The following is a 115,343-nucleotide window of genomic DNA, read 5'->3' as shown; positions in this document are numbered from 1 at the left end:
AGCAACGGTTGTTAAAAATAACCAAGAGTTAACCAACGATATATCAAAGCAAATAACGTCAGTTTCAGACTCTTCAGAGCAAGGGCGAGAGCTTATTGCTAATGTGTCAGAAGTTATTAAAGAGATTGAGCGCGGAGCTGATATAGTTTCTCAAACTGTAGCAAAGTTAAATACTTAATTTATTATATGACCTTTTAGATTAAACACACCTAACAACATTCTAAATTGATAAAGTGCGACAATATGTCGCGCTTTTGCTTTTGCAGTTCACACTATAATTACGCTAATTATTACAGTGGCATAAATTAAAAATGGTTTATAAAAGCAAAACTCAAAAAATTTACTTACTTACCCCTGTCGCACTTTTTATTAGTGGTGTCTTATCACCTTTTGCATTTGCTGACGATACGTCTTTAGAAGTTATTGAAGTACACGGACATGCTCAAAATAAACATTTAGCACTGGGCTCGTCAGAATCATTATTAAGTGATTTAGGTGTCGATTTTTCAGCAGCGGGCGGCGTATCTAACCTCCCTGTTTTAAATGGTTTAATGGGCGACAGAGTTAAAGTGTTGATTGATGGCGCAGATGTTACCGCTGCATGTGCTAATCATATGAACCCGCCACTTTCGTATATCTCGGCTAATCAAATTACGTCTTACAATGTGGTTGCAGGCGTATCGCCTGTAAGCGCGGGCGGCGATAATATTGCCGGTGTAATAAGCGTTAATTCTATTTCACCACAGTATAGCGATAGCAATGAATTAGGTTGGCACTCAGGTTATGTGTCAGCAAAGTACAGTAGCGTTGATAACGGACGTAAACTTGGCGTGGGTGCACGTTTAGCAAGTGATACGTTTAGCCTTAATTATCAAGGTTCGTTTAGTGACGCAGATAGCTATGAAGACGGTAACGGCGACGTAGTACTTGATACATTGTACCGAGCACAAAATCACAGTTTAACCGCAGCTATACGCGATGATAAACAGCAATTAGTTATAAAGCTAACCCATCAAAAAATCCCGTATCAGGGATTTGCAAATCAGTATATGGATATGACCGATAACACCAGTTACGGTGCAATAGCTCAATACAAGCGCTCCTTTGAAAATAGCGAGCTTGAAGGGCAAGTTAACTGGCATAGCGTAAAGCACGAAATGGGTTTTTTCAGTGAAGAAAAAACAGGCATGATGCCAATGAAAACTGATGCACAAGATATAAGTACGCAGCTAAAATGGCGTATTGCGCTTGATAAAAATAGCAGTATTTTACTCGGCCAAGAATATTACAATTACAGCATTGATGATTGGTGGCCAGGTATTGAAGGCTCAATCATGATGGGACCAGACGATTACGTAAATATAAACAACGGTAAACGAGAGCGGATAGCGGCATTTGCAGAATTTGAGAGCCAAGTAAATACAAAGTTATGGTTAAACGCAGGCGTACGCATTGAAAGTATTAATACCCACGTTGGAGAGGTTCAATCATACAACGATGGTATGAGTATGATGGATATGAGCGATATGAGTAGTATGCAAAGTATGTCCATGAGCGATACATCTATAGATAATACCATTGCTGCTGAGAACTTTAATGCTGGCGACGGAGATAAAACCGACACCATAGTTGATGCTAACTTATTAATTAACTACCAAATAACAAATTATGATGAGCTGCAATTTGGTCTTGCCCGTAAAAACCGAGCGCCTAATTTATACGAGCGATACAGTTGGGGTGTAAGTACCATGGCAACCACCATGATTGGTTGGTATGGCGATGGTAATGGTTATATTGGTAACCCTGATTTAGACGTTGAAACTGCGCATACAATAAGTGCTACTTATATTAAATCGGCTAAAGATGACCGTTGGCGATTAAGTACCAATGTGTGGTATACCGATGTGAGCGACTATATTGATGCTGATATTGTAAGAAGCTTCAATAGTTATGACTTGGACAACACGGCGCGTAACATTTTTCAGTTCACTAATGTAGATGCCATTTTGTATGGTGCAAAAATAGATTTAACAGCCAACATTTATGAATCTAAGGATTTAGGTAACTGGCAGTTACGCGCCAATGTTACTAATACGAGAGGCAAGCGCGACGATACTAACCAGCCGCTTTATCAAATTAAACCACTGCAAACCCAGCTAGGTATTAGCCAGCAACTAGGTCGATTTGAAAATGCATTATCTTGGCAGTGGGTAGATACTAAAAGCCGTGTAGATAATAATCGTTTTGAAAACCAAACAGACAGCTACAGCTTGGTTAATTTAAGCTCTAAAGCCACATGGGGTGCATTAACGCTAAGCGCAGAAGTGAGTAATGTGTTTGATGAGTATTACCAACTCCCACTAGGTGGTGTAAGTATTGCGGCACTTAAGCAAGGTAGTAGCAGCGGGTTTGAACAACTTGCAGGGCAGGGGCGTTCATTTAATGTAAGTGTTAGTTACGCGTTTTAATTAACGTCATATTCAAATTTAAAATAAAGCAAAAGCCATAACCACGTTATGGCTTTTTTTGCGCTTTAATAATTAATAACTAATACGTAAGCCGTAAACTTATTTTATGAAATATTTGTACGAAAAAAGCGTTCTATTAAGCACGCTTGTACTAATTTTACAGCGTTATTTTAAGGCAATGCAGTAAAAAGCAGTAACTTGTTCATCACCCAATGATTAGGAAATACAGTGTTTAAGCAATTTAAAAATAAAGTGATGGGTGCGCCAACGGCCATGGCTGGTTTAGCTTTGGGTATTGCCAGTATGGGGTGGGCATGGGAGAACGTTTTTAATTTAAATTATTACGGGCAATTTTTGGGAGCTGTTTTTGCTAGCCTATTAGTTTTACTTTTGGCTGCTAAATTTTTACTACACCCTCATTTATTAAAAGCCGATTTAGCACACCCAGTTGCAGGAAGTGTGATCCCTACATTTGCAATGGCTAATCTTGTTATTTCAAACTCAATTGGGCAATTTAACCCATTGGCTGGTGATATTATGTGGGTTTTAGCTTTTGTGCTGCATCTCACATTTTTGGTGAGCTTTTTATACCAGCGAGTAAAAAAGTTTAATTTTGAAGATATGGCGCCCAGTTGGTTTGTGCCACCAGTGGGGATAATTATTGCAGATATTACTTTTTCGGGAAATCCGACATTAGCGTGGTTAGCTTATAGCGCGTTAGTTATTGGTATATCAACGTACGCTATAATGCTGCCAATTATGTTTTACCGTTTTTTATTAGCATTAAAAAGTGACTACGAAATACAGCCAACACTTGCCATTTTAGCTGCGCCTGCCAGTTTAACATTAGCGGGGTATTTTCATATTGTAGCTAATCCATCACTCTTTATAGTGGGCGCATTATTTATATTAGCGATAATAAAAACACTAATTGTTTATGTGTTATTTATAAAGTTATTACGCAGACCTTTTACGCCTAGCTACGCTGCCTTTACGTTTCCAATGGTTATTGGGGCAACTGCATTATTTAAAATGGCTGATTGGATGCAAAGTATAAACCTCGCAATACCATATGTAGATGCAGTTAATTACTTAGCTACGTTTGAGCTTATAGTTGCCACGGCAGTAGTGTGTTATGTAAGTGGTCGGTACTTTTGCCACTTTAAATTATCAAAACAACAGGTAACGTAAAGTTACTCTTGGATTATCTGTGGCTCATTACTTTCTTGTTCAGCTAGTTTTTCGCGCTCAGCTTTTGATACATAAGACGGTTTGTTGCTTTTATGCAATTTAGCGTTAGTGCGTTTATCTTTCTTTTGAAATTTAGTGACGATTTTTTTACGACGGTTCACAATTAAATACCCTGTTAATTTTAAGTCGCGCATTATACAGTCATCCTCATAAAAGCTGCTATATAAATATTCAGCTTAAGTAATCTGCGCGTTTGGCGTAAAGAGCTATAAGTAAGCGCTTCATAGCGTTATAATTCCCACTCTTAGTTATTAATTAAATGGGAATTGTTTTGAAAAAGTTAGCTTTAGCCAGTATTGCTTTATTTGCGTTTGGTGCTCATGCGCAGTTAAATAAAAATATTGATAGCGTTGCCGATTACGCAGTAAATACCTACCAAAATGCTCAAATACACACTCTTACCAATTTAGTTGCCTTTCCTACGGTTAATAAAGCGAATATAAAAACGCCACAAAACCAAGATTTTATTGGCTTTAAAGCACTTTTAAAAATGAAAGCCGCAGAGCTTGGTTTTGACTACCAAGATTTAGGTTATACCGTACTAATCGGTATGGGCGAGCAAAGCGAAAAAGTAACGGTAGTAACGCATGGCGATGTGCAACCTGCAAATGCTAGCAAATGGAAACAAAGCCCTTTTATTATTGATACATCAGAGCCTGGTAAATTAGTTGGTCGTGGCACTGAGGACGATAAAGGTGCAATAGCAACAGCGCTTTACGCCATGAAAGCAATTAAAGATAAAGGCATAACCCTTAATAACCGTATTGAGCTTATGATTTACCTTGCTGAGGAGTCTGATTGGGGTCCGCTTACTCAATTTATGAAAACGTATGAACAACCAAAATATGCAGTAACGATTGATGCATCATACCCTGTAGTGGTTGCCGAGAAAGGCTGGAGCTTAATTGCACCTACTTTTAATGCAACATCACCACAAACGGGTTTATATGTAAAGGATGTAACTGGCGGTGCGTTTAGAAGCCAAATTCCAGAAGACGCCAGCTTAGTGCTTCACAATGCAGACGCGGCACTTATTAATACATTAAAAGCAAAAGCTAAAACATTAAATAAAGTTGAATTTAACTTTAGTGAAAAAAGTAATGGTTTAGCAATAAGCGTTAAAGGTATGTCGGCGCATTCATCTGAGCCGGAGTCGGGTATAAATGCTATTGCTTATTTAGCTGAGTTATTTAAAGGTGTGAAGCTTGAAAATAACAGTGACGGCGAGCTAATCGACTTTGTGAATCAGTTAATTGGTTTAGACATTCACGGTAAACAATTTGGCGAAATAGCTTACAAGCACGACTTTATGGGCCCAATGACAGTGGCACCAACCGTTATTGAGCGCGATGGTAATGCGCTAACACTTGCTGTAAATGCACGTCGCCCAATGGGTAAAGACGAAGCTGTATTACAAAAGCAAATTGATGATGCACTCGCTAATTGGCAAGCTACTAACAATGTAACACTTGCTAACATAGAAACAATTATTGGCACACCTATGCTACTTGATGGCGCGCCACATGCGCAAAAGCTGCTTGATATTTTCAAGCATTTTACGGGCGACGAAAAAGCTGACTTTGTATCAATAGGTGGTGGCACTAACGCAAAGCTGTTTGATAATGCTGTATCGTTTGGCCCTTCAATGCCGGGTAAGCGCTACACAGGTCATTCAGAGCATGAATTTATGACACTTGAGCAACTTGAACTGAATTTACGTATGTACACAGCAATGATGATAGAGCTTGGTAATATGTAGTTATAGTTGTTTAGTAAAAGCCGCCTTGGTTAACTGAGCAGACCCAGCAAGGCGGCTTTTTTGTGTTTATTAAAACTGGGCTACAAAGCTAAGATTGTATATATCATAGTTATCATTATCAGTGTAATTAGCTGTGAAGTAGTAGCTATCATTAATAAAGTACTTACCTTCAATAACTAAATCAGAGTCGTTTGAGCCAATACCGACTGCAACATGTTTATTGAAGTAATAGTTTGCGAGCACATTAAAAACTGAGTCGTCGCCAACATCTAGATAGTCAACATTTACAGCAAAATAGCTGTCATCATAAAGGTGGGCAAAGTAACGTGATGATAGGTCCCACGACTCTGTTTCATCATCTGTTTCAACAGTAAAACCAATGTAGTCGGTGTCGTTAATTTCATGATTATACTGAGCTTTAAACAAATAAACTGTATCACTATATTCATAATCTAACATACGTACAGATACTTTTAGTGAATCAGCAAATAAGTAACCTAAACCTAGTGAATAGTTGTCGGCATCACCAATATTAGGTAGTTCAAAAGTTGCAAAAGCATTGCCGTAAAAACCTTCTCCAAAAATACCTTTTCCACTGTAACCATCTGAATTAAAATAATTTAAGCCTATATTACTATCTGTATCCAAGTAGCCATAATCATCCCAAACACCAGAGTTTTGCTGCTTCTCAAAGTAATAGTGAGTTGATAGCCCATACACATCATCGCTGTAATAATCAGAATCAATTTTTGCGTAGTTTATAGAGTTAAACCATTGTTTTGATTCTGACTGCTCAGCGTTTACAGACGCTGTGCAGATAAGTGTGAGTAAAGTGAGTGGCATTAAAAAGCGCATAAGTATCCCTTCTTATAATTGAGTAAACTTGTTACTAGAATGGGTATTATATTAATGCAGTTTTATAAGGCAATTAAATGATTGTAATAAAGTGTTTGCATATTGTAGGTTTTCCTAATTAAAAAAGTAGGTTACCTCAGGCAAGTTTTCGAAGCTTGGTTTGGCAAATAAATACCCTTGCATAAGCTCAACACCTGCGTTTTTTAGCCACGTATATTCTTCTACTGTTTCAATTCCTTCAGCCAGTGCGGTAATGTTTAAGTCGCGAAACATATTTAAGCAATGAGTTACTATTAATTGGCGTTTTTTATCGTTGCTTATATCGCGTATTAGCGCCATATCAAGCTTGATAATATCTGTTTGAAAGTCAGCCAGTAGATTTAAACCAGAATAACCTGCACCAAAGTCATCGGTAGCCGTTTTAAATCCGAGAGACTGGTAGTAATCAACAACGCGTTTAATGTGTGCGGTGTCTTCTATTTTTTCTACTTCAGTAAATTCAAACATAATATTTTGAATAGGAAAGTTATACTTTTTTGCAGCTTCGAGTGTGGTGCGTATACATCGCTCAGGTTTATAAATAGCATTAGGTAAAAAATTAATACTTAGCATTGATGTTATGCCTAACTTTGAAGCTAGTTGAATGGCTTTAATACGGCAAAGCTGATCAAATGCATAGCGATTGTCTTCATTCACTTTTGAAATAATTGAATAAGCAGACTCGCCATTTAAACCTCTAACCAATGCTTCATAGCCATAAATTAGGCGAGTTTTACAGTTTATAATCGGTTGAAAAGCCATAGAAAAATCAAATTCAAGATCGTTGGCGTCAGCACAATTACTACATGTCACTTTTTCACAATCTTTTGATTTTTCGATCACTTAGTTCATCCTCTGATGTTTATTTTTAAAGTTAGTTGAGGGTAGATCCTAACACAAATAGATTAAAGTATTAGTTTATATTTTTTTTAACGTAATAAGTGATTATTTATATGTGAGTAATATGATGACTAATGTCATGCTATTTAATGACATTTGGCAGGAGTTTGCATTTCGTTTTTATATAAAAATAGATTTATACATTAACAGGAGGATAAACATGAATACATCAACAACAATATTTCAAAGTTTTAAACAGTATACAGTTGCTTTAGTGTTTTTAGGATTAATTAATTTAATTACATCACCAAACACCTTATGGGTGATTTGGCCCGCGCTTGGCATGGGGATCGCTTTATTATCTGAAGTCTTAGGTATAAGCAGCTCTAAAAAGGTATCTTGATGATTAGTAAGCCAAGTAATAATTTACTTGGCTTTAATTTAATGTGCTTTATTTACAGTAATCTAAACCTAAATATTTAAAATGCTGATTGAAGTGTCGCATCTAGTGATATTTCGGTATTTAAGAGTTTTGAAATAGGGCAGCTCTTTTTGGTTTGCTCACATAAAGCTTGAAACTGCTCGTTTTGAATATCATCAATACGCGCTTTTACCTCAAGGGCAATATGCGTCACCGAAAAACCATCATCTACTTCATCAAGGCTTACAGTGGCTTTAGTATCAATTTTATCTGCGGTAAAGCCTGCATCACCTAATGCAAGTGAAAGCGCCATACTAAAACATGCACTGTGCGCTGCACCTACTAATTCTTCAGGGTTTGAGCCCGCCTCATCTTCAAAGCGGGTATTAAAACCATAAGGTTGTTTATTAAGCGCGCCACTTTGAGTTGATATGCTACCTTTGCCTGTTTTAATGTCGCCAGACCATGTTGAACTTGCCGTTTTTTTAATCGTCATCATCTTCTCCTTGCTAGAGTGTAAGCTTTTCAGGTTATCTAAGCGTTATTTACAAAATAAACTTATATAAAGCCTTAAAAGCACTAATTACTGATGATGTTGCAAAATAGGCGCCAGTTAATTGTTACCCCTGTTTATTTCGCTTACAGCGCTCTGAACAGTAAATAACGTTATCCCAGTCGCGCTGCCATTTTTTACGCCACGTAAAAGGTTTACTACAAATAGGACACATTTTTTGAGGTAAGTTTAGTTTTTTGTGCGCCATGCTTACTTAGCCTTACTGTTATTTTTAGTATCCGTTTTACTTTTTGTTCGAGTAACTTTTTGAGTACCCCCAACGTGCTTTTTAAGAATTTTCCCTATGGCACGTTTAACATCGGCTCGCTCACGGTATTGCCATAAGCGTTCGCGTGCTTCTTTTGAGGCCGCTGTTAAATCAAGCATGGGTTCAGGGTAATCCTCCCCTAACTTAAAGTCGTTAAAGATTGCTTCCATTGGAGTTTGCTCCCAAGGCTGATGTAAATATTCAATAGGGAGTTTTTCAAGCTCGGGGCACCACTTTTTAATAAACGAACCTGTTGGATCTTGATCTTCTGATTGCTTAATTGGGTTGTAGTGCCTAATGGTATTAATACCTGTGACCGAGGCTTGCATTTGAATTTGCGGATAATGAATCCCTGGCTCAAAATCTAAAAAGTAATTAGCGAGCGGAAAGCTTGCTTGCTGCCAACTTATATTTAAATGATGCGTTACAAAGCTTACAAGCATGGCGCGCATTCTAAAGTTTATATAACCGGTGGCTTTTAAGCAGCGCATGCAAGCGTCAATAATTGGAATACCTGTTTGACCTTGCGCCCAGCGTTCAATATCGTTTTTCACACGTTCATCATCACGATACGGAAATACGTGATAACCCGGATTAAGAGCTAAAAACTCCATAGAGCACTCGCTTTCAAACTTTTGCATAAAGTGGCAGTGCCAATGCAAGCGCGATACAAACGCTGCTAGTGGGCGTTTCCAACCTCTTTTGTCAGGGTGTTTTGAATGATATTCATCAATGGTCATTTGATACACTTGCCTAAGGCTAATGTTCCCCCATGCTAGATAGGGCGAAAGCCGAGAGCAGTGGGTTTGGCTTAAACTTGGGCTCGATATTCCCTTTTGATAACCTTTACCGCGCTCGGCAAAAAAACTCTGCATTACAGTTCGCGCATGCAGTGGGCCACCTTGTTGAAAGCTGTCGTGATCTTGAGTGTAAGCGCTTGGCAGCTCAGGCGCTTGATAGTTATTAAGGGTAATTGTTTTTATACTCTTCCAATTAGGAACAGCAATAGGTGCTTGCATTGTTTGCTGCCAGCGTTCGTTCCAATTATTACGATTTTTTTTGCCGCGAATTACAGCGCCTGTTTGCGACTCTTGCCAATTAATGTGGTTATGCTGGCACCATACTTTTATTGCCTTATCGCGCTCAAAGGTGTTGTTTAAGCCTATTTCTTGATGGCTAAAAATATTAACTATTTCAAACTGCGTCTTTATCGACTCAAGTAAATCGTTCATATTTAAATTAAATATATAAACACAGGCGTTAAAACGCGCTAGCTGATTATTTAACTCAACTATCGATTGATACACAAAGCGCCAGTGCCGCTCATTGTAGTGTGCATCTTCGAGCAGTAATGGCTCAAAGTTATAAAGCAACAGGGTCGGTAAGCCATTACTAAATGCATTTTTTAATGGTTGATGATCGCTAAGACGTAAATCACGTTTAAACCACATGATGTTTATTTTTTCTTTCATACTGGCAATATTAAAACCGTGGCATTATAAATAATAGGACAAAACCAATACGTATTAAATGTAAAAGAAGACTAGTGTAAAAACGATTTTGATATAGGCAACTCATGTTAAGGTGATACTAAAATGAGTCGCCAATAAAAGAAGTATTATAAATAGGGAGAATTACCGTGATACTTAAGCAATTTTGGCACTTGCAGTCATGTGAGAGTACACCTATTAAAGCTTCACCAATTGCAACTACTTCCATTATCTTTTCCTAAAACTTGCGGGGGTATCGCTTTGTATGACGATACCCTCAGTTAGGGTAAAATTAAAAACGCTTACCAATAGTAAAGCTAAAGACACGAGATATGACAACGCGCGCATTAAATATAATTGATTGATCTGCTACCGTTTCACCTGAGTGAAACTTCCCTCTGATAAGTTTCCTGAGTTATTTAGGTTTTTAACATCGACACGAAGATTTAAGGGTACTCGCCGAGATATCATGGTATGTAGGTAGGGCATCAAAGGCTCCAAACGTTGCTACTGTTTTGGCTCCGCATTTAGTAGCAAAGTCGATAGCCTTTGAAACGTTAGTAAAGTTATTTGCCCAGTCAGTAAATTCTGTTTTATTACTCACTAGCGAAGATATTTGATATAAAAAACCACCTACAAACGCATCGCCTGCAGCTGTGGTATCCACAACATATGCCTTAGGGCAAGGATAAGTACCACTAAATGAGCTAGATGAAAAAGTAATAGGCTCGCCACCATCGGTCATTAAAACTAAAGCTACGCCACTATCTACCCAACTTCTAATAGTGGTATCAATATGCTCTATTCCATAAAGCGAGATCAGCTCATCTTTACTCGCTTTAATAACATCAACTGTTTTAGCAACATCCTCAATAACAGATTTAGCTGTGAGTGGTTCATCCCAGAAGGCTGAACGAAAGTTAATGTCAAAGCATGTAACCGAGCCTGATTCTTTAAAGTGTTTTAGCGCATGTAAGGTTGTATTTAATACTAAAGGTTTTGCAAAAGAGCCTGAACAAAAACTCACAATTTTAGGTGTTGAAAATAAAGAGGGCTCTAAATCGGTTATTTGTAAATCGTAATGTGCAGCATCTTTATCGTAAAATTCAAATGTACGTTCACCGTTTTCATCCAACGATACGAACGCGAGTGCCGTCTTCCCTTTTTTTGAAAAGCCAACATAAGATGTGTTTACATTATACATTTTGAGTGCATTTATTAAAAAGCGACCAAATTTATCATTGCCTACTTTACCAAGCAAATAACTTGAACCACCAAGCTTTGCTACGGCTACAGCAACATTAGCGGGTGCGCCTCCGGCAAACTGTGTGAAGTCTAGTTCGCTATTTGATGCCTTATTGTGCATGCAGTCATGTGAGAGTATATCTATTAAAGCTTCACCAATTGCAACTACTTCCATTATATTTTCCTAAAAATTGCGAGGGTATCGCTTTGCATGACGATACCCTAGATTAGAGTAAAATTAAAAACGCTTACCAATAGTAAGGCTAAAGGTACGAGGTAAGACAACGCGCGCATTAAATGTAGTTGCTTGACCTGCTACCGTTTCACCTGCGCGAGGATCCCCCTCTGATAAGCCTTCTGAGTTATTTAGGTTTTTAACATCGGCACGAAGGTAATAACCGTCTTCGTTTTCAAGGGATAAACCAAGGTTTAACATGCCATACATAGGCAGTTCTGCTGTGTTGGCGTCGTCGGCATAACGTTTACCGCTCCAAGAGTAGCTACCATGAATAGCTGCCATACCCCACGAAAAATCTTCAAACTGATAGCTACTAGTTAATTGGCCAAAGTGCTTAGGCACACGTACAGGTAAGTTGCCGTTTATATCAATAGAGGCAGAGCTTCCATTAGCATCCAAGTATTGCGCCGCTGGTGTGTTTACAAATTCGGGTGATTGGTACGTTGCAGATACACCAATGCGCCAGTCTTGGGTGATTTGCAGGTTAAATTCGGCTTCTACACCTAAGGTTTCTGTGTTTCTAAAGGCTTGACGTTGCACTACTTGACCATTTTCAACAGTAGGTACATTAAAGAATAAATCATCCGCAGCGGCGAAGTAACCGGTTACAAATGCTGCGACATCACCTTCGTTATATTTAATGCCCACCTCGGCCATTACCGTTGAAGCTGGTTGTGTTTCGCGTCTCTCAGAGTTATTAAATTGATTAATTTCCTCTTGACTAGTTAGGTTGGTAATCGCCATGTATTTATCTACATCAGGCATACGAAAACCATCTGCATATCGAGTGAATACCGCTAAGTCGTCGTTAAATTTGTAGTTAGCTGCAATTGTCCATGCCATTTCGTTGTATTCAACATCAAAGTTTCGGTAAGTCCCATCACCAAAGGGCAGGGTAATATTCCCATTGACGGTATCAGTATCGCTGGCAAAACTGTCAATTGTGTAATTAGCTTGGTTTTGCGCTTCCCCATCTGCTTTGAGGGTTTCGTACCTTAGGCCCAGATTAAACGACACATCTTCAAGCTCGTATTCAAAGTCAGCAAAGGGCGCAAGGGTATTTTCACTATAAACAATATCGGCAAAACCATGTGATCCAGCCTGAATACCTTTGTAAGTACCGCTGGCAATGTCAAGACCTTGTGCATCTGTAAATACAACATCTAAGCGCTGCGGCAGGGGCTCTACTGATTGCAGTGTATTAATTCGATAGTCGGTAACATGGCCATTAATATTAGAGAAGAATAAGCCAAAATTAGCATAAAGAGTCCCTTCGCCTACATCATCAAAGGTGTAGTTGAATCTGGTTTCGTTTTGAAAGTTATCGCCTTCAAAACGTCTATGCCAAAAGCCTGCGTTTATTCCGTATCCATTGGTGTTGTAGGTATTTACGTTGCTTGAATCAGCCAATACAAAGCCGTTTCCTGCATCGCGTATATCGTAACTTAGGTTACCATCAACCATGGCACCTGCAAGGACATCAGTATTTGCAGCATATATAGCTTGTGCTTTACTAGCTAACGATTCGGCGTTACCTACGTTAATGATGCCGGTAAAGGTTGTTAGCATATCGGTATAACGCATTTGATTTGAAAAGACTAAGTTTTCGTTGATTTCAATTTCGGTTGTATTGCCAAAGTAGGTCACATTAGCGTAGTTACCATCTGCAATATCCAAATCAATGTCGCCGCTTGGGGTGTTATTAAGAGTTAATAAACGCGCACCTGCTGAGTTACCGGTGGTGCCATCTCTGATATCCATCCCGCCTGGGATTGTTTTAGCATTGGTGGTTGAGCCTATTAATGGCTGAGGAATAAAAAAGAATGATCTATCGTTTTGTTTATTAAACTCAAAGCGGGTAAAGCCGCTGCCATCTTTAAAAAAGTGCTTAATATTGCCATTAAGCTCACCACCTTGGTTAGCTGTATACCCCGGATCGCGTGCGGAGTCATCCTTGCGATACCAAGCGCCAACAGCATAGGTTGTCTGATCGTCTATTGATCCGCTAACCCAACCTTGTCCACCTAGGCGGTTGTTGCTGTTGGTTTCAAAAAACACATCACCTTGGGTATCATCGGAGCCTTCACGAGAAATAAAATTAATAAACCCAGCTGGCGCGCTACCAACAAAAATTGACGAGGCACCACCACGAATAGCTTCAACGCTGCCAACAAAATTAGACAAACGGGTAAAGCGATCATTTTGAGTAAATAAAATATCTTGATTATAAAACACGGTCATACCATCACGAAGTAGTGCTGTAAACTCTGTTTGCGTTGATAACGGAAAGCCTCGTGGGGCTACGTTGTTACCGGTTTCTCCACCGGTGTCTTCGGCATGAAAACCAGGAATACTTCGTACTAATTCAGCAACACTGTGCGGAGCCAATTGCTCTAACTTTGCTTCGTTAAAGGTAGTTATTGCATTAGTTGATTCGATTTTCTCTTTTGGCCGAGATGTTCCCGTTACAATGATGCGCTCAAACCCTAAATCACTTTTTGCTTCTTGTTGCTCTTGTGACAAGACGCTAGGGGATATGGATAGACCTACAGCGACTGCAATTAGAGTCATTTTTGCTGATACTTTCATTTTTCTGTTCTCTCTTTGTTGTGTGTGTATACAAATTTGCGGTTTTATTAATCAAACATGTCAGTGTTATCAAATTTGTAAATAGAATGTAGAGAACTTAAAATAATAAATCAACTATTATTACTTATTATTTTTTGTACAGCTTTTTGATTGTTTAAGTGAATTTTTTACCTCTGATAAAAAATAAATAAGCAGCCAACGTTACCGATGGCTGCTTTTTAACTTTAAAGTATATTAGTGGTGTGAAAGGCTTGCGTGATCTTGAGAAAAGTTGATAAGTAACGGAAGGTTAGCGCAGCCTACTGATTGAGCCTTGGCGCCAATAGAGCCACTTTGTACTTCACAGCGATTAATACCGCGATGATCAGCCTGGCTCAATTTTAACTTTGTTGCCAAAACTATTTTTTCTCTGACATTGATAGGAATGGCGCCATCAATGACAATTGCCTCAAAATCAAAAATAGCTAAAGAACACAATGCCGCGTAGGCGAGGCCATCTGCAACTTGGTCTATCCACTTATCGAGTACGGGGCCTAAGTCTCCCCAATACTCTTTTGAACTCCATAGTATGTCAGTATTGTAGCCATCACCTTTGAGCATTTTTTCGAGAATATACAGTGATGATTGCATAATAAGTTGTTGGGAGGTTAGTTGTCCTTCTCTATTAAGCATAGGCCTAGGTAATGAACCTATAGCGCCGGCATTACCTTTTTTACCAGTAAATAAGGTTTCGTTTATAACAACTCCACCACCAATAAAAGTACCAATAAAAATATATAAAAAATCGCTAAAACGAGCAGGATTACCAAAGCTTAATTCAGCTGAACAAGCAGCGGTATCATCATTACATACATACACGGGAAGATGTACAATTTGATTTATTTTTTCTTTAAAATCAAAAGACTTCCATTCATTCAATACTGTTTTTGGAGCGCCGGCTTCTTCTGTCCAGTTCCAAATTTCGTAAGGGGTAGCAACACCCACACCTAAGATACGCTTGGCTAATTCGTCACTTAAGCTCATTTTAAGTACGCTGATCCCTTTCTCTAAAAAGGTTAGCAAGCTCTGTACTGTGGGGTAAGCGCAGTTTTCGTGCAAAGTTGCGCGTATATTTCCTACTAAGTCAATCAAGGTTAAATCAAAACTGCGACGACCTACTTTTAAGCCAATTCCAAATGCACCATCTGGATTTAACGCAAATGGGATGGTTGGTTGGCCAACCTTACCACGCTGAGGGTCTTTCCGTATTAATAACGATTCGGCTTCTAAACTATTGATAATTACTGTGACGGCCTGTGCTGAAAGCCCTGTTTTTTGTGCAATTTCAGCTTTTGGAGCACTACCGTGTTGGCGAATTAATGACATAATTCGGCGTTCATTATGAGCACGCAGGCCAGATTGGCTTCGGCCTTCTTGTAAAGAGAGTCGAGGGTTTTTAGATTTGATAATTATTCCTACCTAGTTGTTATTATCTTGAATAACCTGATTAATTGTACACCGAGTGTGTGTAATTGGCGACTATATTAGCTTTATTGCCGGGTTCATTTCTTATTATTAAATTTACGACAGAGTATAAATAAGTCACAGGAGGTCAATAAATAACTATAGTTGATTTATTGACGGAATGATATTTAACTGGTTAAATGCTTTACTTAACATTAACAACTGAGACACGGCAATGACCACACACACACACACACAAACACCTCTTGTCTCCAAGGAGATGGTGGTTCCCTTTATTTTACTTGTTCTGTGCTTTGCTGCATGGGGAGCTGCGGCAAACATGACTGATCCGCTAGTAAAAGTGTTTAGTAAAATTTTTACTATGTCGTCAGTGCAGTCTGCATTGGTACAATTTAGCTACTATGGAGCTTACTTTTGCCTAGCTATTCCGGCGGCATATATCAATAAACGCTTTTCGTATAAAACAGGTGTGTTAACCGGTTTAGGGATGGCTGCAATCGGAGCATTTTTGTTTTATCCCGCCAGCCAAGCAATGACTTATGGTTTTTTTTTAGTGGCTTTGTTTGTGTTAGCTGGAGGCTTATCTATTTTAGAGACATCAGCAAACCCTTATGTAATGGGAATGGGCACCCAACAAGGTGCAACTCGCAGGTTGAATTTGGCGCAATCATTTAACCCTGTCGGTACTAACATTGGTGTTTTTTTAGCCGCTACCCTTATTTTACCAAAGCTCAATACCGCAACCTCTGGTGAGCGCACAAATATGAATAGTGAGCAATTAACTAGCATTATAAGCGCAGAACTTGATGCAGTTATGGTGCCTTATGTTGGTATGGCTTGTGTGTTGGTTTTTATTTGGTTGGCAATTGCGTTTACTAAAACACCTAATTTTTGTAAGCAAAAAAAAGTCTCTAAGCATGTAGAATTTAGTGCAACGTTTAAGCGCTTGTTTAAAAATACCCATTACCGCTTTGGTGTTATCGCCCAGTTTTTTAATGTTGCGGCGCAAACTTGTGTATGGACATTTACCATCCAGTACGTAATGGAGGCACTCGATACAAATGAAGTTACTGGGGGAAGTATTTTACAATACAGTATGATCACCTTTTTAGTTTCTCGATTTGTAATGACCTGGCTTATGGGATTTATTCGTCCTGCCAAACTGTTAATGGCAACCTCTATTATTGCAATGCTGCTGTGTTTTTATATGGTGAAAATGCCAAATATAAGTGGCGTATGGGCGCTGGTAAGTATATCGGCTTGCTTGTCGTTAATGTTTCCAACTATTTACGCGATTTCACTTCATGGGTTAGGCGATGATGCAAAACTAGGTGCTGCTGGTTTAGTAATGGCTATTTTAGGTGGAGCGATAGTTCCTGTATTCCAAGCTGTGTTTATTGATACATACAGTGTCGCGTTTTCTTATGTTGTGCCTGCGGGGTGTTTTATTATTGTTGCAGCTTATGCTGCATTTGATTTAAAAACAAAAGTCAGAGTATTCAATAATGTAGCGCCTTGCTAAATGGATTGAAAACCGAGCCTGAAGGCTCGGTTTTACTTTTTAACTTTTCTCATTTGTAAATCTTCTTTAACCCCAACCTTCATCGGATTAAGATATTAGGCATGTTGATATTCTTATTTAGTTGAAAAAAATATGTTTTTAGATCTCACCGAAAATACCAACCAAAATGTTTACTCTTACTTAGTAGGCGGTATCAGCCCAAGGCCTATCGCATGGATAAGTACATTAAATAGCGAAGGTAGTGCAAATATTGCGCCTTATTCATTTTTTACTGTGGCTAGTTGCAAGCCAGCTGTTTTAAGTGTTACGCAAGTAAACCCTAGTGATAAAACGAATAAAGATACGCTTAGTAATCTAATGGCAACTAAAGAATGTGTGGTTAATATTGTCAGCCAAGAGCTAGTTGAAAAAATGAACCAAAGTTGTGCAAATTATCCTAGTGATATAAGCGAGTTTGATGCAGCTAACATTGCCCAAGCTCCAAGTAAGTTAGTTAACGCGCCAAGCGTTGCCGATTCAAAAGTACGGTTTGAATGTAAGTTACGCGAAGTTATTAGTATTTCAAATGAGCCTGGCGGTGGAAAAATGATGTTGCTGGATGTAGTGGGTATTTGTATAGACGATGAAGTGATGAGTGGTGGCTATATTGACCCTGAATTATTAAATGCAGTGGGCAAAATGGGCGGCGATTACTTTAGTACAACCAAAGATAAGTTTTTGCTTAAAAGGCCACAGTTGTGAAATAATCGTTTACTTAGGAGTACAATAATAAAAGGATTTACGAATGTTTAAGTTCATTTTCACTTTGTTAATTGCTTTGCAAAGTTTTGGCTCTTTTGCCACACAAGATAAAAAACTACCTATAGAGGTTTTTGCAGGCTTAAAAGATTTTAGCCAAGTGAAGCTATCTCCCAATGGTAAGAACCTCGCTTTTATAAGAAACCATCAAGGGACTTTAATCTTAATGGTTAAAAACTTGGAGACGGGGGTTACAACACCAATTATAAACTCAAATAACCATACAGTGTTTTTTGATTGGTATAACTGGGCAAATGATGACGTACTGTTACTTGGTGCTCGCTATATAAAATATCAGTTTGGCGGAGTTAAATATACATCAACGCTTATGTATGCGTATAACTTTAAAAATGATAAAGGTCTGAAATTAGCTTTTAAAGCCAACACAGTAAGAGATGAAATCCAGCCACAATATTCAGACCGAATTGTTAGTTTTTTACCTGAAAAAGAAAATAAAATTTTAGTTCAAGGGGATTTTAAAATAGCAAATACCCCAGCAGTTTATGAGTTAGATTTAACCACATTACGTAAGACACAAATACAAAGACCACGCAGTAATGTAGTTACTTGGTTTGCCGACAGGCAAGGTAAAGTTCGTATTGCAAAAAAAATGGACGATACGCAATTTACTTACGATTATTTTGATGAGAATAAACAGTCGTGGGAAACTTTATTTGATTATGAGGTTTTTAGTAAGCAAAGTATTTCTATATTAGGGTTTGATAAAGACTCTAATTTTTTATACATCACTGCGTTACATGAAGGGCGCGATGCATTATTTAAACTCAATTTAACGACTAAAGCTCGCGAGCTAATTTACAGTAATAGTAAATATGATTTTGATGGGTCTATTTTTTATTCACAACAAACTGGCGAAGTTGCAGGCTTTACTGATTCACATTTAGATGATGGTATTAAATATTGGGATAAAGACTTAGATAAATTACATCGTTCTTTGCGCGTATCACTCCCTAAAGATGAATATAAATTAGACATTGTAAGTACCAGTAAAGATCAGCAAAAATATATACTCTATATCAGCTCAGACAAAACGTCGGGTAGTTATTTATTTGGGGATAGAGTAAAAAAGCAGGTGAGTGCAATTGCTGATGTTTATCCGCAAATAGATGCCTCTGTATACAGAGGTAAAAAGCGCATTAGCTACAAGGCAAGAGATGGCTTGAAAATAGAAGGCTATCTAACTCTACCAGTAGAATATAAAGAAGGTGATAAGTTACCAACAATTATATTTCCACATGGCGGCCCCATGGCAAGGGATTATGCTAATTTTGATTACTGGACAGCTTTATTAGCCTATAACGGATATGCTGTTTTACAGCCTAATTTCCGTGGTTCGAGTGGCTATGGGCACGACTTTTTAATGCAGTCAATTCAAGGTTTTGGTTTGGCTATGCAAGATGACTTGCAAGACGGTGCAAACTGGTTAATTGACCAAGGAATAGCACAAGCAGATAGCATTTGTATTGGTGGTGCTAGCTATGGTGGCTATGCAGCGTTAATGGCTGTAATTAAGCACCCAGAAACGTTTAAATGTGCAGCTAGTTTTGCTGGGGTAAGTGATTTACAGTATTTAGTGAGTAAAGCACGACACTTTACAAACAAAAATATCGTTAGAAAGCAGTTTGGAACTGATGATGATTTACTAGAAGCTAATTCTCCAGTGAATTTTGCTAAAAAAATAACAAGACCAATATTGCTTGTACATGGAACTGACGACAGTGTGGTACCTGTTTATCATAGTAGAGAAATGCAGGATGAACTTGATGATGAAGCAAAAGATGTTACTTATATTGAGCTTGAGGATGGCGATCATTACTTATCTTATCAAGAACACAGAGTTAAAACTCTTCAGGCATTTTTAGACTTTTTTGATAAACATTTGAAAAAATAAATAGCCAGACTCCAGTTAAATAGCAAAAAGACAACTTAGGTTGTCTTTTTTGATCACAATCTTCCTTTGTTTGTGCACATTGTTTGCACTTTTACTTGTTAACTTTGTTTTATTAAACGTTAAAGTAAAGGTTCAAGCATTGAAAACACTTCTTAAAAAAAAAGCCGCTAATGCAACTAAGTTATTTGCGTTAAGTACGCTTTGTATCGCTTTAAGCGCATGTAATAGCGATTCAACAAGTACTGCAACAGACGGCGATACAGTCAGTAATAGTGCTCCAACGGTTGATGCTGGTATTGACCAAACTGTTAATGCGGGCGATACCGTTTATTTAAGTTCAATGGTTGAAGATGACGGTGAAGTATCGGTTAGTTGGTCACAAACATCAGGTACTACCGTTAGTTTATCTTCAAGTACTGCAACGTCTACAGAGTTTGTTGCCCCAGAGGTATTAACCGATGAAGCACTTGTATTTGAAATTAGTGCAGATGATGGCACAAACGATGTCGTTGTAGATACAGTTATAGTTAATGTTATTGCTTCATCAGACTCAGATACAGTTGATAATAGTACAAAACTTACCAGCTGGTTAATTAACAACGATACAACTTCTACATACATACAAAATAATGGTGCAGTGGTTGAAGATGTTCAATCAGTTGAGGTTGTTAGCGTTACTGAGGAAGATGCTGACGTTGAATACATGTATGTGCAAACTACTGACATTCCTAAATATGATGTAACGCTTACACAAGACCAAGTAGACGCGTTAAATAACCGCCCGCGTGCAGCTACCGATTTTTATAACGGTGTAACTTCTGCAGCAGTAGGGCAAACCATTTCCTTTGGTGAAGATATTGGCTATAACAGCAGCACTGAAAACTGTGATGACACAGGCGGTGCAGGTTATTGGCCTCCAGGACCGGGTTGCCCAACAGAACAAGCGGTTGAAGCATATTTTCCGCTAACACCTACCGATTTATCTGACGCTGAAACTTGCGAAACAGGTTTAGGTACAGTTGGCTTAATGGTTAATGGCACCAGTATATTTAACTGGGGCGATGGTATGAGCTACGGAAATAATATTTGGTATACATTAGCGCCCATTGCTGAGCAATATGATGTTGATGTGTGTGGCGGACATGCTGCTAACGGTGAATATCATCACCATTTTTATACTAGTTGCTTAGCTGATTTACTCGAAGATGATGGCGATGCGCATTCACCTATCTATGGGTTTGCAGCTGATGGCTATCCGCTTTATGGTCCTTATGAAAGTAACGGACAACTAGCATTAAGTGGCTGGGAAATGCGAGATTACGGTGCACCTACAAGTGAAGGGGGTTGTGGTACTGAGGGTGAGCGAAGCTGTACCTTAGTTGATCAATACGATGTTAGCCAAGGTACACAAACAAGTGATGCAGGTCCTGCTATAGGTGCACAAGTAACGACGCTCTCTGGTAATACATTGAATGCCGACGATGGTTATTACTTTGAAGATTATTACTACGCGCAAAAAACAGTAACCGGTGCTCAATTAGATGAGCATAACGGCCACGATACTAATGATGGTAAGGGTTATCACTACCATATAACACTAACGTTAGACAGTGATGGTAAATTACAGCCTTCTTTTCCTTATCAAATAGGGCCTCGTTTTAAAGGTCAATTAGCCGCTAATTCAATTGGTCGCTGTGATACTGGCGAAACAATGGGTCCACCACCGGGAATGTAAGGAGTAACTATGCGTTATTTTAAATACGCATTGATCCTAACAACTGCTGCGCTATTGAGCTTCAAGCTCTTTGCGCAGCAGGAAATGATGGATCATAGCCATATGCCTATAGCTGTGCCAAATGACACGCCAATCCCGGCATTAAGCCTTAAGTTATTAAAAGATAGTATGTCGGGTTATAACTTAATTTTAGATACACAGCGTTATGATTTGTCTGTGCCGCCAGAGGGCACGATGAACATGCAACAAATGATGGGCGTGACAACAAACCAAGACACCGGTTTTTTACAAGGTCATGCTCATTTATACATTAATGGGGTTAAAATACAGCGAATTTACGGACAAGCGTTGCATTTACCTGCTAACTTATTTAAAACTGGTATAAATACCGTATCGGTTACTTTAAATAATCATGGTCATATGTATTGGACCGCTCAAGGTAAAAAAATAGTTGCTACGCTGTATGTTAACGACCAAACCAAAGAGTTTATAACATACCGATTTGAGAGCTTTCCTAGCAAGGTTGAAAACACGCATTAATGAAAATTCATAATAAACTTTTTTTAATACTATTTAGTTTTACCTTTAGTGTTATTGCAGGGCTGGTGGTTCTTATACAGTGGAGCATAGGGCAAGGCGTAATTGATTTTGTTAATGCAAAAGAGGTGAAAGCGCTTGAACCACTTGTTGTGCAATTTGCAAAGCAATATGAACAAACACCCTCATGGGAGCGTGTTGTCGGCAATGGCGAAAACTTTAGAAAACGTGTTGAATCGCAATTAGAAAATAGCCAGTTTTTGCCTAGGCCACAAGAAGGTCCAGGTCCGCGTGGGCGAATGATGCGACGACCGCCGCCAGATCATATTCGTTTAGAGGAAGATCGCCGCCCACCGCCAGAAAATATTGCTCACTACGCTTTGCTTGACGAAAATAAACAGCGAGTAGTGGGTAGATACCTCAGCGATTTAAAATATATAACAACCCCAATTATTGTTAACGATAAAATAGTGGGTTACTTAGCAGTTTCTAAAAGAGATAGCTTGGTTGATGGCTACGAGCTTGATTTTTTACAGCAGCAAACTAACTACTTATGGTTTATTGCTTTAGCTGCGGTATTGCTAACATTAATGGTTACTTTTTTATTGTCTCGTCACCTAGTAAGCCCTGTAAAGCAAATTGCTAACGGTATGCATCGCTTAACGCAAGGTAATTACGAGACCAAACTCACGCTTGAGCGAAAAGACGAGCTAGGACAGTTGAGCGAAGATTTTAATACGCTTGCATTTACACTCGCTAAAGATGAGCAAGTACGTAAGCGTTGGCTTGCTAATATTTCTCATGAGCTTAGGACGCCAATGAGTATTTTACTCGGTGAACTTGAAGCTATGCTACTTGGTATACGAGAACCGAACGCAAAAAATATAAGTTCGGCTAACGATGAAGCCCTACATTTAAAACGCTTAATAGACGACTTGCATATGCTCAATAGCGCAGAGTTAGGAGGTATGCACTACACTATGCAACCTACTGATATGGCGTTATTATTAAATACTATTGAGCAAAAGTATCAGGTTTTGCTTGAACAACATAATATAAAAATATACCTACTAAATAGCGCTAAACACATAACTGTACAAGCAGATAAAACACGCCTTTTGCAGCTACTCGATAATATTTTAATGAACGCAGTACACTATGCACAATGTACAACTATTTCTTTAACGGCTAATAATATAAGCATTAAAGGGCAAACTTATTTAGAGCTTATAATCGAAGATAATGGCGTAGGTGTAGAGCAGTCGCATTTATCGCATTTGTTTGAGTATTTATACCGAGTAGATAGTTCGCGTAATCGCCAAGAGGGCGGTTCTGGCTTAGGTTTATCTATTTGCCAGCATATAGTTAAAGGTCATAAAGGTGAAATAGCTGCAGAAAAAGCCAGCTTAGGCGGCCTTGCTATTATTATTAGATTGCCAACTATTTAGCTTATAAAATAAAGTTAAGGTTACTTACAGAGATGCCTATGAGTGAACAAATACTAATTGTGGAAGATGAAGTAAAGCTAGCTAACTTAATGAGTGACTTTTTAAGCAGCCATCACTTTATTACTCATCAAATACATCACGGGAATGAAGTATTACCTTGGCTTGAAATTAACAGGCCGAGTGTAATCTTGCTAGACATAATGTTACCAGGGCAAAGTGGTATTGAACTGTGTAAAGCAATCAGGCGCTTTTCAAACGTGCCTATTATTATGGTATCGGCAAAGGTAGAAGAAATAGATAGATTACTTGGGCTTGAATTAGGTGCAGATGATTATATTTGTAAGCCGTTTAGTTATGCTGAGCTGGTGGCACGCGTAAAAGCTATTTTAAGGCGATTAAATAACGCAAGTGATGTTACAGAGTCAACAATGAAGCTTGACGAGAGCAGCTACAGCGTAAAATACAAATCAAGCAGTATAGAGCTGACAAACTTTGAATTTCAGCTATTTAAACCTTTGTTTAACAACCCAAATCGTATTTATTCGCGTGATAGTTTGATGGATACTATGTATGCCGATCAGCGTATTGTGAGCCACCGTACTATTGATAGCCATATTAAAAAGTTGCGTAAAAAACTAGATGAAGTGACACAAACTGAAAGTGTTATCCAGTCTGTTTATGGGGTTGGCTACCGGTTTGTGCATCCACAGTAAGGTGGAATGAGCTATGACGATGAGTTACTCATCGTCGTCAGCATTTTTAATTCGCTCTAAACGGTCAAACTCTTCGTATTCGGCAGCTTGAATTTCATCAAGAATAGAATCTACATCAGCAAGTTTGTCGCTGTCTTCAAATTCACCTGTAAGCGTTGAATTAGGCGTTAAATTGGCCTCTTCAAATAGTGCCCACATTTCTTTAGCGTATTGAGTTTTTAGTATGCTTGGCGCAAATTCACCATAGTAGCGGCGTATGTTATTTACATCGCGTGCAAACATAGCTTGTGCACTGTTATTTGCTGAAGCGTTAACGGCTTGCGGTAAATCTATAATTACAGGGCCGTTATTATCTACAAGTACATTAAACTCAGATAAATCACCGTGTATTATACCAGCGCAAAGCATTAACTTAATGTAATGTATCATGAGTTTATACTGCTCAATCGCTTGCTCTTCACTAAAAACGACATGTCCTAGTTGAGGGGCTACGTTACCATCTTCATCAGAGACGAGCTCCATAAGCAGCACGCCATCAATACAAAAGTAAGTATCAGGAACACGTACACCCACGCCAGCTAAACGAGATAACGCATCAACTTCGGCATTTTGCCAAATTTCTTCTTCTAATTGGCGGCCATAGCTAGAGCGTTTACCCATAGCACGCGCTTGGCGTCCACCACGTACCTTTCGGCCTTCTTGATATTGTGCCGCTTTTTTAAAACTACGTTTAACCGCATCTTTATACACTTTCGCACAGCGAATATGTTCACCACAACGCACAATAAATACATCGGCTTCTTTACCGCTCATTAGTCGGCTTATTACTTCGTCAATAAGGCCATCATCAACAAGAGGTTGTAGGCGTTTAGGTATTTTCACAGATTGCCTGCTAAGTAGGGTTGGTTATTAATCATTATTTATGAAAGTGCTCTGTATTTGTTTGTTTAATTGGCTCAAGCAGTATATCAGCTTTGAGAATTAAGGGCAGTAACACTACTGCCAGAGAGTAATTAATCGTATTATTTTATTAGCTTATATATTGATTGCAAAGCAATCAACCAGAACTTTTTTTGAATCATCAGTTTTTATTAAAAATAATTTATTACTTCCTCATTATTTGCACATTGTTTGCGTTTTTAAAGCGTAATCTTAGTTTAATTCTTAAATACGAGGTTATTACTATGAAGCATTTTTCAACTCTTGCCACTGTGGCAATATTATCTATTGCTTTTTCAGCTAATGTAGCTGCTCGAGGCGGTGACAATCCTCCTGAAAAACCTGACTTTTCAACTATTGATACTGATGGTGATGGCGTAATCAGCTTTGAAGAGTTTAGTGCTAAAAAACCGCCGCACGGTGATGCACAAACAATTTTTGATTCTATAGATGCCGATGGTAATGGCGAAATTAGTGAACAAGAGCTTAGCGATCATAAACCACCTCGTCGTGAACGTTGAAAGGATACTAAAATGATTAATAATATTGGCAGCAGCTCTGCGAGTTTTGTGCCGCAACAAAGTAGTCAAGCTGCAAAATTAACAACAGAGCAAAGTGATTTTGTTAAAGAAACGCTTGCACAGTTTGATGCAGAAAACTTAACTAGCGACGATGCGCAAAGTATTCAAGCTGCATTTAAAGAACAAGGTATTGAACCAACAAAAGAGCTTGCTGATTTAATGGGCGAACTCGAGTTTGATGCTAAAAGCATTGGTGATGCAGGAAGAGCAGAAGGTCAAAGACCGCCGCCACCGCCACAAAACTCATTAGAATCAGTCGATACAGACGAGGTAGTGAGCTACTTAGATGAGCTCTTAACTGAGTATTCAAACCAGTTGTCTGATGAAGATAAAGAATCAATCCTTGCATCAGTGCAAGAGAAGTTTGGTTTAAGTGAAGGCGATTCACTGCTAAATGTAACTGCTTAGGTGTTATTACTTAGAGTAAAGCTGACTGTTACTCGAAAGTCTTAAGTCCAAAGCCCAACGGTTAATTCTGTTGGGCTTTTTTATTGGCTTAATTTAATCGTGTTTCTATTTTGCTGGTGCCATCTTCTTCGGTAAATTTAAATACAAAATCTTTTTTACCGTCTTGGTTTATATCTACCAGAAGAATATCTTTATTATTTTTAGGCAGCGTTAGCTTTAATTTTTTGCGTTTATCATTTAGCAGTGAGTCTTGCTCTCCATAATAAATATACAGCGTTTTTTTACTGTATTTGTATACCGCATCAATATAGCTATCGCCGTTAATGTCACCTAAATAGAGAGCCGGTTCTGATTCATCGCCATTCATCCCCACTTCCATTTCTAAATCAAGTTCAATACTCGATTTATTGGCAAATGAGCCGTCGGGTTGCTGCTTATAAAGATTCATTTCTACATCTACATCAGTACTGCCACCGCCTAATGCCATAGAGGCGATAGTACCTAAGCCAATATCTAAGTCCATTTTTTGTAAATCAATTAAGCCATCATTATTAAAATCAGTTTTGAGCAATAACTCACTAGGGCCCTGTGTTTCAAATAAGGTAATGGGCGTATTAGCAAAACCTTTAGCACTCCCTAGGTACAAAGTATGTGCTATTTTTATATCTAACGAATCCATACCTTGTGTAGGCTTAAACTGTCTGGTTGTAAAATCTAGAAATCCGTCGTTATTAATATCAATAATTTGCTTTATTTTGCGGGTCTCGCCATTGCTTAGCTCGCCGAGCTCAATGCTAAAATCAATTGAGGTAAGCTTTTGCTCAAAGCCCTCTGAATTAGCAAGTAGTACATCTGCTCCAAAGTCATTTGAAAAAACCAGGTCGTTTAATCCGTCGTGGTTAAAATCGATAACCACAGGTTTATTGTTAATATTAACTTCTAAAGAAAGCCCTTTTCCTGAAAAGCGGCCTTCATATTTAGGTATTTGCTTAAATTGGTTAGGCTTAAAGCTGCCATCTTTATTTTGAATGTATAAAGTACTGCTTGCTAACCCAGGAATGAAAATATCGCTTAGACCATCGTTGTTAGCATCGAAAACAAAGTCTACTTTTTCAAATTTATCTATTTTTAATTGATTAAGAACCGACTCATAATTAAACAACAATGTTGGTTTACCTGCTTGGGCTTTATATACGCCATCACTTGTTAGTACGAGTGCTTGTTTATCGGTGATGTTAGCAAGTGTTGCCACATCAAACCCGATGGCGTTTTTTGGTAAAGCAAGTTCACTACTAAGTGATGTAAGTAAATTGATGGCTTCTAATTGTTTTAATTCTTTATTATATGCAAATAAAATCTCTGAATCGGTTGATACTAATTCATCCGTTGTTTTTATTGCCATTGTTTGAGCTATAACGCTTATGGGGGTAAGTAAAGTGATGAGTGAATAGCAAAGTGGTTTTATCATGCAAATTCCTTTTTTATATTTAGTTGTATCGTTAAAGTTTTTATTATTTAAGCAGCGTCAGCGCATAATTTTACCTACTATCCAGCGCTGGGGCTTTTTCGTTTAAACGTAATATACATATGTAAGTTGGATTATATTTAGCCTACGCTAATTACTATGTACTGGGTGTAAGCAATTGTAAGATTATGTTTTAGGGAGGGGCTGTTGACCTTTAAGGATTGAAATTTGTTCAATCCAAGGACGATTTAATCGCGGCGCGAGGTTTGTAACCTAGTAACAAAGAGTCAATCTCCCTAGGCAGAACCCTTCGGACAGCGCATGTTTGGCATTAATACTACGTTATCAACTATGTATGGTTAATAACCACACTTCATAGGCTCTGCCTTGCTTAAATACCAGACAGTCTACTGCAAATTCAACCTCAAAAAATAAACAGGCCCTAATAAGAAAGGTTGCGCATAACTCATATGGTAGCTAAGCGCTTTTAGAGGTGTTTGCTATTAACTACATTGCTTATTTTGCTCATTTAAATAAGCATCTACAAAACCTACTTCCATCGGTTTTGAAAAGTAATAACCTTGTAGGTGAGATACACCAATTTTAGTGAGTGTGTTTGCTTGCTCAATAGTTTCAACGCCTTCTGCAACAACAGTAAAATCTAAAGTAGAGGCCATTTGTACAATTGCATGAATAATACTTAACCCTCTTTTATCCATATTTTGAATAAAGCTTCTGTCTATTTTTACTATATCTACACCAATATCAAGCATGCTTGATAGTGATGAGTAGCCTGTACCAAAATCATCAATTGAAATACAAAAGCCTTGTTTTTGTAGTGCTTTAACGGCTGTCAAAAATGTGAGTTTATCCTCGGCAAATACTGACTCAGTAATTTCTATGTGTAGGTTTTTAGGTTCTACCTGGTGGCGATTTACTATTTTTAATACCTTAGATACAAAATCAGGGTCTTGTAGCTGAATAACCGATACGTTTACGCTTATAGCAATTTGTGGTTGTAAGTGACTTAATTTTGTTGCTTGTATACATGCCTGTTCTATTACCCAAATACCTAACTCGGTTATTAAACCGTATTGCTCGGCAATAGCTATAAATTCATCAGGGAAAATATTTTCACCATCTAGTTGCCAGCGTAATAATGATTCAAAAGAGGTTACTTTTGAGGTTTTGCTATCAACAATTGGTTGAAATACTAGCCTTAAACTATTTTCTTCTATGGCACTGGCTAGGCGTTGACTCAAAAGATACTCCCTTTCTTGTATTAATTTGAGTGAATCGTTATAAATATTGATATTACCTTTCGCGATGCGTTTTTGGTGATACATTGCAGTATCAGCAGAGCGAATTAAAGTATTAAAATCACTCCCGTGCTCAGGATACATGGCAATACCAATAGTTGCAGATACCCATTTTTGATATTTATATGTTTCATGCTCGGCACCAATGCTTTGAAGTACTTTATCTGCAAACTCGATAAGCTCAGCTTGTTTTTGATACGTTGCTAAAATTAAAAACTCATCCCCGCCCCATCGGCATTTAAATAGCTGTTGATTGCATACATTACTAATTCTTCGTGCTATTTCTTTTAATACTTTATCGCCTACTTTATGACCCAACGAATCATTTATTTGTTTAAACCCATCTAAATCTACAAATAATAAAGCAAAGGGTTCTTGAGGGTTGTCTGCTAGTTGTCTGTTTGCATTTTTTAAAAATGCGGTTCGGTTTAATAGATTTGTAAGTGGATCGGTATTCGATAAACGGTAGATTTCTTCTGTGCGTTGCTCAACCTTGTTTTCCATTTCATTAAGCAGCTCTCTGTTTTGGTTTTTGAGCTTGATTGCGCTGTGTGTAAATGTGGCTGATTTGTACGATGAAGCCACCATAATAGCAGTAAATGCTAGGCCTAAAATACCGAGGACAGAGTTGTAGTTTTCGTTAGAAAAGGTTAATAAAAAAGAGTAGGGCGCCAGTAAAATAATGCTATAGAGTACAGCGGTTACTCGACTTCCTGAAAGCAGATTTGCAGAGCCTCCTGCAAAGGCAGATAAAATAGCAATCGTGGTTGTCGTCTCTATTGCTGATGAGGTGCTATGAAACCAAAGTGCATACCCACACCACGATAGCGCAGTTAAAATACACCCCGTTGAAAATCTTTTTGAGTATGTGTCAGCATTAAATAGCGGGCTATCCTTTTTGGTTTTATAAAACCACATTACATCAATAGCGCGAGCTGCTAATAAGACAACCATAATGCTTAGCCAAATACTTTTTTCGTAGGATATTTTCTGGTTATTTAAATCAAAAGCAAACACTAATATAAAACTGACTACAGTCGAAATGGCAATGCCAGAGATGGCATTAGAGTATAAAATTTTAACGGTTTCTCTGCGTTCTTCACTATTTAGATTTTTATATGGCACTAAGTAAAACCTTATACAAAAGTCACTCCAACTAGCGATGGAGAAACGTTCAAGAAATACAGCAAATATTTCAGATGAACAAAAGCGTATTAAACATCGATTAGTTAGGCTCTAATCCTGAGTATAAGAATAAATATAGTTTATGAAAGCAAAAAAAAAAGCTAGCACAGTAAAAAGGCTCATAATAAATAATCATTATGAGCCTTAAAATTATTAAGCAGGTTAAAGTGTTAACGACTTTACTTGCTGTTTAGTAGATTTAACCTTCGAAATCACTATCGTTATGGCGCTCTGCCATTTGATCTTCTTCAGGGCCCCATGTGCGATTTACGCGGCGGCCGCGCTTTACAGCAGGGCGATCAGCAACTTGTTTTGCCCAACGAACAACATGAGTGTATGAGGCAACATCTAAAAATTCAGCTGCATCATATAAGTCGCCTAAAACAAGCGAGCCATACCAAGGCCAAATTGCAATATCGGCAATTGAGTATTCATCACCCGCCATGTATTCATTTTCGCTTAAATGACGATTTAACACGTCAAGTTGGCGTTTAGTTTCCATGGTAAAACGATCAATAGGGTATTGCATTTTACTTGGTGCGTAACTATAAAAGTGACCAAACCCACCACCTAAGTATGGCGCTGAGCCCATTTGCCAAAATAGCCAGTTACGACACTGCGTTTTAGCTTTTAAATCCTTAGGGATGAGTACATCAAATTTTTCAGCCAAATACTGTAAAATAGAACCTGATTCAAAGATGCGAGTAGGTGGTGTGGTTGAATGATCCATTAGCGCTGGGATTTTTGAGTTTGGATTAATATCAACAAAGTCAGATCCAAACTGATCGCCATCACCTATGTTTATTAAATATGCGTCATAGTCTGCATCGGTGCAACCAAGCTGTAAAAGCTCTTCAAACATGATTGTAGCTTTTTGGCCATTTGGCGTAGCAAGAGAATAAAGCTGAAATGCGTGCTCGCCAATAGGTAGAGTTTTGTCATGAGTCGCGCCTGCAATTGGGCGGTTAATGCTGGCAAATTTACCGCCACTTTCACTTTCCCACGTCCATACTTTTGGTGGCGTGTATTCGTTTTGATCACTCATAAATAACCTCAATGTTAAATGGAAATGTTTAATACTTACTCATAAATGTGGCCATAAAAAATTAATTAAAGGCCCTAAATATTTAATTTACCGACCTTTTAATTTATCGGCTTTTGCTAATCTATAACCTAAAAACAACCCGCTTAGCGCTCCAAATAAATGGCTTTCAAACGATACATGATAGCGCTGAGGTAAAACACCCCATATAAAACCGCTATAAAGTATAGCCACTACAACTGCAATTATAATTGATTTTAATGAGCGTCTTACTAATCCGTAGCATAGAATAAAGCCCCATAAACCATATATAACACCGCTTAAACCAACATGTATGTTACTGCGCCCAAATGCCCAAACTAAAAGTCCACCGACTAGAGCGGTAAAAATAAATACGTTATAAAAACGTTTTACGCTGTACTGGCAAATTAGCCAACTTAATACTACAAATGGGATCATATTACTGGCAAAGTGCCACCAGCTACCATGTAAAAAAGGTGCGCATAGTATGCCAATTAATCCTTGGATACTGCGTGGATATATGCCTAAACCATTAATATTTATGCCAGGTAGACTATTGATCACCTGTAGTACGAAGCAAATAACAACAATACTAAATATTGCGAAACGGGTACTTGTTAGTAATGACAGTGTGGTTGGCTTGGTTGCCATATAATCGCCCTAATTGACTTTAAGAGTTGCCAGTATAGGAATTGTATTTGCTAATGAAAAGCAATTAAAAAAGCACAGCATTAAATGCTGTGCTTAATTTTAATTATTACTCACTATTAACCTAATTTAGTTAATAGTTTTTTTGCAGCTAGTTCAGAGCTTGCTGGGTTTTGGCCGGTAATTACTAAACCGTCTTCTAGTGCTAATACACCCCAGTCGTCAGTTTTTTGATAATCGCCACCTTTTTTAATTAGCTCGTCTTCAACTAAAAATGGCACGATATCGGTAAGTTGCACTGCAGCTTCTTCAGAGTTAGTAAAACCAGTTACTTTTTTACCCGCTACTAGTGCATTGCCATCGGCATCTTTAACATTTAAAAATGCAGCACTTGCATGACATACCGCAGCAACAGGTTTTTGCTCTTTTACAAAGCTTTCGATAAGAGAGATTGAATCTGTGTTGTCAACCAAGTCCCATAATGGACCGTGACCGCCTGGGTAAAATACAGCGTCAAAATCGCTAGATTTTACTTCACTCAACACTTTAGTGTTTGCCATAAGTGTTTGTGCTGCGCTATCGGCGTCGTAACGTTTAGTTGCATCTGTTTGAAAATCGGCAAGTGTACTTGTCGGATCAATGGGTGGTTGGCCGCCAGCTGGAGACGCTAATGTTACTTCAACGCCTGCATCAACGAAGGCGTAATAAGGGGCTGCAAATTCTTCTACCCAAAAACCTGTTTTTTCGCCAGTGTTACCAAGTTCTGCGTGAGATGTAAGAACCATAAGTACTTTTTTAGACATTGAATATATTCCTTCTGATGATTTGAATTAGTTTATCTTGCTTACCAATTACTATATGCACTAACACTGCTTTAAACAACGATGATAAATTTAACTTTATTGGTTTAATAATTGATACAATAAAAAGGTTGAATTTAAAACACACTACGGAGCATTTATGAAAGTGTCGTTTGAGCAGTTAAAGAGCATGGTTGTATTTGCACAAATTGTAGAGCAGGGCAGCTTAACCGCTGCTGCCAAACAGCTAGGGCTTACGCGAGCAGTTGCAAGTTATCATTTAAAAAAATTAGAAACGCAGCTTGAAGTTACTTTACTAAATCGCTCAACCCGTACCATGGCGCTCACTGAAGCGGGCATTGCTTATTATGAGCGTTGTAGAATAATTACCGAACAAGCTAATGCGGCTAATCAGCAAATAGAAAATATAAAGAGCGAGCCACAAGGTTTACTTAAAATTAGTTGCCCAGTAAATGTGGGAATGCAGTTAATTGTGCCTGCAATAAATACGTTTAAGCGCCAATATCCTAAAATTCAAATAGACTTACAGCTTACTGACGATGTGGTTGATATTATTAAAAATGGGTTTGATTTTGCAATTAGGGGCGTGGCACTGAGTGACTCCAACTTGCAGGCAACCAAGCTGACTACAATGAGCACTTGTATTTGTGGCGCGCCGGAATACTTTGCACATTTTGGTAAACCTAAAACGCCTTTAGAGCTAGCAGAGCACCAATGGGTCGTTTATCAATTGGGCAGTAAAACATTAACACTTCAAAAAGATGGCAAAAAACACGATATTACAATGCAAGGCGCCTTAAGCACCAATAATGCCGCTGCTCGTACTGCTTTTGTTGAAGCAGGGCATGGCATTGGGCGTATTCCGCTTTACGATGCGTGGCCAAAAGTGCAAGCTGGACTGCTTGAAATAATATTAGATGATTATAAAAGCAAAGATATTGAGCTTTACGGGGTATTTCCGCCAGGGGCTGCGGGCTCTAAAAAGCTACGATTGTTTATTGATTACTTAAAAGCATACTTTGTAAAACAGCATACCGCTTTAGGTATGCTGAAAAGTACTTAATGAGTAGTTTTTACAGCATTTATAAAGTTCGGCTAAATAATGCCACCGCTTGTTGATACATATTTATCGCAAGGGCTGCATCGTATCGCTCACCTTCATCACGCATAAAGGCATGCTGTGCGTTAACTTCCTGCCACTGGTAATTGATGCCTGTGCTTACGCATTGCTGGTATATTTTAGCGCGGCCTTCTTTTGGCACATGCGGGTCTTGTTTGCCCCATATAAAGTGAATTTCGCCTTGTATATCAGCCATACGCTCGAATGAGTTATTTCCAGCTTGTGCAGGCAATGTATTGCTGTGAATATCAGTTGCGTATAAACAAAAAGCCGCATTAATTTCAGGATTTAGTGCCGCTCTGTAAGCTAAGTGACCGCCAATACATACGCCCATTGCGCCGACGGAGCCTGTGCAATAGCTTTGTAATCTAATGAAGTCGATCATAGTTTGTGTGTCACTGTCGTGGTGCTCAAGTGGCTTTGCCCACTTGTCGGCATTGCCTTTGTCTTTACCTGTATCATCATAAGCAAGCACAGTGCCTATAGGGTTTAACTCATGAAACACTTCAGGCACTAACACTACAAAGCCATGGCTTGCTAAAATAGCTGCGCTGCGTGCGATGGGGGCAGTTTGCTGAAATATTTCAGAATAAAAAATGATAGCAGGGAACTGTCCTTGCGCTTGAGGGCGATATACAGTTGTTCGCATTAAACCTGTCGGTGTTGGCAAGTCAGCATTATGTTGTTGGATTATCATAAAAAGCGCTCAGTAAAATAAAATTATATATGCTGATATGGTAACTGAGCGCGATAAAATATACGACTTTTGTCGTTGAGTATTTATACCAACCTGCATAAATCTTTGATCAATTTAACGAATTAAATTTCACTACAACGTCGTTAAAAATTTTTTATTTAGAACAACTAGATAAAAAAATTTTTGCCTAGTTCTAGGGCCTATTGACCTTTCAGGATTAAAATTTGTTCAATCTAGGGGGCATTTAATCGCGGCGCGAGGTTTGTAACCTAGTGGGCTAAGTAAAAACCGAGTAACAAAGAGTAAATAGCCCCTAGGCAGAACCCTTTGGGCAGCGCCTGTTTGGCATTTATGCTACGTTATCGCCTATTTATGGGGAATAACCACACTACATAGGCTCTGCCTTGCCTAAATACCAAACAGTCTGATGCAAATTTAACCTCGAAAGATAAACAGGCCCTAGCGTAATTTTCTTAACGTTAAATAGACCCCATATATAAGCAGATTGGTATTAAATACTTGCAGGCATTTTATTACAACTGGCGTAGTAACTTACCGTAGCCGGCCAATCTGAAAAAATACCCATTACCCCCACGTCCTTTGCGAGTACGTCGACTACTGTCATCATGTCGCCATCGTTATCTATAACATCAGCAATTGATTGATAGTAATAACCTCCACCTTCATTAAGCGGGCCCGAGCGCTCAAGGCTCCATGCAATAAGCTTTAAACCTGCTGCTTTTGCGTCAATAGCGTATTGCGATGGCACAATATTACTTTCGTTATCTATTGTTAGCATCATCCAAATTGGAGGAGCTAAAATTTTCACCCCATCAGCCACTAACTCATCCATACCCGGTTGCCATGTTTGTGGGTTACTTGGATCAAATCCGGCTTCACTGTCACGTCCATCTAGGTAAACGCTTTTATCTGCAAAGTCAGGGTTATTGTTAATCCAGTACTTTACGTCTTCAAGGTTAAATGATTGCGGATAAACTTTTGAGGCTGGCACACCCATTTGCGTGTACTCGTCTAGCATTTTTTGCGCATATTGTTCTTGCGTCATTCCATCAAATGGCATACTTACTTGTGGCGATTTTAGCTCTGGTGTCATTTTTACACCTAGCTCATTAAACAGTGCAATGCTTTGTTTATGGGTCATCAATGTGCCGTTGGTGGCATATAAATCAGTGCGCCAACTTGGTGTGCCATCCATGTAATCGGCAACGGTCGTTGCATTAGTGTTTGCACCATCCATTTTACCTTCAAGGGTTAAAAACTCCGCTAAGCTTATATCGCTGGTACAACATTTAGCTGATGCGGCAATACCATTAGCAGGGTCGGCTGGTGTAAATGGCACACTGCATTTAGCTGCAAGTTCAGGAATAGCTAAAATATTAGTTGTGGTATGTAAATCGCATTGAGAGTGGCGACAAACAAGCTCTTTGTCGTTTGTAAATGTAACATCGCATTCAACAATGCCAGCGCCCATTCTCGCTGCCGCAATGTAGGCTTCTTTAGTGTGTTCGGGGTATTGCATTGATGCACCGCGATGACCAATAGAAAAATCGGTGCGGTAAAAAGGACCTTCGCTGCATGACTCTAATTTTGTTTTTAGTGTGCTTTGCGCCATATTGTTAATTAAATAGTCAGGGCGAGTCCCTAGCTGAATATTTACTCCTTCAGCAACCTCTACAACAATGGGCGTAGGTACTTCAACAATTTCCACTTCGGTGTTGGTAACAACCACTTCTTTTTCTACTATTTCTACATCATCGTCGCAGCCTGCAAGTGTGGCTAACAATATACAGCTTGTAAGTAAGGTAATACGTTTCATTGTTTATCCTTAAAAAGTAAAATTTGTACTACCTTAATGATTATTAATGACAATTTTGCTACAAGCTTATTAATTTACTTTTTTATTAAGCATTTGATTGACCAATAATGCACCTAACATTATAGCAGCCCCAATACTTAACCGAACTATATCGGCATCTCTGTTCCAGATCAGCACGTTAATTATAATCCCAGCTGGAATAAGCAAGTTATTCATAACTGCCAAAGCACCTACGTTGACAAGGGTTGCGCCTTTATTCCACATAAAGTAACCAAGTCCTGATGCAACCAACCCTAAATAAATTAGTATGCCCCACTGTGTGAAAGTGGTTGGTAATTTGTTTGAGTTACCAAATAATGCATAGCAAATTGTGGCAATAATAAGTGCGCCTATAAAAAACCATCCAAATACGGCTTTGTCATCAAGCTGATTGTTATTCATTAAGCGTTTGTAGGTAACTTGGCCTACAGCAAAACTTATATTCGCCCCTTGAACGATTAATAAGCCGATTATGAAATCGCTATTTAGGTTTTCGTAACGAATAGTAATTGCACCGATTACAGCAATAAGTGCGACTATAAAAAAGCGTGGGCTAAAGCGTCTGTCCAATACATCATTTAGCAGGGTAATGTACAAAGGAGTCATTACAGTAAATAGCAGCACTTCGGGAACGGTTAAAAATAAAAATGAGTGGTAGTAAAAGCTATACATAACACCAAGTTGTATAGCGCCAATCAGCATAAGCTTTAAGGCTAAAGGTTTAGGCGTTTGTTTAAGCTTTAAAAAAGGTAAAAAAATCAGTGTTGCCAGTGCTATGCGTATTAATACGCTAAACCAAGCGTCAACTTGGCCTGCTAAATACACACCAATTAAACTAAACGAAAACGCCCAAAGCAAAGTGACTGCAAATAAGTACTGCATAACCATCATCTTTTAATAAATATTGAGCTAAGTTTATCTGTTATATGTGAGGGTATAAACAATAAAAGCCCGCAAGCGGGCTTTTATAAAAGTGAGCTTAATAAATTAAGTTATTTACTCAACTAAACCACGGCGCTTAAGTAATGCGTCGGTAGTTGGTTTTTGACCTCTAAACTCAATGTAGCTTTGCATTAAGTCGCGGCTATTACCTTTAGATAGGATTTCTTTACGGAACTTATCACCATTTTTACGTGTTAAGCCGCCGTTGTTTTCCATGTGTGCAAAGGCATCGGCTGCAAATACTTCAGTCCAAAGGTATGCGTAGTAACCCGCAGAGTAACCACCGGCAAATGTATGGCTAAAGTAGTTTGATTTATAGCGCGGTGGTACAGGGTAGTAATCAATACCGTGTGCTTTTAGCGCATCGCTTTCAAACTTTTGAACATCAGTAATTTTTTTATCTGAGCCAAACGAGTGCCATTCCATATCAAGTAAAGCAGCTGCTAAATATTCAGTGGTACCAAAACCTTGGTTGAATTTTTGCGATGCAAGTACTTTATCAAGTAAAGCTTGTGGAATTGGCTCACCTGTTTTGTAGTGTTTGGCGTAGTTAGCAAGTACCGTAGGTTCAATCATCCAATCTTCATTCGCTTGCGACGGAAACTCAACAAAGTCACGCGCTGTAGCAGTACCTGCTAAGCTTGGGTATTTAACGTCAGAGAATAAACCGTGCGCCGCATGACCAAACTCATGGAACATAGTTGACACTTCGTCAAACGTCATTAACGTTGGCTCGCCTGCAGCAGGTTTTGGAATATTTTGGGCATTGTAAATTACAGGTTTAGTGCCTTTTAAGCCGCTTTGACTTACGTAAGCGCTCATCCATGCACCGCCACGCTTACCTTCACGTGCGTATGGGTCTAAGTAAAATAAACCGATGGCGCTGCCGTCAGCGTTGAATACTTCGTAGGCTGTAACATCTTCATGATAAACCGGTAAGTCTTTACGCTCTTTAAATGTAATACCGTATAGCTTGTTCATTGCAAAGAATAAACCATCGTGAATTACAGAATCCATTTCAAAGTAAGGCTTAACAAGGGCAGGATCTAAGTCGTACTTTTCAGCACGTACTTTTTCTGCGTAAAAAGCCCAATCCCATGGTTTAAGCTCAAAGCTTTCACCTGAATCGTTAATTACTTTTTGAATAGCAGCTGCTTCAATTTTAGCTTTTTCAACTGCTTTTGGTGCTAGGTCATCTAAAATGCCGTACACGTTATCAGTTGTTTGTGCCATACGCGAAGTCATTACATACGATGCCCAATCTTTAAACCCTAGTAGCTCTGCTTTTTGAGCGCGTAGGTTTGTTTCTTCAATAATAATTGGGCCGTTAGTTTTTGCTGCACGGTTAGCAGAGGCTTTAAATATTTGCTCACGTAGGTCGCGGTTTTCAAGGCTTGATAAAATTGGCTGTTGAGTCGTATTTACTAGCGTGATCATGTAGCCGTCTTTACCTGCTTTTTGAGCAGCGGCCGCAAGACCTGCAATTTCACCTTCAGAAAGGCCAGCAAGTTTAGATTTATCGGTAACTACAATGACATCTTCTTTAAACGATTTTAAAATGTTTTGAGAAAACGCAGTAGAAAGCTCTGCAAGTTGTGAGTTGATTTCACGCATTTTTGCTTTTTCAGCGTCATTTAATTTAGCGCCTGCTTTTACAAATTGCTTATAGTAAAAATCCACAAGGCGTTGATCTTCAGCATTAAGCGAGTCTTTGTTGTCGTAAATAGTTTGTACGCGCTTGAATAATGCACCATTTAAGTAAATGTCGTCAGAGTGAGCAGATAATACCGGCGCCATTTTTTTACTTATACGTTGGTATTCGTCATCAGAAATCAAACCTGAAAGGTTATAAAAAGCAGCTGATACACGATTTAGTAGCTCGCCAGACATTTCCATTTCAACTAATGTATTTTTAAAAGTTGCAGGAGCTGGGTTGTTAGCAATAGCTTGTATTTGCGCAGTATGCTGAGCAATACCAGCATCAAAGCCGGCTTCGTAGTCTTTTGTACCAAACTTATCAAACTCAGGTGCCATGTATTGTAATGGGCTTGGTTTGAATAAAACATTGTTTGCGTTCATGTCTTGCACTTGTGCTGCGCTCTCTTTTGCCATGTCTTGAGGTTCGTTTGAAGAACAAGCCGATAGGATTAGGGCACTAGCAATAGTAGTGGCGATCAGGGTTTTACGCATAATAACTCCATAAAAAGATTAGCCGAAATAGGCTTTGCGAGTCGAAAAACCTAGTTAACTTATCAAATTTGTGGGTTTATACAATAAAGTTTATCGGTATTAAGGGGGATTTGAACGCAAATTAGCTAATAATTAGTATTAAGGTGGGTAAAAGTAGCTCTAAAATCAAACGTTAAAGCTACTTAAACATACGATTGTGTGTTTAATAGAGGGTTAGTTATAACCTAAAACAAATTTTTTCTCTGAGCCAAAGCTATTAGATTGCTGCCCAAACTCTTTATTAATAGTTGCTAGAGTTTGCTCTTGTTCGGCGAGCAAGCACAAAACCTTATTTCGGTAATCTAGGCTGCTTTCAAACAATTTTAAATCTACTTGCGGCTGCAAAGTAGCGAGTCTTTGATTTAGAGTAAGTTGTGTCATATGTGATCTCCAGTGCTTGTACACTATTTATATAGCACTCGGTGCAATAAAGAGTTAATAAATTGTTTATAAAATTCATATTGAACTTATTAACTTGGCGTTTTAGTTATATTATGACGTGCTAAGCTTAGCGAAAACTGAACCACACTTATTTTTAGTGAACAAATAACAATCAAAAAAGATATTGGGAACACTTATGACCCTCGAACAAATTAATCAATACTTAGCCTTTGTAATATTCACTTATAACGATGTGAATATTACGGTAGCAAAAGTAATTCAAGTGCCACTTATATTGTTTGCTATGTGGTTTGTAGTCACACGTATTGGCAAGCTTATTAAAAAAACATTACTCGCTAAAAAAATAAGCCAAGATGCAGTGCATTTGTTTACTCGCATTTACTTTATTTTAAGTATCGCAATTTTAATTTTTACATCGCTTGAAGTGCTTAGCATCCCGCTTACGGCATTTGCTTTTGTATCCGGTGCGATTGCTATTGGTGTAGGTTTTGGTGCACAAAACATTATTAATAACTTTATCAGCGGTTGGATATTGATGTGGGAACGTCCAATTCGCATTGGTGACTTTTTAGAGGTAGGTAACGCAAAGGGCGTAGTTGAAACTATTAATACGCGTTCTACACGTATTCGCCGAAATGACGGCGTACATATGCTTATACCTAATTCTCAATTGCTCGAAAATACAGTAACAAACTGGACGCTGATAGATGGCAATGCACGCTCATCGGTCAGTGTCGGCGTTGCGTATGGTTCAGACGTTATACTGGTTAAAAAGCTTATCCAGCAAGTGCTTGATGAGCATGATGCAATATTGGTTAATCCAAAGTCATCAGTGTTATTTGATGACTTTGCAGATAGCTCGCTTGTATTTAATGCTATTTTTTGGGTATGCGCCGAGTCTGAAACCATGCTTAGAAAAGTGCGCAGTGATATTCGTTTTAGTATTTATGCTGTATTTGAAGAGCATGATGTAGTGATTGCGTTTCCACAGCGCGATATTCATATAGATGGTGAAATTGCTTTTAAAAGGTCGTAGTTCTAATAAAAAAAGTCGCTTGCGGGTGACTTTTTTATGAGTAACCACAACGTTTCTATTTTGGGTTAATATGTAAAGCAATCCATTTTTCCTACTTTACTTCGCGATCTTCAATAAAGGACATATGTCCTCGTTATTAGGTTTTTGCATCTAAATATTGATAAAAACACGTAATCTTGTAGTTAAATGTTGCAAAAAAGTTTCCATTTATGTTCATATTTATGCAGTAAAATTATTACACAATGGTATAATCTTAATCGTTCGTTCAGCCTTGTTACTCCGTTTTGTACTCTCGGTGATGAGGTCCGCGCGCCATATAGCAAGTCGCGAAAAATTGTACGAGCCCGCAATGAATACATTGCGCAACACAAAAAACCGTTGAACAAGAGTGCATACTAAAGGTTAATACCCGACATGAAATCATTAAAGAAATCTGCAATAGCGACAATTATTAACGCTGCACTACTATCTGCTGCTGGCACATCTATTTCAGCATTCGCCGCTGAAGAAGAAACGGCTAAAAAAAGCAATCAACTAGAAGTTATTCAAGTTACCGCCCGTAAACGCGTAGAAAATGCACAAGAAGTACCTGTAGCAGTATCTGCATTACAAGGTGATAACCTTGATGCATATAGCTCTGCAGGTATGGATATTCGCTTTTTAAATGCGAAAATTCCAAGTTTATCTATTGAGTCTTCATTTGGTCGTTCATTCCCACGCTTTTACGTTCGTGGTTTAGGTAATACCGATTTCGATTTGAATGCATCACAACCAGTATCACTTGTTGTTGATGAAGTAGTTCAAGAAAATGCAATTTTAAAAGGTTTCCCAGTATTTGATGTTGAACGCGTAGAAGTATTACGTGGTCCTCAAGGAACGCTATTTGGCCGTAACACGCCAGCTGGCCTTGTTAAGTTTGATACTGTTAAACCAAGCCAAGAATTTGATGGATATGGCTCTGTTTCATACGGTAGCCGTGGTGCTGTAGATACAAGTGGTGCTGTAGGTGGTGCTTTAACTGACCGTTTATCTGCTCGTGTTTCATTATTATGGCAAGACAAAGACGATTACATTGATAACCAAGCTCCAGGCTTTGAAGCTAAAGATGAGCAAGGTGGTTACACTGAAAAAGCGGCACGCGTTCAGTTTTTATATGAAGGCGATGATTTTACTGCTTTATTAAACTATCACACACGTGACTTAGATGGCTCACCAATTGCCTTTCGTGCAAATGTAATTAAAGCGGGTACTAATGAGCTAGTAGATAACTACGAAAATGATGTTGTTTATCAAGATGCGGCATCTCGCTCTACTCAACAAGTAGAATCGGAAGGTGCAAGCTTAAAGCTTGAGTGGGAACTTAAAAACCACACAATCACTTCTATTTCTGCATGGGAAAGTGCTGAAATTTATTCTCGCGCTGACATCGACGGCGGTTATGGTGCTTCTTATATTCCAGATTTCATGGGACCCGGTTTTATCCCTTTCTCTTCAGAAAGTGCTGATGGCATTCCAGATCACGACCAGTTGACGCAAGAGCTACGTTTATCTAGTAACTTTGATGGTGACTTAAATTATCAAGTAGGTGTATTTTACTTTGATGAAGAGCTAACGATTGAAAACTTCAGCTACGATACATTCTCAACACCTAATGCTGGTGCTTTAAATGGTTATGTTCGCCAACAACAAGACACAACTGCATGGGCTGTATTTGGTTCTGTAGATTATACTTTTTCAGATGATTTAAAAGTAACAGCGGGCCTTCGTTATTCTGATGATGATAAAGATTTTGTAGCTGATCGTACACTTAGCCCAATTGGTGGCGGTGCATTACTTGTAGAGCGTGATGTTAGTGACGACCATGTTAGCTGGGATTTATCTGCAAACTATAAAGTAAACGATGATGTTAACTGGTACGGCCGTGTAGCAAACAGCTTCCGCGCACCTAGTTTACAAGGTCGTATTTTATTTGGTGATGACGTTACAACAGCTGAGTCAGAAACGGTAACATCGTACGAGACAGGTATTAAATCAGACGTGCTAGACGGCCAAGGCCGTGTAAATGCAACTGTATTTTACTACACGATGGACGACCAACAGCTTACTGCTGTAGGCGGTGGTGCTAACTTTAACCGTTTAGTTAATGCTGATAAAACGACTGGCTATGGTTTTGAGTTAGATACGCAGTGGGTATTAAGCGATGAGTTTAATGCAACGTTTAACTTAAGCTACAATAAAACAGAAATTAAAGATAACGATTTAGCTGTCGCTGTTTGTGCTCAATGTACTGTAACTGACCCAATTAATGGTTCTGGTCTTGCTGTACTTGATGGTAATAGCTTACCGCATGCTCCTGAGTGGATCTCTAACTTTACGCTTCGCTACACTAAAGAACTTGCCGATGGTAACTTCTTCGCAAGCGGTGATATTTCTTATCGTAGTAAAATCAATATGTTCCTTTACGAATCAGTAGAGTTTGAAGGTAAAGAGCTTATTGAAACAGGTCTTCGTACAGGTTACACATGGTCTGAAGGCGATTACGAATACGAAGTTGCTGCGTTTGTTCGTAACTTATTTGACGAGCAACAAGTTATTGGCGCTGTAGATTTCAATAACAATACAGGTATTGTTAACGAAGAGCGTTATGTTGGTGCTGAATTTAAAGTTAACTTCTTCTAGAGATAACCTTAAATTATATTAATTTTTAAAAGCCTGCCTTGTGCAGGCTTTTATGTTTTTATAAAGCTGGTAAAGTAGCGTTAATTAATTTAAAGAGATAAAAAGATGGCTGGATTTTGGAATTACCGTGTAATTTTTTGTGAAGCAACGAAAGACGAAGCAGCGCAATATCAAATACATGAAGTAGAATATAACCTAAATGGTAAAGTAACTAACTGGTCAGAAACTGGCGCAGCTCCTTTTGGAACAACCTTAGATGAGTTGAAAGATGACTCTGAGCGTTTAAAAACTGCATTTGATAAACCAGTACTTAAAGTTGTACGTAAAACGCGTGGCTACGAGCTTGTTGATGTTGAAACGGGTGAGGAAGCAACGGGTGAGCCGCCAGCAGGCTTAACGCAATAACTGTATTTATATAAAAGGTGCTTAAGGCGCCTTTTTTATTGTCAAAATTTAGCACAAGTTAAATAAGGAATGAGGATGACTTTAAAAGCAATATTATTTGATATGGATGGCACATTAGTTGATTCAGAAAGCATGCACTTTGTATGCTGGAGTAAATTACTTAAACCCTACGGTGTTAGTTATTTAGAAAATGATTTTTGTCAGCGCTTTTCGGGACGGCCCACTTTAGAAGCCGCAATTGAAATTAAGCAAGAGCATAACTTATCGGTAAGTGCACAGTTTTTAGCAGATGAAAAATACCGTTTATTTGGTGAATATGTAGTAACACATTTACCGCCACTGATGCCATTTACAGAGCAAACATTGAAAGCTGTAAAAGCGAGTGGCTTAAAAATGGCGCTAGTAACAGGCAGTGCTAAAAGTGAAGCTATGCCAATACTGAAAGGCTTAGGGTTTTATGAGCTGTTTGATACGGTGGTTACAAAAGATGATGTAACTAATCCTAAACCTGCAGGGGATCCGTATTTACTGGCACTTGAGCAGATAAATATACAACCTGGCAATGCAATTGCTGTTGAGGATACTTACACAGGGGTAACAGCTGCTAATAATGCTTTGTTACGTGTTGTAGCCATTGCCAATAGCCATACTAAAGATCACGACTTTAGCCAAGCTACCTATCAAATGAGCAACTTAGATGAGTTTTGGCAATGGGCGCAATCTCAACTATAGTTTAAGCCAACTTTTACGTGCTTGGATGCGCCAATGTTTACTATTAAACACCTGCTTTTAATTGTTATTGTACTTTTTACGCAATGCATAAGTGCAGCACAACCGTCTGTTTTACTGGCTAAAGTATATGACGAAACGAAGCATTATGATGTAAGTAAATATTTAGTCAGTGAAAAATATGATGGCGTAAGAGCTATCTGGACCGGCACGCAGTTTGTCACTCGTAAGGGTAATATTATCAATGCGCCAAGTTGGTTTACAGCGCCATTGCCAAATGTATGGCTTGATGGTGAGCTGTGGACTAAACGTGAGCACTTTTCTGCGCTTAGTGGCATAGTCAGAACTAAAAAACCTAATAATCATGATTGGCAAACTATTACTTATAAAGTATTTGATATGCCAGATAAAAATCTGCCTTTTAGCACTCGCTATAAAAACTATAATGAGCTTATTACTAGCCTAAACTCGCCGCACATTAGTGCTGTAGTTCAATATAGCTTTACAAATAATGAGCAACTTACAGAGTATTTTGACAACATAACTAAGCAGGGCGGCGAGGGAGTAATGCTTCATTTGGCCAGCGCTAAGCACAGCAATGGAAGAAGTAATGCATTACTAAAATTAAAACCTTATTTAGATGCAGAAGCGGTTGTAATTGCGCACTTACCAGGCAAAGGTAAATATCAAGGTATGTTAGGGGCATTAAGGGTAAAAACAGCGCAGGGGCAGGTATTTTCTATTGGTACTGGGTTTAATGATGCACAGCGCTCCATCCCACCGGAGATTGGTAGTACTGTAACGTACCGATTTCATGGCTTAACAAAAAATGGGTTACCGCGTTTTGCCAGTTTTTTACGGGTCAGAGATAGTTTATAACATTTATAAATTTTACAAAGTGTGCTAAATTGCGCGGCCTTTTTGGTAATGTGTGGTGAAGTATGTTTGTAGGTTTTGATTACGGTAGTTCTAATTGTGCTATGGGTGTAATGAGCGAGGGTAATGTTCAATTAGTACCGCTAGAGCAAGGAAAACATTACTTACCGTCTACACTTTACACTCATCACAGCGCGTTGGTTGTTGATTTTGTTGCTAAGCATTTACATGGCACAGCCCATGAGCATGACTTTTTAACGCAGCGCCAAGCATTATTAAATACCTTACCTCGTATTAAGTCAGACCTTGATTTACAACCTTCAGATGAAACCCTATTTATTGGTCGTGAAGCGATTAGCGAGTACGTGCAGTTTCCTGAAGAAGGCTATTTTGTTAAGTCTCCTAAATCATTTTTTGGTGCAACAGGTTTAAAGCAAGGTCAAATTAACTTTTTTGAAGATATCGCAACCGCGATGATCTTAAAAATTAAGCAACGTGCTGAGCTCTCTTTAGGTAAAACACTTACACAAACAGTGATTGGTCGCCCAGTAAACTTTCAAGCTGTGGGTGGTGAGCAATCAAATCAACAAGCGGTCGGTATTTTAGAGCGTGCTGCTAAACGTGCTGGTTTTAAAGACGTAGAGTTTTTATATGAGCCACTTGCTGCGGGTATCGATTACGAGAGTGATTTAACTCAGGATCAAAAAGTACTCGTTATTGATATTGGTGGTGGTACAAGTGACTGCTCATTTGTACAAATGGGCCCAAGCTTTAGAGGAAATAGCCAGCGCGATAGCGATTTTTTATCTCACAGTGGTAAACGTGTTGGCGGAAACGATTTAGATATTGCTTTGAGCTTTCATGGTTTAATGCCGTTATTGGGTTTAGGTAGTACGTTTAAATCGGGTTTGCCTTTGCCTAATCAAGCGTTTTGGCAAGCGTGTAAAATTAACGATGTAAACTTACAAAGCCAATTTTATAGTGAAAGCCATACCCGAGAGCTAAACGCACAATTACGTGATGTAAGTGCACCTGAGCTTTATAAACGTTTAATACATTTACAGCAAAACAAGCAAGGCCATCAGTTAGTGCAACAAGGTGAAGCGGCTAAAATAGCACTTTCGTCTGCTAGTGTGTTTGATTGTGATTTAAGTTTTTTAGATAGTGGGCTGAATAAAAATGTATCTGTAAGAGATTTAGCTGTTGCCGTTGAGAGTAGTATTAGCCAAATAGTTACTTTAGCAAAACAAGCAATCAGCGACGCTGCGACCACGCCAGACATTATTTACTTAACAGGCGGTAGTGCACAGTCACCATTGATTAAAGCGGCTTTAAGTGAGCACTTAGGCGATATAAAGATGGTTAACGGGGATCACTTTGGTAGTGTAACCGCTGGCCTGACTAAATGGGCCAGCATGCTTTATAAATAACCTAGATTACAATTGAGGTTTAAAGATCTATTTGTCGGGTTGCGAGGTATTTTTCGTAATCTGGCAATGTGCGTTCAAGCTCTACGTCCATAAGCGGTGAGCTTAATAACATATCTGCACTCACTTCATTACACGCCACCGGAATATTCCAAACAGCTGCTAAACGCAGCAGCGCTTTAACATCAGGGTCATGAGGCTGTGATGCTAATGGGTCCCAAAAAAATATTAAAACATGTATCTCATGTTCTGCTATTTTAGCGCCAAGTTGTTGATCGCCGCCCATAGGACCACTTAAAAGCTGAACTACATCAAGCCCCGTAGTTTTTTGAATTAAATGCCCCGTAGTACCTGTGCCATATAAAGTGTGCTTACTTAGTATTTCTTTGTGCTTTTCACACCATAATTTTAGTGCTGCTTTTTTACCATCGTGTGCCACTAAAGCAATATTTTTTTGTGCGGGAAGAGATTGTGTTTTTTGTTCCATGCTAATTCTTTTTATTGATGAACCTAAACTCGGAAGAATAAATCTCTTAACCAAAGTGCAGGTTAGTTAAAATAATAGATTGATAGCAAGGGCAATAAATACAATGCCAGTGATCCTATCAATCCAAAGTTGGCTATTTGGGTTACGTCTAAAAAACTGTGCAATTTTGTCGCCAAAATAAATATACGTGCAGTCAATCGGAAAAGCAAAAAGAGGGTAAAGTAAGCCAAAAAAAGCGAGCTGAAAAGTAGCCGATGAAAGCGTTGGATCTACAAATTGTGGAATAAATGCAATAAAGAATAATGCTACTTTAGGGTTTAATACTTCAGTCATCATGGCCTGAAACATGACATTACTTTTTTTACTGGTACTTATATGCGGTTTATCGGTTTGCTTGTCATCAGATGTCGGCTCTGGCTGATTTAGCGTGCCTTTAATCATCATAAACCCTAAATAGCATAAGTATGCTGCGCCTGCGTATTGCACTGCTGCATAGGCACTAGGGGAAGCTTTTAGGACTGCGCTTAGGCCTACAACAGCAAATAGCGTATGAACAACCCCACCTAATGCAAAACCAAAAGCACTTTGCATACCAGCACTTCGACCATTAGCAAATGTTTGCGCCATCAAAAATGCATTTGATGGCCCAGGCGCTACTGCCATTAAAAAGCTGGCTAATAAAAATGAGACTAGAAAGTCAGGATTGATCATTGAGTACTTTTAGCAGGGTGTAAAGTATGTGCTTTTTTACTCATTAAAATAAGCCAAAGCGGAACTAGTAATAACAAGTGAAAAGCAATCAACCATGGTGTGCTTAGCCCTAAATATTGGGTTAAAACAACAAGTATACTTGCGCCACTCATTTGCATAGCACCGAGTAATGCAGAGGCTGTGCCTGCTTGTTTAGGAAAGCTAGACAGAGACATTCCTGCAGCAGAGCCTAAACTTAAAGCAAACCCTAATGCAGCAATTAAGATAGGTAGCATAAGCGCAAATGCTGTTTCTATATGACTCAAGGCTAGCATTAAAATGCCTGAGAAAACCAGTACACTCACACCGACACGCAAAGCACGTTGGCTATTTCGTTTAATGTAGGTAGGTAAAATAAAACTTGCGACAATACTTATTACGGCATTTAACGTAAACCAAAAAGTAAAGTCGGCTACGGTGCCGCCTAAATGTGTAATAAGCCAGCCTGGTGCGAGCGTTACATACACTAATATGGCCGACATTGAGACCATACAAATTAGGCTATTAAACAAAAATACCGGTGTTTTAATAATCGGTGTAAAGCGACGTAAATCTAAAATATGCCCCTGATAATGACTATCAGCAGGACGAGTTTCTCTAAAAAAGAATAGGGTAACAATAAGGCCCAAAATAGCAAACGCGGTTAAAAACATAAAGTTCATACGCCAGCCAAACTGTACGGTAAGCCAAGCCCCTAAAATAGGTGCCATTGCCGGAATAAAGCACACAATCCCGTTAAGGTAGGTAATCATTTGTCCGCTTCGTTCACTGCCATATTTATCACGCACTATCGCAAATGCGACAACAAATGTGGCACACGCTCCAAATCCCTGAAAAGCACGTGCTATTAGTAATATCTCAAAAGAAGGCGAGTAGTATGCGAGTAATGCAGAGCTTGCATATAAACTAATGCCCACTATAGCCACTGGCTTTCGGCCAAATTTATCAGCTAAAGGACCTGCAATTAATTGGCCTAAACCCACTGTTAGCATAAAAATAGCAACGGTTTGCTGTACTTGTTGTTCAGTAACTGCAAATTGTTCTGCAATAGTAGGAAAAGCGGGTAAGTAAATATCGATTGCCATAGGGCAAAATATAACGAGTAACGCTAAGATAAGTAACAAAGTCATATTAGGTTTAGCGGGCTGTGTTTGCATTGAGTCTCCTTTTGTCGAGTATTTTAGGTGGGCACTCATAAAAAAGAAAGGGCTTATGACCCCTGCATAGGTCGTCATTCTTACTTTTTGATTGGATTAAGCTTAAAAGCCAGCATAAATGCACTTTTTAAAACTGGTCTGATGTGTTAATTTTAAAAAAGTAACTGTTGATGGAAAATAATAATGAGTAATAAATCTGCACTTGTACAAACATGGCATAAATTTAAGCGCCTACCTTTTGGGAATTGGCTTTTTACTAAAGCTGTTTGCTTTAAAGCGCCATATTTTGGTTCGATGAAACCTTACGTACTCGATTTGAGAGAGGGCCATTGTAGTGCGGTGGTTAAAAACCGCCGAAGCGTTCATAATCATATTGGAACTATTCATGCTATTGCGCAGTGTAACTTAGCTGAATTGTGTGCAGGTGTAATGGTTGATGCAACAGTGCCAGTTAAAACGCATCGTTGGATCCCAAAAGGGATGACAGTTAGGTATTTGGCTAAAGTAGATACAGATGTACGAGCAGTCGCTGAAATTGATTTACCACATAAGTGGATTGATAAAGAAGACTTAGTAGTACCGGTTAAACTGTATAATACCCGCAATGAGCTTGTTTTCACTGCAGATATTACTATGTACATTACTGAGAAAAATTAATTTACGTAAAGCTAATTTGACTTAGCTTTTATCAGCGGCTTGTTTATTTACAAATGATAAGTCGCTGCCATCTTCTTTCAATAATGCTTTAACTTCTTTTGCGGGTTTTAGTTCTTTCGAAATTAGTTCCGGCTCTTCTTTTTCAAAGCGTTGCTTTAAACTGCCTTCAATTACTGCGCCTGCATCAATACTCAATGTATCGTGAAATACATCGCCATGAACATGAGCGCCACTTTGTACTTTTACTTCACTGGCATTAATTGATCCAATAACTTTACCTTTAACAATAACGCTTTTAGCTTCAACAATACCTTCAACAACTCCCGCTGAGCCAATAACTAAATGCTCCACTTTTATGTCACCATCAATACGGCCATCAAGCTGTACTTCACCTTGGCTAACTAAAGTGCCTGTAAGGCGTACGTCTTCAGAAATAATAGACGGTGTGTGATTCACTCTTTTTAAATTAGAGCTAACTGTTTTTTGTTTTTTTCTACCAAACACGAGAAAGCGCCTTTGTTATTTTTAGAGGATTGACTTGTTTACCATTAAGTAATACTTCGTAGTGTAAATGCGTGCCTGTGCTTCGGCCGGTGCTGCCCATTAAACCGATTACATCATGTTTAGTGATTGATTGACCTTTCTTTACTTTAATTTTATTTAAGTGTCCAAATCGAGTCACTAAGCCATTTTTATGTTCAAGCTCAATAAAGTTACCATAACCACCATTACGACCGGCACGAAGCACTACAGCGTCTGCTGGAGCGAATATTTCGGTTTTATGCCAACCGGCTAAATCAATTCCTTTATGAAAGGCATGATTACTATTCATGGGATCTTTTCTAAGGCCAAAATTACTCGAAATATAGTATTTAGCTTTAGCTAAAGGCAGGGTATTTGGTAGCTCAGTTAAAAAGTTTTCTAAATTATTTAATATTAATAACTTATCAACGATGGCTAAAAAGTGGCTCGGAATTTTTGTTTCGTTAAATATATCAAGTGGCCCACCTTGTGCAGTTGTCTGGGCGCTTAATATTAGGTGTTGCTCAAGCGCAGACTCAATTCCTGCGCCTTTAACCATAGCTAAAATGGCTTGGTGACGTTCACTAATTTGGTTATCTAAATAGGTAAAGCTTTGCTCATAATGATTATTTAAGTTGGCCACTCTTGTTGCGAATGTAATTGGAGCGATTAACTGTGCTTGTTTACCTTTTTGATTTTCATCGACTAATGGTTCATGAAATTCATTGCCATTTTCATTAATAGGTACATCAAGTTCTGTATCAAGCTTAATAACGTCTTTGCTAATTGAAGCAGGAAGGGATTCTATCATGCTTTGCAGTAGCGCCTGCTTTTGCTCAAGAATTGCAAGTTGCTCTAACTGCGTTGCTTGAAGGGCTTGTTGCTCACTGACTTTTTGTTGCCACAGCGTTTGCTCGGTTATTTGATTTTGTTTTATGTCAGAGATTTTATTTGTTTGTGTATAAACACGAAAGCTTGAAATACTCAGCCAAGTAAAAGTGACTAAAATAAGCAACGCTACAAGAAGTTGAAACCAAGAGGCTAAAACAACATGCTTAACTTCGCCATTTTGACGAATAAGTAGCTGACGAGCAGGGAAAAATTTATGATAAAAAGACTTTATAAATACTGACATGGCATATAAACACTGGCTATTAACCGAATTAAGATAGCAATTTGAGTTAAAAAAGCTAGAAAAAAATTGTAACTGTTCAAAAATTAATAAAAAAGGGCTGCTTTTAGTAAGCAGCCCTTTTAATAAATTTTTTAATATGCGTATTATTTTGCCGGTATTACAGTACTCTCTACAGAGCCAAAACCTATACGTGCATAGCCTTCTTTTTCACACCAGCCACGCATAATAACGTTATCGCCATCTTCTAAAAAGCTACGTTGTTCGCCATTACTTAGCGTGATTTTTTCTTTACCGCCACGAGAAAGCTCAAGTAATGAACCTGCTTCTTCGTGCGTTGGACCCGACTGAGTGCCCGAACCTAGCATGTCACCTGGCATAAAGTTACAGCCATTTACTGTGTGATGAGTAACCATTTGTGCCACAGTCCAGTAAGAGTGCTTAAAGCTAGATGTTGATACGCGCGTTGGGTTATGGCCTTCGCTACGCATTTTTTGCGTTTGAATTCTAACATCCATTTGAATATCAAAAGCACCTTGGTCGCGATTCGCTTTTGATTCTAAATAGTCCATTGGCTGTGGATCGTTTTCATCACGTGTCCAGCTTGTTCTGTAAGGCGCTAATGCTTCGGTTGTTACAATCCAAGGCGATACAGTTGAGGCAAAGTTTTTAGCTAAAAATGGACCAAGCGGTTGATATTCCCACGCTTGCAAGTCACGTGCTGACCAATCATTAAATACACAAAAGCCAAATACATGGTTTTCAGCATTTTCGATAGCGATTGCATCGCCCAGTGCATTGCCTTTACCTAAGTAAATACCCAGCTCTAGTTCGTAATCAAGGCGTTTACAAGGACCGAATGATGGCACTTCTGCGTCTGGCGCTTTAGTTTGGCCTTTAGGGCGATGAAATGTTTGACCCGATACGTCAATAGATGAAGAGCGACCATGATAACCAATAGGTACCCATTTATAGTTAGGTAATAATGGGTTATCAGGGCGAAATAAACTACCCACAGCTGTAGCGTGATAAATAGAAGTGTAAAAGTCAGTGTAATCACCGATGCGACAAGGCAAAGAAAACTCTATATCAGACTGTGCAACCAATGTATCGCTAAGCGCTTGTTGGTGCTCAGAGCCTGCTCTTAGTGCTTTTGAAAGCGCTAAACGAAGGGCTGACCAATACTGTTTCCCTAAACCCATAAATGTATTTAAGGTTGCCTCACTTGCTGCATCTGCGGCTGTTTTAGCGTCACCTGTTAAAACGTTTAATTTACTTAGTTTTGCTAAATCGATTACTTGGTCACCAATTGCAACACCACCACGAAAGGCCTCATCAGACCCTTTACGACGAAATTCTGCAAACGGTAAGTTTTGAATCGGGAAGTCGCAATTATCAACATTAGCTGATTCTACCCAGCTGGTTAAATTAATATCGTGGGTTTCGTTAATTAGGCTCATTACATTTCCTTTGGATTTTACTGTATGGCGACAAGGTATAGTTTATTTAATCATACTTGTACTTGGCGCCATACTTTTTAAATATTAAAACGACAAAAAGCAGCGAAGTTCGCTGCTTTTAATTTACTCAAATATTTTATAAAACGCCGCGACGCTCTTGGTCACGTTCGATTGATTCAAATAATGCTTGGAAGTTACCTTCACCAAAGCCACCATCATCAACGCGTTGGATCATTTCTATAAAGATTGGACCAAATAAGTTTTTAGAGAAAATTTGTAATAAATAACAATTTTCACTTTGGCTATCTACGAGTATCTGATGCTCACGAATTTTTTCTTTATCTTCAGCAACCCAAGGTACACGGTCAAAAATAGTATCGTAGTACTCTGGGATAATATCTAAAGTGGCAATTGTTGATTTATCAAGCTTATCAAGAGAGCTTACTAAGTCATCTGTTAAAAACGCTAAATGTTGAACGCCTGGGCCGTTGTACTCACCAAGGTATTCATCAATTTGGTTGTTATCGTTACCTTTACCTTCGTTTATTGGAATAGAGAAGGTGCCGCATGGCGATTTAAGTGCATACGAAATAAGCGCTGTTTTTTGACCTTTAATGTCAAAGTAGCGTACTTCAGTAAAACCAAATACGTCTTTATAAAAGTTAGCCCATTTTTCCATGGTGCCTTTATAAACGTTATTGGTTAAATGATCGATTCGGATAAAGCCTTTATCTTCTACAACATTTTGCGTTTCTAAGTCTTCAAAATCACTTTCGTAAATAGTGCCTTTGTCGCCAAATTGTTCAATAAAGTAAATTAGGCTGTCGCCAATACCATAGATCGCAGGGTAAGGCATATTTTTATGCGTTGAGTCGGTCGCTGGTTTTGCACCACGTTCTACAGCTGTTTTAAATGCTTTTTGCGCATTCTCAACACGCCAACCCATTGAACAAATAGCAGGGCCATGGCTTTTAGCAAATTCTGCAGAAAAACCTTCACGCTCGTTATTCAGTAAAAAGTGAATATCGTTTTGGTTGTAATAAACAATGTCTTTACCTTTGAATTTTTTAAGCTTAGAGAAGCCAAAATCAGTAAATACTTTATCCATATAATCAGCATCAGGTGTTGCGTACTCGGTAAACTCAATACCGACTAAACCCAAATAGTTATTTACTTCACTCATTATTATTACTCCCGCAATTAAGCACTGCGATTATGTGTTGTTGTGTTAATGGCAAGATAATTAACCAGAATTAGATTTAGGGGAAGAGCAGCCGGGTATTTAGTAATTGAGTGGTGTGTAAATTTTATAGGACGCTTGTGTCCAAGTTGTTTTGAGTCAATACAGTAGAAAATTTTCACGCTGTAAAAGTAAACAGTTTTAGTGGCGGTTTTTTGATTAAGTTTATGAATTATAGTAATAAAAAAGAGAGTTTAAGTAGCTAAACTCTCTTTTTTGAAGTGGTATGAAATAGGGTTAAGTGTAATTAATTGTTTACATTTTTGGCGCGTTCACCAAAAAACTTGCTACGCTGTTGTAACCACAAGTTTGGTTTTATTTCAGGCGCAGCTTGGTAATGGCGTTCAATGGTTTGATTAAGTACGCGTGTTGCTTGCTCGTAAGTGAGTTTTTGCTGCGCATTACCTAAGCTTTTTATTTCGTCGCGGCTCATTGCACGGCCGGCATAAAGCATGGCATTTAAGTAGCCTGGCTCGGTTTCAAAGTTGTCATCATTAAACAGCAGCACTGCGTCTTTGAGTGCCCAGCGGTTGTTTATTTCTCCATCTTCCTTTACACCCACTAGTTCGCCATCTATGTACACTTCAAATACGCCATTGGTAGGTGCAGTATAAAATACTAAAGCGACACGATGCCAAGAGTCGGATTGTGTATTGCCAAAATAGCCGCTGTCGCTGGTTGATTTACCATAACCACCACTTGGGTCAATAAATATGTCGGCATCGTCGGTTAAGTAGTTAACGGTATCCGCTTGAACAACCGCACGGTAAATATCTTGGCCTTCTGCTGGCCAGTATAAATCCATTACAAGTGTGTAGTCTGAAACCATGCCATCAGCGGCATAATCGCCGTTAGCGGCTGTGTTTAAGTTAATATGTAGGCCTTCGGTTGGTGCATGCCTTGAAAATGCCATTACACCTGACGGCCCATCACTCAAATCACTAATGCCCAGTTCGGCAGTAGTTTTATATTGAGTTTCTTCTGGGCCCCAGTCTTTTTCTTCAGGATCGAAGTAACTGAGTACTGAAGGTCCAAAATCTGCTGTAAGTGGGCTTGCTGTATTATCAAAATTCCATACCGTTATGTTTTCTTCGTTTGTACATGAAAACAGTTGATTGTTGGTATCTAGGTATAAGCACTGGCTTGTTCTAAATCGGGCGTACTGATCTAGTAACCACCATGCTTCGGCAATGGGTTCTACGTTTGAAAATGTGACACCATTAAAAAATAATTCAGGGTTAAGCGCTGCGCCTTTAAATAAAGCGACATCATAATTGCTGGTTGCTTGAATGTTTTCGGGTGTGAGTAAAAACCAGTCAGGTTGGCTTGCATACATAGATGTTAAGTCTGTACCTGTTACTGTTACTTTATATATTGCGTTAAAACCGGGTGTATTTGAAGGCTGTCTTTCTACGTAAAATGCTTCGTGAAAATCTTCTTGTGTGAGCGTGCCGGGTGTCCAACGCTTTTGAACCAGTTCGGGGTTTAAAAGTGCAGCTGTGATTGAACTTTCGTGTTGCGCGGCTAATGCTGTTATTTCAGCTAACTCAATTGCACTAGGGTAGTTTTCTGAAATAGCTATTTCGGTTTGTGCATCAGGCGCGTAACGGCCCATAATTTCATCTATGGCTTGCTTTGTCGGTTCATCACGTTCAGTGATGGTTTCAGTGGCAATCGTTTGATAGTTCACAACAGGTGATGTTTTATCAGCTAAATTAAACTCAAGTGTTAAGTCGGTTATCCCTTTTGCATAAAAGTCAGGTTGAATAACAATGGCGCCATTTTCTAGTGTATCAAAGCTTTCGCCGCCATGGGTATGGCCCCCTAATACTAAATCAATACCTGCAACGTCAGTTGCCATATCTGTGTCTAGGCCTACTCCTAGATGGCTTAGCATTACCATGTAATCAACATCATCACGGTATTGGTTTACAATGCTTTGTGCGACTTGTTGCCACTCCCAGCTCATTTTAAACTGTTTAATAAAATCAGGGATCGGATCATCTTGAATAGGTTCATCTAGCTCATTCCATGGCACTGAGGTCATGCCAAACACACCAAGTGTAATACATCCTACTTGAACTTTTGCAAATCCTACGCCTTCAAAATCTTGTAGTTGCTCTGCTTCATAACGAGTATTACTAGCAAGTACGATTGCATTCTCGTCTTGGGAATAACTTAGTAATTTTTCAGGGCCCCAAGCATAATCATGATTTCCAACGACTCGTAGGTCAAACTGCATTGCTTTAATAGCTTCTTCTGTCGCGGTACCTTGTGATAATTGCTCAGCAACGGTGCCTTTTTCATAGTCGTCACCACCGTTTGTAAATAAGGTGTGCGGAGTTTGGCTTGCTACTTGGTTGTAGTAGGCTTTGATCCGGCTGAAATATTGCTCTTCATAGCCAAAGCGAGCATGTAAATCTGCAACGTGAACAAACCTTACCGATTGCTCTGTTGCATTAGCGTCGCAAGTTGGGCCGATATTTGCGAAAGCTTCATTGCGCTGCATTTGTATTGCATATGTGCCCAGTGTTGTTACTTGAGCGCTAACAAATCCATCTAAAACTATTGAATTTGTAACAGTATCCCAATTAGCGCCTGATAGTTTTGCGATAAACAGTTGTCCGCCTAATGCATAGTCATCAGGGATTTTTATTGTAATGGTAATAGGTTTTTCAAGAGTAAGCGTGGAGGGCGTAAGCGCATGTAAATCAGAAATTATATTTTGTTGTATATTCGTCTCATCTAATAATGTTTTCTCGTAGGTAAGCTCTACATCACTAGAAATAGCACTGGAAGGTGCATTAAATATAAAATTGCCTTCGTCTAATGTAGCCTCTAAACCATTAGCGCTTGATAGTGTTAATTTGCTAGGTTCAGGCTCAACAGGATCGTTTGGATTAACCGTCACTTCATCACCGCTACCACAGGCAGTTAGAATAAAGCTAAGAAATATAAATATAATAACACGTGATATCGTTAACGATTGCATCTACGGATGTCCCTGAGTCTATTCAATAACCAATCAGGATATAATATCAGTTAACGGGGGAAGGGCAAAGTTGAATAAAAAATTCCCCCATAGAAGCTATGGAGGAATTGTCTTAGGTTATATTGCTACATTTGAAATAAACAATAATTAAGAGACTTTCTCTTCTAAACCTTGTTTTTCCCATACTTTAGCTTTAAAAGTCATTAGTACTAAAACAACACCAACACCAATGCTAAATAATGCAATTTGTAAGTATAAGTTAGGAATTTCATCAACATTATTCGGATCGAAATTACCAGCAAGTAAACCTGCGATGATGTTACCGATTGAGTAAGTTAATACAAACACACCCATCATTTGGCCAGTGTAACGTTTAGGCGATAACTTACTTACAGCACTTAATGCTACAGGGCTTAAACAAAGCTCACCCACTGTATGTAAAAAGTACGTAGTAACAAGCCAGTAAGGCGCAACTTTTAAGCCTTCAGCTGCGTAATGAGCCGCCATAAACATAACTAAAAAGCCTGATGCCATGATAATTAAGCCAATTGCACATTTAACGCTGTAGCTAGGTGATACTAAGCTTTTAGATAAGTTAATCCAAAGCGCTGCAAAAAATGGCGATAAAGCAATAATAAACAGTGAGTTTAATGATTGAAACCACGTTGTAGGGATTTCAAAAGTACCAATAAGACGGTCAGTATAGTCGCGAGCAAATAAGTTTAATGATGAACCAGCTTGTTCAAAGCCAGACCAAAAACATGCAGATGCAATACATACTAAAAATAGTGCCCACATTCTTTGTTTTTCTGCATCTGTTAAATTACCTGTAAAGTAAATAACTCCAAAATAAACAAAAAAGATAATAGTAAATACAATGGCTGTGTAACCTGCAACTACAGTTGGATTAATAACAATAGCGCCGGCCATTGCAGCCGTAGTAACTGCAGCAGCTGCAATTACAAATGCAGCAATACCGCCCCATGCACGTGAAGTACCTTTAGAGCCTAATGGATTAGCCGGTAAAGCACTGTGCTTTGGTAAGTTATTAAGTGTGAGTTTGTACTGTACTAAACCAATGGCCATACCTACAGCTGCCGCACCAAATGCCCAGTGCCAGCCTACGTTCTCCATAAAGTAACCACATACGTAGTAACCTATTAAAGAACCCATGTTAATACCCATGTAATAAATAGCGTAACCGCCATCACGACGCTCATCAGCATCGCTATATAATTGGCCTACCATTGCACTGATATTTGGTTTTAGTAAACCAGTACCTGTTGCTACAAATATTAAGCCAACGAAGAAAGAATAATCATGTGGAATAGCCAAAATAATATGGCCAATCATAATAATTATGCCGCCATACCAAACTGCTTTTTGACCACCAAACAATCTATCAGCTAGCCACCCACCCGGTAAGCCTAAAAAGTATACTGCGCCTGTGTACAAACCATAGATTGCAGCAGCTGATGCAACAGTAAAGGCAAGGCCTTCTTCTTGTAAGCTTGCTGTCATGAATAATACGAGCATAGCTCGCATACCGTAATAACTCATTCGTTCCCACATTTCAGTGAAGAACAATGTCGAAAGTCCTTTAGGGTGGCCAAACCAACCACTATCTGGAGCTGAACTCATATTTACTTCCTAACTTTAAGAATTGTTGTAATGGCCTTATAATTTTTTGCTTTAGCTATCTTAATATTTAGTCATACTAAAATGCTCGACCATCAGTTTATTATTTGTAGCTAAGATAATGATTTGCTATATGGTAGTAACACCAGAAGGTAAGAGACACACCCTTATCCTAGTTACAATTGAGCACAAGTATACATACACCTCAAGGCGAGGGGAAGTACTGAGCGGTGTATCACCTTATGCTAAGTTAGAACTCAGCATAAGGGATAATAGGTGTACCCGGAAATTCGAGTGTCCCGTAAACAGGATTGAAGTAGTAACGGATATACAGTTGGCCAAAATTAGGTTCGTAAAAGTCAGAACGGTCAATAGCTAAATAACCACCAAAGAACCAATGTGGGGTTATTCTGTATTCAAAGCTGCCTTCTAAGTTGTACGATACGCCCGCACTTGTATCTGAATCAAAGGCCGGATCTACACCGGTTTCAAGTTGACGCGCAAAGGCCTCTGCTTGAAGGTCAGGATCATTAGGGAAAAAGTCGATTGCTTGCGTTTTAGTTTGTGAATACGACACGCCTGTTTTTACGCGGTATACAAAGTCATCACCCCATCGTGCATCGTAGGTTAAAGGAACCGATAACCCAATATAGTTCTGTGGGCTGTAGTAGCCGCCGTGGCCCCAGGTTTCTTCACTTAAATTAAATTTATAGGCCCAATGCAATAAACTTGCACCCACTGTAAATTCGCGGTCTTGATTACTTATCACACGATAATAGGTGCCGCCCATCAAGCGGTAGCGCTGGTTATCTTTTACGTTTTGACCTTTATACAATGTAAAGTCAGCACTAGACCAAAATCCCCAATTGCCGCCTAAATCATGAGAAACATTAGCGGTTAAACCGGTTGAGCGCACACCCCCCCAAATTTTACCTGTATTAACGTCTTCAAGACCTGCATAGGCGAGTACTGAGCTGGTTACTGGTCGTTTTTCTAATTCAAGGCTATAACCAAAGTCACCAAAGTCGTCCGAGTAATTAACACCCCACACAATGTCTTCGATTAAAAAGCCCAGTGGTGTTGTCCCAATATCTACGCGCCAGTTTTCGTTTTGCCAACCAATACCAATATCAACGCCATCTTGCTCAGGACTTACTTCGTCAATACCACAGGTAAATATACACAAAGCACCTTGACCGTATCGACTGCCAGCAAATTGCTCGTCAAATCGTGTTGTTTGAGCGCTAATACTTGTAGGATCTATTTTTACAAAGCCTTGCCCTTGCCAAAGCGGAAAGTACGCTTCAATAGGGACTAAACCAGCGCCCAATGTAGCCTCACTTTCAGTACTTACTTGTCCGCTAAAATTTACACCAACAGCAATGTAGGCTTGGTTTTTGTTTTGTTGGCTGAGTAGTTCTCGTTTGGCACCGTTTATATACCACTCGTCGTTTTCATTAATGCGCGAAAGTGATGCGTAGAGTTCTTTTTCATTTAGTTGACGATTAGGTGAAAGCGTTTGTGCGTACCACGTTTGTGCTTGCTCTGTTTCATTAAAATTAGCAGCAACTTGCGCGCCTAAATAACGAAGCTCTAAATCATTAGGTGCTTTTTGAATAAGCTGTTCAGCTAAGTAAAGGGCATCACCTGCGTAATTAAAATCGTTTAACGATTCCATAATTTGACGCTGAAAATAACTTTCTTGCGTTGTACTTTGTTCAATGGCGAGCTGTGTGACTTCTTTCGATTGGAAATCATCACCAAGTGCTCTATAGGCTTTGGATATTGCCATTAAAGCTTGAGGTTCAATTAACTGATTATTTTTTAGTTTTTGTTCGTATAAAATAATCGCTGATTGGTTTTGATCAAGTGCTAAGTTTGCATTTATTAGCGCAGTTGTTGTTGCTGATGAACTTGGGTATTTTTGATCAAGCTGATTTAGCTTCGCAATAAGATCACTGCCACTAAAATACTCAGAATAATAGGCATTTTGTAATTGCACAAACTGATCTATTTCACCCTCAGAGGCATTTTCAGGAAGCCGATATTGATTAAACCAATCCGTAGTCTGAGCTTTATTACCCTGTGCTAAAAGCCATTCTCCATACAACATATGCCAATAGGCTGATAATGAGGGGTCTTCAGCTAATGCGTCACGCATGAGTTTTAAAGCGTGGTTTTGTTCTTCTATGCTAAACCAGCTTCGTGCTAGCTCCGCTTTCATTGGTGGCGTTAAATTTTGTGCTTCTAACGCACTTAAGTGATAAATAGCAGCCGCTTTATTTTGAGAATTAATAAAACGTTCGCTTTGTGCTAAAGACTCATTAAGTTGTAACTGTTGTTCAAGAGATACAATGTCAGCATCGCGAGATTTAAATGGAATATACTGAAGCGTAGCAAGCGCACCTTGGTAATCATCTAAAGCGCGCAAAAACAGTGCATGGCTATACCTAAGCTGTGAATTTAGCGGAAATTGCCACAATACATTATTAAACAATGAGCGAGCTTTGTCGGTGAGTCCTTTTTGTTGATATATAAACGCTAAGTCGTAATATAACCAAGGCTCTTCTGGTGTTGCCTGAATAGCCTCTTTTAATATTTTTTCAGCCTCTTCTAACTCACCAGCTTCAGTTAGCTTTGTTGCCTTAGCTCTATACACGCTACTTAATGAGCTTAAATATGACGCTCTTAATATTTCTTTTTGTGAAAATGAAAGTCGATTAAAAAAAGAGGTGAGCGTTTTTTCACTTTGTTCAAGCTTTGCAATTTCAAGTAAGCCAAATACGGCGCCTTCGTTTAAAGGCTCGCTTTTAAGCACCACTTGGTAGGTAAGCGCAGCTTGTGAATATAGCCCTTGGGCAAATTGTAAGGTGCCACGATTTACCAATACGGTATTAGGTTCTTCTTCTAATGCGGCGGCTAAATCGAGTTTTAGTTTAGCAACTCTAAATTCACTGCTATCTATAGCGTCTCTTGCTTGGCGAATATACAGCCAAAACTTAGCTGTTTTAGCCATGCTTTTAAGGGTATTTCGCTCTGCAAAGTCGGCAGTGTATTTTTGTGCACGTGTAAAATAATTATAGGCTTTACCATTTTCACCTAGTTGTAGGTAAAGTATGCCTAAGCTGTTCATGATTTCGCCGTCAGTAGGGCGGCCTTTTAATGCTTTTAATAGAAGAGGTTCTGCTGCTTTTAACTTTTCTTGTTCGAGTAGATTATTGCCTTTTAACCAGAGCTGATAAGCCGGGTCGGCTAATAATTTTTGGCGTGCTTTTAATTGCTTTTTAAAGTCTTGATACTGTAACTCTCCCTTATTACTAAACGGGTAAAGTATAAAGTATTGCTGAAATTGCTTGTCAGTATTACTGTTTATTGGCATATTTTTTAATGCAGAGAGCCAAATACCTTCAACTTCATCACTAAAACCCGATGTCGATCCATACTTACTTAAAATACGCATTGCTGTTTTATCGCGTGGGTTACGTCTTAGCAAATGTCTGGCATAAGCAACTTCTATAGTGCCTAGGTTGTCATAGCGTTTTAATAATTGCTTGTAACCATTTTTAACCCCTTGCCATTGAGCGCTGTCTTGTGCATACCAGCCTAAATGCTCAAGCTCAAAGTTTAAAGTAGGATAAACATCATTAAATATTTTATTGTAAATTTGACGTGCTTGTTCATATCTGCCGGCACGAGCAAGCAGCTTTGCTTCTTGAATTACTGCCTTGTCTTTACCTTGAATACGAGACATAACCTTGAGTTTTTTTACGCAAGGTGTTTGTTGTGTTAGTTGGTTATCAAGCTTATTTAATAACAAGTTTGCCTGGTCTGTATTGCCATTCGTAAAGTCGTAATGTGCAAGCGCACATTGCGTTTCTATTCGCGTAGGGGCAATTGCAACCAATTTTTGCAGGCTATCTTCAACAAGTCTTTTGTTTTGTTGTGCTTCACCAATACTAATTTGGTTTAATAACCAATCAACCGATTGTGTATCAATATCATTTATTGTTGCGGCATTTAAATTAGTGCTTAGTGCCAATGTACAAGCTAAGGCCAACCTTAACGACATTCAGTGCTCCAAGTAGGTTGTAGCGTTCCATCAGCCGTTATTTTAAAGCGCTTGTTTACAGCACTTTCACCAAATAAATGCAATACACTGTCGTAATAACGTGTTTGCGTAAAAGACTTATCAATCATTAGCTTTTGCTGAATGGCCATTACTAGCTCATCATTACCTTGCTCTGCTAACAAAGGCAACAGGGCAGCGTTAAAGCCCAAAGGTCCTCTTTTTTCAGATTTACCTGATTGAGCGTACGTATTTAAAGGAACATAGCCGCGCTCTTCAATAGTATCCACAAATGGTGCAAACTGAGCAAGAAGCTCTTGTTTGTAGGGTGCATCTTTTGCCATCATACTTGCCCAAAGGTAAACACGAATTGCATTATAACTACCTAAATCTGTATTTTTTCTGTTGTAGTAAAAACCACGGTTTGAATCAAACATAACCCAATCAGGGCTAACGCCTTGCTGTGCGGTATCTAAAATTAGCTTAGCTGATCCTTCGTGCAGTTGGTGCCACGGTGAATGTGGATAAAGCTTTTTAAATTGCTGGTAAATAAATAACGGCGAGTAGCTAGGATTTAGCTTATAGCGCTCATTGTCAAACTCAAAACCGGCAGGTGCGGGGAGTAAAGACAGGCCAAGGCCCGTTATGTAGGCGGTTTCTTCTCTGATTATACGTTGAGCAAGCACTGCGGCTAAAATACTATAGCGGCGTTCATCCCATAAAATTGCCGCTTGCGATAAACTGTAGGCAATCCATAGGTCTGAATCTGACGCAGGGTTTGAATCTAAAATACCCCCTACGCGGTTTTTATCTAGTCCCCATTTCCATGCTGGTAAACGCGTACTTAAATCGCCCTCTGATAAATGCTCTTGGGTCCAATTTAAAACAGAATCAAAAGCGGCTTTATCGTTGGCAATAAGCGCAAAAAATAGTGCATATGATTGGCCTTCAGAGGTTGTGATACTTTGATCACTGCCCAAGTCAATAACGCGGCCGTTTTGGCTTATAAAATGATTTTTAAACACTTGCCACGACTGCCAAGGTTCGCACTGTTCAACTTGTGCGTTGGCATTGAAAGCAAATAGTGCCATCACAGTAAAAAACATATTAACGAGTGATTTCATTATTCGTCTCCTTCAGCTAAACGCTTGTAAGTTAGTGCTTGTAATAATCGCCATAAGATAAATGAGATCAGCAATAGCGTTAAAATAGACAGTAATGCCAAAATAAATGGATGATCAGATAAGTGAAACCACACTAATGTATAGACTGGGATATGGCCTACAAAGTATTGCTCATCTACTTGAATGGTTTTAATACCCTGTGAGTTGATAATGGCTGCACTACCTTTTACTTGAGCTAATTTTTCTGAGTTCATTAGAACATCGTCAAGTATAGTAAATGCATTTTGCGTCGTAGCACTCAACGAGACGATAGAGCGGTCTGAGTCAAACGGTGATTGAAACCCTGTTATAACAGCCATATCGCCACTACTTTTAATACTAACCTCTACTTTATCGGTCGTTTGTTCGTCGTATGCACCATTATAAATTGCTTGTTTAATTGCGCGCTGATTATTGTTAAGCAAAACATTTGTTTGTGCATCTTCATCTAAGTCATTAGCAATACTGTTAGGTTTAGCAATAACGAGTATGTCTTTATCATCTAAATCAGCGTCCTCATTTAAATGAGCAACACTCATTCTGTGGGTTGGGTAGCCGGTGATTGCGCCAAAGTGCCCCGTTAAGTTAAATAAAACGGTTAAAGCATTAGGTGTTGGGTTTTCATCAATAAGTACAAGTGTTTTTTGTAAATCAGCATATTTGGTAAAAGGAAAGCCACTATTAGCAAATACGTTCAGATCTGGTAATGCGATGTAGTGATCAAATTCACTTACGTCAATGCTTGAATCGCCATCAATAACACCAAACTCACCGCCAGGAGGTGCAACAGCACATTCGCCTTTTTTGAGTACGCCAAACCTAAAGTCAAAGTTAAGTTCATTTCTGTTAGCTAAATTAATGCCATTGACAGAAAAGCCTTCTGTACTTTGTGTGGTGTCAGTATTGGCAACTAGTGGCAACAACGCTTGTGTTGTTTGTAATAAATCGTTGTTTTCATCTAGTAAAAAACCACTTATAAATTCTTGGTTTATTAGCATATTTAAACGAGAGTCGATGGCTTCTGATTCTGGCGTGCTACGGTACTGAAGAGTAATAGGTATTCCTCTTTCACGCCACGTGAATAGATCAGGTGCAAAGCGAATGTTTAGTTTTACTGGACCATTATTAAGACCTTGCGCCTGTAGTTGCGTAGGGTAGTCAATAAGCTCGTCAAAATGCACTGGACGATCGCTTCTAAGCCAGCGTGGTGCATCATACGCTTTTCGAAGTGGCAACTGATTTATGGCTTCAATACTTGCGCTTCTTCCAGTCATTACTTTGTGGCCAAATGCAAGGCCAGTCACCGCTGTTTTTAAATCAGCTTCATCACGGCCCAATATCAGTAACATTTTATAATAACGATTAAATGGGTTTGAAATGATTTCAATCGTTGGTTTTTCAACATCTGGGTAATCTTTCAAAAAATCAGGTTTTGAATCATTAGTAATAAAAACCACACTGTGTTGATCAGGCGATTTATTTAACGTTACGGGAAAATTAAATCCACGCCAATCAGCTTGGGCTCCAAACCAACTCGATAGCGTTGCTGCTGCCTCAATAGCTTGGGTATTGGGTGTTTTAGCAAATACAAATGGAAGGTTAAGCTTGTTGTAATCCTTTTCATCAAAAAACGGCTCTGGGAGGTATTCTAAACGGCTATCGATAGCAAGCTGCTTTTGGTCGAGCGTTATGTTGCTTGATTTATTTATTTCTGTCCAAATAGTACGGCTGAAGTAGTCTTGACATCTAAGGTCGTAATAACCAACCAATTCAAAGCGGACTTGGTTGTAATCTTGAATGTATTTAGCGTTAAGATCGAGGCTATGCTGCACTGTGTTTTTTACAATACTAAGTTGTTCGTTAATAGGTAAAACAGTGACTAAATTATCATTAAAGTATACTTTTAAGTGCGAAACATTCGCGATTAATGAAGGCGAGTTAGTATACGAAAAGTTAAGCTTTAAATTGGTGCTCAATTTATCTATTCGGTTTGTAAAGTCAACGCGGGAGTTATTATTTACCCCGTTGAGCCTAAAACCTGTAAAGCCTAACGCTTCAAAATCTAAGCGTAAACTCGACACCTGAGCGCTCTCAGGGTATCCATTAATGAACATTGATTTATTTTGTAATGGCTCAATTGCATGCGCAAAATAAGCGCAACAAATAAGCGACAATGTTAGGGATATATTAAGCAACTTTTTAATCATAATTATTATGCACTATTGGTCTTTTTGGAGTAAATGAGTTTACGTATACAACTAAATTAGTCATAAACTGAATGATAGGTTGAAGCACTCTTGGTGCGTGGAAGAGCAAGTTACTAAACCCTCTGAGGCTTGTTTTTTGCACTTCTTTAAAACTGTAAGATGGGCGGTCATGTCTAAAGTTATTTTGCCAGTCAAGCCACGCATCAGCTCGTGAAAATGTACATTGTATAAACGCGCGCTGTTTTTCAAGAGATAAATCTTTAATGGTTAAGCCAATTTGATTACCCCGAGTATTACAAACATGGGTAGTAAACGAAAATTGCTTATTACCGCGGCTCATTAATAATTCTATTTTATCGTTTACACGACAAGCATGTGCATGGTCGGTTTCTATTCCTACGCCGTTATCGGAGTAATCTGTAATTTTTACTTTTAATGTGTGGCCATTTGCTAAACGAACTCCCGCTGGGAAGTTTGCTTTAATACGGTGTGAATGCCTCACTTGGCGTGCTTCTGCTGCCACGGCAACCGCAGCACCCAAAATGATAATATTATAAAGCGCCCACCCCATACTAATCAGCAGTACACCAACTTGCGTAGGGTCGCCAAAAAACAGGCGTAAAATACCAATTAACATACCTACTAAATTAATGGCGAGTAAAACCAAATATGGCTTAGAAATACCCCAGTCATAATGCTCTTTATCGTTTAAGCCACCTTTTTCGGTAACGTTAAATTTACCTTTGTTTGGATTAAACAAAGCAACTGTTGTTGGCTTTAATATGTACCAAGCAAGCACAGATTCGTAAACTTCGCCCCAAAACGAATAGCGATACTTACCTTGTATTCGTGAGTTAGTTGCTTTTATCTGAATAAGTGTAGGTACAACGTAGATAAAAATAGCTAAAAATGGCGCGTAAATAATGTATGCATTAAAGTATATAAGTGCCAGGGGCGCGGTTAAAAATACAATGCGCGGAATACCTGATAGAAAATGCAGCATAGCATTTAAGTAACAAAGTCGCTGAGGTATGTTCAAGCCTTTGCCTAACAGCGGGTTATCGAGCCTAAATATTTGCGCCATGCCCCGTGCCCAACGAATTCGCTGGCCAATATGAGCCGATAAACTGTCAGTGGCAAGGCCAGCAGCTTGAGGAATATTTATATAGGCAGTTTTATAACCTGCGCGTTGCATTCGCAGTGCAGTATGAGCATCCTCGGTGACGGTTTCAAAAGCAAAGCCACCTATTTCATCAAGCGCTTCTCTTTTGAGTACCGCACACGAACCACAAAAGAACGTAGCATCCCACATATCGTTTCCGTCTTGAATAAGCCCGTAAAACAACATGTTTTCATTTGGAATTTGACTGTGGTTATTTAAGTTTCTCTCAAATGGATCTGCTGAGAAAAAATGATGTGGTGTTTGTACTAAACACACTTTACTGTCTTTTAAAAACTGTCCCATAGTCATTTGCAAAAATGAACGAGCAGGTACGTGGTCGCAATCAAAAATGGCAATATAATCACCATCTGTGTAGCGCATAGCACTATTCATGTTACCGGCTTTTGCATGGTTATTATCTGGTCTTGTTAAATAACCTGCACCAACTTGTTTAGCAAATTCAGCAAACTCAGGGCGTTTACCATCATCTAAAATATAGACTTTTAGTTTATCTGCTGGCCAATCTATGCTTAAAGCGGCAAGGGTAGTCGGCCTTACAACACTTAAAGGCTCGTTGTAAGTAGGAATGTAAATATCTACCGTTGGCCATAAGTCAGTATTTTTTGGCAACATGACAGGTTTTCTTTCAAGTGGGTTAATAGTTTGAAAAAAACCTAAAATAAGTACCATCCATGCGTATGTTTCTGCTAGTAACAAGCCTGCACCTAATGTAAGTGCTAAAGGGTCATCCCAGTTAAGTGTTTCAGTGTATCGCCACCACAAGTATCGAGAAGATGTAGTGACAGATAAGGTGATCATTACAATCGTGGCCATATGGCCTTTTACGCGTTTGAGCGCGTAAGCAACCAGTAAAATAAAGCTAATAAACACCGCTTGCGCTTCAAGGCTAAAGGGAATAGTAACAAATATGGCAAGCAAGAATAATATCAGTGCAACAACGATGTATTTAATAAGTTTGTTCTGCCAAATACGAGCGTCGGCCATTGTTTTAAAAGCACTTTTTTTAGGCTTGTTGTTTTTGGAAAAAAGGCGCCTTATTAATCGGCCTAATTTAAGGTCGTACCAACGAAGTTGCCTTAGGCTGTAACTGACTCCATCATAAAAATAATTTACAGCATGCTTTTTTATAGACACTGATTTTCTTTTGGGTTTATGAACAGCAAAAAGCAAAAATATGCTCTGAATAACAAAGCGTATAATATTGGAATAGATATAAGTTCTGTATGGCAATCTTAAATGTGGATAATAGTTATATAACGCTAACTCAAAGTTTTCTTTGTTCTTTTTAATATTCACAAATAATGAACCGAACAAAGTTATGAAGGGCATTAAAAAGGCTTCAATTACATTTACTTTGTGCTGATTAAAGTAACTATGAAATTTAAATAAAATGTAACGCACAAGCTTATCAGTGAATAATATACTCAATAGAATATACAATGTACTGTGTATGGGCCTTTTGTAAAAAAGAGTAAAGCTCATCGTCAGTTCGCCGCCTTGCTTACAAGCCAACCGGCCAGTGTTTCAAAGTCATCGTTCGCTACACTGTATGGTGCGCAATTAAGGGCTACATTACGATTAGCTGTGGCCTCTTTAATAACTTCATCACTGTTGATAAAAAACGGCGCCATAAATGGCAATGTAGATTGCCAAAGAGAAAATAGATCAAATTCTAACACTGAGGCTGCGTTGTAACGATTAACGACAAAAAAGTGTTTCCAGCTTGACTCTACTGACTTAAGGGTTTGTAGGCGCTTGTATATGAGGCTATGACAAATTGCATCGCAAGTGACTAGCTCAATAACAATATCGTTTTCTTCTAACGGGTAGTGAGAAATATTAATGTGTGAAGGGCAGTCGAATAATATCCAAGCAGATTCTTTATAGTCCAGTTTTTTGCAATTGTTAATTGTGGCTATAATTTCATCTAGCGTTGCTTCGTTATCGCCATGGGGTAAAAAAAGAACGCCATCGCTGTCTTTACGAAAATGCAATAACGCATCGTCAAAAGTACTCTCGTTGCTCCAACCTTTTGTGGCTGTCCACTTAAGGCCAAAGTGCAAACCAAGGTCACTTTTAGCATCTAGGTCTATTGCAACCACATCAACATCAGATTTTTTCAAAACGCACGCTAAGTTTGCAACAACTGATGTGCTACCTATGCCGCCTTTGATACCTTTAATAAAAATCCTTTGCAATGGAGTTTACCTTTTTTATTTTTTTTCTTTAGATGTTTTTATTGCGTCATCAATTTCTTTCAATAGCGCATACTTGTTAATTGTTTTTTGATTTTTTTGTGTATTCATAATTTCTATGTAGTCGTCACTTTTCCCACCAAAACGGCGAGCTAGGTTTTCTATGTCACTTGATGTGAGTATTTGTGAGCTTTTTGTAGCTAAATTGTTCATCACAACCTTTGTAAGCGTAATATTTATTTTTATTAAAAGTGGACAATATTTGGCTATTATATATAGAATAGCGGGTAAAACTAGTAAAAAAGTATTTTTTTGAGGGCTTTTTAAGTGCATAACTTTAACATAACGGGTTTAGAGCCGGCTGCAAAAGAGTTAAAATCGGCTTCAAGTTATGCTGTTTTAGCGCCTTTAGACAATTTTGTAGTTGAATTTGCTTTACATGCAATTAACCAAAATTGCGCAAACGATATTTACATTGTTTCTCAAGACGTTGAATCTTTTTTTGAGTCGTCATTTTCTGCAGCAATTAATACTGCGTACAAACGTAGTAAAGTTCATCCATTTTCTCTCTCATCTGAGACACAGCATTACTCAATAGAGCGAATAAACAAAGGTATAATTAAAGAGATAGGCGCGTATAAAAAATTAAAAAATGCGCTAGTGTTTATTCACTTCAATACAGAGCTACTTAGTGCAGCAACCGAAGCTAGCACAAAAGCAATAATGAACGATTACAGTGAGTTTGCAAAAAAAACAGGGGTTACCTTATTATTTTTGTTATCTGGTCCAGAAGTAACACACTATCGATTTTTAATAAGGCAGCTTAATAAATCTTTTGATGGATTAATTTTTGTAGATAATGATTCCGCTACCCGCGTTTTAGAGTACGATTATTGGCATCACACTACGGGTGTATTTGCTGATATGCAGTTTCAACTTTCGCTTGAAGATAATCAGTTTTTGGTACAAGAGGGAACTGTAAACGATCTAAAAGTATTCAATGGCTCGCATTTTCCAGATGAGGACGATGTTTGGTTAGTGCAAAGCGCGGTACCAATAGGTACAAAATTGCCTACGCATTATTATACCGCAAAAGACAATAATGAGCTGTTTGACAAAGGCCCCAAATTAAAAGCGGCAACATTGGTGTTTGCTGTTACGCGTTACACAGATTTAGTACTGCTTGGTAAACAGTGCTTTGAACTCAGAAAAAGCTGCGGTCGTTGGTTGAAATTGGTAGTACAAAATGTTGATGGCGTTATTCGCCATCAAGATGAATGTTTATTTTTAACTTTAGGCGTTAACCTTATTTTGTATAGCTTTTCTGAACCTTCGCGATTATTATCTCAAATTCAATCTATTCAAGGGTTTCAATTTTCTAGACCGTTACCGCCATCTGTCGAGCACGTTCTGAAATATACTGAAAATACGTTTTCTAAAGGCTATTTACCTTTTGATGAATTTACGCGCCAAGTAGAGGTTCATAGTGACTCGGCTGTTAATCTGGGTGTTAGCGGCGTGTTGGTTAAGCTTGAGTTACTACCCCGCATAGAGCCCATTCACCCTTTACACTTGTTTCATATTAAGCGTGAAGGGGATGTATTTAGCCTTGCAAATAACACCGTGTATTTGTACTTGCATGCGTGTAGAGAGAACGACGTAAATAATGCAATTAAGCATTTATTCAAGCTACAAACGAGTGACTTTTTTGTGCAGCAAAATGTTATTTCAGATCATTTTCATATACAGCAAGAATGTAAGCAATTAAGGCGGCTTTATAGCGGTAAACATGTTACTGATTATTCTAAACAGTTAACAGAGAATGATAGCTATAAGTTTGAACCCGGTGTGTCAAAAGGGATTACTGAGTCGTTAGACACACCTGAGTTTACAAATGATGCGCGCCCCGATGCTGTGTCATTTGTAATGAGATTAAAGGCTTAACCAATGAGTATTAATCAGCTTTTTATTACCGTTATTTTGGCAATTATAGTCGGTATTGTGCTTTGTATGTCGGCAACTCAAATATTGGCCAGAGTAAAAACATATTATTACAAGCTTACTTTTAAACACGAAGTACTTGAACCTTATACACCGAATAAAAAAAAGAAGGATGAGCAGTGAAATTATCAGGTTTAGGAGCGTGGAATCTTTATTTCTTAGCTAAATTTGCCTTGTTTTATTACGGCGCAATTGATTTTAATGTATTAACCAATGCTGCCCTTGCAGCACTTTTAGCAATCAAATTTAATAAATCGACTTTTGAAAAGTTAAAACATGTACTTGGTGGTATTTTTGCGATTATCATACTTTACCAAGACTCTTGGTTGCCGCCAATAAATAGGCTGACAAAGCAAGCTGGTAATGTTCAAGATTTCAGCTTTGGTTATTTTTTTGAACTTTTAGCACGTGTAATCAGTGTAGATATGCTATTGGCATTATTCGTTATTACCGTGTGTTTTTGGTATACATCTCAGTGGTTACGTTTTACAACAATTACAATTGTTGGGCTGCTTTTGATTGGATGGCAAGGAGAGGGTGAACAACCAGGCACAGTAGTAAATGCCAAATCTACAAATACAACAATTAGAAATGAGCCTACTAATCAAGCACAATTCATTACTCGCGAAAGCCAAACGCCTGATCAAAAATTGTCAGACTTTTATCAACAACAAAGCCATTTAATTAGCCATTTTCCTTCGCAAGTTAATGGCGAACTGTTCGATGTCATCGTTTTAAATATTTGTTCAATGGCGATTGATGATTTGAACGCTATTGGCGTTAGTGTTGAAGACATGTTTAATGATTTTGATGTGGTGTTTTCAGATTTTAACTCAGCAACATCATACAGTGGGCCTGCAGCTATAAGGCTTTTACGCGCAAGTTGTGGGCAAACAAGCCAAACGGCTTTATTTAGTGATGCACCAGAGCAATGTTATCTATTTAAAAACTTAGAAAAATTAGGGTATCAAAGCAGCGTTGTGATGAACCACGATGGCCACTTCGATGACTTTAAAGGTTTGGTTAATCGCTTTGGTGGCCTAAACGATAAACCACTTAATATTGATTCGCTTCCAGTAGCGCAATACGGTTTTGACGACAGTCCTATTTATTCTGACGGTGCAGTGCTAGATAGTTGGCTTAAAAATGAAGCGCAAGATTGTGAGCCGTGTGCAATGTATTACAACACAACAAGCCTTCACGATGGTAACCAGCTGGCCAATAAAAAACGCATGAACAGCCTTGAAAGTTACCCAATCAGGCACGCTAATTTATTATCTGATATTAATCGTTTTATTCAAAACCTTGAAAAGCGCGGCCGTAATGTCATGTTAATGGTAGTACCCGAACATGGTGCAGCATTAAAAGGTGACAAGGTACAGTTTGCTGGCCTTCGTGAAATACCAAGCCCTACTATTGTATCTGTACCAGCTGCTATAAAATTTATTGGCCCAGACGTTAAAAGTTATTCGCAAATTATGATTAACGAATCGACTAGTTACTTTGCCTTATCTGAAATTGTTGCAAAAACACTTGAGACAAATGTTTTTGGGGGTAATAACAGCATTGCCAATTTAGTTGAAAACTTGCCAAAAGCACCAAAAGTTGCTGAAAATGCCGGCACAATCATGATGTATGTTAATAAACGACCTTACATACAACTTGATGGCGAAGAATGGTCTGCTTACCCTCAAGGTTAAAAGTAATTTAGCTACGCAGCAGGCTAGCTCTGCTGTGTAGCGTGTTTATGTTGTTATTCTTATGTGTTAATTAAAACGCAGACTTGTCCAAAAATGTTTACAATAAGCTACCTTATCAAAGCGACTTAGCGTATTATTCGGCTAATTTAGTTTTTCCTGCTTTGAGGATGTATGCGTCTAGATATTCACTGTGCTGATAGGATCGGTATAGCCCAAGAAATCCTTAATATTTTAGTTAACTACAGTGTTGATTTAAAAGGTATTGAGGTCGATTCTGTCAATTGCCGTATGTATGTGAGCTTTCCAGAAATAGAGTTTGAGCAGTTTCAAAAGATTATGCCATCGATACGTTTAATCGACGGCGTACATGACGTGCGTACCACTGCGTTTTTACCATCTGAGCGTGAACACAACGAATTAAATACTTTGCTACGTGCATTGCCTGATGGTGTTATCTCTATTGATGCTAAAGGTTGGGTACGCTTATGCAACGATGCAGCATGTAAGGACTTACAGTTAATTGAAAAAGAAGTTATTGGTGCAAATATTAATAACTTACTTAAAGGGTTTAACTTTACGCGTTGGCTAGAAGGTAAAGAAGTGCTTGGGCAAACCACGCGCGTTGAAGTGGCGGGTGAAGATTTTATTGCAGACATTTTACCAATTGCCGTGCCACAAGGCAGTGAAGGCGATGTTTTAGCGGGTGCGGTTATTAACATTAAATCGCAAAGCCGCTTAGGGCAGCAGGTCAGTGCATTTAGACGCTACGGGCAAGAAAGCTTTGCTACTATTCATAACTTTAGTACGGCAATGCGCCGAGTTGTGCGCGAAGCACGCAAAATGGCGCAACTAGAAGCCCCTATTTTGATTACTGGCGAAACTGGCACTGGTAAAGAGTTATTAGCTCGCGCGTGTCATTACGCATCTAATCGCTCTGTTAAGCCTTTTATTGCGCTATCGTGTGCTTCACTTCCTGATGATGTTGCTGAGTCTGAATTATTTGGTTATGCCGGGTACGAAGAAAACGCAGCGCCAAAGCGTGGTGTATTAGAGCAAGCTGATGGTGGAACTGTATTTTTAGATGAAGTTGGCGAAATGTCGACTCAACTACAAACTAAGTTACTGCGTTTTTTACAAGATGGTACGTTTAGAAAAGTAGGCGATGAGAACGAAGTTAAAGTAAATGTTCGTATTGTAGCTGCTACTCAAAAAGACTTACCTGCAATGGTACAAGAAGGGGTTTTTAGAGAAGACTTATATTACCGTATAAACGTGCTTACTTTAGAAATAGCGCCACTAAGAGATAGAAAAGCAGATGTAGGACCACTTGCAGAGCATTTTATTCAAAAATATGCGCAACAAAATGGTCATGCAATTCCTGTTTTATCACAAGAGTGTTTAAGCTTTTTACAAGAGTATCCCTGGCCTGGAAATGTACGTCAGCTGGAAAATGCAATTTACCGTGCAGTGTCGTTACTAGATGATAGCGAGCTTCGCGTAGAGCATTTACAGTTACCAACTTTTACTCATGATTTAGGGTATTTAGAGTCTGATTTTGAAGGCTCACTAGATCAAGCTGTTAAACGTTTTGAAGCGACTTTACTTCGCAAACTCTACCCTGCTTACCCAAGCTCACGTCAGTTAGCTAAGCGATTGGGCCTAAGTCACACCGCTGTAGCTAATAAGTTACGTGATTACGGGATTAATCGAAAAACAGTAAAAGTGTAATTGACTTAAAGAAATTAAAATATGGGGACTAATTTTTAGTGCCCATATTTTTTGTTACCCCATCAATTGCAATCGTCTCAATACCTTCTTCGTTAAAGTTCATTACGATACTGGCGTTATTACGAGTGAAAAAATAGCTACGGCCATTTAGCTCAATAACATAGTCACCTTTTACCGGATCGCTAAACTGCTGCTTTTTTAGAGTGACTGTATGTTCGCCAATTTGCCATTCAAACTCCTCAATAAACCCGTTATTAAATTCTTGAACCCATACTTGGCTGTCATCTTTTGAAAGTGTGATAGCGACAGAATAAGAGCTAGGAATTTGCTCCATATTGTAACTTTTAGATCCAATAGTGAATTTCTCAGCTTTTTGCTGCCATTCAAAACCAAATTTAAATTCTTTAACTACACCGGTAGGGTAAGTTACTGAGCCTTTACCTGGTAACGAAAAATCGGCAAAAGCATTGTAGCTAGGGACTAATAGGGCCAGTGCAGCGATAATTTTTAGTTTTGATTTCATTAGTTATCTTTTTTATTGTAATAATGATTTAAGATTAAAGTAGAATATTCGTCTTCGCAAGGGGCTATGCTACACTCGAATAAATTTAACTGGTAAGACCTTTTTTGTGAACTTATATATTCGACTTTTATTATTATTTTTCAAAATTAAACGCAATAAGCAATATCAAAATCTACTTGATACAGTAGATATTGATTACAAAGCTTTGCCGACTGATTGTGATATTAATTTACATTTAACGAACTCACGCTATCTTGCGATGATGGATTTATCTCGCACGTGGATGACGGAGCGTGTTGGCTTACTAAAGCAAATAATGAAGCGTCGTTGGTTTCCGATTGTTAACGCAACTGCTATTACTTATATCCGCGATATTAAACCTATGCAGCGATATACAATAAGTACTAAGTTAGTTGGCTGGGATCATAAATACTTTTATATTGAGCAAAAGTTTCACTCAGAGCGAGGCTTACATGCTATTGCTTATGTACGCGGTGTATTTAAAAGTAAAAAGGGTATTATAAGTATTGAAGAAATGCTTGAAGTTGCTGGTTTTGATGGGCAAACACCTATATTGCCAAGTGAAGTAATGCACTGGAAAGAAATGTTAGAGCAGAAAAAGTTAAGTAACCTGCCAAATCGCTAATACCCTACAAATGAGAAAAAAGGCCTTTCGGCCTTTTAACATACATTGTAATTGGGTAACTATGTACTACTTCATATATGCTTTAAAAGCTGTACCTAACACCAAACATAGCCACAACAGGGTCAAGCTCAACAGTTGATGTAAGCGATTTTGCACCATTAGCATAAACAGTGGCATCGGTATCAATATCCATAATTGATACCATAGCGTGTAAACCCCAGTTTTTATCAATTTTATAGTTAGCACCTACCTGAGCCATAAAGCCAAACGAATCATCTAACTTTACTTCTACATCGTCTGTTCCTAGCGTTGCTTTAAGTGCTTGAGAGGGTTGCTCATCAAAAAATGTAGTGTAGTTTATGCCTACGCCTATAAAAGGTCTTAGCGCATAGCTTGTATCTAAAAAGTGGTATTGTGCAACCAATGACGGTGGAAGTTGTTTTATATCTGCAATTTTGTTGCCTGCTAAGCCGTCTGCGCCATTTACATCGTGTGAAAACGGTGTTGCTGCTATCAGCTCTAACACCCACTGATCGTTAAATGCATAATCTACGGTGATACCTAGTTGAGTATCTGAATCACCTTTAAGGCCTAGCGTAGGTGCTTCATTAATCGCTGAGCTACTGTTATCAGGGTTTACGTTAATAGCGCCAACATTTACGCTAAAGTTAGCGTGTGCAGCTGGAGAGAGTGCTAATAAAGAGGTTAATAATGCGATGCTAATTTGAGTTTTCATGTTGTTCTCCAAGAACTACTGTTTGATTGGCGCTATTATTACCGAGCAATAAATATGAAAACCTGTTCTAGATCAAAGTTTAAAAAGCATTTGAAGCTTATAAAATATTTTATTGATTTAGATTAATTTTAGTGTCGTTATGCTTTTGTAAAGATTGACATATTTATTTAATTAACAGTCACATGAATATATTAAGGCAGGCACTGCCTTGCCATAATCTCGTGTTTAACCAAGGGCCTTAATAAACAAGAAAATATGTTTTTAGCAGGGTTCAAAAAATAATTAAAACAGCCGACACTTAAAAAAGTATTGGAAGACTTAAATGCGATTGAGTCGGTTTGTATAATGAAATATAAACCGAGTATTTTATAATGCATAAAATACTCGGTGCACTGACTTTACTTATCAATAGTTATTCTAAATAACGTTTAGCTTTGTTTTCTTTCACACTTTTAAGATCGACTAATACCAATCCATCAATACAATTATTAAAATCGGGATCAATGCTAAAGCTTAAAAATTGTACACCGCCAGGGTTGCAAAGCTCAGTATATTGTTTAAATAAAGTAGGGACTTGAGCGCCCATATTAGCTAACACATGTTTTAACTCTACAAAATCTTCTTTAACATCGTTTCCATTAAAAAGAATATTGCATTGAGTTAGCTGTTGCTCAGTTAATTTAAGCTCATTATTAGGCGTAGCTAGTTCTATACTGCTTTTATAATAATGTTGATAGTAATAAACGAGCATGGCTTTGGCTTGCTCAGGTAGAGCGTTGGACACGCTTACAGCCCCAAATAAATATCTATACTGTGGGTAGTTTTTTATAAAAGCACCAATACCGTACCATAAATAGTCGAGACTCTTACGTCCCCAATACTTAGGTTGTACAAAACTTCTACCAAGCTCAATACCTTGGTGCAGATAGGGCGTCATAGCGTCGGTGTAAGAAAATAAACTATCGGTATATAAACCTTCACGTCCATGTTTTTGTATTATCTGTTGTGCGCAGGCTAATCGATAAGCACCTACTAGCTCTAGTTGCATAGGGTCCCACAGTACAAGGTGTTGGTAATCCATATCGTATTTATCTATATCACGACGCTTACCGCTTCCTTCACCTACTGCTCTAAATGCAATTTCTCTGAGGCGTCCCAACTCTCTAAAAATAGGTGAACTACCTACATATTGATATAAATGAATGTGCATGCCATCGTGTGTTTTACCCAGAAGCTGACATTGCTCAATTGCTCTTTTTAGTTCTTTTCTACACTCGGGCACAGCAATAGGTGTTTGTGTTTTTAGCGGCAGTGTTTTTTTAGTTGTAAGCCTATAAAGCTGCTTACGTATGAGGTTTACAATTTCTTTATCTTTAAGGTTTTCTATCAAGTAGGACTCAGGAGGGATAGAGGCGCCAATCTCAAACTCTAAAGATTTTTGGCGCTGCTTAAACATTTCGGCCACTAATAGTAAACTTGCCAAAGGTTTATAAATCATTGATGTACCATAAAAAAGCGGACTATTTTTGGCTTTAATAAAAATAGGTAAAATGGGGCAGTTGGCTTTTTTTGCCATACGTAAAAAACCGCTATTCCATTTGCAATCCTTAATACCGGTTGGTCCTAGGCGCGACACTTCCCCTGCAGGAAATATAAGTAAGGCACCTCCACCTTTTAAATGGTTTTGTATATTACTAAGCTCTTGCTTTTTACTCATACCAGATAAGTTATCAACAGGGAGTAAAAGAGAATGCATTGCGCTGACCGACATTAACATGCGGTTTGCGACTACTTTTAAATCCTGCCTTACTGTAGAGAGTACTTTGATAAGTGCTAAAGCATCTAGTGAACCAATAGGGTGGTTAGCAACAATAACAAGTTTACCCTCGTTAGGAATATGTTCTATCTGCTTAGGTTTATAGCGCGTATCAAAATTGAGTTCATCAAGTACTTGCTCAACAAATTCTAATCCTTGTAGGTGAGGGTAGGTATTACCAAAGGTGATAAACTCTTGTTCATGCAATAAGTAACCTAAGCCCTTTTTTACTAAACCTTTTACTTTTGGAGAGTTCTCTAGTTGTGGTAAGTTTGCTGCAATTACTTTATCAACACTTATCATATTAACCTCATATCCCGTTTGGTCTATTCGCTATACATGTAAGATTAAAAAAAGGGTGTGACAGTTACTTTGCAGTAGTGTGACTTTTTAAAGTACTAAATTATAAACTGTGAATTGCTAGGAGAATTTATGTCGGTATTGGTGGCTATAACGGGGCGCAACAACGAAAAGCTAATAACGAAGTTACAAGAGCGATTACCAAATACATTGATAGAGCAATGGCCTGATTGCAAAAACGCAAATAATGTGGATTTTGTACTTGCGTGGAATGCTCCTGAGTCTCTGTGGCCGCAGCTGCCTAACTTAAAAGCTGTGTCGTCATTTGGTGCAGGCGTAGACAGTATCGATTTAACATTATTACCTGAACATGTCGAAGTAGTACGTATTGTTGACATGCAACTTGCTGAAGATATGGCGGAATATGTACTTACACATGTCTTAGCTCAAAAATTACGCTTAAAAGAGTATTACACTAAACAAACACAGCAAACATGGAAGCCAAAACGAGCTTTTAGTAATAAACATGTTGGTATACTTGGATTTGGCGAATTAGGTAAAGCATGTGCGCAAAAACTTGTAACTAATGGTTTTAAAGTAAGTGCCTGGGCGCAAAGTAATAAAAACACGACTAATGTCGAGGTTTATTATGGCGATGAAGGACTTAGCGATATGCTTTGTAAGATTGATTATCTCGTGTGCTTATTACCTCTTACGCAGGCAACGAAGGGTATTATTAATCACTCAATGCTCGCTAAGCTACCTTCACATGCTGTTGTTATTAATGTAGCACGTGGTGCTCATGTGGTTGAGCAAGATTTATTAAATGCATTAAATAACGATAGCTTACGCGCTGCTACCTTGGATGTTTTTGACCAAGAACCTTTAACGCAGAATCACCCTTACTGGGGAAACCCCAAAATAACACTTACACCACATTGTGCAGCGCTATCTGATTTAAATAGCGTTATAGACCAAATAGCCGATAATATTGAACGTTTGAATATGGGCTTAGCACTCAATAATTCAGTGGATAGAACTAAAGGTTATTAGCTGATAGCTAATTAGTTTAAAAAACAGCTTGTTAACATTTGTAATTTTCATTAGTGTAAAAGATATTCTCACTAATAAAAATATAAAGAGGGTGTTATGAAATCCAGTCAAAGTGGGGCTAAATTAAGCCTCGTTGTTATTTCAATTATCGTGCTAGGTGTTTCAGCTTGGTTTAATCAGGCTAACGCTGAAGATAGTCCATCTAAAACACAAACCCAAAGTGAATTAACAATAGCAGATTAACCTAGCTTATTAGGTATTTTCAGTTTTCGTCTTTCTTCTCGTTTCACTCAACAGTACATGCACAGCACCATTATTGCAGTGGTGCTTTAGTGGCGCTTAATACTGTCCTGATCTAACGTGTTTCTAATATTTTAAAAATTCGCAACAAAAAAGCCCAGCAATGCTGGGCTATTAAATATTCTAAGGAAAAGTTGTTAACTTTGGGTTACATTAAATTGCCCAAATGTATAAACTTTAAACAGGTAAAAAGTGTTGATCAACACTAAACTCATATTTGAAATAACGCTCGACGACATAAGATCTAGGCTAAATGATAAGAATAATAAACCACATGCACTAATGGCGGCAACGCGCAGCAGTGTTATCTGGTTAATAAAGAATGCACCTAAACCTAGTGCAAGTAGTGTAGTATTTAAAAGCCAATCTAGCTCATTTAGCATGGTCGTTTCAATAGTTCAGTTGTTGAAAAAAGGAGCGCCATTATGTTGATCTTTTGCACACCTTTCAACCAAGTAATTTTAAATTTTCAGATTAGTTTTTTTAATGCTAAAAGTAACTGCCAATTGCCGAAAACAAACCATTGTCAGCAATTACTTGATACTTCTGACAGCTCTGTGGTTTTTGTAAATCACTGCATAAATAAAGGGATTCACGGCTAGAATCATAGTTGGGGTGCAAGTTGGAATCAATTAAAGTAGCTCCGTAACCTAAAAGTCCAGGCCAGTAAACACTCTCACTTACCATCCCTAATTTTTTATAGGTGAGCAAGGTTGGTTTTGGAAAAGCTAAAATTATTACAATAACAATGGCCAGAGATATAAATAGCCCCTTTTTTGACTTTGTTTTTTGGCTAGTGCCATTGTTTATGTTTGTTTTTTCCTCTGCGGGTATAGAGCGCTGAGTAGGGCGTTGCGGCTTTCTTTTTTGCGCTGTTTTTTTTCTTGTTGGTGCTTTACCTAGCAACGACTGTTTATTTGGGGTTTTAGACATAAAGCAAATCTGGCCTTTTTTCCGTAGGTCTCTATAATTAAATGAGCAAATTTATATACTAAGCTAATTATTATGATAACTTAAAGTTAGCTTATAGCCTACGAGGAATAAAGATGAATACGCAGCTATCAATTTTAATTGTAGATGACGTTAGCACAGTGCGTAGTTTTTTGAGCCAAACGCTCATGCACTTAGGGATAGATAACGTAAAGGAAGCATCTACTGCCTCACAATGTATTAGTGAGTGCCAGGCTGCAAATTATAATATCATTTTTTTAGACATAGAACTGCCGGACGGCGATGGCAAAGATTTGATTGCGCAAATCAATGAATTAAGCCCTGAGACAAATGTAGTAATGGTATCTGCACATTCAGGTATTGAAAATGTTAAGGATGCAATTGATAAAGGCGCTAAAGGATTTGTAGTGAAGCCGTTTACACCTAAAAAAATAGCGGCAATGCTTAAGAAGTTTTATCCAGACTTGGAAAATGTATGACACCAATCTGTTTAAATATTTATGTCGACTGTTATTAAAGTACGAGATTAAATCTTAGATAAAAAAAAACCGGCAAAAGCCGGTTTTTTATATTCTATCAAAAACAAATTATAGAGCTTTAATCTTAGCTGCTATACGGCTCTTATGACGAGCTGCTTTGTTTTTGTGAATTAGACCCTTAGTTGCGTAACGGTCTAGGATAGGTGTAGCAACAGAAAAAGCTTGCTGTGCAGCTTCTTTATCGCCCGCTTCAATAGCAACAATTACTTTTTTGAAGTAAGTGCGCATCATTGAACGACGGCTTGCGTTGTGCTGACGGTTTTTTTCGCTTGTGATAGCGCGTTTTTTTGCAGACTTGATGTTAGCCAAGGTTTGCTCCTAACAATCTTAAAATAAAGCTTAAATTAAAGGCCGTGGAATATGCCTGTTTCTATCATGGATGTCAATGTAAATTTAACAATCCAAGAAAAACTGCACCATATAACGAGCATCAATTTGCCGCTTTAGCAGTTAATATAGACATTGTAACAAAGCACAGACCCCCAGCCTAGTGCTTTAAAGCGATTTATAAAAAAGACTGTGGCATAATCGCCTATCTTGAGGATTTTTGAGTAGGTTTAAGGTGTCAAAAGGTTTATTTCGCTCTGGTATGATTGTTAGTTGTATGACTATGATATCGCGTATTTTAGGGCTCGTTCGAGATGCTGTCGTTGCCAATTTATTAGGCGCAAGTGCAGCGGCTGATGTTTTTTTATTTGCTAACCGTATTCCTAATTTTTTACGCCGTTTATTTGCAGAAGGTGCCTTCGCACAAGCATTCGTACCTGTGCTAAGTGAAATTAAAGAACAGCAAGGCGACGACAAGGTCAGACTTTTTGTTGCACAAGCAGCAGGCACATTAGGAACCATTTTACTAATTGTCACTATTATTGGTGTTGTTGCTTCCCCTGTTATTGCAGCACTATTTGGTACCGGTTGGTTTATAGATTGGTGGCAAGGCGGACCTAATGCCGAAAAATTTGAACTTGCAAGTTCACTACTTAAACTTACATTCCCCTATTTATTTTTTGTAAGTTTAGTTGCACTTAGTGGTGCGGTAATGAATGTGTATAACCGTTTTGCTGTTGCTGCATTTACACCAGTTTTGCTTAATGTTTCTATTATTACGTGTGCAATTTTTTTACATGATAAATTTTCGGTAGGTGCTTATTCACTTGCCATAGGTGTATTTGTCGGTGGTGTAGTGCAGCTACTATTTCAATTACCGTTCTTGTATCGCGCTAAAATGTTGGCGCGTCCGCGCTGGGCATGGCAAGACGAAAACGTAAAAAAAGTACGAAAACTTATGCTACCGGCTTTGTTTGGTGTCTCTATTAGTCAAATTAATCTGTTGCTCGATACCATGATTGCGTCATTACTGATGACGGGCTCAATTGCATGGCTTTACTATTCAGACCGCTTAATTGAATTTCCGCTGGGGTTATTTGGTATTGGTATTGCGACAGTTATTTTACCGGCGCTTTCTAAACTACATAGCAGTAAAAAAAGTAGCGACTTTCAGCATACTCTCGATTGGGGAGTTCGTTTTGTTATATTTTTAGGCCTGCCAGCAATGATAGGTTTGATGATCATCAGCCCACTTATTATTACCGTGTTGTTCGACCACGGTGCATTTAAAGAAGACAGTATTGATCATGTCAAAGCTGTAAGCTTAGGCGTAGTCGCATATTCGGTCGGACTTGTAAGCTTTATGCTAATAAAAGTACTCGCTCCTGGCTTTTATGCTCGTCAAGATACAAAAACACCGGTGCGTATTGGTATTATTACCTTAGTACTTAATATGGTGTTTAACATTATGCTGGCTCCTTTCATTGGTTATTTAGGGTTGGCACTTGCTACTTCGTTATCGGCTAGCTGCAATGCATTTTTATTATACAGACAGCTTAAAAAAGAAAATGTATACCAGTTCTCATCAATGAGTATGCGTTTTACACTTAAATGTGTTGTTGCAAGTATTGTTATGGGAGCTGTCACATGGTTTGTGAGCAGTTACTATTATTGGGCTACATGGGCCTTTACACAGCAAGTAATATTATTAGTAGCGCTAGTGGCTTTGGCAGGTATTAGCTACTTTGCAATGCTATTTGTGATGGGCGTTAGACTAAATACGATAAAAAGTGTAGCAATTACTGAATCAAACTAAAAAAAAGATTATAATCGGCAACTCTGCGGCTTTAATCATTTTTTAGCCGTAATTAATAGCTCGCTAAACAAGGCATTAGGTGGCATGGAGTTAATTAGAGGTATACACAATATTCGCCCACACCATTTTGGTTGTGTGTTAACTATTGGTAATTTTGACGGCGTTCATTTAGGCCACGCAGAAGTACTAAAAGGTTTACTTAGCGATGCTAAAGCGCATAGTTTGCCTAGCACTGTAATGCTGTTTGAACCCCAGCCACAAGAGTTTTTTGCTAAAAACAATGCCCCTGCACGGTTAACGCGCTTACGAGATAAGTTACGTTTATTGAGTGATTTAGGTATTGAGCGAGTTATTTGCATTAGCTTTAATCAGCAATTTGCAAACATGCATGCTGAGCAATTCGTTAATGAGATTTTGATTAAAAAGTTAGGTGTTAAAGCACTTACTGTTGGTGATGATTTTAAGTTTGGAAAGCAACGCCAAGGTAACTTTCACTTACTTGCTAGCATGGGTAAGCAAGCGGGCATGGATGTAAAAAGCACCGCGAGCTTTCGTCAATTAAATGCTAGAGTAAGCAGCACTTTAATACGAGATGCTTTAGCATCCGGTGACTTAGCGAGTGCTAAAATAATGCTTGGTCACGATTATGCTATTTCTGGGCGTGTTATACATGGCTGGAAAAGAGGACGTGAACTCGGTTTTAGAACGGCAAATATAGCCCTAAAACGCCAAGTGTGTCCTGTCAACGGAGTGTTTGCAGTGCAAGCAACGATTGCAGGAAAACAGATTTTTGGAGTTGCAAATGTAGGTAATAAGCCGACATTTAATGGAACTCGTGCATTATTAGAAGTTCACCTTTTTGATTTTGCACAGGATATTTACGGACAATTTATGCATGTGGAGTTAATAAAAAAACTTCGCGATGAGAAAAAATTCGAGACATTAACACAATTAACGGCGCAAATAGCAACTGATGTTGCTGCCGCTAAGCAGTGTTTTGGTTTAAATCAGGTAGCCGATAGAGACGGAATGTAGGATAAATGAGCGACTATAAACATACTTTGAACTTACCGGAAACACCGTTTCCAATGCGTGGCAATTTGGCACAACGTGAACCAAAAATGCTTAAAGCATGGTATGAGGACGACCTTTATGGTCAAATTCGCAGCGCTAAGAAAGGTAAAAAAACCTTTATTTTGCATGACGGCCCTCCGTATGCAAATGGCGATATCCATTTAGGCCACTCAGTTAATAAAATATTAAAAGATATTATTGTTAAGTCTAAAACATTATCTGACTTTGATTCACCATTAGTTCCAGGTTGGGATTGTCATGGTTTACCAATCGAGTTAATGGTTGAGAAAAAAGTAGGCAAGCCGGGTGTAAAAGTTACTGCGAGTGAGTTTCGTGAAAAATGCCGTGCATACGCTAAAAAACAAGTTGAAGGTCAAAAAGTTGATTTTAAACGTTTAGGCGTATTTGCAGATTGGGATAAGCCATATTTAACAATGAACTTTGACTTTGAAGCGAATGCAATTCGTGTGCTTGGTCGAATTATTGAAAAAGGTCATTTGCATAAAGGCGCCAAGCCTGTGCATTGGTGTACAGACTGTGGCTCTGCATTAGCAGAAGCTGAAGTTGAATACCAAGATAAGCAGTCACCAGCAATCGATGTGCGTTTTACATTTGTTGATCAAGATGCTGTTGTTAGTGCCTTTGATCTGGCTGATGGTCATAAAGGTGAAGGCAGTGTTGGTACTGTTATTTGGACAACAACACCGTGGACGCTTCCTGCAAACCGCGCTGTGGCTGTGCATGCCGATTTAGAGTATGCGTTAGTACAGGTTGAAGATGAAGGCGTACAACAACGCCTAATTTTAGGTTCTGAGCTTGTTAAAGATGCTATGGACCGTTTTGGTTTTAATCACTTTCACGTACTAGGGTATGTAAAAGGTGCAGCGCTTGAAAACTTGCAAGTAGCCCATCCTTTTTATGATTTTAATGTACCAGTGATTGTTGCAGAACACGTAACTACTGATTCAGGTACTGGTGTTGTACATACCGCCCCAGGCCATGGTCAAGAAGATTTCGTGGCAGGCTTAAATTACAACCTTGAAGTGGCTAACCCTGTTGGTGCAAATGGTGTTTATTTACCAGATACCGAACTTTTTGCAGGTCAGCACGTATTTAAGGCGAATGCGAGCGTAATTGAAGTGTTAAAAGAGCGTGGTGCGCTTATGCATCACCATGCGCTTACGCATAGTTACCCACATTGTTGGCGCCACAAAACACCAATCATTTTCCGTGCTACACCGCAGTGGTTTGTAAGTATGGATCAGGCTAACTTACGTCAAGATTCTCTTGCTGAGATTAAAAACACGCAGTGGTTACCAGAGTGGGGTGAAAGCCGTATTTCTAACATGGTTGAAAGCCGCCCAGATTGGTGTATTTCTCGCCAGCGTACTTGGGGCGTTCCTATTGCATTGTTCGTTGATAAAGACACCGGTGCACTTCACCCAAATACACAAGAGTTAATTGCTCAAGCAGCAGAGCTTGTTGAAAAGTCTGGTATACAAGCATGGTACGATTTAGAACCAGCTACTTTACTTGGTGAAGAAGACGCCAAGCAATACATGAAAGTGCAAGATACGCTAGATGTATGGTTTGACTCAGGTGTGTCACACGCTTGTGTAGTAGATGCACGTGAAGACCTGGTTGGTCCAGCTGACTTATACCTTGAAGGTTCTGATCAGCACCGTGGTTGGTTTATGTCATCAATGATGACATCTGTTGCTATTAATGGTCATGCGCCATACCGCCAAGTATTGACTCATGGTTTTACTGTTGATGAAAACGGCCGCAAAATGTCTAAGTCACTAGGTAATGTTATTTCACCACAAAATGTGATGAATAAACTAGGTGCTGACATTCTACGTTTGTGGGTGGCTTCTACCGATTACACGGCAGAAATGACTGTGTCGGATGAAATATTTAAACGCTCAGCCGATCGTTACCGCCGTATTCGTAACACCAGCCGTTACTTGCTTGCTAACCTAAATGGTTTTAACCCAGAAACAGATCAAGTAGCTGTTGATGATATGGTTGAGCTTGATAAGTGGATTGTTGGTCGCGCAGCTCAGTTGCAAGACGAGATTTTAGCCGCATACGACAGCTACCAAATGCTATTAGTAACTCAAAAGCTAATGAACTTCTGTACGGGTGAGCTTGGCTCGTTCTATTTAGATGTTATTAAAGATCGTCAATATACAGCTAAGAGTGATAGCCATGCACGTCGTTCTTGTCAAACTGCGCTTTATCATATTGCAGAAGCAATGACGCGTTGGATGGCACCTATTATGAGCTTTACCGCACAAGAAATTTGGGAAGCGTTACCGGGTGAGCGTAGTGACTACGTATTTACATCAGTTTGGTACGATGGCTTACAAGCACCAACAAATAGCCAATTTAGTAACGATGATTGGTTAGAGATTTTAACTGTACGTGACGAAGTAAACCGCTTATTAGAAGCTGCACGTAAAGAAGAAGTCATTGGTGCAACACTTCAAGCAACGGTGAATTTATTTACGGGTAAAGAGCTTGCCGCTAAATTAAACGCGCTTGGTGATGAACTGCGTTTTGTATTGTTAACATCAGCCGTGAATGTTACTGAAGTTGATAGCCAGCCTGTAGATACACAAGCTACCGAGATTGAAGGTTTGTTCATTAGCGTTGCTGCAACAGATGCTGCTAAATGTGAGCGTTGTTGGCATTACAGCGAAGATGTAGGCGTTGAGCCTGCTCATCCTGAAATTTGTGGTCGTTGTGTAAGTAATGTTGACGGCGAAGGTGAAAAGCGTCAATTCGCTTAGGAGTTATTCTTAGTGAGCAAACTAGCCCAAAAAAGTGGTTTAGTGTGGCTTTGGTTGAGTCTATTACTTTTAGTAATAGACTTTGCCAGTAAAACACTTGTTGTAGGGACTATGGCTTATCAAGAGTCTATAAACTTACTCCCTGTTTTTAGTATTACTTATGTACATAACTATGGTGCTGCTTATAGCTTTTTAAGTGAAGCGGGTGGTTGGCAGCGTTGGTTTTTAAGTGCAATTGCCGTTGCTATTAGTGCTTTGCTTGTATGGTGGCTAAAACGCTTACCTGCTACAAATAAAGTACTATGCGGTGCTTATGCATTGGTACTTGCTGGCGCTATTGGTAATTTATACGATCGTATTGCGTATGGTTATGTAATCGACTTTATTCACGTTTTTTATAAAGACTCACATTTTCCTGTATTCAATATTGCCGATTGCGCTATTTGTATTGGCGCAGCATTATTGTTATTTGACGCCTTCACCGGCGAGAGTCCAAAGGAGCATAAAGCATGAGCCAAGCTGTAATTGGTGAAAACTCGCAAGTTATTTTCCATTTTTCTATTAAATTAGAAGATGGCTCTGCCGCTGATTCTACCAAGGTGCACAACAAACCTGCTAAATTAACAATGGGTGATGGCAGCTTAACGGCAAACTTCGAAAAGTGTTTATTAGGTTTAACTGCAGGCGAAAGTAAAACGTTTGAATTAGAACCTGAAGATGCTTTTGGTCAACCAAACCCAGATAATATTTACTACGTTGACCGTAGTAAGTTTGGTCCAGAAACACCAGCTAAGGTAGGTGCAATTATTGCGTTTACTCAACCTGATGGCACTGAGCTTCCTGGTTTAGTCCGCGAAGTGCAAGGTGAGTCGGTAACGATTGATTTTAATCACCCTTTATCTGGCCAGCGTTTAACCTTTGAAGTTGATATTATTGAGGTGGAAGGTTAATGGAAATATTACTAGCTAATCCTCGCGGCTTTTGCGCTGGTGTTGACCGTGCTATTAGTATTGTTGAGCGCGCTTTAGATATTTTTGAAAAGCCAATTTATGTTCGCCACGAAGTAGTACATAACCGCTATGTGGTTGATGGACTAAAAAGTCGTGGTGCGGTATTTGTTGAAGAGCTTGATCAAGTACCTGACGACAGTATTGTTATTTTTAGCGCACATGGCGTATCGCAAGCGGTTCGCAGCGAGGCTAAACGTCGTGATTTAAAAGTATTTGATGCAACGTGTCCGCTTGTAACTAAAGTGCATATGGAAGTTACACGTGCGAGTCGCAAAGGTATTGAGTGTATTTTAATTGGACATCATGGTCACCCTGAAGTAGAGGGAACAATGGGACAATATGATAACTCAGACGGTGGTATTTATCTTGTTGAAACCGTTGATGATGTTGTTGCGCTTAATGTAAAAAATGCTGAAAATCTTTTTTACTGTAGTCAAACGACTTTATCAGTTGATGATACTGCTGATGTTATTGATGCACTACGCAATAAGTTTCCATCAATTGACGGACCTCGTAAAGATGATATTTGTTATGCAACGCAAAATCGTCAGGATGCTGTTCGTGACTTAGCTGACAAAGTTGATGTGCTATTAGTTGTTGGCGCTAAAAACAGTTCTAACTCTAATCGTTTACGTGAACTTGCAGATAAAATGGGCACTGTTGCTTATTTAATTGATGACGCAACTGATGTGCAAGAGCAGTGGGTTTCAGGTTCTAAATCAGTGGGTGTAACTGCGGGTGCATCTGCGCCAGAAGTACTTGTACAACAAGTTATAAGCCGATTAAAAGATCTTGGTGGTACGCAGGTTGTTGAAAACCCAGGCGAAGAAGAGAATATCGTATTTGCTGTTCCTGTAGAGCTACGTTAATTTAAAATTTAGATTATAGGAGAGTCGTTATGAGCAAGTCACTAAAAAATGATGGTTTGCTTTTTTCGGCTCTTTTTAATGAGCGAGGCGTACTAGCTTCGCTTATTGTTTCTCAAGTTATTGCTATTGTTTTAGCCTTTGCACCCAATGTAGAAGGCGATATTTGGCTTCGACTTGGGATCATTAGTTTGTTTATGCATTTAATTGTTTTAGTCGGTACCTCTTCTTTATACTTCTGTAGATTTTTCTTACAAACGCGCACCCAAACTTTTCAATTAAGTTTGTTTTTTATCTTTTTTTTATTATCTACATGCATTTTTAGTATTTTATTTTCCCATTTTGCTTTTGATATAGATGATACAGATAACTTAATTTATTTCACACTTCGCAATTGCATTATAGTGGCTTTGCTGGCGGCTTTATTCGTCCAATTTTTATTAATTCATTTTGAGAAAGAGCAGCAAACTAAAGCGCTTTCTCGAGCTGAGCTTGATGCCTTGCAAGCTAGAATACGTCCTCATTTTTTATATAATAGTTTAAACACCGCTGCAGAGCTTACTCATCATGATGCCGATGCGGCAGAGCAGGCTATTTTAGCATTAGCCGCCTTATCGCAGGCAGCAATGCACTCAGGAAAAAATGTATCTCTTGACGATGAAATAACGCTGAGTAAGCAATATATAGCACTTGAAACATGGCGTTTCGGTAATCGCTTAAGCGTTGATTGGCAAATACCTAATGAACTACCTGCATTGAGCATTCCTTGTTTAACCCTGCAGCCATTAATTGAAAATGCAGTATGCCACGGTGTTGAAACAAGTGAGCATGGTGCAGAAATAAAAGTAGAGCTACATATTACTACCGGCTATATAACCATGATTGTTTCTAACCCTATAACAATTTCTAATGCTCAAACTAGGCCTAATAACGGCATGGCGCTTGAAAATATTCGCCAGCGATTAAATATTTATTATAAAAATAAAGCGCAGCTAACAATTACTAATAAAAATGATGTGTTTAGGGTCAAGGTCGTTATTCCTAAGCTAATTGAGGGTAGTGTATGAACGTACTCATTGTTGATGATGAACCTCTTGCGAGATCGCGCTTAATTCGTTTGTTGGCACATGATAAAAGCATAGTTGTACAAGGCGAGGCAAGTAATGGTAATGAAGCCCTAGTACTGGCTAAAAAGCAGACGCCGGATTTGATTTTTTTAGATGTTGATATGCCTGGTATGAATGGTTTACAAGTTGCTAATGAGCTCAATAGTTTAACTCTACCTCCTGCTATTGTTTTTATAACTGCTCACCCTGAGCATGCCTTCGATGCTTTACAATTAAGCGCTGCAGGTTATTTAGTTAAACCTATTTCAGAGCAATCATTGCAAAAGGTGCTTAAGCAAGTCGGGCGCTTAAATAAAGTACATATTCAAAAACAACAAAATGTAAAAATCTCTTATCAGCTAGCTGGTACTCTACGCAGTGTTGATATAAATGATGTTTTGTATTTTAGTGCCGAAGAAAAGTATACCAAAATGATATTCTGTGGTGGAGAAGCTTTACTTGAACAAAGTCTAAAACAATTAGAGTCACAATTTCCTACACATATTTTGCGAATTCATCGCAATACATTGGTTAATAAACAAAAAGTAATTGCTTTGCATTCAAAAGCGAATGGCAATCATATGATTGAGCTACAAGGGTGCAGTGAGTTATTGCCAGTGAGCCGCCGTGAGCTTAAATTAGTAAAAAATTCGCTTTAGGCTTACCTTGCAATTAACCTCCCCTTGATTTAAATACATTTGAGTCTTAATTATCAACGGTGTTATTGAATAAACAGGTTTAATTAACCGTTTATCAACAAATATAACCGCTTGTCTTAGTCCTCATTGATTCCTCAAATAAATAACATAAACTTAAAATCAGATAATTTTTATTTGGTTTTATTATGCAATCACCTCACGTAAAAGTGCAAAGAGGCTTCACTCTGATTGAAGTGCTAATTGCATTTATTATTCTTAGTTTTGGCCTTTTAGGCGCAGTTGCTTTGCAAGCAAAAGCAAAGCAAGCAAGCTTTGATTCTATGCAGCGTGCTGCTGCAGTTGCACTTGGTAATGATATTGTGCAGCGTATCCGTGCTAACGATACCCCGCAAATAGCTAGCCTATATACCCAAACATTTAATAGCGAAGCCTCAACTAAAACCTCACAGACGTGTTTTACAAGCACTTGTAGCGCAGCGCAAGTTGCAGCCCTAGACCTTGAGCAATGGAAAAGAGCTATAAAAGCAAGGGAAAACACAGGCTCTTTAGATGACGCAACTGTATGTATTGCGGCTACTGCAGTTGCAGGTACAGGTGGTAAAGCATTTAATTTAGAGGTCGTTGTATCTTGGCAAGGGCGTCAAGAGTTTAATGCAAATAGTACGACTGGAGACATCAAGTGTGGAACGGCTGATAAAAAGCGCCGTTTAGTTGTTTTAACTAGTTATATTTACCTTAGGAGCTAACATGAAGCAAAAAGGTTTTACACTTGTAGAAATGATGATTTCATTATTTATTGGTGGGTTAATTTTAGGCGGCGTTATGTTTACCTATATAGGTATGAAAGTAACCACTAAAGATACGATGACTATTGGTGAACTTCAAGAATCAGGACGCCTTGCAATTAACATAATGCAACGTGATATTGAGCAAATTGGCTTTTGGGGCACTTATTATGATGATTCTTTTACTTCGGTAAACACAGAAGCATTATCAAACCCGCTAAATGACTGTTTTGAAGGACTAAATAACGGTAGTTTTCCTGATTTGGCAACTGCGAGTAACTTTAGAACTATTTATGCGAAGGTTGCAGATGCTTCAAAAGAACTAAACTGCGTAACGAGTCCAGTAAAAGGTACCGATATTATTCAGTTAAAGTTTTTACAAGGTGATCAATTAACTGAAGGTGAGACTCAAACGAGTGAAAACTATTTCATAGCGGAGCAAGAGAGAGCCCAATTCAAGCGAGGTGAAATTACAGGAAGTTCTGTTAATGCCTCTATTTGGCCGTATAGCCATCATGTTTATTATATTTCAGAGCAAACATATAAAGTAAATAACAAGAACCTAACTGTACCTGCATTAATGAGAAAGCGTTTAGTTGGTGGGAATATCACCACAGAAACTATTATGGAAGGTGTCGAAAACATGCGGTTTGTTTTTGGTCTCGATACAAACAGCGACAATCGTGTAGATACATACCGAAGTATTAAAAGTATGGAGCACACTGATTGGGAAAATCGAAAGGGTATTTTAACAGTACAGGTATTTTTATTAATACGCGCATTGGAGCCAGACCCTGGGGTTAAAATTAAAAACCAAACTTACATATTAGGTGAAGATGAAGACAAGCGTGAATTGAAATTCACAGATAGTTTCAGACGCACAGTGTTTACCACGACTATTCGATTAAATAATGTTGGATCAAATTTATGGCGTATTTAAAACAATCACAGAAAAAGCAGCAGGGTGTAGTACTGATCACCGCTCTAATAATGGTAATTGCAGTGACGGGTATAGCGGTGACTCTTATGAGCAGTAGTAGTATTGATATTAAAATTACCAATGCAGCGCAAGAGCGTGAAGTGGCCGAAAATGAACTTATTGGCGAAGTACAGCGCATGATTTCTGATGAAGCTAATAAAGGTGCGAATAATCAGTTTTTTTTGAGTCCAGATGAAGTCACTTCGATTGCAGCCTCTGATAAAGAAGGCATGGTGATCGCAACACATGATGGTATGCAAAGCAAAATGGTTAATCTAAACAAAGGTGCGCTTGACCTAGAGTGTCCTCGACGCTTTAATTTTACTGCAGGTATATCGTGCAATATGTTACAGGTCGCCACGACAATAGAATATGGCTCTAAAAGTAAGCATGAACTAACCATTGTTACAGGTGTAGCGCAAGAAATGGCTAGCATAAGTAAGGGGATTTAAGATGAAATTTAAATTAAACAAAGTGCTAGCCTCTTTACTTGGCTTAACAATAAGTGCGTCAGTTTATGCTGAAGATATAGAGCTTTATGTTAATCATGATGTGGATGTTGAAGAAAAACCTCGAGTATTACTGATTTTTGATACATCAGGAAGCATGGCTTTTTCATCAAGTACAGGTAGTAATTGTGGGCAATATTCGAGTGGAGGTTGGGTTTTATGTTCTGATAGTCGATTAGCTGCAGCACAGTTTGCGATGAATAAAGTTATTACCGATAACGAAGATACTATCGACTTTGGTTTAATGCGCTTTAAAGCCACAGACGGTGGTTATATAGTTAATGGAGTTGGTAAAGATTCTACAATTATACGAAATTCACTTGCTGCTTTACCTGCTGCTGGCGGTACTCCTTTGACAGAAACCCTTTGGGAAGCTTATTTATATATTACAGGGCAAAAAGTTCAATATGGCTTAGAGGCCACAATTCTTGAACGTGATACGAGTGTCGAGTTAAGAACTGGAAGTGAGTTTACACAGCTTGAATGTGGTTGGGTTAGAAATAGAGGTCGCTGGAGTTATGAGTGTGAAAATGTAACTACAAATAATTATGAGTATACTTACATATCGCCCTTTGCAGATAGCACCGCTGAGGCTAAGCGCTGCGACAACTCGATAAATATCATTTATATGACCGATGGCGACCCATCTGGTGATAATGATAGTGACAGCCAAATTAGTGCAGAGCATGAGAAGTACTTTGGGGAAGGATTAAACTGGAATACGGATAGTTACTACAGTAGTTACCTACACCAAATGGCTAAAATTATTCATGGTACAAGTGATACTACTGTTGATTTATACCCGTCGACTCCCGATATTCATGAAACAGGCCGTTTATATACTATCGGTTTTGGCTCTGGTATGAGCGCGAGTGGACAAGAGCTTTTACGTAGGGCCGCTTCTTTAGGTGGTGGTGAAAACTTGCCCGCAAGTACGCCAGATGAGCTTTCTGAATCATTAAACAGTGCAATTTCTCGTATTCGTGAAGTAAATGATAGCTTTTCATCGCCGTCCGTTGCTAGTAACAACGTAGATCAAACCCGTAGTCGAGATGCTATTTATTTTGCAATGTTTTACCCAGAGACAAATACCCGCTGGGGCGGTAACTTAAAAAAGTTAAAGGTATCGGGTAGTAACATAGTTGATTCAGCGGGCAATGTAGCGCTTGATTCTAATGGTTTGATAGACACTGATGCAAAAACATTTTGGCTTCCTGATGGTAAGTCAGCAGATGGGAACTTAGTAGCACAAGGTGGCGTTAATTATCAACTAAGTACCTTAACAGGAACCAACGCAGAAGAACGAAGAACACTATATACAGATAAACAAGGCGATATAGTACGATTTACTACATCGATTGTTAGTGACATTCTTGATTTAATAACTAATAACCCAATTAGCTTATCTAGTTCAGATATTAAATGGGCTATGGGTATTGATGTTGATGATGAAGATAACGATAACGATACCACGGATCAAAGAGATGATATTTTTGGTGATCCTCTGCATTCAAAGCCTGTTGCGCTTGATTACGGTAATGATGATATTCGTATTCTTATTGGTACCAATGCTGGCTTTTTGCATATGTTTAAAGACGATGATACAAATAATGAAGTATCTGAAAGCTGGGCATTTATACCCTCAGATCTGTACAGCATTATTCAACCGCTGCGCAACAAAGAAACGGGTAAAAAATATGGTATGGATGGTCCAATCAGCGTTTATTTTAATAATAAAAACTTAAATAGCGATGGTTTAAACGACGGGATTATTGATGCGAGTGGTGATGATGAAGTATGGGCTTTTGCAGGAATGCGTCGAGGTGGTAAAAACTACTACGCACTGGATATAACAAATCCCGATCAGCCTAAAAAACTATGGAGCGCACCAATAGAAGGCGGAAAAGGTGATTTTAAAGAGCTTGCGCAAACATGGTCAAAACCGCAAATAGCCTACATTAAAGCATTTGGTGACAAGCCTTTATTAATTTTTGGTGCTGGGTACGATACAAACAAAGATGCGGTGATTAAAAGTGAAGATAGTACAGGGCGAGGTATTTACATTGTTGAAGCCGAAACAGGTAAAAGAGTATGGGCATTAACACCCGATATTAATGGCTTTAAAGGTAAGCATAGTATTGCTGCAGATATTACCACGCTTGACTCAGATTATGATGGATATATAGACCGAATTTATGCGGCAGATACTGGTGGAGATATTTGGCGTATAGATATGCCAGGCACTAGTACTAGTGAATTTAGTCACTTTAAATTAGCTGAGCTTGGCAGTAATAAAGCAACTGAGGACAGACGCTTTTTTTACAAACCACTCGTTGCACGAACCATTTATAGTAAAGTAAGCGAGACAACCGTTGATGGTAGTACCGTTATAACACGCTTAGATACGCCGTATGATGCAATAGTTATTGGTAGTGGTAACCGCTCAAAACCAACCGGTACCAATGAAAAAGATCAACTGTTTATGATCAGAGATGAAAATACAGTTACTAAATCATATAAAACGAATGCACCGGATACTATTGTACCTGCTGATTTGATGCAAATGAATTCAGACCCATTTGGTAATGCTCTAGATGACGTTGATGATTTTGTTGACTTAGAAGTCGACTTGGCTAAATTTAATGGTTGGAGATATGAGTTAGGAACGGGTGAAAAATCACTAGCTGCTGCTACAGTTGTTGGAGGTGTTGCTTATTTTACAAGTTTCACACCTGCATCAGATACATCGACTGAAAACCAATGTTCCCTAAGTGGTGGTGGTGGTTCTTTATACGCATTTCACCTACATTATGGTACGAAAGTGTATGACGATCTTAAATTTACAACCAGCTATGATGTACCAGATACACCTCAGTTATACTTTGGCGAAGGCCCTTCATGCGTAGATGGTAATGGAGATGGTAAGTGTGATGACAACCCAACAGTTGACGTAACACAAGAAAGTCAGTTTTATCTAATTGGGCCGGGTATCAAAGGTGAAAATGCTGAAAACCCAATGAAGCCTGTTGAGATAAAGGGCCCTGGCTTAACAATTGTTGATGGTAAAGTTGTATTGGTTAATGACAATGCTGTAGGGTTTGGCTTTAAAACTCAACAAACATATATCTATAAACGTGAAGAAAATGACGAAGTTAATAATTAAGGAAATTAAATGAAGAAACAACATGGGTTTACCTTAATTGAGCTGATGATAGCGGTTGCAATTGTAGGCATACTTGCCTCAATTGCATTGCCCAATTATACAGAATATGTAAAGCGTGCTTCGCGCGCTGAAGCTGCTGCAGCATTGTTAGATGCTGCAAACAAAGAGGAGCAATATTTTGTAGATAATCGTGAGTATACGCAATCCTTTACTGACTTAGGGCTACAAAGTAAAACCGAAAATGGTCACTTTGAACTATCTATCAGCGTAGTCGATAGTAATACCTTCACTATTACAGCTAAGCCTATAGACGGTGCTGTAAAAGGAGATACTGATTGTAAAGAGCTTTCAATCACTGATATTGGTCTCAAAGGTGCAAAAGGGTCTAAAGGTGACACCGATGTTGGTTATTGCTGGGGTCGATAGCCTAGATTACTTCTTCTGGCACTTATCAGTTGATTTAATACGTATTCTGCCAGTTTGACTTACTGATAAGGCCAACCCCTCGAGGTTGGCCTTATTGCTGTTGGGGCAATATATAAAAGTACCATTTTGAAAACCATTCAAAGAACCATCAGGACGAAACGTAATTGCGCTGCGAGGGTATTTAAGACTGTCAGCTTCATGGATCTCCTCAAAAGTACTTAAGAGTAGTTCATCATCATCTAACGAGGTTGATTTATCTTTGTCGATAAAGAGTGACATTTGGCCATTCCACTCATCTTTTGTACATTGACTGTCTTTTAGTGCACAAAGCGTGACGTAAGTAGTATTTTCAATGGCATATAAACGGCCATAATTTATATTTCGGTGTAGGAGGTTTACGTGGTTATCTAAGCGGTTTTTAGCTAAAAAATCTGGGTAAAACCACATAGATAATTGGCTGATAATACTGACAACAGCCATAGATACCATTAATTCGAGAAGTGTTACTCCCTTACTTTTTGATATTGATAATCTCATCCTTGAAGACCTGAGTTAATAAATGATTAACTCAGTCTAGTAAATGATACAAATATGACAAGATATAATTGTACGTTTTTTAATCGCACTTTTCAGTGGTGTCACCAAGGTAGAAAGCAGTACCAGATACTGATACATTCAGCGCTTTATTGTTTTCATTGTCATTATTAGGGCAGTATACAAAGCCAGCAAAGTTACCGCTGGTGTTTAGGTTTGTTGTAATGCGCCCACTAGTATTAAAGCGAAGGCTACTATCACCAGTAAATTTAACCTTGTCTATACTATTTATCTGCTCCATGGTGCGTAAAATAGTATCTTCTTTCCAGTTATATATTCCGTTATTATTAGTATCTACAAAGAGAGTTATGATTGAATCCTCCCCCCATGAACTTTGACATTTAAAGTATCTATTAATCTCAACTTTACTTATAGGAGCAGGGCATATGATAACAATTTCATCCGTACTTGCAGCTTGAGCACGGGCGTAGCTAATATTTCTTTTTAATTCCAACAAAAAATTCTCAGCTCTATTTTCTTCTAGCATATCGCTGCTATTCCAAATCGCAATTGATGCAATAATGCCAACGATAGCAACGGTTACCATGAGTTCTAAAAGGGTGAACCCGTTTTGTTTGTTTTTCATATTAATCTCATTTACTGCTAGTCATTTAAGTATAGCTATTTTTATATAATAAATTATACCACGATCGGTTGTTTTATCACCGTAATTCAATTGCTTTGTTTGCTATGAACACTATGATTGTCTAAAATCGAGGCAACTGAAGCTTTCAAAAGTAATTAATATGAAAAAAATAGAAGCAATTATCAAACCTTTTAAGTTAGACGATGTGCGTGAAGCGTTGTCAGATGTGGGTATTACGGGGATGACGGTAAGCGAAGTTAAAGGCTTTGGACGTCAAAAAGGTCACACAGAGCTATATCGTGGCGCAGAGTATATGGTCGATTTTTTACCTAAAGTAAAACTTGATATTGTATTGACTGATGAAGATGTAGACCGTGCAATTGAAGTTATTGTAAAAACGGCGCAAACAGGAAAAATCGGTGATGGTAAAATATTTGTCACAGATGTTGAGCGTGTAATACGTATTCGTACTGCAGAGGAAGATGAAGAAGCGATTTAAGCTTGTTTTTCTATGTAGTTAAAAGGCGCTTTAGTAAGCGCCTTTTTTATTTATTTAGTTCTTTTATTTAGTTTTCGTGTTTGCTTTGCGTGCTCACTAAGCTCAGTTAAACCTAATTGGTCGTAACTTTTCTCCATCATTTCAAGCGCGGGATCTAAGTAACTGCTTTGTGAATAATGCTCAACAACAAACTTACCTCTATTAGCAGCAGCTAAATAAGCTTCACGTTCGTAATAGTAAGTTGCTACTTTTAATTCATAACGTGCCATGCGGTTTAAAAGCCACACTAAACGACGCTTAGCTTCAGGCGCGTAATCACTTTTTGGAAAACGTTTTACTAATGTCGATAAATCTGTAAATGCAACACGAGTACGGTTAGCATCACGGTCGGCTCTATCTACACCAAAGTACTCTTGGAACGCATTTTTATCTGCTTTAATATTTACTAAACCACGCATGTAATACATGTAGTCTAAATCTTTATGATTTGGGTTTAAGCGAATAAAGCGGTCAATGGTTGCAAGTGCTTGTTCAGTATTACCTGATTGATAATGTGCATAGACTAAGTCCATTTGTACTTGCTTAGAGAATGGGCCAAATGGGTAGCGAGAGTCTATAGCACTCAAAAGTTCAATTGCACGAGCATATAAACCAGAATCTAGCGTTTCTTTTGCATCTTCATATAAAGCGTGTGCAGACTTATTCGGTACACGTTGAATGTCTTCTTGGTCTGGAGCAGACGAACAAGCGCCTAAACTAAGTACAGAAACTGAAAAAACAATGGCAAATGCACGTTTCCCTATTTTATTTATCATTTTATTTGTTACCTTCGATGTCTTCGGCTAGGCCAAGTCGGTAAAACCGAGTAAACTATGCGTATTATATTATGCTTTTATTAAAAGCGATTCTAACCCAGTCGAGCAAAGCTTGCACTGGTAAATTGGGTAAAGTTACTAATGTCAGAGCAAATTTCTCTTCAAGCCGACGTTCCAACCGAATTAGGTGGTAAACGTCTAGACCAAGTATTAGCACAATTGTTCCCTGATTATTCACGTTCTCGTATAAAAACGTGGATTTTGGATGATAAAATCACTGTAGACGGTGAAATTTTCAACACTCCACGCGAAAAGCTACTAGGTGGTGAAGTTGTAAGTGTTGAAACAACAATTGAAGCACCACGCGAATACGAAGCACAAGATATCAAATTAAACATTGTTTATGAAGACGATGATATTTTGGTAATTAATAAACCAATGGGCCTAGTGGTTCACCCAGGTGCGGGTAACCCTAATGGAACAGTGCTAAACGCATTGCTACATTACTACCCTGAAATAATTAACGTGCCACGCGCAGGTATTGTACATCGTTTAGATAAAGACACGACCGGTTTAATGGTTGTAGCTAAAACGATTCAGGCCCAAACGCATTTAGTGAAAGCACTACAAAAGCGCGAAAATTTCACTCGTGAATATGAAGCACTGTGTAATGGCACCATGACTGCTGGTGGTATGGTTGAAAAAGCAATTGGCCGCCATCCTACGCAGCGTACGCATATGGCCGTACATGAACTGGGTAAACCGGCAATTACACATTACCGTGTTGCTGAAAAATTCCGTGCTCATACTCGTTTACGTCTGCGCCTAGAAACAGGCCGTACTCACCAGATTCGTGTGCATATGGCACATTTAAATCATCCGCTAATTGGCGATCAATCTTATGGCGGCCGTCCGCGTCCACCTAAAGGTGCAACACCTGAGTTATTTGAGTTACTTCGTAGCTTTAGACGCCAAGCACTACATGCCGTAAAATTAAGTATTGCGCATCCAATCACGGGTGAAATGATGACATGGCAAGCTCCTATCCCTGACGATATGGTTGCTATGACACATGCACTACGTGAAGATACTAAAGCTAATCCTGATATCGATAGATAATGCACTTATTGTCAGCGACATGGCAAAACCTTCATAAAGTAGGAACGTTAAGTACTACTTGTGGAGGTGGTGTTTCAAAAACCCCATTTGAAAGTTTCAATTTGGGATACCATGTTGGAGATAATCAAGATCATGTATCAAAAAACCGCTCACTATTAACCAAACACTTACCTAAATCTGCCGTGTGGCTAAATCAAGTTCATAGCTCTGAGGTTGTTATTGTTGATGAACATTTTGACTCTAATAAGTTACACAATGCTGATGCGCTTTATACTCAGTTATTAAATCAGCCTTTGGCTATCATGACCGCCGATTGCTTGCCTATTTTATTAGTGAGTGATGATGAAAAGGAAGTTGCAGCTATACATGGCGGCTGGCGAGGGCTTGAGCAGGGAATTATTAAAAATACTTTAGAATGTTTTAGCTCAAAGTATGAAAATATAAATGCTTGGCTAGGGCCTGCAATTGGGCCAACTCAATTTGAGGTTGGCGCTGAAGTGTTTGAGTTATTTCAAAAAAGGTCTTCTTCATTTATTCAAGCATTTACACCACAAGCTAATGGCAAATATCTTGCTGATATTTATGGCATTGCGCGTACTTTACTTACCCAGCAAGGCGTTAAAAAGATTACAGGCGGCGACTATTGTACAGTCTCTCAAAGTGACTTATTTTTTTCTTATCGACGGGATGGACAAACCGGACGTATGGCAAGTTTGATCTGGCGCAAGTAATTAGCACCTTTAGCTATTATATTTCTCTCTACACCTTGAACAAACACCTAAACATACCCATTAATTAAGCAATTAGATTATTTAATAGGTAACACCATGCGTTTAGATAGATTTACAAGTAAATTTCAATCTGCGCTTTCTGATGCGCAATCGCTAGCCCTTGGCCGCGACCATCAATTTATTGAACCCGTACATTTAATGTATTCATTACTGCAGCAAAGCGGCTCCAGTGTGCGCGCGTTATTTGCCCAAACGGGGGTCAGCGCAGATGAACTTAACACCAAGCTTTCACAAGAAATAGAAAAACTATTTAAAGTAGAAGGTGTAGGTGGCGATGTGCAGCTATCAAATAATATGGCTTCACTTATTAACCTATGTGATAAGTATGCACAAAAACGCAAAGACAAATACATTTCAAGTGAATTATTTGTACTGGCAGCATGCGACGATAAAGGTCCACTTGGCGATATATTCAGATCGTTAAATATTACCTCGACTAAAATTGAAACTGCAATTAAAGCGATTCGCGGCGGTCAAAAAGTTGATGACCCAAATGCCGAAGAAACACGTCAAGCGCTTGAAAAGTACACGATTGATCTAACTGAGCGAGCAGAGCAAGGTAAGCTTGACCCTGTTATTGGTCGTGATGACGAAATTCGCCGCACGATTCAAGTATTACAGCGCCGTACTAAAAATAACCCTGTATTAATCGGTGAGCCAGGTGTTGGTAAAACAGCAATAGCAGAAGGTTTAGCACAGCGTATTATTAATGGTGAAGTACCTGAAGGATTAAAAAACAAACGTGTTTTATCGCTTGATTTAGGAGCACTAGTTGCGGGCGCTAAATATCGCGGTGAATTTGAAGAGCGTTTAAAATCAGTGTTAAACGAATTGGCTAAAGAAGAAGGCCAAGTCATTTTATTTATTGATGAAATACACACTATTGTGGGTGCAGGCAAAAGTGATGGCGCAATGGATGCGGGTAATATGCTAAAACCTGCTTTAGCACGCGGTGAGTTACACTGTGTTGGCGCAACCACGCTTGATGAATACCGTAAATATATAGAGAAAGACGCAGCACTTGAGCGTCGATTCCAAAAGGTACTCATTGAAGAGCCGTCGGTTGAAGATACCATTGCAATATTGCGTGGCTTAAAAGAGCGATATGAGCTACATCATTCAGTAGAAATTACTGATCCCGCGATAGTTGCTGCGGCGCAGTTATCTCACCGCTACATTAGCGATCGTCAGTTACCAGATAAAGCAATTGATTTAATTGACGAAGCGGGTTCTTCAATTCGATTACAAATTGATTCAAAACCAGAGTCGTTAGATAAGCTTGAGCGTCGTATTATCCAATTAAAATTAGAAGATAATGCACTTGCTAAAGAAAAAGATGAGGCGAGTCAAAAACGTCGCACTGAAATGCAAGAGTTGATCACCGACCTTGATGGACAATATCGTGAACTAGACGAAATTTGGAATGCTGAAAAAGCATCGCTTCAAGGTACACAAGTAATTAAAGCCGAACTTGAACAAGCAAGATTAGATTTAGATGTAGCGCGAAGAGCAAGTGATTTACAGCGTATGTCAGAGCTGCAATATGGGCGAATTCCAGAGCTTGAACGAAAACTTGATTTAGCCTCACAAGCTGAAATGCAAGAAATGACTCTGCTTAAGAACCAAGTAGGTGAGGATGAAATTGCTGAAATTTTATCTCGCTGGACAGGTATTCCTGTTGCAAGAATGCTACAAGGTGAGCGTGAAAAGCTGCTGCAAATGGAAGATAAGTTACACAGTAAAGTAATAGGGCAAGATGAAGCGGTCGTTGCTGTTGCTAACGCAATACGACGCTCACGTGCAGGACTTGCAGATCCTAATCGCCCAATTGGTTCTTTCTTGTTTTTAGGTCCAACAGGTGTGGGTAAAACCGAGCTTACAAAAGCACTGGCAGGTTTTATGTTTGATACCGAAGATGCCATGGTACGTATCGACATGTCTGAGTTTATGGAAAAGCACTCAGTTGCACGCCTAGTGGGCGCACCTCCAGGTTATGTGGGTTATGAAGAGGGCGGTTATTTAACAGAAGCTGTTCGTCGTAAACCTTACTCAGTTATATTGCTTGATGAAATAGAAAAAGCACACCCAGATGTGTTTAACATTTTACTGCAAGTGTTAGATGATGGCCGATTAACTGACGGACAAGGTAGAACCGTTGATTTTAAAAATACTGTTATTATCATGACATCAAATTTAGGCTCAGATATTATCCAAGAACAAGCGGGGAATAATGACTATACGACCCTTAAAGCTAAAGTAATGGAAGTATTGATTAATGAGTTTAGACCTGAGTTTATTAACCGTATTGACGAGACTGTTGTATTCCACCCGTTAGCAAACGAGCATATAAAAGAAATAGCTGATATTCAGTTAATGAAATTACGTGAGCGTTTAACAGAGATGGGGTATCTGCTTGAAATAAGCGATGCTGCACTTGAGCGAATTGCAGCAAGTGGGTTTGATCCTGTGTACGGTGCACGCCCGCTTAAGCGTGCTATTCAGCAAACGATTGAAAATCCGCTAGCACAAAAGCTACTTAATGGGGACTACATACCAGGTAGCGTGATTGTTATTGATGCAAATGACGACTCTTTGGTATTTACCAAACGCTGATTGTAAATAATTAAACTCTAAAGCCGCTAAAATAGCGGCTTTTTTATGTTTGTTAAACTTTAAAGGTTAGTAATAAATCATTCACTCTACGTGAGCCTTCAACAAGCTCAGCTGCACCTTTTGCCACATTAAAGCTTAAACTTAAGTTGTTATCGCCAAAGTCTTTAATTTGCGAAACATTATTACTAATGTCGTTACTAACCATTTGTTGCTCTTCTGCAGCGGATGATATTTGTATTGCCAAGTGAGATATTTCACTGATTTGGATAAAAATCCCTTCTAATTCAACTTGGGTTTTATCGGTTGTCAAAACACAGTTATCGGCTTGTGCTTTAGTGCTTTGCATTACTTTGGACCAGCTAAATAAAGTGTCTTGTATTTCTTTAATAGAACTATGGATTTGTGTCGTAGCATTTTGAGTGCGTGACGAAAGAGTCCTTACCTCATCGGCGACTACAGCAAAGCCTCGACCATGTTCTCCCGCTCTAGCTGCTTCAATCGCTGCATTAAGAGCAAGTAAGTTAGTTTGATCGGCAATTCCTTCTATTTCACTCATTACCTTACCAATTTTATCTGCTTCAGAGGCTAAGCTGGTGGCTGTATTTGCAGCTTGTTCTACTTGAGAAGCTAAGTCAGATACCATTTTACTATTATCAGCAATGTGGTCTTTTATCTCTGAGCAACTTTGATGGGTGTTATTCACTTTATCCGCTGTTTGAGCGGTATTTACTGATATTTCACCAATGGTAGAACTCATTTGAGTCATCGCTGATGCAATTTGTTCTAAACGCTCACCTTGAGAAGAAATCCCTTTTTCGGTGAGTGTTGATTGTTTGTCTAAATCAGTCGCGATGCCATTAAAGCTTAATGTTGAGTCTTTCATACGGCCAAGAACTGTGCGCAATTTTGCATTTAGCATTTGCTCTCTATAATCACTTACACTGTGCGGTGTATGGCCGCTGTAAATATAACGAGAGATTGAATCGGCTTTTGCTTTTTGTTCGCGTAATATTTTAGGGGTAACAATGAGTTCGTCATAATTTAGCACAATAACTAAAGCACAAATAAATAGGCTAATTGCAGCAATGGTGATTGATGCCGCGACAGCAATAAAAATCAGCCAAAATAATAGACTTATAAAAGTAAGGCTTTGTCGTATTGTGGTGTGTTCTCGTAGTTTTAATAATGACTTGTTGGTATTTATTTTGTTGTAAAGTGTTTGTGCACGGTGCTTAAGTTGAGAGCTTGCTTTGGTTCTTACAGATTGATAACCAACAAGTCGGCCATGTTCAAAAATGGGGGTTACAAAGGCATCTACCCAGTAATAGCGGCCATCTTTACAGCGGTTTTTAACCATACCGCGCCACGAGTGTTCTTGTTTTAATGTTGCCCACATTTCTTTAAAGGCTGCTTTTGGCATATCAGGGTGGCGAACAATATTATGATGCTGACCGATAAGCTCTTGTGCGCTATATCCTGCTACAGCACAAAACGCTTGATTGACGTATGTTATTACACCTTTAAGATCAGTAGTGGAAACCAGCTCTTGTGATTCATCAAAGTATACTTCTTCATTTTTTAAGCTTTTATCATTGTGCATTGTATTTATTATCATCCTTTATTGTTGCAGTCATTATATTGCTTACACTCTACAAAGCAAAAAATAGCGTCCTTCCTTCTATGCTCATAAGACAAATAATTGTATTTATTGATCTAGATCAAGTTTAAATACCGGACAGCTAAATTGAACTGATTTTGCATAAGTTCCGGTCTATTACTTTAAGCTGATATTTTACTTATTTGATTTATAATTAAATACGTATTTAAAGCATTTGTATAATGCACATAGCAATGGCAATATTACGACTTAATATAATGATGTTGGTCATATTAAGTGCATGTATAAAGTGGGGAAATAATTATTAAATTTGAAAAGTTATATAGTTCTTAGCAATTTATACCAGTTGTATTAAATAAGTGATCTATTATAGCGCTAAGAAAATAGCACAATAGCAAGGCGAAAATTATGACATGTAGTTGTTCTATATGAGTAATTTTCAACGCAGTGAATGCGCTATTTAATGCGATACAATGATCATATTTTCAATAAAAATTGGTATTAATCTTGAGTCTAAGTAATTAGTCCCCATAACCTTATGATTAAGCCACGTGGCCCGAGGAAAGATTTTTTGACAACACATGATTTAGCTAACGCACTTGAAGCGTTATCAGTAAATGAGCACCAACATGCAGTTAAAGGCATTAAACGTGGCATAGAGCGAGAGTCGCTAAGAATACAAGAGAATGGTGCTATATCACCTAAAGGCCATCCAAAAGGGGTGGGCAGTGCATTAACTAATGGCCATATCACAACTGATTTTTCTGAATCTTTACTTGAATTTATTACTCCAGTTAGTGAGTCGTCAACGCAAACTCTTAAGCAATTAAAAGATCTTCAAAAGTTCACTCTAGAAAAAATGGACGGTGAACTGCTTTGGCCTATTAGTATGCCATGCTTTATTGAACACCAAGATGATATTGTTTTAGCTCAATTTGGTAGTTCAAATACTGGTCAAATGAAAACACTATACCGTGAAGGGTTAAAAAATCGTTACGGAAGTATGATGCAAGCAATTGCAGGTGTTCACTTTAATATTTCATTCCCAGATACGCTTTGGCAATCGCTTCATTCGTTACAAAAAAGCAATGCTAGCCTTCAAGATTTTATTTCAGAAGGTTATTTAGCACTTATTCGTAACTTTAAACGCGAACTATGGCTAATAAGTTACATGTTTGGTGCATCGCCAGCATTGTGTAACTCATTTTTACAAGGTCGAAAAACCGATTTACCATTTAAAAAACTAGGTAAAGGTACACTTTACTTAGAAGTTGGTACGGCACTGCGTTTAGGCAATTTAGGTTATACAAATAGCGCTCAGTCGTCACTACGCGTAATGTATAACTCGTTAGATGAATATGTAGCAGGCCTTAAAAAAGCAATCAACACACCATCAGAAATTTATGGTGATCTTGATGACTACAAGAGTGAAAACCCTAAGCAGTTAAATAAAAATATTCTGCAGATTGAAAACGAATTTTACTCGCCAATTCGTCCTAAGCGTAATGCTAAAAGTGGCGAAACGCCAACAGATGCACTGCTTCGAGCAGGCATTGAATACGTAGAAATTCGCGCATTAGACGTTAATCCGTTTAGCGAAGTTGGTATTGATATTGAGCAAATTCACTTTTTAGATGTGTTTTTAACGTATTGTTTATTAAAAAATTCAGCTCCAATGGATTGGAAAGAACAAGCACGCAGTACTGAAAACCTCGACACAGTAGTCAATCAAGGTCGAGAAGAAGGGCTAATGCTTAACTTTAATAACACACAGCGTAGTCTTCAGTCGTGGGGCGATGAAATATTTGCACAGCTCACTGATGTCGCTAAATGGATGGATAATGCTTATGGTGTTAATTATTACTCCGATACTATAAAGCGCATGGCAACGTGGGTGCATAATCCAGAGCTTACTTATTCTGGACGTTACGTGTCGCAATTAAAAGAGTCTGGTTTAGACAACGGTCACTTTGCACTAGCACTGGCTAATAAATACAAACAAAGCCACGCAGACACTGATTACAGTGAGTTTTTAAAGCCTTGGCTGGAACAACAAGTTGTAGAGTCTAACGAAGCACAAACTGCAATTGAGCAAGCAGATACCCAGTCATTTACCGCCTTTTTAGATGCGTATTTTGGCGGTAAATAATCTTAATACTTAGTAAAATTTAAGCAAAAAAAAACGCAGCCTAAGTAGGCTGCGTAAATATATATTCAGGGATGAACTAATGCCGTACTGCTGCATTCATTGAGTCAGACCCACACTTTTTAGAAAAGTTCTGTGAGATCTTAGAAAAATGAAAAAAAATGCAATTATTTTATCTCTTGCCATTACTTTAGCTGGTTGTGCTACAGCCCCTCCAAAACAACCTAACGATCTATGTAAAATCTTTGAAGAAAAACCTGATTGGTATTTTGACGCAAAAGATGCGCAAGAAAAATGGGGTTCTCCTAAGCATGTACTCATGAGTATGATGTACCAGGAAAGCTCATTTAAGCATGATGCTGCTCCGCCTATGGAGTACTTCTTATGGATAATTCCAACCGGTCGCGCAAGTGATGCTTATGGTTACTCACAGGCTAAAACACCAACATGGTCAGATTATATTCGTGAAACAGGCAACAATGGTGCTGATAGAGACGACTTTGACGATGCAATCGACTTTATGGCGTGGTTTGTTTATAAAACGCATAAAGTAAATAAAATCTCTAAATGGGATGCTTACGCACAATACCTTAATTATCATGAAGGTTGGGGTGGCTATAAGCGTGGCACATATAAAAAGAAAAAGTGGTTAATGGGTGTAGCAAATAAAGTTAAACACAGAGCGAGCCGTTATGGTGCGCAATTAAAGCGCTGTGAAGACGAGCTTGATAAAGGTTGGTTTGAACGTCTTATATTTGGCTAGAGAGTTATTAATGGATGTATAAAAGGAGCCAATCGGCTCCTTTTTTTACTTAGCGAGAACGCTTATTAGGCTGAATCTTCACCTGTTTTATCATATTCTCTTTTACTTCAAGTACTTCAATAGGGTAGCCCGCAATACGTAGACTAATATTTGCATCGGGAATATCTTCCAAGTATTCAACAATTAAACCACTCAAAGTTTTTGGGCCGTCTAGTGGGAAATCCCAACCCATCTCTTTATTTAAATCGCGTACGTTAGCACCGCCATCTACAATACAAGAGCCATCAGTTTGTGTTTCTACTTCTTCGCTTGGCGTACGAGTTTGTGTAGTTGTAAAATCGCCAACAACTTCTTCTAAAATATCTTCAAGCGTTACTAAACCTTGAATATCGCCATACTCGTCTACTACTAAGCCAATACGCTCTTTAGACTGCTGAAACTTTAACAGCTGAGTGTTAAGTGATGTTCCCTCTGGGATAAAGTAAATTTCGCGTACAGCACGCAGCAAAGATGGTTTATCAAATTGCTCTTTTGTAAGTAGACGTAGTGCATCTCGAGAGTGAATAAAGCCTACTGCGTCATCTATATTGTCGCGATACAACAACACGCGAGTATGTTGTGCATGGGTAAGCTGGCGACTAATTAGTTTCCAATCATCATTAATATCAATAGCCACAATTTCGTTACGTGGGATCATGATATCTTCAACGGTTACTTGCTCTAAATCTAAAATTGAGGTCAGCATACTTTGATGGCGAGCAGGGATAAGTGCGCCTGACTCATTGAGCACTGTTTTTAATTCTTCTTTGCTCATGCTGTGCTCGTCGATTTGAGCGGCACTAATACCAAATAATCGCAATATCCCGTTGGTCATCCAGTTAACGATAACAACAAAAGGAAAAAGAATTTTTAGTAACCCTTTAAGTATTATTGAGCTTGGAAAAGCAACTTTTTCAGGATAAAGGGCAGCAAGAGTTTTAGGTGTTACTTCGGCAAATATAAGCACGACTAAAGTTAACACACCCGTAGCTATAGCAATACCAAGGTCACCGTAAAGGCGAATACCTATAATGGTAGCAACTTGAGCTGCAGCTATATTGACAAGATTATTGCCAATTAAGATTAAACCGATGAGCCTATCTGGACGGCTAAGTAATTTACTGACTCGTTTAGCTGCACGATGATCCTCTTTAGCGAGGTGTCGCAGGCGTATACGATTGATTGACATAATTCCGGTTTCTGAACCAGAAAAATAAGCAGAAAAAAGCACCAAAAAACCTAAAATGATAAATAGGGTACTTGTCGATATGTCGTCCAACGATGGATCCTTTTCTTATAAATCAATGCGTATTAAGCTAGAGTGAGCAAGCAGAGTCAAGTTAAAACTTATTTAGTATTACTTCTTGTATGAAACGGCTGCCAAAATATGCGAGTGTGAGGACAAATGCAGCGACCATGATCGTAATAACCACAGGTTTACCGCGCCAACCCTTTTTCATATGCCCGATGGCTACAATGGCAAAAATAGCCCACGCAACTAACGACAATATCGTTTTATGAATGAACTCTTTAGCAAACATCCCATCAAGAAATACAAACCCCGAGAGTAATGCGAACGTGAGTAATATGGTGCCTAAATTAAGGAGTTGGTAAAGCTGGCGCTCAACAACCATCAAAGGCGGGAGGTGACTATGCACAATTGCTAAATCTTTACGTTTTAAACGTTTATCAATAAAGTAGAACTGTACACCATATAAAGTAGCAATAATTAAAATACAGTAGGCCAATAGGGATAAGGAAATGTGTGTTACTAAGCCAACCTCAATATTAATGCTTTGCAGTAAAATATGATGAGGAATAAATAAACTGGCAATTGTAAGTAAAGCACCAAAACCATAAACAACGGGCAATAATAAAGTGGCAGGGAACTTTAGCGACACAGCTGTTACTGAAACTACAATAACCCAGCATGTTAAAAGGGAGACGTTTACAATACTTAAGTCTTGACCGTCGGATCTAAAAACAGAGTTAACTAACAGCAGCATATGCGCCACTATAGCAACCGTGCTCAATATGACGGTTACCTTTTGGCTAGGGCCTTGTTGATGAAACAGGCGTGAGAGCACGTGAGACGTTGCTAACACATAAAATAAACTGGCAATAATAGTTAAACTAATAATCAGCATTGTGCTTGGGCCACTTAATTTGAGACAAAATAATCCTTGTTGTTATATAGCCATTGTATTTTATAGCAAAGCAAATGCATAGACCTTAAAAAAAGAAACTCAACAAGGTGCACTTGAACACTGTATTGTAAGACGCCATATACGGTATACTACTTTTAATTGAAACTTAATAAGTCAATCCTGGTTAATTGAAAATCAAACTAACCGTAAAATTTTAATGGATTGATATAAACGTCTTATCGGAACCGTTACATGTTTGAGAACCTCCAAGAACGATTAGGTAAAACCTTAAAAAATATCAGTGGCCGTGGCCGTCTGACTGAAGACAACATAAAAGACACACTTCGCGAAGTGCGTATGGCATTTTTAGAAGCCGATGTGGCACTGCCTGTTGTTCGCGAGTTTGTAAAACAAGTTAAAGAACGTGCAGTTGGGGTTGAAGTTACAAAAAGCTTAAGCCCAGGCCAAGTATTTATAAAAATAGTGCGTGAAGAACTAGAAAAAGCAATGGGTGAGGCCAATGAAGAGCTAAGCCTAAATGCACAACCGCCAGCCGTTGTTATGGTAGCGGGTCTGCAAGGTGCGGGTAAAACCACCAGTGTTGCTAAGCTTGCTAAGTTTTTAAAAGAACGCAAAAAGAAATCAGTGCTTGTAGTAAGTGCCGATGTTTATCGCCCTGCTGCGATTAAACAGCTAGAAACGCTTGCTACAGAAGTTGACGTTGATTTCTTTCCAAGTGATATTTCGCAAAAGCCAGTGGATATTGCAAACGCTGCAATTTCTCATGCTAAAAAGAAATTTATAGATGTAGTACTTGTTGATACCGCAGGTCGTTTACATGTTGACAGCAACATGATGGACGAGATTAAAGATCTTCACAAAGCAATCAACCCAATTGAAACTTTATTCGTTGTTGATGCAATGACGGGTCAAGATGCGGCAAATACAGCTAAAGCATTTGACGAAGCCCTGCCACTAACCGGTGTAATATTAACAAAAACCGATGGTGATGCACGTGGTGGTGCTGCTTTATCTATTCGTCATATCACAGGCAAACCAATTAAATTTATGGGTGTGGGTGAGCGTACTGACGCACTAGAGCCTTTTCATCCAGACCGTATAGCGTCGCGTATTTTAGGTATGGGTGATGTACTTTCATTAATCGAAGAAGTCGAAATGAAAGTAGATAAAGAGCAAGCTGCCAAAGTTGCTGAAAAAGTATTTAAAGGTGCCGGTTTTACCCTTGACGACTTTGCTGATCAATTAAAGCAAATGAAAAATATGGGTGGCATGATGTCGATGCTTGATAAGCTCCCTGGTATGTCTAACTTACCAGATGCTGTTAAAGGCCAAATGGGTGACAAAACATTTATCCAAATGGAAGCTATTATTAGCTCAATGACTAAAAAAGAGCGCGCACGTCCAGAAATCATTAAAGGTTCGCGTAAAAAACGCATAGCAGCAGGCTCTGGCACACAAGTACAAGAGATTAATAAGTTGCTTAAGCAGTTTACGCAAATGCAAAAAATGATGAAAAAGATGAAAGGTAAAGGCGGCATGACTAAAATGATGCGCGGTATGAAAGGCATGTTACCACCTGGAATGATGGGTGGCGGTGGTCCTAAGTTTTAAAAAATACTTTTGAGTTATTTTTTAAAATAATAGCGAATCATATTTAAAGGAGCAAATAGCTCCTTTTTTGTTGAATAAATTATGCATGTAATACACCTTTAACCCTATTTTGTCGTTGAGATCACGGTTTAACCTACTAAACTGTCTTTTTGCTTCACTTCTTACTTGCGTTATTGCCAAAAACTCGTACAATTCCCCAGCTCCCCATTCTGGGGAGTAAATCTTATTAATGAAAACAGTCAATCTTTATAGAGGACGGTATGGTAACTATTCGTTTGCAACGTGGTGGCGCTAAAAAACGCCCTTTCTATCAAATTGTGGTTGCGGATAGCCGTTTCTCGCGTGACGGTCGCTTCATCGAGAAAGTAGGCTTTTTTAACCCAATTGCTTCAGGTCAAGAAGAAAAAATTCGTTTAGATTTACCACGTGTTGAACACTGGGTAGGTCAGGGCGCATCTCTTTCAGATCGCGTAGCTAAGTTAGTAAAAGACGCTCGTAAAGCGGCTTAATAGGCGTAAGTGTAACCATGAGTCAAGAGAACACCTCATCAATAATTGTCGTAGGAAAGCTCGGTGCCCCATATGGTATAAAGGGCTGGCTTAAGGTACATTCATTTACTGATGATCCCGTAGGGATCTTCGATTTCAGCCCGTGGTTGATAGGGCAGCAAGGTAAATGGCAGTCCTTAGAAGTGGTCGACTGGCGTCGCCACAACAAAGGCTTTATCGCTAAATTTGCGCAGATAAACGACCGAGACGAAGCAATGGCTTATACCCATGCTGAAATCTCAATGGATGCAGCGCATTTACCAGAACTTCCGCAAGGTGAGTTCTATTGGCGAGATCTCATTGGCATGTCTGTTGTAACCGATAAAGGTTATAGCTTAGGCATTGTTGATGACCTTATGGAGACAGGGTCAAATGACGTACTAGTTGTGAAAGCAAACAGTAAAGACGCATTTGGTCAAGCTGAACGTTTGATTCCTTTTTTAACTGATTCAGTTATTAAAGAAGTTAAATACGACGCAAGAGAAATTACCGTAGATTGGGATCCAGGGTTTTAATGACGCAAACTAGTTCATTGTGGGTAGGGGTTATAAGCCTTTTTCCAGACATGTTTGACGCTATTACAGACCAAGGTGTTACCGGTCGCGCAGTAAAAAATGGTTTAATTGATTTTAACTGTTGGAATCCGCGAGACTACGCTTTAGATAAGCATAGAACCGTAGATGACCGTCCTTACGGGGGCGGACCAGGTATGTTAATGATGGTTGAGCCATTAAAAAAAGCGATTGCCGAAGCTAAAAAAGCAGCTGGTGATGGCGCTAAAGTAATTTATATGTCCCCGCAAGGGCGCAAACTTGATCAGCAGGGCGCTAGCGAACTCGCTAACTCTAATAAACTGATTTTGATTGCCGGTCGCTATGAAGGTATAGATGAGAGAATAATAGAATCATATGTTGACGAAGAATGGTCAATTGGTGATTTTATTTTGAGTGGTGGTGAACTACCTGCCATGACATTAATTGACGCAGTAGCGCGATTAGTGCCAGGTGTGTTAGGTCATAACCAGTCAGCAGAACAAGATTCGTTTTCGGATGGCTTGTTAGATTGTCCACACTATACACGACCAGAAACATTGGACGACAAACAGGTTCCTGCTGTATTACTCAGCGGAAACCACCAAGAGATAGCAAAGTGGCGGCTTAAGCAGTCATTAGGTAGAACTTGGTTACGACGTCCTGACTTGTTGCATAACCTAGCTCTGACTGAGGAGCAAGCGGTATTACTCGCAGAATTTCAGCAAGAGTACCAAAAAGCTTGTGGCTAGAAGACAGTTACACCTAGGAAAGTGAGAAACATAATGGCAAAAGTAAACCAAAATATTATTAAAGCGCTTGAAGATGAGCAGCTTAAAACAGACGTACCTGCATTTGGCCCTGGTGATACAGTGGTTGTACAGGTAAAAGTAAAAGAAGGTGCTAAAGAGCGTCTACAGGCCTTTGAAGGTGTTGTAATCGCTAAGCGTAATCGTGGTCTTCACTCAGCATTCACAGTTCGTAAAATTTCGAACGGTGAAGGTGTTGAGCGTGTATTCCAAACGCACAGCCCTCTTATTGATAGCGTAGCAGTTAAGCGTCGCGGTGCAGTTCGCCGTGCTAAGCTTTACTACCTACGTGAGCGTTCTGGTAAATCTGCACGTATTAGAGAAAAACTTAACTAATACGCGCTGTTTATCAACGCAAAAAAACGGGTTGCATCCTTCGGGTTGCAACCCGTTTTGGTTTTAGAATATTATTATCTCAATTCTCAATTCTCAATTCTCAATTCTC

At 38.8% G+C, this 115,343-nt stretch carries 101 protein-coding genes (1 of these 101 running past the window's edge); 54 read left to right on the top strand and 47 right to left on the bottom strand.

Translation table 11 applies throughout. The features are described from left to right. From H5116_RS01730 to H5116_RS01720, 3 genes are all read left to right on the top strand, one after another. A protein-coding gene (locus H5116_RS01730) for a PAS domain-containing methyl-accepting chemotaxis protein (protein ID WP_170072037.1) crosses the window boundary here: on the top strand, nt 1–178 show its 3' portion. It extends 1,121 nt beyond the left edge of the window; 178 of the gene's 1,299 nt are visible here — the last part of the coding sequence; its start codon lies beyond the left edge, outside the window; it ends in the stop codon at nt 176–178. A gap of 133 nt (nt 179–311) precedes the next feature. Next, nucleotides 312–2,468, top strand: coding sequence for a TonB-dependent receptor (locus H5116_RS01725; protein ID WP_182715419.1), 2,157 nt, complete (start codon nt 312–314; stop codon nt 2,466–2,468). A gap of 228 nt (nt 2,469–2,696) precedes the next feature. Further along, nucleotides 2,697–3,659: a TDT family transporter gene (locus tag H5116_RS01720; RefSeq protein WP_182715418.1), complete on the top strand. Its 963-nt coding sequence runs from the start codon at nt 2,697–2,699 to the stop codon at nt 3,657–3,659. Between the two features lie 2 nt (nt 3,660–3,661). Here the strand turns inward: H5116_RS01720 and H5116_RS01715 are convergent, their stop codons facing one another. Next, a complete protein-coding gene (locus H5116_RS01715) occupies nt 3,662–3,853 on the bottom strand; it encodes a DUF2986 domain-containing protein (RefSeq protein ID WP_182715417.1) in 192 nt (63 codons plus the stop codon). Nucleotides 3,854–3,990: 137 nt separating this feature from the next. Between H5116_RS01715 and H5116_RS01710 the strand changes: the two genes are divergently transcribed. After that, entirely contained in the window at nt 3,991–5,478 is a 1,488-nt protein-coding gene (locus H5116_RS01710; protein ID WP_182715416.1) for a dipeptidase, read from the top strand. Between the two features lie 69 nt (nt 5,479–5,547). Here the strand turns inward: H5116_RS01710 and H5116_RS01705 are convergent, their stop codons facing one another. Beyond that, nucleotides 5,548–6,333 (bottom strand): putative porin, encoded by a 786-nt coding sequence (locus tag H5116_RS01705; RefSeq protein WP_182715415.1) that lies wholly within the window; start codon nt 6,331–6,333, stop codon nt 5,548–5,550. Between the two features lie 114 nt (nt 6,334–6,447). Beyond that, nucleotides 6,448–7,215, bottom strand: coding sequence for an EAL domain-containing protein (locus H5116_RS01700; RefSeq protein ID WP_182715414.1), 768 nt, complete (start codon nt 7,213–7,215; stop codon nt 6,448–6,450). A gap of 217 nt (nt 7,216–7,432) precedes the next feature. On the opposite strand from H5116_RS01700, the gene H5116_RS01695 reads away from it, so the two are divergent. Continuing rightward, the gene (locus tag H5116_RS01695; protein ID WP_182715413.1) at nt 7,433–7,615 is read left to right on the top strand and encodes a 2TM domain-containing protein; all 183 of its coding nucleotides are present in this window, start codon (nt 7,433–7,435) and stop codon (nt 7,613–7,615) included. A 76-nt stretch (nt 7,616–7,691) separates the two neighbouring features. Here H5116_RS01695 and H5116_RS01690 read toward each other — a convergent pair whose 3' ends face one another. The 6 genes from H5116_RS01690 to H5116_RS01665 form a co-directional block, all read right to left on the bottom strand. Continuing rightward, nucleotides 7,692–8,129 carry an OsmC family protein gene (locus H5116_RS01690; protein ID WP_024593544.1) on the bottom strand — a complete coding sequence of 146 codons (438 nt, stop codon included), beginning with the start codon at nt 8,127–8,129 and terminating at the stop codon, nt 7,692–7,694. Between the two features lie 124 nt (nt 8,130–8,253). Then, nucleotides 8,254–8,394, bottom strand: coding sequence for a DUF2256 domain-containing protein (locus H5116_RS01685; RefSeq protein ID WP_182695980.1), 141 nt, complete (start codon nt 8,392–8,394; stop codon nt 8,254–8,256). A 2-nt stretch (nt 8,395–8,396) separates the two neighbouring features. Further along, complete coding sequence (locus H5116_RS01680) at nt 8,397–9,926, bottom strand: cryptochrome/deoxyribodipyrimidine photo-lyase family protein (RefSeq protein ID WP_182715412.1); 1,530 nt, start codon at nt 9,924–9,926, stop codon at nt 8,397–8,399. 445 nt (nt 9,927–10,371) lie between these two features. Next, entirely contained in the window at nt 10,372–11,364 is a 993-nt protein-coding gene (locus H5116_RS01675; RefSeq protein ID WP_024598256.1) for a carbohydrate kinase, read from the bottom strand. Between the two features lie 63 nt (nt 11,365–11,427). Next, nucleotides 11,428–14,016 (bottom strand): TonB-dependent receptor, encoded by a 2,589-nt coding sequence (locus tag H5116_RS01670; protein ID WP_024597027.1) that lies wholly within the window; start codon nt 14,014–14,016, stop codon nt 11,428–11,430. Between the two features lie 234 nt (nt 14,017–14,250). Then, nucleotides 14,251–15,408 (bottom strand): ROK family transcriptional regulator, encoded by a 1,158-nt coding sequence (locus tag H5116_RS01665; protein WP_206016098.1) that lies wholly within the window; start codon nt 15,406–15,408, stop codon nt 14,251–14,253. A gap of 286 nt (nt 15,409–15,694) precedes the next feature. On the opposite strand from H5116_RS01665, the gene fucP reads away from it, so the two are divergent. The 7 genes from fucP to H5116_RS01630 all read left to right on the top strand — a co-directional run bounded on the left by fucP (nt 15,695) and on the right by H5116_RS01630 (nt 24,145). After that, complete coding sequence (gene fucP, locus H5116_RS01660; RefSeq protein ID WP_029753314.1) at nt 15,695–17,002, top strand: L-fucose:H+ symporter permease; 1,308 nt, start codon at nt 15,695–15,697, stop codon at nt 17,000–17,002. Nucleotides 17,003–17,134: 132 nt separating this feature from the next. After that, nucleotides 17,135–17,743: a flavin reductase family protein gene (locus tag H5116_RS01655; RefSeq protein WP_024597030.1), complete on the top strand. Its 609-nt coding sequence runs from the start codon at nt 17,135–17,137 to the stop codon at nt 17,741–17,743. A 43-nt stretch (nt 17,744–17,786) separates the two neighbouring features. After that, nucleotides 17,787–19,712, top strand: coding sequence for a S9 family peptidase (locus tag H5116_RS01650; protein ID WP_182715411.1), 1,926 nt, complete (start codon nt 17,787–17,789; stop codon nt 19,710–19,712). 79 nt (nt 19,713–19,791) lie between these two features. Next, complete coding sequence (locus H5116_RS01645; protein WP_182715453.1) at nt 19,792–21,447, top strand: YHYH protein; 1,656 nt, start codon at nt 19,792–19,794, stop codon at nt 21,445–21,447. Nucleotides 21,448–21,456: 9 nt separating this feature from the next. Next, nucleotides 21,457–21,987: a hypothetical protein gene (locus H5116_RS01640; protein ID WP_024597033.1), complete on the top strand. Its 531-nt coding sequence runs from the start codon at nt 21,457–21,459 to the stop codon at nt 21,985–21,987. Beyond that, entirely contained in the window at nt 21,987–23,432 is a 1,446-nt protein-coding gene (locus H5116_RS01635; RefSeq protein WP_182715410.1) for an ATP-binding protein, read from the top strand. The genes H5116_RS01640 and H5116_RS01635 overlap by 1 nt, the downstream gene beginning before the upstream one ends. Before the next feature lie 38 nt (nt 23,433–23,470). After that, complete coding sequence (locus H5116_RS01630; RefSeq protein ID WP_182715409.1) at nt 23,471–24,145, top strand: response regulator; 675 nt, start codon at nt 23,471–23,473, stop codon at nt 24,143–24,145. A gap of 24 nt (nt 24,146–24,169) precedes the next feature. Here the strand turns inward: H5116_RS01630 and H5116_RS01625 are convergent, their stop codons facing one another. Beyond that, nucleotides 24,170–25,027, bottom strand: a complete 858-nt coding sequence (locus H5116_RS01625; protein WP_182715408.1) for a PA4780 family RIO1-like protein kinase — start codon at nt 25,025–25,027, stop codon at nt 24,170–24,172. 302 nt (nt 25,028–25,329) lie between these two features. On the opposite strand from H5116_RS01625, the gene H5116_RS01620 reads away from it, so the two are divergent. Together H5116_RS01620 and H5116_RS01615 are read left to right on the top strand one after the other, a co-directional pair. Beyond that, nucleotides 25,330–25,605 (top strand): EF-hand domain-containing protein, encoded by a 276-nt coding sequence (locus H5116_RS01620; protein ID WP_007581281.1) that lies wholly within the window; start codon nt 25,330–25,332, stop codon nt 25,603–25,605. A 12-nt stretch (nt 25,606–25,617) separates the two neighbouring features. Continuing rightward, the gene (locus H5116_RS01615; RefSeq protein WP_024604676.1) at nt 25,618–26,073 is read left to right on the top strand and encodes a hypothetical protein; all 456 of its coding nucleotides are present in this window, start codon (nt 25,618–25,620) and stop codon (nt 26,071–26,073) included. Between the two features lie 88 nt (nt 26,074–26,161). Here H5116_RS01615 and H5116_RS01610 read toward each other — a convergent pair whose 3' ends face one another. From H5116_RS01610 to H5116_RS01590, 5 genes are all read right to left on the bottom strand, one after another. Continuing rightward, a complete protein-coding gene (locus tag H5116_RS01610; RefSeq protein ID WP_182715407.1) occupies nt 26,162–27,541 on the bottom strand; it encodes a VCBS repeat-containing protein in 1,380 nt (459 codons plus the stop codon). A 500-nt stretch (nt 27,542–28,041) separates the two neighbouring features. Then, complete coding sequence (locus H5116_RS01605; protein WP_182715406.1) at nt 28,042–29,982, bottom strand: EAL domain-containing protein; 1,941 nt, start codon at nt 29,980–29,982, stop codon at nt 28,042–28,044. Between the two features lie 259 nt (nt 29,983–30,241). Further along, nucleotides 30,242–31,087 carry a glutathione-dependent disulfide-bond oxidoreductase gene (yghU, locus tag H5116_RS01600; RefSeq protein WP_002958173.1) on the bottom strand — a complete coding sequence of 282 codons (846 nt, stop codon included), beginning with the start codon at nt 31,085–31,087 and terminating at the stop codon, nt 30,242–30,244. An 87-nt stretch (nt 31,088–31,174) separates the two neighbouring features. Then, complete coding sequence (locus H5116_RS01595; RefSeq protein ID WP_182715405.1) at nt 31,175–31,756, bottom strand: rhomboid family intramembrane serine protease; 582 nt, start codon at nt 31,754–31,756, stop codon at nt 31,175–31,177. Nucleotides 31,757–31,872: 116 nt separating this feature from the next. Continuing rightward, the gene (locus tag H5116_RS01590; protein WP_024597040.1) at nt 31,873–32,556 is read right to left on the bottom strand and encodes a type 1 glutamine amidotransferase domain-containing protein; all 684 of its coding nucleotides are present in this window, start codon (nt 32,554–32,556) and stop codon (nt 31,873–31,875) included. Nucleotides 32,557–32,713: 157 nt separating this feature from the next. Between H5116_RS01590 and H5116_RS01585 the strand changes: the two genes are divergently transcribed. Continuing rightward, nucleotides 32,714–33,637: a LysR family transcriptional regulator gene (locus H5116_RS01585; RefSeq protein WP_024597041.1), complete on the top strand. Its 924-nt coding sequence runs from the start codon at nt 32,714–32,716 to the stop codon at nt 33,635–33,637. A 19-nt stretch (nt 33,638–33,656) separates the two neighbouring features. Here the strand turns inward: H5116_RS01585 and H5116_RS01580 are convergent, their stop codons facing one another. The 5 genes from H5116_RS01580 to H5116_RS01560 form a co-directional block, all read right to left on the bottom strand. Beyond that, nucleotides 33,657–34,391 carry a dienelactone hydrolase family protein gene (locus tag H5116_RS01580; protein WP_182715404.1) on the bottom strand — a complete coding sequence of 245 codons (735 nt, stop codon included), beginning with the start codon at nt 34,389–34,391 and terminating at the stop codon, nt 33,657–33,659. A 511-nt stretch (nt 34,392–34,902) separates the two neighbouring features. After that, a complete protein-coding gene (locus H5116_RS01575; protein ID WP_182715403.1) occupies nt 34,903–36,228 on the bottom strand; it encodes a glycerophosphodiester phosphodiesterase family protein in 1,326 nt (441 codons plus the stop codon). A 69-nt stretch (nt 36,229–36,297) separates the two neighbouring features. Then, a complete protein-coding gene (locus tag H5116_RS01570) occupies nt 36,298–37,149 on the bottom strand; it encodes a carboxylate/amino acid/amine transporter (RefSeq protein WP_182715402.1) in 852 nt (283 codons plus the stop codon). A 114-nt stretch (nt 37,150–37,263) separates the two neighbouring features. Then, nucleotides 37,264–39,399 carry a M3 family metallopeptidase gene (locus H5116_RS01565; RefSeq protein WP_182715401.1) on the bottom strand — a complete coding sequence of 712 codons (2,136 nt, stop codon included), beginning with the start codon at nt 39,397–39,399 and terminating at the stop codon, nt 37,264–37,266. Nucleotides 39,400–39,612: 213 nt separating this feature from the next. Further along, nucleotides 39,613–39,819, bottom strand: a complete 207-nt coding sequence (locus tag H5116_RS01560; protein WP_002958182.1) for a hypothetical protein — start codon at nt 39,817–39,819, stop codon at nt 39,613–39,615. Nucleotides 39,820–40,015: 196 nt separating this feature from the next. Between H5116_RS01560 and H5116_RS01555 the strand changes: the two genes are divergently transcribed. From H5116_RS01555 to yegD, 6 genes are all read left to right on the top strand, one after another. After that, nucleotides 40,016–40,876: a mechanosensitive ion channel family protein gene (locus H5116_RS01555; RefSeq protein ID WP_182715400.1), complete on the top strand. Its 861-nt coding sequence runs from the start codon at nt 40,016–40,018 to the stop codon at nt 40,874–40,876. A 414-nt stretch (nt 40,877–41,290) separates the two neighbouring features. Next, entirely contained in the window at nt 41,291–43,555 is a 2,265-nt protein-coding gene (locus H5116_RS01550) for a TonB-dependent receptor (protein WP_024595666.1), read from the top strand. A 105-nt stretch (nt 43,556–43,660) separates the two neighbouring features. Continuing rightward, on the top strand, nt 43,661–43,960 hold the full coding sequence (locus H5116_RS01545; RefSeq protein WP_002958185.1) for a hypothetical protein: 300 nt from the start codon (nt 43,661–43,663) through the stop codon (nt 43,958–43,960). Nucleotides 43,961–44,035: 75 nt separating this feature from the next. Further along, a complete protein-coding gene (locus tag H5116_RS01540; RefSeq protein WP_024595667.1) occupies nt 44,036–44,692 on the top strand; it encodes an HAD family phosphatase in 657 nt (218 codons plus the stop codon). A gap of 33 nt (nt 44,693–44,725) precedes the next feature. Then, nucleotides 44,726–45,568, top strand: coding sequence for a DNA ligase (locus tag H5116_RS01535; RefSeq protein ID WP_182715399.1), 843 nt, complete (start codon nt 44,726–44,728; stop codon nt 45,566–45,568). 62 nt (nt 45,569–45,630) lie between these two features. Then, the gene (gene yegD / locus H5116_RS01530) at nt 45,631–46,995 is read left to right on the top strand and encodes a molecular chaperone (RefSeq protein WP_024595669.1); all 1,365 of its coding nucleotides are present in this window, start codon (nt 45,631–45,633) and stop codon (nt 46,993–46,995) included. Between the two features lie 19 nt (nt 46,996–47,014). On the opposite strand, the gene H5116_RS01525 is transcribed toward yegD, so the two are convergent. The 3 genes from H5116_RS01525 to H5116_RS01515 all read right to left on the bottom strand — a co-directional run bounded on the left by H5116_RS01525 (nt 47,015) and on the right by H5116_RS01515 (nt 49,386). Continuing rightward, nucleotides 47,015–47,479: a methylglyoxal synthase gene (locus H5116_RS01525; RefSeq protein WP_002958191.1), complete on the bottom strand. Its 465-nt coding sequence runs from the start codon at nt 47,477–47,479 to the stop codon at nt 47,015–47,017. 66 nt (nt 47,480–47,545) lie between these two features. After that, nucleotides 47,546–48,190, bottom strand: coding sequence for a LysE family translocator (locus tag H5116_RS01520; RefSeq protein WP_182695997.1), 645 nt, complete (start codon nt 48,188–48,190; stop codon nt 47,546–47,548). Beyond that, entirely contained in the window at nt 48,187–49,386 is a 1,200-nt protein-coding gene (locus H5116_RS01515; RefSeq protein ID WP_024598245.1) for a multidrug effflux MFS transporter, read from the bottom strand. Before H5116_RS01515 ends, H5116_RS01520 begins: the two co-directional genes overlap by 4 nt. A 183-nt stretch (nt 49,387–49,569) precedes the next feature. On the opposite strand from H5116_RS01515, the gene H5116_RS01510 reads away from it, so the two are divergent. Beyond that, nucleotides 49,570–50,043 carry a hotdog fold domain-containing protein gene (locus H5116_RS01510; RefSeq protein ID WP_024595671.1) on the top strand — a complete coding sequence of 158 codons (474 nt, stop codon included), beginning with the start codon at nt 49,570–49,572 and terminating at the stop codon, nt 50,041–50,043. A 21-nt stretch (nt 50,044–50,064) separates the two neighbouring features. On the opposite strand, the gene H5116_RS01505 is transcribed toward H5116_RS01510, so the two are convergent. The 12 genes from H5116_RS01505 to bcsR form a co-directional block, all read right to left on the bottom strand. Beyond that, nucleotides 50,065–50,547, bottom strand: a complete 483-nt coding sequence (locus H5116_RS01505; protein WP_002958196.1) for a polymer-forming cytoskeletal protein — start codon at nt 50,545–50,547, stop codon at nt 50,065–50,067. Continuing rightward, a complete protein-coding gene (locus H5116_RS01500) occupies nt 50,537–51,700 on the bottom strand; it encodes a M23 family metallopeptidase (protein ID WP_039487126.1) in 1,164 nt (387 codons plus the stop codon). Before H5116_RS01500 ends, H5116_RS01505 begins: the two co-directional genes overlap by 11 nt. 143 nt (nt 51,701–51,843) lie before the next feature. Next, the gene (gene fahA, locus H5116_RS01495; RefSeq protein ID WP_182715398.1) at nt 51,844–53,157 is read right to left on the bottom strand and encodes a fumarylacetoacetase; all 1,314 of its coding nucleotides are present in this window, start codon (nt 53,155–53,157) and stop codon (nt 51,844–51,846) included. A 136-nt stretch (nt 53,158–53,293) separates the two neighbouring features. Continuing rightward, the gene (gene hppD / locus H5116_RS01490; protein WP_182715397.1) at nt 53,294–54,340 is read right to left on the bottom strand and encodes a 4-hydroxyphenylpyruvate dioxygenase; all 1,047 of its coding nucleotides are present in this window, start codon (nt 54,338–54,340) and stop codon (nt 53,294–53,296) included. Nucleotides 54,341–54,644: 304 nt separating this feature from the next. Next, on the bottom strand, nt 54,645–57,389 hold the full coding sequence (locus H5116_RS01485; RefSeq protein ID WP_182715396.1) for a metallophosphoesterase: 2,745 nt from the start codon (nt 57,387–57,389) through the stop codon (nt 54,645–54,647). Between the two features lie 147 nt (nt 57,390–57,536). After that, complete coding sequence (locus tag H5116_RS01480; protein ID WP_182715395.1) at nt 57,537–59,030, bottom strand: peptide MFS transporter; 1,494 nt, start codon at nt 59,028–59,030, stop codon at nt 57,537–57,539. A gap of 247 nt (nt 59,031–59,277) precedes the next feature. Then, a complete protein-coding gene (locus H5116_RS01475) occupies nt 59,278–63,096 on the bottom strand; it encodes a cellulose synthase subunit BcsC-related outer membrane protein (RefSeq protein ID WP_182715394.1) in 3,819 nt (1,272 codons plus the stop codon). Further along, on the bottom strand, nt 63,087–64,217 hold the full coding sequence (bcsZ, locus tag H5116_RS01470) for a cellulose synthase complex periplasmic endoglucanase BcsZ (RefSeq protein WP_182715393.1): 1,131 nt from the start codon (nt 64,215–64,217) through the stop codon (nt 63,087–63,089). The genes H5116_RS01475 and bcsZ overlap by 10 nt, the downstream gene beginning before the upstream one ends. Further along, the gene (gene bcsB, locus H5116_RS01465) at nt 64,217–66,463 is read right to left on the bottom strand and encodes a cellulose biosynthesis cyclic di-GMP-binding regulatory protein BcsB (protein ID WP_182715392.1); all 2,247 of its coding nucleotides are present in this window, start codon (nt 66,461–66,463) and stop codon (nt 64,217–64,219) included. The genes bcsZ and bcsB overlap by 1 nt, the downstream gene beginning before the upstream one ends. Further along, nucleotides 66,456–69,128: a UDP-forming cellulose synthase catalytic subunit gene (gene bcsA / locus H5116_RS01460; protein ID WP_182715391.1), complete on the bottom strand. Its 2,673-nt coding sequence runs from the start codon at nt 69,126–69,128 to the stop codon at nt 66,456–66,458. Before bcsA ends, bcsB begins: the two co-directional genes overlap by 8 nt. A gap of 2 nt (nt 69,129–69,130) precedes the next feature. Next, the gene (gene bcsQ, locus H5116_RS01455) at nt 69,131–69,844 is read right to left on the bottom strand and encodes a cellulose biosynthesis protein BcsQ (RefSeq protein WP_182693947.1); all 714 of its coding nucleotides are present in this window, start codon (nt 69,842–69,844) and stop codon (nt 69,131–69,133) included. Nucleotides 69,845–69,859: 15 nt separating this feature from the next. After that, nucleotides 69,860–70,054 (bottom strand): BcsR/BcsP family cellulose biosynthesis protein, encoded by a 195-nt coding sequence (bcsR, locus tag H5116_RS01450; RefSeq protein ID WP_058429545.1) that lies wholly within the window; start codon nt 70,052–70,054, stop codon nt 69,860–69,862. Between the two features lie 114 nt (nt 70,055–70,168). Between bcsR and bcsE the strand changes: the two genes are divergently transcribed. The 4 genes from bcsE (at nt 70,169) to tyrR (ending at nt 75,270) form a co-directional block, all read left to right on the top strand. Then, the gene (bcsE, locus tag H5116_RS01445) at nt 70,169–71,785 is read left to right on the top strand and encodes a cellulose biosynthesis protein BcsE (protein ID WP_182694360.1); all 1,617 of its coding nucleotides are present in this window, start codon (nt 70,169–70,171) and stop codon (nt 71,783–71,785) included. A gap of 3 nt (nt 71,786–71,788) precedes the next feature. Further along, entirely contained in the window at nt 71,789–71,965 is a 177-nt protein-coding gene (locus H5116_RS01440; RefSeq protein WP_006791404.1) for a hypothetical protein, read from the top strand. Next, nucleotides 71,962–73,542: a cellulose biosynthesis protein BcsG gene (gene bcsG, locus H5116_RS01435; RefSeq protein ID WP_182715390.1), complete on the top strand. Its 1,581-nt coding sequence runs from the start codon at nt 71,962–71,964 to the stop codon at nt 73,540–73,542. The genes H5116_RS01440 and bcsG overlap by 4 nt, the downstream gene beginning before the upstream one ends. A 171-nt stretch (nt 73,543–73,713) precedes the next feature. Next, complete coding sequence (gene tyrR, locus H5116_RS01430; RefSeq protein ID WP_002958215.1) at nt 73,714–75,270, top strand: transcriptional regulator TyrR; 1,557 nt, start codon at nt 73,714–73,716, stop codon at nt 75,268–75,270. Between the two features lie 28 nt (nt 75,271–75,298). On the opposite strand, the gene H5116_RS01425 is transcribed toward tyrR, so the two are convergent. After that, nucleotides 75,299–75,793 carry a hypothetical protein gene (locus H5116_RS01425; protein WP_024596632.1) on the bottom strand — a complete coding sequence of 165 codons (495 nt, stop codon included), beginning with the start codon at nt 75,791–75,793 and terminating at the stop codon, nt 75,299–75,301. Between the two features lie 106 nt (nt 75,794–75,899). Between H5116_RS01425 and H5116_RS01420 the strand changes: the two genes are divergently transcribed. Beyond that, nucleotides 75,900–76,439, top strand: a complete 540-nt coding sequence (locus tag H5116_RS01420; protein ID WP_024596631.1) for a thioesterase family protein — start codon at nt 75,900–75,902, stop codon at nt 76,437–76,439. 82 nt (nt 76,440–76,521) lie between these two features. Here H5116_RS01420 and H5116_RS01415 read toward each other — a convergent pair whose 3' ends face one another. Both H5116_RS01415 and H5116_RS01410 read right to left on the bottom strand, forming a co-directional pair. Next, nucleotides 76,522–77,175: an OmpW family protein gene (locus tag H5116_RS01415; RefSeq protein WP_024596630.1), complete on the bottom strand. Its 654-nt coding sequence runs from the start codon at nt 77,173–77,175 to the stop codon at nt 76,522–76,524. Nucleotides 77,176–77,587: 412 nt separating this feature from the next. Then, nucleotides 77,588–79,294, bottom strand: a complete 1,707-nt coding sequence (locus tag H5116_RS01410; protein WP_024596629.1) for a lysophospholipid acyltransferase family protein — start codon at nt 79,292–79,294, stop codon at nt 77,588–77,590. Nucleotides 79,295–79,423: 129 nt separating this feature from the next. On the opposite strand from H5116_RS01410, the gene H5116_RS01405 reads away from it, so the two are divergent. Next, nucleotides 79,424–80,344: a glyoxylate/hydroxypyruvate reductase A gene (locus H5116_RS01405; protein ID WP_182696008.1), complete on the top strand. Its 921-nt coding sequence runs from the start codon at nt 79,424–79,426 to the stop codon at nt 80,342–80,344. Between the two features lie 96 nt (nt 80,345–80,440). Further along, on the top strand, nt 80,441–80,587 hold the full coding sequence (locus H5116_RS01400) for a hypothetical protein (protein WP_002958221.1): 147 nt from the start codon (nt 80,441–80,443) through the stop codon (nt 80,585–80,587). Nucleotides 80,588–80,781: 194 nt separating this feature from the next. On the opposite strand, the gene H5116_RS01395 is transcribed toward H5116_RS01400, so the two are convergent. Both H5116_RS01395 and H5116_RS01390 read right to left on the bottom strand, forming a co-directional pair. Then, nucleotides 80,782–81,027 (bottom strand): hypothetical protein, encoded by a 246-nt coding sequence (locus H5116_RS01395; protein WP_002958222.1) that lies wholly within the window; start codon nt 81,025–81,027, stop codon nt 80,782–80,784. A gap of 106 nt (nt 81,028–81,133) precedes the next feature. After that, on the bottom strand, nt 81,134–81,577 hold the full coding sequence (locus tag H5116_RS01390) for a hypothetical protein (protein ID WP_024603734.1): 444 nt from the start codon (nt 81,575–81,577) through the stop codon (nt 81,134–81,136). A gap of 113 nt (nt 81,578–81,690) precedes the next feature. Between H5116_RS01390 and H5116_RS01385 the strand changes: the two genes are divergently transcribed. Next, nucleotides 81,691–82,074, top strand: coding sequence for a response regulator (locus H5116_RS01385; RefSeq protein WP_002958224.1), 384 nt, complete (start codon nt 81,691–81,693; stop codon nt 82,072–82,074). A gap of 108 nt (nt 82,075–82,182) precedes the next feature. Here H5116_RS01385 and rpsT read toward each other — a convergent pair whose 3' ends face one another. Beyond that, a complete protein-coding gene (rpsT, locus tag H5116_RS01380; protein ID WP_002958225.1) occupies nt 82,183–82,443 on the bottom strand; it encodes a 30S ribosomal protein S20 in 261 nt (86 codons plus the stop codon). Nucleotides 82,444–82,738: 295 nt separating this feature from the next. Here rpsT and murJ point away from each other — a divergent pair, with 295 nt between their 5' ends. The 13 genes from murJ to H5116_RS01315 all read left to right on the top strand — a co-directional run bounded on the left by murJ (nt 82,739) and on the right by H5116_RS01315 (nt 97,649). Continuing rightward, a complete protein-coding gene (gene murJ / locus H5116_RS01375; protein WP_370660919.1) occupies nt 82,739–84,277 on the top strand; it encodes a murein biosynthesis integral membrane protein MurJ in 1,539 nt (512 codons plus the stop codon). Between the two features lie 84 nt (nt 84,278–84,361). Next, on the top strand, nt 84,362–85,312 hold the full coding sequence (gene ribF / locus H5116_RS01370; RefSeq protein ID WP_096793492.1) for a bifunctional riboflavin kinase/FAD synthetase: 951 nt from the start codon (nt 84,362–84,364) through the stop codon (nt 85,310–85,312). Between the two features lie 5 nt (nt 85,313–85,317). Further along, complete coding sequence (gene ileS, locus H5116_RS01365; protein WP_182715389.1) at nt 85,318–88,146, top strand: isoleucine--tRNA ligase; 2,829 nt, start codon at nt 85,318–85,320, stop codon at nt 88,144–88,146. A gap of 12 nt (nt 88,147–88,158) precedes the next feature. Then, nucleotides 88,159–88,659: a signal peptidase II gene (gene lspA, locus H5116_RS01360; protein WP_002958230.1), complete on the top strand. Its 501-nt coding sequence runs from the start codon at nt 88,159–88,161 to the stop codon at nt 88,657–88,659. Next, entirely contained in the window at nt 88,656–89,096 is a 441-nt protein-coding gene (gene fkpB / locus H5116_RS01355; RefSeq protein ID WP_002958231.1) for an FKBP-type peptidyl-prolyl cis-trans isomerase, read from the top strand. Before lspA ends, fkpB begins: the two co-directional genes overlap by 4 nt. Further along, nucleotides 89,096–90,025 (top strand): 4-hydroxy-3-methylbut-2-enyl diphosphate reductase, encoded by a 930-nt coding sequence (ispH, locus tag H5116_RS01350; protein WP_002958232.1) that lies wholly within the window; start codon nt 89,096–89,098, stop codon nt 90,023–90,025. Before fkpB ends, ispH begins: the two co-directional genes overlap by 1 nt. Before the next feature lie 29 nt (nt 90,026–90,054). Further along, complete coding sequence (locus tag H5116_RS01345) at nt 90,055–91,089, top strand: sensor histidine kinase (protein WP_002958233.1); 1,035 nt, start codon at nt 90,055–90,057, stop codon at nt 91,087–91,089. Further along, a complete protein-coding gene (locus H5116_RS01340) occupies nt 91,086–91,787 on the top strand; it encodes a LytTR family DNA-binding domain-containing protein (protein WP_182715388.1) in 702 nt (233 codons plus the stop codon). Before H5116_RS01345 ends, H5116_RS01340 begins: the two co-directional genes overlap by 4 nt. Nucleotides 91,788–91,972: 185 nt before the next feature. Next, nucleotides 91,973–92,533 carry a type IV pilus modification protein PilV gene (pilV, locus tag H5116_RS01335; RefSeq protein ID WP_024596572.1) on the top strand — a complete coding sequence of 187 codons (561 nt, stop codon included), beginning with the start codon at nt 91,973–91,975 and terminating at the stop codon, nt 92,531–92,533. A gap of 1 nt (nt 92,534) precedes the next feature. Continuing rightward, nucleotides 92,535–93,512, top strand: a complete 978-nt coding sequence (locus tag H5116_RS01330; RefSeq protein ID WP_182696013.1) for a PilW family protein — start codon at nt 92,535–92,537, stop codon at nt 93,510–93,512. Next, nucleotides 93,500–94,003 (top strand): hypothetical protein, encoded by a 504-nt coding sequence (locus H5116_RS01325; protein ID WP_024596574.1) that lies wholly within the window; start codon nt 93,500–93,502, stop codon nt 94,001–94,003. Before H5116_RS01330 ends, H5116_RS01325 begins: the two co-directional genes overlap by 13 nt. A 1-nt stretch (nt 94,004) precedes the next feature. After that, nucleotides 94,005–97,223, top strand: a complete 3,219-nt coding sequence (locus H5116_RS01320; protein ID WP_182715387.1) for a PilC/PilY family type IV pilus protein — start codon at nt 94,005–94,007, stop codon at nt 97,221–97,223. Nucleotides 97,224–97,232: 9 nt separating this feature from the next. Further along, on the top strand, nt 97,233–97,649 hold the full coding sequence (locus tag H5116_RS01315) for a type IV pilin protein (RefSeq protein ID WP_182712591.1): 417 nt from the start codon (nt 97,233–97,235) through the stop codon (nt 97,647–97,649). 6 nt (nt 97,650–97,655) lie between these two features. Here the strand turns inward: H5116_RS01315 and H5116_RS01310 are convergent, their stop codons facing one another. Together H5116_RS01310 and H5116_RS01305 are read right to left on the bottom strand one after the other, a co-directional pair. Next, the gene (locus H5116_RS01310) at nt 97,656–98,186 is read right to left on the bottom strand and encodes a GspH/FimT family pseudopilin (RefSeq protein WP_024596577.1); all 531 of its coding nucleotides are present in this window, start codon (nt 98,184–98,186) and stop codon (nt 97,656–97,658) included. 79 nt (nt 98,187–98,265) lie between these two features. Beyond that, nucleotides 98,266–98,829 (bottom strand): GspH/FimT family pseudopilin, encoded by a 564-nt coding sequence (locus H5116_RS01305; RefSeq protein ID WP_165723617.1) that lies wholly within the window; start codon nt 98,827–98,829, stop codon nt 98,266–98,268. A gap of 160 nt (nt 98,830–98,989) precedes the next feature. Here H5116_RS01305 and glnB point away from each other — a divergent pair, with 160 nt between their 5' ends. Continuing rightward, the gene (gene glnB, locus H5116_RS01300; protein ID WP_002962211.1) at nt 98,990–99,328 is read left to right on the top strand and encodes a nitrogen regulatory protein P-II; all 339 of its coding nucleotides are present in this window, start codon (nt 98,990–98,992) and stop codon (nt 99,326–99,328) included. Between the two features lie 50 nt (nt 99,329–99,378). Here the strand turns inward: glnB and H5116_RS01295 are convergent, their stop codons facing one another. After that, nucleotides 99,379–100,143, bottom strand: a complete 765-nt coding sequence (locus tag H5116_RS01295; RefSeq protein ID WP_002962210.1) for an outer membrane protein assembly factor BamD — start codon at nt 100,141–100,143, stop codon at nt 99,379–99,381. A gap of 141 nt (nt 100,144–100,284) precedes the next feature. On the opposite strand from H5116_RS01295, the gene rluD reads away from it, so the two are divergent. From rluD to clpB, 3 genes are all read left to right on the top strand, one after another. After that, a complete protein-coding gene (rluD, locus tag H5116_RS01290; RefSeq protein WP_024596579.1) occupies nt 100,285–101,262 on the top strand; it encodes a 23S rRNA pseudouridine(1911/1915/1917) synthase RluD in 978 nt (325 codons plus the stop codon). Beyond that, a complete protein-coding gene (pgeF, locus tag H5116_RS01285; RefSeq protein WP_182712592.1) occupies nt 101,262–101,993 on the top strand; it encodes a peptidoglycan editing factor PgeF in 732 nt (243 codons plus the stop codon). Before rluD ends, pgeF begins: the two co-directional genes overlap by 1 nt. A 96-nt stretch (nt 101,994–102,089) precedes the next feature. Continuing rightward, a complete protein-coding gene (gene clpB, locus H5116_RS01280) occupies nt 102,090–104,666 on the top strand; it encodes an ATP-dependent chaperone ClpB (RefSeq protein WP_002962207.1) in 2,577 nt (858 codons plus the stop codon). 52 nt (nt 104,667–104,718) lie between these two features. Here clpB and H5116_RS01275 read toward each other — a convergent pair whose 3' ends face one another. Then, nucleotides 104,719–106,266, bottom strand: a complete 1,548-nt coding sequence (locus H5116_RS01275; protein ID WP_182715386.1) for a methyl-accepting chemotaxis protein — start codon at nt 106,264–106,266, stop codon at nt 104,719–104,721. 589 nt (nt 106,267–106,855) lie between these two features. Between H5116_RS01275 and gshA the strand changes: the two genes are divergently transcribed. Then, nucleotides 106,856–108,433 (top strand): glutamate--cysteine ligase, encoded by a 1,578-nt coding sequence (gene gshA, locus H5116_RS01270; RefSeq protein WP_182715385.1) that lies wholly within the window; start codon nt 106,856–106,858, stop codon nt 108,431–108,433. Between the two features lie 148 nt (nt 108,434–108,581). Continuing rightward, nucleotides 108,582–109,193: a transglycosylase SLT domain-containing protein gene (locus tag H5116_RS01265; protein WP_002962200.1), complete on the top strand. Its 612-nt coding sequence runs from the start codon at nt 108,582–108,584 to the stop codon at nt 109,191–109,193. Between the two features lie 49 nt (nt 109,194–109,242). Here the strand turns inward: H5116_RS01265 and H5116_RS01260 are convergent, their stop codons facing one another. Together H5116_RS01260 and H5116_RS01255 are read right to left on the bottom strand one after the other, a co-directional pair. Continuing rightward, the gene (locus H5116_RS01260) at nt 109,243–110,511 is read right to left on the bottom strand and encodes an HlyC/CorC family transporter (RefSeq protein ID WP_002962198.1); all 1,269 of its coding nucleotides are present in this window, start codon (nt 110,509–110,511) and stop codon (nt 109,243–109,245) included. A gap of 61 nt (nt 110,512–110,572) precedes the next feature. Beyond that, nucleotides 110,573–111,379, bottom strand: coding sequence for an inner membrane protein YpjD (locus tag H5116_RS01255; protein ID WP_002962197.1), 807 nt, complete (start codon nt 111,377–111,379; stop codon nt 110,573–110,575). A 252-nt stretch (nt 111,380–111,631) separates the two neighbouring features. On the opposite strand from H5116_RS01255, the gene ffh reads away from it, so the two are divergent. The 5 genes from ffh to rplS all read left to right on the top strand — a co-directional run bounded on the left by ffh (nt 111,632) and on the right by rplS (nt 115,234). Beyond that, nucleotides 111,632–113,011, top strand: a complete 1,380-nt coding sequence (gene ffh / locus H5116_RS01250; protein ID WP_002962194.1) for a signal recognition particle protein — start codon at nt 111,632–111,634, stop codon at nt 113,009–113,011. Between the two features lie 260 nt (nt 113,012–113,271). Beyond that, entirely contained in the window at nt 113,272–113,520 is a 249-nt protein-coding gene (gene rpsP, locus H5116_RS01245; RefSeq protein ID WP_002962192.1) for a 30S ribosomal protein S16, read from the top strand. 17 nt (nt 113,521–113,537) lie between these two features. Beyond that, a complete protein-coding gene (rimM, locus tag H5116_RS01240) occupies nt 113,538–114,074 on the top strand; it encodes a ribosome maturation factor RimM (protein ID WP_024596584.1) in 537 nt (178 codons plus the stop codon). Continuing rightward, nucleotides 114,074–114,841: a tRNA (guanosine(37)-N1)-methyltransferase TrmD gene (gene trmD / locus H5116_RS01235; RefSeq protein ID WP_002962190.1), complete on the top strand. Its 768-nt coding sequence runs from the start codon at nt 114,074–114,076 to the stop codon at nt 114,839–114,841. The genes rimM and trmD overlap by 1 nt, the downstream gene beginning before the upstream one ends. Nucleotides 114,842–114,874: 33 nt before the next feature. After that, nucleotides 114,875–115,234, top strand: a complete 360-nt coding sequence (gene rplS / locus H5116_RS01230; protein ID WP_002962189.1) for a 50S ribosomal protein L19 — start codon at nt 114,875–114,877, stop codon at nt 115,232–115,234. Nucleotides 115,235–115,343: the final 109 nt, after the last annotated feature.

Source organism: Pseudoalteromonas sp. SG45-2, from assembly GCF_014164115.1.
GTDB classification, from domain to species: Bacteria; Pseudomonadota; Gammaproteobacteria; order Enterobacterales; family Alteromonadaceae; genus Pseudoalteromonas; species Pseudoalteromonas distincta.
Note: the sequence above shows the minus strand (reverse complement) of the source record. Positions and strands in the feature narration are given on the sequence as shown.

What these genes read in the sequence shown, in the direction of transcription:
- clpB (WP_002962207.1), top strand. Translation starts at nt 102,090, where the DNA reads ATGCGTTTAGATAGATTTACAAGTAAATTTCAATCTGCGCTTTCTGAT.
- H5116_RS01340 (WP_182715388.1), top strand. Translation starts at nt 91,086, where the DNA reads ATGAACGTACTCATTGTTGATGATGAACCTCTTGCGAGATCGCGCTTA.
- H5116_RS01560 (WP_002958182.1), bottom strand. Translation starts at nt 39,819, where the DNA reads ATGACACAACTTACTCTAAATCAAAGACTCGCTACTTTGCAGCCGCAA.
- H5116_RS01590 (WP_024597040.1), bottom strand. Translation starts at nt 32,556, where the DNA reads ATGTCTAAAAAAGTACTTATGGTTCTTACATCTCACGCAGAACTTGGT.
- H5116_RS01655 (WP_024597030.1), top strand. Translation starts at nt 17,135, where the DNA reads ATGTTTTTAGATCTCACCGAAAATACCAACCAAAATGTTTACTCTTAC.
- H5116_RS01520 (WP_182695997.1), bottom strand. Translation starts at nt 48,190, where the DNA reads ATGATCAATCCTGACTTTCTAGTCTCATTTTTATTAGCCAGCTTTTTA.
- H5116_RS01595 (WP_182715405.1), bottom strand. Translation starts at nt 31,756, where the DNA reads ATGGCAACCAAGCCAACCACACTGTCATTACTAACAAGTACCCGTTTC.
- H5116_RS01510 (WP_024595671.1), top strand. Translation starts at nt 49,570, where the DNA reads ATGAGTAATAAATCTGCACTTGTACAAACATGGCATAAATTTAAGCGC.
- H5116_RS01695 (WP_182715413.1), top strand. Translation starts at nt 7,433, where the DNA reads ATGAATACATCAACAACAATATTTCAAAGTTTTAAACAGTATACAGTT.
- H5116_RS01390 (WP_024603734.1), bottom strand. Translation starts at nt 81,577, where the DNA reads ATGTCTAAAACCCCAAATAAACAGTCGTTGCTAGGTAAAGCACCAACA.
- ribF (WP_096793492.1), top strand. Translation starts at nt 84,362, where the DNA reads ATGGAGTTAATTAGAGGTATACACAATATTCGCCCACACCATTTTGGT.
- hppD (WP_182715397.1), bottom strand. Translation starts at nt 54,340, where the DNA reads ATGAGTGAAGTAAATAACTATTTGGGTTTAGTCGGTATTGAGTTTACC.
- rplS (WP_002962189.1), top strand. Translation starts at nt 114,875, where the DNA reads ATGGCAAAAGTAAACCAAAATATTATTAAAGCGCTTGAAGATGAGCAG.
- H5116_RS01550 (WP_024595666.1), top strand. Translation starts at nt 41,291, where the DNA reads ATGAAATCATTAAAGAAATCTGCAATAGCGACAATTATTAACGCTGCA.
- H5116_RS01345 (WP_002958233.1), top strand. Translation starts at nt 90,055, where the DNA reads ATGAGCAAGTCACTAAAAAATGATGGTTTGCTTTTTTCGGCTCTTTTT.
- H5116_RS01275 (WP_182715386.1), bottom strand. Translation starts at nt 106,266, where the DNA reads ATGCACAATGATAAAAGCTTAAAAAATGAAGAAGTATACTTTGATGAA.
- H5116_RS01675 (WP_024598256.1), bottom strand. Translation starts at nt 11,364, where the DNA reads ATGGAAGTAGTTGCAATTGGTGAAGCTTTAATAGATATACTCTCACAT.
- murJ (WP_370660919.1), top strand. Translation starts at nt 82,739, where the DNA reads ATGACTATGATATCGCGTATTTTAGGGCTCGTTCGAGATGCTGTCGTT.
- H5116_RS01525 (WP_002958191.1), bottom strand. Translation starts at nt 47,479, where the DNA reads ATGGAACAAAAAACACAATCTCTTCCCGCACAAAAAAATATTGCTTTA.
- H5116_RS01630 (WP_182715409.1), top strand. Translation starts at nt 23,471, where the DNA reads ATGAGTGAACAAATACTAATTGTGGAAGATGAAGTAAAGCTAGCTAAC.
- yghU (WP_002958173.1), bottom strand. Translation starts at nt 31,087, where the DNA reads ATGAGTGATCAAAACGAATACACGCCACCAAAAGTATGGACGTGGGAA.
- H5116_RS01315 (WP_182712591.1), top strand. Translation starts at nt 97,233, where the DNA reads ATGAAGAAACAACATGGGTTTACCTTAATTGAGCTGATGATAGCGGTT.
- ispH (WP_002958232.1), top strand. Translation starts at nt 89,096, where the DNA reads ATGGAAATATTACTAGCTAATCCTCGCGGCTTTTGCGCTGGTGTTGAC.
- H5116_RS01715 (WP_182715417.1), bottom strand. Translation starts at nt 3,853, where the DNA reads ATGCGCGACTTAAAATTAACAGGGTATTTAATTGTGAACCGTCGTAAA.
- H5116_RS01325 (WP_024596574.1), top strand. Translation starts at nt 93,500, where the DNA reads ATGGCGTATTTAAAACAATCACAGAAAAAGCAGCAGGGTGTAGTACTG.
- pilV (WP_024596572.1), top strand. Translation starts at nt 91,973, where the DNA reads ATGCAATCACCTCACGTAAAAGTGCAAAGAGGCTTCACTCTGATTGAA.
- H5116_RS01440 (WP_006791404.1), top strand. Translation starts at nt 71,789, where the DNA reads ATGAGTATTAATCAGCTTTTTATTACCGTTATTTTGGCAATTATAGTC.
- H5116_RS01545 (WP_002958185.1), top strand. Translation starts at nt 43,661, where the DNA reads ATGGCTGGATTTTGGAATTACCGTGTAATTTTTTGTGAAGCAACGAAA.
- H5116_RS01585 (WP_024597041.1), top strand. Translation starts at nt 32,714, where the DNA reads ATGAAAGTGTCGTTTGAGCAGTTAAAGAGCATGGTTGTATTTGCACAA.
- H5116_RS01650 (WP_182715411.1), top strand. Translation starts at nt 17,787, where the DNA reads ATGTTTAAGTTCATTTTCACTTTGTTAATTGCTTTGCAAAGTTTTGGC.
- H5116_RS01310 (WP_024596577.1), bottom strand. Translation starts at nt 98,186, where the DNA reads ATGAGATTATCAATATCAAAAAGTAAGGGAGTAACACTTCTCGAATTA.
- H5116_RS01425 (WP_024596632.1), bottom strand. Translation starts at nt 75,793, where the DNA reads ATGAAATCAAAACTAAAAATTATCGCTGCACTGGCCCTATTAGTCCCT.
- H5116_RS01475 (WP_182715394.1), bottom strand. Translation starts at nt 63,096, where the DNA reads ATGTCGTTAAGGTTGGCCTTAGCTTGTACATTGGCACTAAGCACTAAT.
- rimM (WP_024596584.1), top strand. Translation starts at nt 113,538, where the DNA reads ATGAGTCAAGAGAACACCTCATCAATAATTGTCGTAGGAAAGCTCGGT.
- H5116_RS01400 (WP_002958221.1), top strand. Translation starts at nt 80,441, where the DNA reads ATGAAATCCAGTCAAAGTGGGGCTAAATTAAGCCTCGTTGTTATTTCA.
- ileS (WP_182715389.1), top strand. Translation starts at nt 85,318, where the DNA reads ATGAGCGACTATAAACATACTTTGAACTTACCGGAAACACCGTTTCCA.
- pgeF (WP_182712592.1), top strand. Translation starts at nt 101,262, where the DNA reads ATGCACTTATTGTCAGCGACATGGCAAAACCTTCATAAAGTAGGAACG.
- H5116_RS01405 (WP_182696008.1), top strand. Translation starts at nt 79,424, where the DNA reads ATGTCGGTATTGGTGGCTATAACGGGGCGCAACAACGAAAAGCTAATA.
- glnB (WP_002962211.1), top strand. Translation starts at nt 98,990, where the DNA reads ATGAAAAAAATAGAAGCAATTATCAAACCTTTTAAGTTAGACGATGTG.
- H5116_RS01320 (WP_182715387.1), top strand. Translation starts at nt 94,005, where the DNA reads ATGAAATTTAAATTAAACAAAGTGCTAGCCTCTTTACTTGGCTTAACA.
- H5116_RS01395 (WP_002958222.1), bottom strand. Translation starts at nt 81,027, where the DNA reads ATGCTAAATGAGCTAGATTGGCTTTTAAATACTACACTACTTGCACTA.
- H5116_RS01480 (WP_182715395.1), bottom strand. Translation starts at nt 59,030, where the DNA reads ATGAGTTCAGCTCCAGATAGTGGTTGGTTTGGCCACCCTAAAGGACTT.
- H5116_RS01690 (WP_024593544.1), bottom strand. Translation starts at nt 8,129, where the DNA reads ATGACGATTAAAAAAACGGCAAGTTCAACATGGTCTGGCGACATTAAA.
- H5116_RS01705 (WP_182715415.1), bottom strand. Translation starts at nt 6,333, where the DNA reads ATGCGCTTTTTAATGCCACTCACTTTACTCACACTTATCTGCACAGCG.
- H5116_RS01500 (WP_039487126.1), bottom strand. Translation starts at nt 51,700, where the DNA reads ATGTCAGTATTTATAAAGTCTTTTTATCATAAATTTTTCCCTGCTCGT.
- bcsZ (WP_182715393.1), bottom strand. Translation starts at nt 64,217, where the DNA reads ATGAAATCACTCGTTAATATGTTTTTTACTGTGATGGCACTATTTGCT.
- H5116_RS01515 (WP_024598245.1), bottom strand. Translation starts at nt 49,386, where the DNA reads ATGCAAACACAGCCCGCTAAACCTAATATGACTTTGTTACTTATCTTA.
- H5116_RS01725 (WP_182715419.1), top strand. Translation starts at nt 312, where the DNA reads ATGGTTTATAAAAGCAAAACTCAAAAAATTTACTTACTTACCCCTGTC.
- yegD (WP_024595669.1), top strand. Translation starts at nt 45,631, where the DNA reads ATGTTTGTAGGTTTTGATTACGGTAGTTCTAATTGTGCTATGGGTGTA.
- H5116_RS01620 (WP_007581281.1), top strand. Translation starts at nt 25,330, where the DNA reads ATGAAGCATTTTTCAACTCTTGCCACTGTGGCAATATTATCTATTGCT.
- bcsB (WP_182715392.1), bottom strand. Translation starts at nt 66,463, where the DNA reads ATGATTAAAAAGTTGCTTAATATATCCCTAACATTGTCGCTTATTTGT.
- H5116_RS01295 (WP_002962210.1), bottom strand. Translation starts at nt 100,143, where the DNA reads ATGATAAATAAAATAGGGAAACGTGCATTTGCCATTGTTTTTTCAGTT.
- H5116_RS01535 (WP_182715399.1), top strand. Translation starts at nt 44,726, where the DNA reads ATGTTTACTATTAAACACCTGCTTTTAATTGTTATTGTACTTTTTACG.
- bcsR (WP_058429545.1), bottom strand. Translation starts at nt 70,054, where the DNA reads ATGAACAATTTAGCTACAAAAAGCTCACAAATACTCACATCAAGTGAC.
- H5116_RS01570 (WP_182715402.1), bottom strand. Translation starts at nt 37,149, where the DNA reads ATGCAGTACTTATTTGCAGTCACTTTGCTTTGGGCGTTTTCGTTTAGT.
- H5116_RS01415 (WP_024596630.1), bottom strand. Translation starts at nt 77,175, where the DNA reads ATGAAAACTCAAATTAGCATCGCATTATTAACCTCTTTATTAGCACTC.
- rpsP (WP_002962192.1), top strand. Translation starts at nt 113,272, where the DNA reads ATGGTAACTATTCGTTTGCAACGTGGTGGCGCTAAAAAACGCCCTTTC.
- rluD (WP_024596579.1), top strand. Translation starts at nt 100,285, where the DNA reads ATGTCAGAGCAAATTTCTCTTCAAGCCGACGTTCCAACCGAATTAGGT.
- H5116_RS01610 (WP_182715407.1), bottom strand. Translation starts at nt 27,541, where the DNA reads ATGATAAAACCACTTTGCTATTCACTCATCACTTTACTTACCCCCATA.
- fahA (WP_182715398.1), bottom strand. Translation starts at nt 53,157, where the DNA reads ATGAGCCTAATTAACGAAACCCACGATATTAATTTAACCAGCTGGGTA.
- fkpB (WP_002958231.1), top strand. Translation starts at nt 88,656, where the DNA reads ATGAGCCAAGCTGTAATTGGTGAAAACTCGCAAGTTATTTTCCATTTT.
- bcsA (WP_182715391.1), bottom strand. Translation starts at nt 69,128, where the DNA reads ATGAGCTTTACTCTTTTTTACAAAAGGCCCATACACAGTACATTGTAT.
- H5116_RS01575 (WP_182715403.1), bottom strand. Translation starts at nt 36,228, where the DNA reads ATGAAACGTATTACCTTACTTACAAGCTGTATATTGTTAGCCACACTT.
- H5116_RS01265 (WP_002962200.1), top strand. Translation starts at nt 108,582, where the DNA reads ATGAAAAAAAATGCAATTATTTTATCTCTTGCCATTACTTTAGCTGGT.
- H5116_RS01670 (WP_024597027.1), bottom strand. Translation starts at nt 14,016, where the DNA reads ATGAAAGTATCAGCAAAAATGACTCTAATTGCAGTCGCTGTAGGTCTA.
- H5116_RS01255 (WP_002962197.1), bottom strand. Translation starts at nt 111,379, where the DNA reads ATGCTGATTATTAGTTTAACTATTATTGCCAGTTTATTTTATGTGTTA.
- H5116_RS01485 (WP_182715396.1), bottom strand. Translation starts at nt 57,389, where the DNA reads ATGCAATCGTTAACGATATCACGTGTTATTATATTTATATTTCTTAGC.
- H5116_RS01305 (WP_165723617.1), bottom strand. Translation starts at nt 98,829, where the DNA reads ATGAAAAACAAACAAAACGGGTTCACCCTTTTAGAACTCATGGTAACC.
- tyrR (WP_002958215.1), top strand. Translation starts at nt 73,714, where the DNA reads ATGCGTCTAGATATTCACTGTGCTGATAGGATCGGTATAGCCCAAGAA.
- H5116_RS01555 (WP_182715400.1), top strand. Translation starts at nt 40,016, where the DNA reads ATGACCCTCGAACAAATTAATCAATACTTAGCCTTTGTAATATTCACT.
- H5116_RS01615 (WP_024604676.1), top strand. Translation starts at nt 25,618, where the DNA reads ATGATTAATAATATTGGCAGCAGCTCTGCGAGTTTTGTGCCGCAACAA.
- H5116_RS01330 (WP_182696013.1), top strand. Translation starts at nt 92,535, where the DNA reads ATGAAGCAAAAAGGTTTTACACTTGTAGAAATGATGATTTCATTATTT.
- H5116_RS01410 (WP_024596629.1), bottom strand. Translation starts at nt 79,294, where the DNA reads ATGATAAGTGTTGATAAAGTAATTGCAGCAAACTTACCACAACTAGAG.
- ffh (WP_002962194.1), top strand. Translation starts at nt 111,632, where the DNA reads ATGTTTGAGAACCTCCAAGAACGATTAGGTAAAACCTTAAAAAATATC.
- H5116_RS01680 (WP_182715412.1), bottom strand. Translation starts at nt 9,926, where the DNA reads ATGAAAGAAAAAATAAACATCATGTGGTTTAAACGTGATTTACGTCTT.
- H5116_RS01635 (WP_182715410.1), top strand. Translation starts at nt 21,987, where the DNA reads ATGAAAATTCATAATAAACTTTTTTTAATACTATTTAGTTTTACCTTT.
- H5116_RS01580 (WP_182715404.1), bottom strand. Translation starts at nt 34,391, where the DNA reads ATGATAATCCAACAACATAATGCTGACTTGCCAACACCGACAGGTTTA.
- H5116_RS01565 (WP_182715401.1), bottom strand. Translation starts at nt 39,399, where the DNA reads ATGCGTAAAACCCTGATCGCCACTACTATTGCTAGTGCCCTAATCCTA.
- H5116_RS01640 (WP_024597033.1), top strand. Translation starts at nt 21,457, where the DNA reads ATGCGTTATTTTAAATACGCATTGATCCTAACAACTGCTGCGCTATTG.
- H5116_RS01385 (WP_002958224.1), top strand. Translation starts at nt 81,691, where the DNA reads ATGAATACGCAGCTATCAATTTTAATTGTAGATGACGTTAGCACAGTG.
- H5116_RS01685 (WP_182695980.1), bottom strand. Translation starts at nt 8,394, where the DNA reads ATGGCGCACAAAAAACTAAACTTACCTCAAAAAATGTGTCCTATTTGT.
- fucP (WP_029753314.1), top strand. Translation starts at nt 15,695, where the DNA reads ATGACCACACACACACACACACAAACACCTCTTGTCTCCAAGGAGATG.
- trmD (WP_002962190.1), top strand. Translation starts at nt 114,074, where the DNA reads ATGACGCAAACTAGTTCATTGTGGGTAGGGGTTATAAGCCTTTTTCCA.
- H5116_RS01540 (WP_024595667.1), top strand. Translation starts at nt 44,036, where the DNA reads ATGACTTTAAAAGCAATATTATTTGATATGGATGGCACATTAGTTGAT.